A 115,343-nucleotide genomic window follows, 5' to 3' on the forward strand; every position below is an offset into this window, starting at 1 on the left:
TTGCTCCTCCATGACGGTGGCGTGTCATTGGCACGTGAGGAGCGTCCGGGGCGGCCTGGTGCGCGCTGCTGCGTACAGAGTCTGCAGAGCCGTTCGGTTGGCGTCAGCCGTCTCAACGGGGCCTTCCGGACGCTTCATTGCGCCGGATACCTCGTTGCGGGGGTTGAAGTCCCCGTGGTGTCAGGCGCTGGTCAGGCCCGACAACACATGACCGCGTGAGCACGCAGAATGTCAGCGGGATAAACACCGCTGAAAAGAGCTGCGTGAGAGAAGGTCATGGCCGAAACAATAGCGACGGGTTTATCTGACAGCAAGCAAGAACGATGTGTGCTTCCAGTCACGAGGTCGTTGCCAGGGGCGATCTTTTTTGCGTAAGCGAGCGAAAAAATGGCGGCCTTACGCGGGACATGTCCCGTCGGCGCGCGAAAATGGTTGGGAGCGGGGTGGGACCTGCCGGCTCGCGTTCGCGGCTACGCGCCCAGCTCGCGATCCCGTTCGACGATGGCCTCGAAGGCGCGTACGACGGCGTCGGAGAAACCGGCACGCTCCAGGGCCACCATGCCGGCCACCGAGGTGCCGCCGGGGGAGCAGACCGCGTCGATGAGGTCAGCCGGGGTGCGGCCGTGCCCGCCCTCGGTGGTGCGCTGGGCCTCGGTCTGTACGGTACGGGCAGTCCCCAGCACCGCCTGGGCCACGATCTGGACGGCCAGGGCCTTGGGGATGCCGCCCATGACGCCGGCGCGCGCCAAGGCATCGACGAAGGCGCACACCAGGGCGGGGGAGGAGCTCGCCAGACCGATGAAGGAGGAGAAGTCCTTCTCCTCCAGGATCACAGTGCGCCCGATGGACTCCATGAGGGTGCGCACCGTCTCCAGGTCGTGAGCACCCACGTTGCGCCCCGGGGCCAGCGCCGTCATCGACTCGCCCACGGCCGCCGCCATATTCGGCATGGTGCGCACCACCCGGGTGCCGTCGGGCAGCATCGACTCGAGACGCTCGAGCGTGAGACCGGCCGCGATGGAGACCACCAGGGGTTTGCTGCGGCCGATGGCTTCGGACAGGCGGGTCAGGACGGTGGGGATGACGTAGGGCTTGAGGCCCAGGATGAGGACGTCGCTACGCAAGACCAGATCGGCGGCGTCGGGCACGTGGACGGCCCCGACCTGGGCAGCCAGGCGCTCAGCGGAGCCGTGCTTGCTGGTGAGAAGCAGGTGCCCGGCCGGCGTTCCCGCGGCCACCGCCCCCCGCACGATCGCGCTGACCATGTTGCCGGCACCGATGAAACCGATCCGCATGAGGGCCTCCTGCTCGTCTGTGATGTGAGACCAACACGGTACCGCGCCGGTGCCCCGGACGGAGCGACTTCCGGGGAGTCGGGTGTCTGGTGCCGCAGGGACCTCGCCCCGTGCGGCACGCGCAGCATCCGGTTCGCCCTACAGGACCATGGCGGCGATCCAGCCGGCGATGAGCAGGGGGATGTTGAAGTGCAGGAAGGTCGGGATGACCGAGTCACGCATGTGGTCGTGCTGTCCGTCGGCGTTAAGACCTGCCGTGGGACCCAGCGTGGAGTCCGACGCCGGTGAGCCGGCGTCCCCCAGCGCTCCTGCGGTCCCGATGAGGGAGACTGTGGCAACCGGCGAGAAGCCCAGGGACAGGCACAGTGGCACGTAGATCGCCGAGATGATCGGCAGGGTGGAGAAGGACGAGCCGATTCCCATGGTCACGATGAGACCCACCAGCAGCATGACAAAGGCGGCCGCGGGCTTGGAACCGGCGAACAGGGAGGTCGCCGACTTCACCAGCGGCTCGATCTGCTTGGTCTCCTTCAGGACGGCGGCGAAGCCCTGGGCCGTGATCATGATGAGCCCGATGAGGGCCATCATTCGCATGCCGCCGGTGAAGACGTCGTCGGCCTCGGCGATGGTGACGACCCGCGTGGCCATGAACAGCAGCAGGCCCATGAGCGCCCCGACCAGCAGCGGGTCGGCCTCGGAACCCGTCCAGGTCAGTACGGTCTGGACCGCGAAGCAGGCCACGACGGCGACCAGCGCGATCGCCACCTTGCGGCGGTCGATCTCGACGGGACCGGAGATCTCCTCGCCCGAGTCGGAGTCGGTGCCGGTGTCGATCCGGTAGGTACGGGGTTTGCGGTAGGTGACGAACACGGCGATGAGCAGGCCCGTGATCATGCCCAGCGCCGGGATCCCCATGGCGTGGGTCGCCGAGATGCGGGAGACATCCAGGCCCGCGTCCTTGATATTGGCGTAGAGGATGTCATGGAGGAAAACCCGCCCGAAGCCCAACGGCAGGAACATGTAGGTGGTCACCAGGCCGAAGGTGATGGCGCAGGCCACCGCACGGCGGTCCAGCTGCAGTCGACTCATGACGATGAGCAGCGGCGGCACCACCAGCGGGATGAAGGCGATATGAACCGGGATGAGGTTCTGGCTCATGATCGCCATGGCCGTCAGTCCTCCCAGCACCATCATCGTGGTCACGCGCACGACTCGCTGGGAAGCGGAGCCGTCCTCGGTCTCGATCCTGGCGATGAGCCAGTTCGCCAGCAGCTGGGGCAGGCCCGAGTGCGCCACTGCCATGGCGAAGGCGCCCAGCAGGGCATAGGACAGGGCGATCTTGGCGCCGTCGGCCAGCCCGTTCTGGAAGGCCACCATCGTCTGACTGATCCCCAGGCCCGCGCTCAGCCCGCCCACGAGCGCGCCGACGAACAGTGAGAGCACCACATGGACGCGCAGCGTCGCCAAGATGAGCATGACCAGGACGGCGAGGATGACGGCGTTCATGGAGAGCCTTCCGATGGGGACGGGCTGTGCTGTGTTTCGCGAGCGGTCCTGGGCGGGGCCCCCTGCGAATCGGGGACGATTGTGCCAGGCGGGCGTGACGGGGACGTATCGTGGACCGATGAGCGAGAACCGCAACAATGTCACCAGCAGCATCCCATCGGCCCGCCGCGCCCTCGTCACCGGGGCCTCGACCGGTATCGGCGCCGCAACCGTCAGGCTTCTGCGCTCCCACGGCTGGGAGGTCGTCGCCACCGCGCGGCGGGTGGAGCGCCTCGAGGCCCTCGCCGCCGAGACCGGCTGCACCTGGGTGGCCGCCGACCTCCAGGAGCCAGACGACGTCGAGCGCCTAGCCCGCGAAGTGCTCGACGGTGGCCCGGTCGATGCGGTCGTCAACAACGCCGGTGGCGCGCTGGGGGTCGACCCGGTCGCTGAGGGCAGCGCCCAGGAGTGGGCCACTATGTATGAGCGCAACGCGCTCGCCGCCCTGCGTGTGAGCCAGGCCTTCCTTCCCGGTATGCGCCGGCGGGGCGGGGACCTGGTGTTCCTCACCTCGACGGCCGCACACGACACCTACCCCGGCGGGGGCGGCTACGTGGCCGCCAAGCACGCCGAGCGGATCATCGCGAACACGCTGCGCCTGGAGCTGGTGGGCGAGCCGGTGCGCGTCATCGAGATCGCGCCCGGCATGGTGGCCACCGAGGAGTTCTCCCTCAACCGTCTCCACGGTGACGCCGAGGCCGCCGCGAAGGTCTACGCCGGCGTCGCCGAGCCGCTGAGCGCCGACGACGTCGCCGCCTGCATCGTCTGGACGCTGGAGTTGCCCGCCCACGTCAACATCGACTCCATGGTGGTGCGGCCGCGGGCCCAGGCCTCCAACACGCTGGTGGCCCGCGAGCAGTAGGGGAGAGAGCTTGCCCCAAGACCGGTGAGCCGCCGGTGTGCTGCTGAGGGACTGCCGGACATAGGTGGCCCACAGGTCTGACCTGCCGCGGGCACAGTGCGGGGTCCTAACGTGCGTCCCAGTCCCGGCCGGGCCGGGAATCAGACTGAAAGGACACCCATGAGCAAGCACGTCTCCTCCGGTGACGACAACGCCGCGGCCTCCCAACGCGACGCGGTCACGGAGAGCCTCACCACTCGGGGAACCGCCGACGACGCCGAGAATCGCCTTCCGCAGGGCGCCCCCGGCGGTCGGAACGGCGACGGTACCAAGGACGCCGTGGGCACCGCCGCGAAAGACTCGGTGAAAGACTCTGTCAAGGACGTCACGAAGGACTCCGCCAAGGAACCCGGAGCGAAACGTACGCAGGCCGGTGATGCCGCCGGTGCCACCGCGCAGATCCCCGCTGATCGTTCCGATGGGGCGGCTGCGGATGCGTCGGCTGGCAAGACTCGGGCGGCTGGAGCCGGCAGTAGTACCGCCGACACGAGATTGGCAGGGACATGGGTGTCCCCGGATACTCAGAACGCCGCGACCATCGGCGTGGGCGGCCCCGTCGCCGACGCTGCTAAGAAGGCGCGCGCCAAGACTCGCAAGCCCTGGTACCGCCGTCGCGTCGTCGTCGGAGCTGCCGGGGTCGCATTGCTGGCGGGATCGTTCGCGGCCGGTTGGGGGACCAACGAGCTCCTCGGCAATGACAGCCGTGACGGCACCGCCGGCCGCGCTCAGCAGGACTCCGGCAACGGGCAGGGCATGCCCGGAGGGGGCCCGGGCGGTCCCGGCAGGCAAGGAGGCCCCGGGGGCCAGGGCGGTGCCGGTGGGCAGATGCCCGGTGGCGGCCCCGGAGGTCAGGGCGGCCCCGGCGGGCACAACGGCCAGGGCGGTCCAGCGGGAGGTTCCGGTGGAGCCGGCCGGACCACTCCCAACGGTGACGCGCCCGGCGGCTCCGGTTCGGGCGAGGCCGGTCAGCAGGGCGGCTCCGGTTCCTCGGGTGTCCTCCAGCAGCAGGACTCCACCGAGGGCACAGAGGGCTGATGGCGTCGCCATCGGGTTTCAACGTTTTCTGCAAGGACAATGCGCAGCTGTGTTTGTCCCCGATCGTTCCCGAAGTCTCGGTTGAGGTCGGCGGACTCGGCGACGGTCGCTGATACGTTATGCACCGTTCGCCGTGATGGAACACGAAGGGAGTACTTCGATGACTGATGCACACCCTCGCATGGCGCTCGGCACCATGCACTTCGGCACCCGCCTGCCCGCCGCTCAGTCCCGGGAAATCCTCGACGCTTACCTGGATCTCGGCGGCCTGTGGATCGACACCGCCAACTGCTACGCGTTCTGGGGCTCCGAGACCGGGTTCGGGGGTCAGAGCGAAACCGTGATCGGCCACTGGCTGTACGACCGCGGGGTGCGAGAACGGGTGAGGATCAGCACCAAGGTCGGCGCGGAGCCGACTCGCCCCCATGGCTTCCCGGGCGCAGTGGAAGGCCTCGGGAAGGACACCGTCAACCGGGCCATCCGGGACAGCCTGCAGCGCCTGCAGACGGAGCGCGTCGACATGTACTGGGCTCATATGGAGGATCGAGAACAGCCGGTCGCGGATATCGCCGAGACCTTTGGCGACCTGGTTGATCAAGGACTGACCGCACGGATCGGGCTGTCCAACCACCCGGCCTGGTACGCCGCCGCAGCCAACGTGTACGCCCAGCAGCGGGGCTTGGCCGGCTTCAATGCTCTGCAGCTGCGGGAGTCCTATCTTCACCCCAGGCCAGACGTGCCTGTTGAGGGCGAGGATCATCCACACGGGATGATGACGATCGAGAGCAGGGACCTCGCCGAGCGCTGCGGACTGGACCTGTGGGCCTACACGCCGCTGCTGACCGGCGCCTACGAGCACCCGGAGCGCCCGCTTCCCGAGGCCTACAGGCATCCGGGGACTGACAACCGGCTGATGGCGCTGCGCAAATGGTCGGACAGTCTGGCCATGAAGCCGAGCCAGGTCGTTCTGGCCCTCCTCAACGCCCAGCAGCCGGCCATCACCCCCATCGTGGGCGTCAGCAGCGTCACCCAGTTGACCGAGGCGGTCGAGGCGACCCGTTTCAGCCTTCCAGAGGAGGCCGTCGAGGAGCTCAACGCAGCCGGCTAGACCGAGCGGATCCGAGCCGGCGATCAGCAGCCCACAGATCAACATTTTCTTCAGGGACGACGCGTATCCGTGTTGTCCCTGAAGTTCTTGTTGGTGTCTGCAGAATCAGTTACGGTCGCTGGCTCCGGGACAGGTGGGCACCCAGCCGCTATTCCAACCGTGAGTGTGGGGAGGACGACGTTGTCGGGAGTGGCGATGAACTGGCCCCTACGGTGCGCCGCCCACTACACTCCCCGGAGCAAAGGCACAGACCCGGCCATCACCGGCGAGCCTCCGGAAGAACCGGGCCGCTGCGGCGCACCAGCACCGCCGGCCCTCAGTAGAACCGGACGGGACAGCCCGTCACAGCTGGAAACGAAGCGGTCGTGCAGGCCGTCCCAGTCGGGGCGCGCAGCACGGCAAGCGAGGTGGTACCGCGGTGCGGCACCAGCCGGACGCCAGTTCCGGCCGGGAGCCGTCGTCGTCCTCGTCAGGCCCAGGGCATCCGCCCGGGGCGGCAGGAACGAGTGAGACGAGAGCACACCGCGATGGTTGAGAAGATGGCCGACAGCACCGCCACCGCCGGCAGCAGCGAGCCGACCGGCGCCGCCTTCTACCCCTTGCACCGGCCGGGGGAGCAGATCGACCCCTCGCCCTCCTTCCCCGCCATCGAGGAGGAGGTTCTGGCCTACTGGAAGACCGACGGCACCTTCCAGGCTTCCATCGACAACCGCGGCGAGCCCTGCGACGAGTTCGTCTTCTACGACGGTCCGCCCTTCGCCAACGGCCTGCCCCACTACGGCCACCTGCTGACCGGATACGTCAAGGACGCAGTGGGGCGCTATCAGACCCAGCGCGGCAAGCGCGTCGAGCGCCGCTTCGGCTGGGACACCCACGGCCTGCCCGCCGAGCTCGAGGCCCAGCGCCTGCTCGGCATCGACGACGTCACCGAGATCACCCGCCCCGGCGGCATCGGCATCGAGAAGTTCAACGAGGAGTGCCGCACCTCCGTCCTGCGCTACACCAAGGAGTGGGAGGACTACGTCACCCGCCAGGCGCGCTGGGTCGACTTCGACAACGACTACAAGACCCTCGATCCCGACTACATGGAGTCGGTGCTCTGGGCCTTCAAGCAGCTGTGGGACAAGGGACTGGCCTACCAGGGCTACCGCGTCCTGCCCTACTGCTGGCACGACCGCACCCCCTTGAGCAACCACGAGCTCAAGATGGACGACGACGTCTACCAGGACCGCCAGGACAACACGGTCACCGTGGGACTGCGCCTGGAGGAGCCGCTGCGCCAGGGCGCCGAACGCCCCGAGTTGGTCCTCATCTGGACCACCACGCCCTGGACGCTGCCCTCCAACGTGGCCATCGCCGTGGGCCCTGACGTCGAGTACGCGACCGTCCACGTCGATGAGGACCTCGACTCGCCGGTCGCCGGCCAGGACGTCGTCATGGCGCGGGACTTGCTGGGCTCCTACGCCCGCGAGCTCGGTGAGGAACCGCAAGTGCTGGCCACCTGCACCGGGGCCGACCTGGTGGGGCGGCGCTACCACCCGATCTTCGACTACTTCGACGACGCCGCCCACCGGGCCGAGGGCGCCGCGCCCGGACCGAAGGCCTGGACGATCATCGCCGCCGACTTCGTCACCACCTCCGACGGAACCGGACTGGTCCACATGGCCTCGGCCTTCGGTGAGGACGACATGATCGCCTGCTCCGGGGCCGGCATCGAGACCGTCGTCCCCGTCGACGACGGCGGCTGCCTGACCGAGGAGATACGCGACTACGCCGGGCTGCAGGTCTTCGAGGCCAACAAGCCCATCGTCGCCGACCTGCGTGACGGCACCGGCCCGCTGGCCCGCCGCGACGAGAGCCAGCGCGCCGTCCTGGTGCGCCAGGCCTCCTACGTGCACTCCTACCCGCACTGCTGGCGCTGCCGCAAACCGCTCATCTACAAAGCGGTCTCCTCCTGGTTCGTACGCGTCTCGGCGATCCGCGACCGCATGGTCGAGCTCAACCAGGACATCGACTGGTACCCCGGTCACATCAAGGACGGCATCTTCGGCAAGTGGCTGGCGGGCGCCCGCGACTGGTCCATCTCCCGCAACCGGTTCTGGGGTGCCCCCATCCCGGTGTGGGTCAGTGACAACCCCGACTACCCGCGCACCGACGTCTACGGCTCCTACGCCGAGCTCGAGCGCGACTTCGGCGTGGAGGTCACCGACCTGCACCGGCCCTTCATCGACACCCTCGTGCGCCCCAACCCCGACGACCCCACGGGCAAGTCCATGATGCGCCGCATCCCCGACGTCCTGGACTGCTGGTTCGAGTCCGGTTCGATGCCCTTCGCCCAGGTGCACTACCCCTTCGAGAACGTCGAGTGGTTCGAGTCGCACTACCCGGGCGACTTCATCGTGGAGTACATCGGCCAGACCCGCGGCTGGTTCTACACTCTCCACGTCCTGGCCACGGCCCTGTTCGACCGGCCCGCCTTCACCTCCTGTGTCTCCCACGGCATCCTCCTGGGCAACGACGGGGCGAAGATGAGCAAGTCGCTGCGCAACTACCCGGACGTCTCCATGGTCTTCGACCGCGACGGGGCCGACGCCATGCGCTGGTTTCTGCTCTCGGCGCCGGTCATGCGCGGCGGCAACCTCGTGGTCACCGACAAGGCCATCCGCGACACGGTGCGCCAGGTGGTGCTGCCGCTGTGGAACACCTGGTACTTCTTCGCGCTCTACGCGGGCCAGGTGGGGGAGACCGGCTACGTCACCGACGGCGTCGACCTCGACGACGCGAGCCTGTTCGCCAAGCGGGGCGGCCTGCACGTCATGGACCGCTACGTCCTGGCCCGCACCAAGGACCTGGCCGATACGGTGGCCGCCCAGATGGACGGCTACGACATCACCGGTGCCTGCGCCACAATCCGCGACTTCCTCGACGTTCTCACCAACTGGTACCTGCGCACCTCGCGTCAGCGCTTCACCGACGGCGACAAGACCGCCTTCGACACCCTGGCCACAGTGCTGCGCGTACTCACCGAGGTCATGGCCCCGCTGGCGCCACTGGTGAGCGAGGAGATCTGGCGCGGCCTGACCGGCGGACGCTCCGTGCACCTGACCGACTGGCCGGTACTGCCGGTCCATGTCGCCGACGCCGAGCTCGTGACTGCCATGGATGAGGCCCGTGCTGCGGTCTCGGCGGCCCTGAGCCTGCGCAAGGCCGAGAAGCTGCGCGTGCGTCAGCCGCTGCGCAGTCTGACCATCGCCACGGCCGACCCGGCCGGACTGGCCCCCTTCCGGGAGCTCGTGGCCGAGGAGGTCAACGTCAAGGAGGTACGGGTCCTGGACGCCGAGTCCGCCGGCTACGAGGCCAGGGCGGACCTGACCCTCAACCCGCGCGCCTTCAGCCCCGAGGTCCGCAAGCTCACCTCCAAGCTCTTCGCCGCCGTCAAGGCGGGCCAGTGGGAGCTCACCGAGGACGGGGACGTCCGCTTCGACGACGTCCTGGCGGGCGGCGCCCCCGTGGTCCTAGAGGCGGAGGACGGCGCCTTCACTCTGAACACTCGCATCGAGGTCGACGACGACTCCCTGGCCGCCACCATGCTGCCCTCGGGAGCCTTCGTGGTCCTGGACACCGCCCTCGACGACGCCCTGGAGGCCGAGGGATGGGCCCGCGACCTGGTGCGCCTGGTCCAGGACGAGCGCAAGGCCGCCGGCCTGCACGTAGGCGACCGCATCCGCCTGGAGCTGACCGTCCCCGAGGACAAGGGCGCCTGGACCGGCGCCCACCTGGACCTCGTCAAGCGGGAGGTCGGCTGTGTGAAGGCCTCCGTCATCGCCGCCCCCGGCGTCAAGGAGCCCACCGCAACGGTCGAAAAGGTCATCGAGAAGTCCACGGAGGTGGACGGGGCCTGACCGAGACACGGGCCTGAGCACCTATGGGGCCGGCAGACCGCATGAAGTGGTCTGCCGGCCCCACAGGTATGTCCAGCCACCAGGATTCTCGGCTTGTATCGCGATGGAACACGTGAAAGGGTGCGGCACCGAATCATCATCTCCGGTTGAAGGAGCCTCAACAACTTTCTGCATAGGGACGGGCATCAGTATTCCCCCTGTGCTCCAGGTCTCATGATGAGCGATTCGAGTGCTATTATCAGCCGTGGAAACTCGGCCCCTGAGACCCATGTGATTGAAAAACTGAACTGTTTCTGGGACGGGCTGTTACTGCTGAGCGGCAGCACACAGTTTCCGCTGAAACACTCCAGATTTCCCCCGCGGACGGACCTCAGTGTCGAGGTCCATCCGGTATCCCATTCGGCTCCCCCCTCCAACGAAAGAGACCCTTGTGACGCTCTCGGAGCAAGCCCGATCCGCGTGGGCCAAATTCGGCTACAACCCCGAGAATCGCCACTGGCTCCCCCTCTGGCTGCATCTGCTCGACGCCGCTGCGGTGGCCGAGCACCTCGCCAGACGCTGGCTGGCGCCCACCGTCTGCGAACTCATTGAGCGCGAGTTCGAGGACTCCGACTCAGGACTGACCCCGGTGGAAGAGTTCTGTCTGCTCGCCTCCTGGATCGCCGGTGTGCACGACATCGGCAAGTGCACCCCGGCCTTCTCCGTCCAGGTCCCGGGACTGGACGACCGCATGAAGGAGGCAGGGCTGATCCACGAGCCGGTGGATCCTCTCGAACGGCGCAAGGTACCGCACGCCCTGGCTGGGCACTTGATCCTGGAGAACTGGCTTATGGACGGGCACGGTTGGGACCTTGAACCCGCCGAGGCCCTCGCCTCCGTCGTCGGCGCCCATCATGGCATCCCGCCCACGACGGCGGCTCTCACCACCGACTACTACGGGCATGAGCACCTCCTCGGCGAGGATGAGACGTGGAGCGCGACCCGCCGCGAGCTCCTCGAACTCGTCACACGACGCACCGGCGCCGCGGCTCTTCTTCCTCACTGGGCGCGCCACCGATGGTCCCAGCCCTTCCTTGTGGAGCTCTCGGGGCTGCTCATCGTCTCGGACTGGATCGCCTCGACCGAAGCCTATTTCCCGCTGCTGCCCCTCCAGGACGATGGTGCGCGCCTGCTCGCGCCCGACGCCCATACCCTTCGTGTGGCCACCGGCCTGTCGCGTCTGGAGATCCCCGCGCCATGGCGTCCCTGCGACGAGGGCACCGCTCCCGGCTGCCTGCTCACCAGCCGTTTCAACCTGCCCGACGATGCCCGCGCCACCGACGTCCAGGTGCGCACACTCCAGGCCGCCCGCTCCATGGGCCTGCCGGGCATGCTCATCGTCCAGGAGTCCGCGGGAGGAGGGAAGACCGAGGCGGCCCTTATGGCCGCCGAGGTGCTCGCCGCCCGCACTCGCCGCTCCGGAATCCTCTTCGCCCTACCCACCCAGGCGACGACAGACGCCATGTTCTCTCGCGAGCTCGACTGGCTGGAGAGTATTGAGCAGGCCTACGCCGACGAGGGAGCGCCGTCGGAGTTCGCCGCTCAGCTCCTGCACGGACGGTCTCGACTCAACAAGGAGGCCCAGCTTCTGCGACGCCGCGGTTACGAGATCCGCGACCGGCTCCTCGGATCGCTCGACGACTCGACCGGCGAGACCCCACGCCCTATCGGGATCGGATGGGATGAGGAGGAGGCTCGAACGGGCCGTGCCGCAGACTCCGAGGACGGCCGCAGAGCCGACCTGGCGATCCTGGCCTGGTTCAGTGGGCGCAAGAAGTCGATGCTGTCGGACTTCGTCGTCACCACCGTGGACCACCTGCTGTTCGGGGCAATGCGTTCCCCGCATCTGGCCATGCGACACCTGGGACTGTCCCGCAAGGTCGTCATCGTCGACGAGGTGCACTCCTACTCCACGTACATGAACGTCTACCTGGACCGGGTCCTGACCTGGCTCGCAGCCTACGGGGTTCCGGTGGTGCTCCTGTCGGCCACACTGTCCGAGGCCCGCTGCTCGGCCATGGTCGACGCCTACCGACGGGGCCTGCGCCTGGCAGTGGGGGAGCGTGTCCACCGTCGTCCCGCCCCCGAGAACGTGCACACTCCCTTCCCCTGCCTGGTCACTGCTGGTGAAGATCGCATCGAGGTCGTCCCGACCGCGTCGGGACGACGCAGCACAGTGCGGATCAGACGGCTTACGAAGGATGCTCTGATCCCGCTCTTGGAGGAGGGCCTCGTCGATGGCGGCTGCGCGTTGGTGGTCCGCAATACGGTGCGGCGCGCCCAGGAGACCTATGAGCGGCTGCGCGAGCACTTCGGCGAGGACGTCAGTCTCAACCACGCCCGGTTCACGATCGGCGACCGGCTCGCCAAGGACAAGGATCTTCTCAACCGCTTCGGCCCTCCGCGCAAGGCTGGAAAGCGCCCGAGCAGAGCCATCGTCGTCGCCACCCAGGTCGTCGAGCAGTCCCTCGACGTCGATTTCGACCTGCTCGTCACTGACCTCGCTCCCATCGACCTGGTTCTCCAGCGTATGGGACGCCTGCACCGTCACCAGCGGCGGCGGCCGCCCCGACTTGCCGAGCCCGCCTGCTACATCGACTGCCTGCCGTCGACGTCGTCCCCCGAGCCCTCGTTGGAACCGGGGGCCAAGGCGATCTACGGCGAGCAGGACATGCTCATGAGCGCGGCCGCACTGGACCGGGTGATCGACGGCTCCGGCATCGTCACGGTTCCCGACGATGTCCACGACCTCATCGAGGCCGTCTACGGTCCCGATGCCCCAGTGCCGCCGTCGTGGAAGGAAGCCGTCGACCGAGCTCGGGAGACATACGCGACGAGCAACCGTGCGAAGCATGAGGCCGCTCAGGGTTTTCTTCTGAATGAGCCCGAGCGGAGAGGGAAGAGTGCCTCCCTGATCGGCTGGCTGCACGTGACGGCCTCCGACAACGAGGAGAGGGGACGCGCCCAGGTCCGCGACGGCGAGGACTCCCTCGAGGTCATCCTCCTGGACCTGCGCCGGGTAGGCGGCCAGGAGGAGCTGCGCACCCTGCCATCCGCACCGGAGGCTCCAGGAGCCATGATCCCCACAGACCGCGCCCCGGACAAGAAGATCGCCCGCGCCATGGCCTTGTCCGCCGTGAGGCTGCCTCCGCGCCTGAGCAATCCGCACCGGATTGACCAGGTCATCGATGAGCTGGAGAAATGCGTCGTGCCCGCTTGGCAGGATGATCCGCAGCTCCGAGGACAGCTGTTCCTTCTCCTGGATGAGGGCCGGGCGCAACTGGCCGACACCGTACTCGAGTACTCCCCATCCACCGGACTCAAGGAGGTCCAATCAGAATGACGCAGCGTTTCAATCTTCTCGACGAGCCCTGGATCCGGGTGACCAGGCTCGACGGCGCTCCCGACGAGGTCTCCCTCCTCACCCTGTTCCGGGAGGCGACGGACATCGCCGGGATCCACGGCGAAATCGCCAGCCAGGACGTGGCCATCCTGCGCCTGCTGCTGGCCATCTGCCACCGCGCCATGGATGGGCCGGAGGACCTGGACACCTGGAGGGAGTACTGGGAGGAGCCCGAGCGCCTGGGGCGGGACGCCAGTGCCTACCTCGAGCGCTACCGGGAGCGCTTCGACCTGCGCGACCCGGACCGTCCCTTCTTCCAGGTTGCGGGTATCCACGCAGCATCGGGCAAGACCTCGGGGCTGGAGTCCCTCATCGTGGATGTCCCCAACGGAAATCCCTTCTTCACGACTCGTATTGCTCAAGGACTGGAATCCATCGGCTGGGCGGAGGCGGCCAGATGGCTGGTTCACGTTCACGCCTTCGACCCGTCCGGCATTCGCACCGGAGCCGTCGGCGACCCTTGGGTCAAAGGGGGAAAGGGGTATCCAATCGGCCCCGGGTGGACAGGGCAGATCGGCACCGTGACCGTGACGGGCGAAAGCCTGGAGCGGACGCTGCTCCTCAACACTGCCGTCTGCGAGGACCTCCCTGATCTGGTTGACGTCGATCCGGAACAGGATCTCGCTCCGTGGGAGCACGAGAATGACGGTCCGGCGGGTTCCCATGACCTGGAACCTACGGGACCTGTTTCCTGCTATACGTGGCAGACGCGCCGCGTGCTGCTGCACGGCGATGATGCGGGAGTCACCGGTCTTTTCCTCGGCAATGGAGACAAGGCAACACCTCAGAACCGGTATCTGGTGGAACCGATGACCGCATGGCGCTTCTCCGAACCCCAGACCAAGAAGTTCAAAACGCCCGTCTACATGCCGCGTAAGTTGCCGACGGACAGAGCATTCTGGCGGGGCCTGTCAACCGTCGTGGCTCAGCTGAGTCCGAAGGTTACGGTAAAAGGTGCAGGGGAAGTGACACGATACCGTTCTCCCGGTGTCGTCTCCTTCTATCAGGAGCTCATGCGCCGCAGAATCGTGCCTGCAGGCGGCCTCATTCCTTTACGTGCCGTCGGCATTGAGTACGGAGCCCAGGAGGCGGTCGTCACCGAGCTCGTTGACGACGTCCTCTCCCTGCCTGCTGGCCTACTCGACCCCGAGAACACGCGACTGCTCGCCGTTGTGCACGACGCTATGGAGGAGACGGAGCATGCCGCCTCCGCACTGCGGAACCTGGCCGGGAACCTGGATCGTGCTCGCGGTGGGAGCCCGGATACGGCGTCGGCTGCGCGCGAGCATGCCAGTGCCGCCTTCTACCAGGTCATTGATGAGCGTTTCCCCCGATGGCTCGCATCCCTCGACGCAGCGGACCCGGTCAGGGCACGCGAACAGTGGCGCAGGCTGCTGCGCTCCGAGGCATGGGAGCAGCAGGAGGCGCTGGCATCCGCCGCGCCTGATACCGCCTTCGCCGGGCGTGGAGAGGGAAAGGGACGGATGGACGTCGGCAAGGCGTTGTTCTTCTTCCGCCGTGCTCTGAACGTGGCCGTACCGGCACCTGCGCAGCAAGACAGCACCGCTGAGAACAATAAGAATGAAGAAAGGACACCGGCATGACTGTGTCGGATACCAGTACACACGCCAACCCCGCGGATGCACTACCGCCCGGAGTGAGCCAGCGGCCCTACCGTCCGCGGCTGGAGGAGAATGCCGGTCGCCTCGTCGACCAGCGCATTGGCGGAACGAAGAGGCAGGAGGGCCTGCAAGCCCGCTATCGGCGCAATGAGGCTCGAGCACGCGGCGAGCTGGCCGCTCTGCGCAAGGGCGCGAACAGACCTCCCGGAGAGCTCCCCGAGATCTGGGCGCTCACTAGCGTCCACGTTCCCGACTATGCGGGAGACTCCCCAACGTGGGAGGAGATTGCCGTCCATACCGCCATGACGCTCTATGCCGTGCACCAGCAGTCACGGACCGAACCTATGTTCGTGCCCGGAAGAGGGCTCGGCCATGCCGCCCGCAGCCTGATCGGTCCACCTGACGACGAGAACCCTTCGGCCCGAGCGCGCTTCAACGCCCTGGTCACCTCGACGACCGTCACCGAGCTACGCCACCACCTGCGGGGCTTCATCTCGCTACTCCGAGCCCGGAGCATCTCTTTGGATCACGCCATGCTCGCAGACGACATCCTCCACTTCCAACAACCGGGCGGAGCCAGAAAGGTTCGTCTGACCTGGTCACGGGAGTACCAGTTCCTATCTGCCGAATCCCTAGCCTCTTCCGACGATGCCACCCCGGCATCTGCGACCAACTCAACGACAACCGCGCCAACCCCGGAGAACTGACAATGAGCACCTACATCGATATTCACATCATCCAGAACCTTCCGCCCTCCTGCGTCAACCGGGACGACTCGGGCTCACCCAAATCTGCTGTTTACGGTGGTGTCCGGCGTCTGCGGGTCTCCAGCCAGTCCTGGAAACGAGCCGCGCGCCTGTACTTCAATGATCTGCTGGATGCCGATGACGTCGGCGTACGCACGAAGCGAGTCATCGAGGTGCTGGCCTCGACGATTGCGAAGGATGCGCCTGAACTTGCGGAGAACGCCGCCGCGCTCGCCGAGGGAGTGTTCAAGGCTGCCAAGATCAAGCTCTCACCTCCGCGCGGCAAGAAAGATGGGCCTCAGGAATCCGGATACCTCCTGTTCCTGTCCACCAGCCAGATCGCGCGCCTGGCCGATTTGGCCATCGCCTCGACCCGCAGCGGCGAGACACTCGACGCCAAGGCAGTCAAGAAGATCTTCAAGGAGGAGCACGCCGTCGACATCGCGCTCTTCGGACGCATGGTTGCTGACGACACCGATCTCAATGTCGACGCCGCCTGCCAGGTGGCCCACGCCATCTCCACGCACGCCGCCGAGAACGAGTACGACTTCTTCACCGCCGTCGACGATGAGAAGAACCGCTCCGAGGAGGAGGACGCCGGCGCCGGCATGATGGGCACGGTCGAGTTCTCCTCGGCCACCATGTACCGCTATGCCACCGTCAATCTTGACATGCTGGTCGAAAACCTCGGGGACGGCGGCGCTGCGCTGCGGGCGCTAGAGGTCTTCATCAAGGGCTTCTGCCTGTCCATGCCCACCGGCAAGCAGAACACGTTCGCCAACCGGACCCTGCCGGAGACCATCGTCATCTCCATACGCGACGACCAGCCCATCTCCCTCGTCGGTGCCTTCGAGAAACCGGTGCCGGAGGCCTCCGGCACCGGTTACGCCGACCGGTCGGTGGGCGAACTGGCCCGGTATGCCGAGACGATTGAGAAGAACTACGGGTTAAGGCCGCTGAGCAGCTTCGTCGTCGCCCTCAAGGACTCCGACGCCGTCTCCTCGCTCGGTGAGCGTGTGCCCTTCGCCGACCTGCCCGGACGGGTCCGTCAGGTCGTGGATCCCCGAGTGTGCCGTGAGGAGCGGGTCTGATGACCGTCCTCCTCCTGCGACTCGCAGGACCTTTGCAGGCCTGGGGGGTGAAATCTCGCTTCACCGTCCGCTCCACCGAGCTCGAGCCGACCAAGAGCGGCATCATCGGCATGCTGGCGGCCGCTGTCGGCCGTCGCCGGACGGACCCGATCGAGGATCTCCTGTCCCTGCGGTTCGGGGTGCGCAAGGACCAGCCCGGTCGGGTCATCAGGGACTTCCACACGGCGCGCACCCTTGACGGCAAGGACTCCATGCCCCTGTCGAACCGGTACTACCTCGCCGATGCCGTTTTCCTCGCAGGTATCGAAGGCAATCGCCCCCTCCTGGAGGGCATTGACGAGGCGCTTCACCATCCGGCCTTCCCTCTGTATCTCGGCAGGCGCTCATGCCCGCCGACGCCACCGGTGTCTTTGGGCCTTCGGGAGGCGGCGCTGCTCGATGCGCTTCGGGCAGAGCCCTGGCTCGCCTCACCATGGTTCCAGAAGCGGCATCGCAGCCATGTCTTCGACGCGGAGCTGCTTGTCGACCAGGAGGCCGTACCCGTAGGGGAGCGGGGCACGGCCTGTGGCAGTCGTGATGTACCGGCCTCCTTCGATCCTCGACGCCGCGACTACGACTTTCGCCAGGTTGAACGGCTCATGACACGGGTGAGCACTCGTAAAACAGACACTCACGATCCCATGCTTGTGCTGGAGGAGGCGAACCAGTGTTTCTGACGAAGATCGATCTGGCCCCGGAGCGCCGCCTCGCGCGCAAGTATCTGGGTTCGCCCCAGGTCATGCACGCCGTCGTCATGGGCGCCACCGGCGGTCATGAAGGGAACGGACCCGGACGCGTCCTGTGGCGGGTTGACCGGGGTGTGACGACGGCGCTGTACATACTCTCGCCGTTGGAGCCTGACTGCTCTCAGCTCGTCGCGGAGGCGGGGGCTGCCGGCACCCAGGCGCGGACCCTGGACTACTCGCCGTTCCTCGCCTCGTTGGATGCCGGGCAGCTGTGGGCCTTCCGCCTTGCGGCGAACCCGTCCTACTCGACCTCGAAGGGACCGGGAGTGCGCGGACAGCGGTACGGGCACGTCACCGTTGAACAGCAGCGGCAGTGGCTCATTGAACGCACCCCACGACTCGGCTTCGAACTCATGCCCGTGGACCATGCTGATGGTGAGGGAACTGACGAGGCTGTCTTGGTCGCGCACCGGGAGCGCCCCGTTTTCAGCCGGCGACGACCAGGGGGTGGGGGATACGACCGCGTGACTATCAACCGCACCGTCTACGAGGGGGTTATGCGTATCACTGATCCTGAGTCCCTGTGCCGTGCGCTCGTCACCGGGATCGGCAAATCCAAGGCCTACGGCTGTGGGCTCATGACGCTCGCCCGGGTGCAGCAGGTTTGATCATGGTCAGAATGCTGTCGGTTCCGGTAACGGCGCTGCCCCGTGTCCAGGACCGGATGTCCTTCCTCTACCTGGAGCACTGCGTGGTGCATCGAGAGGATGGTGCCCTGACCGCGCGCAACGACCAGGGCACCATCCGCGTCCCTGCTGCCTCGCTGGTCGCCGTCCTCCTTGGCCCGGGAACGTCGGTCAGTCACCAGGCGATGAGCCTGCTCGGTGAGTGCGGGACGACGGCGGTCTGGGTCGGTGAACGCGGTGTGCGCTACTACGCGCACGGCCGCTCCCTGGCTACCTCCACCCGACTGTTGGTGGAGCAAGCGGCAAGGGTCTCCTCTCCCCAGAAGCGGCTGCGGGTGGCCCGCGAGATGTACTGCATGCGCTTCAGCGGCGAGGATGTTGACGGGCTCACCATGCAGCAGCTCAGGGGGCGGGAGGGGGCCAGGGTTCGTGAGGTGTATCGAGACAACTCCAGACGTACCGGGGTCCCCTGGGCCCGACGCGACTACCGTCCCGATGACTTCGAGGCGTCGGATCCGATCAACCAGGCGCTTTCAGCTGCGCACGCGGCTCTGTACGGCGTCGTCCACGGGGTGATCGTCTCCCTGGGCTGTTCTCCGGGTCTTGGCTTCGTCCACACCGGGCACGACCGGTCCTTCGTGTACGACGTCGCGGACTTGTACAAGGCGGAGACGACAATACCTATCGCCTTCGACGTCGTCTCCGAGGGGATGGAGGACCTCACCGGGACCACGCGGCGGCGCGTTCGGGACAAGGTCTTCGAGCTCAAGGTCATAGAGCGGACGGTCAAGGACATCTACCGCCTGCTCGAGGTTGAGGATCTGGAGGATATGAGCATCAACGTAGTCTCCCTGTGGGACTACCAGCAGCGTGCTGTAGCCGGTGGAGCGAACTACGCCGGAGAGGATGCAGGTGGATGGTAGTTCTGATCCTGTCGGCAGCCCCCGCCTCGTTGCGGGGATCCATGACCCGCTGGCTGCTTGAGGTCTCTCCCGGGATCTTCGTCGGGCATCTCTCAGCTCGAGTGCGAGAGCAGCTGTGGGAACTGGTCCGCACATACATCGGGGAGGGGCGGGCGCTGTTGATCTGGTCGGTGCGATCTGAGCAGCGGTTCGCGGTCGCCTCCCTGGGGCATGAGCGTGAACCTGTCGACATCGAGGGGTGTCTTGTTATGCGCAGCCCGTACCGGCAGATCGGGGGAACGCAGGCGATTCCCGGTGCCGTTAAGCCTCCGAAGGAGTCATGGTCGATCGCCGCAAGACGACGGCGCTACCGGAACTCGGCGGAGCGGGCTCTAGGTTGGCACTGAAGGTAAACGCGGTCTGGTAGCATGGCTCATCGTTGGGATTCCAGGGATCCGCAAGTGTAAACCCCGCGCGAGCGGGGATGATCCGCCGCTCAGAGACGCTCACAGCGCCCCTGAGCGGCGTAAACCCCGCGCGAGCGGGGATGATCCCGTTCCGTACTCTCCGTACGAGAAATTTCTACAGTAAACCCCGCGCGAGCGGGGATGATCCCACCCCACCGGTCGACGATGACGTCGTCAATGCGTAAACCCCGCGCGAGCGGGGATGATCCCAGCCCAACATTACGCGCACCAGCAGGTATTGTGTAAACCCCGCGCGAGCGGGGATGATCCTGATCGCGCAGATGACCGCCGCCGGGCTGTCGGGTAAACCCCGCGCGAGCGGGGATGATCCCTCGAACGCCCCGGTGGGTAGTGCCCCGTAGTGTGGTGTAGCGCGGTGGCCGGGGCGATCTTGGTGCCGGAGTCGGACAGGACCCGGCAGATCGGCCAGGCCCCGAAGCGCTCCTTGTGCCGGTCGATGTACTGGCAGATCAACGCAACGGGCGCTCGCACTCCGCTGCCCCAGAGACGAGGCCGTTTCGTGGGGAGGTTGCTTGCACCTGACTAGGACACGCCAAGGCGGTTGCTTTACGAATATATCTGGGATAGGGCAAACTAATGCCGCTGTTCGACACCAGGGCAAGGTCGAGCAACGGCGCCTCCCGTCCCCGCGGGGCCGTCTTTCCAATATCCCTAGCCGTCACGCGCCGGACCCTCGACAAGGTGGTTCGAGTCGCTCTGCGCGCGGTCCCCTCCCTGGATGGGGCTTGTGTCGGCCGCCTGACTTGAGGAGTTAGGACGATGAGTGTCAGAAGGGCCGCAGAGGCCATCTTCTCCCCACCGGTTCAGAACTGGCTGAAGCGAACGATCTACCGGCACAACTGCCGGATGTCACCGCCCCGGTACCGTTCCGCGCTCAAACGCTGGTACTGGCTGTTCAAGTGCCGGCCCTGCCGTCTAGAGGATCCGCGCACCATGACAGAGAAGATCCACTGGCTCAAGCTCTACGACTCCACCCCGCTCAAGGGACGCCTGGCAGACAAGTACCTGGTTCGTCAGTGGGTCGCCGACACGGTGGGGGAGAAGTACCTTGTTCCGCTGCTGGGCGTGTGGGACTCTCCCGACGAGATCGACTTCGACTCCCTGCCGGACAGCTTCGTCCTCAAGGCCACACACGGCTCAGGATGGAACATCCTCGTACCCGACAAGAGCGCCCTCGATGAGGACTGGGCTCGTCGGCGGCTGCGGGAATGGCTTGGTCTGCGTCAGGCGATGAAGGGCGGCTTCGAGCTGCATTACGAGTACTGCGAACCGCGCATCGTGTGCGAGCCCTTCCTGCGCGACGATACGGGGAGGCTGCGGGACTACAAGTTCATGGTGTTCGACGGCGTCATCCAGTTCGTCTTCACCGTGGACAGGCTTCCGGGCCGTGCGCTGCGGGGCACCTATCTTCCAGACTGGACCCGAGCTCCCTTTGAGTACACGTGTGAAGCTGACCGCGCCCCGGATGTCCCGCCGCCGAACGGCCTGGAGACCATGCGCTCCCTGGCCTGCGAGCTCGGAAAGGGGTTCGCCTGTGCGCGCATCGACTTCTACGAGGTGGACGGAAACATCTACTTCGGTGAGATCACCTTCACGGACGCGGATGGACTGTCGGACTTTGCTCCTTCTTGTTATAACCGTGTTTTCGGGGATCGCATCATCCTTCCGGAGAAGAAGTCCTTCAAAGGGGTCATGCTGTGACGGTGTAAGAGAGGAGATGGATCATCTGTAGATTATCTACGAAAATCGATTGATCAGATGATGAGAATTCTTCAAGGTTCCGTCGATGCAATGAGCGTCTCCTCATTATACCGGCCGGACGCTTGCGTGTCTCAGCCTCTTGTGTGTTACTATCCATCACATTAATTCAGGTGCTTCTTCGTCGAGTTCCCATGTCGGCGATAGCCCTTTCCTGTCAGCTCTGATCATTACTGGTGATACCTAAATGACCCTCGAGGACCTTCTTCATCTGACCCGTCGACGCATCGGCTCTCTCGCTCTAGTGATTGTCGCGTGCGTGCTGGCCTCAATGGTGTTCGCTTTTGCCTCGCCGAGTTCGTATACAGCGACGGCCCAGGCCTACCTGCATGTCAAGGTGGCAGGAGATCCAGCAGAGAATGCGCTGTCTCATTACAGTGCGGAGCAGCTCGCCAGCATGAAGGCCGACGCCATGGTCCCCGTCTTCACCTCGGCAGCCGTCGCCCGGCGCGTCGTGGATTCCCTCAAGCTGGATGTCACGCCTGAGGAACTGGCCTCTTCGGTGTCTGCCGCCCGGACCCCCGAGACGGTGTCGGTGCAGGTCTCCGCTAGTGCCTCCTCGTCACACCAGGCCCAGGTCGTGGCTGATGAGGTGGTCCGGCAGGCCGGTGTTGAGGTCAAGGAGGTGGAGGGGGATGAGTCTCCCGTGGAGATCGTCCTTCTGTCCTCTGCCGAGCTGGTGAGTGCGACTCGCTCGCCCGCACTGGCGACCTGTGTAGCAGTGGGGCTGTTGGCTGGGCTCGTCCTGGGGTATGCGCGGATCCTTATACAGGAGCTGCTTGACAAGAGTCTCAAGGAGCCTGAAGAGGTTCGTGAGGCTCTGTCGGTGCCATTGCTCGGTGCGCTGCCGCGGGTTCCCTCACTACGGTGGTTGAGCCGAGGGGCGGAGATCAAGATGGAGGAGCAGCTGCGTGCCGCCCGCACCAACGTGCTCCACGCGTTGTCGCAGGGCGACAGGAGAGTCCTGGTCGTCACCTCGGCTGGCCCTCAGGAGCGAACCTCGGTGACGGCTGCCAGCCTGGCGCGAGTACTGGCCCTGTCCGGCCATCGGGTTGCCCTGGTTGAAGGCGATCTGCGCTCGCCGAGCGCGGTCGGACTCCAGGAGGGGCCGGGGCTCGCAGACGTTCTGTCGGGCTCGGCTCGCCTTGAGGACGCCCTGGTCAAAGGCCCCGTAGCGGGCCTGGAGCTCCTGCCGGCAGGCAATACGCCCGCGAATCCCTCTGAACTGTTGGGCGCTCCCATGATGCGCGATCTGCTGCGACGACTGGCATCGGATCACCTTGTGATCGTTGATGCCCCGCCCGTCCTGCGCTTCACCGATGGGGTGGTCCTGGCGACTTATGCCGGAGGAGTCATTCTCGTTGCGCGTGCCGGGCGCACGAGTGCGGAGGATTTGCGGGAGGCGGCTCTCGCTGTGGAGCAGGGAGGTGGCCGAACGCTTGGAGTGGTGCTCAACGATGTATCCGAGCCCGGGGGTAAGCACAAGGGCGTGCGGGGCAACGTCGTCCGCCCTGAGATTGCGGCTGTCTAGCCGCTTCGCTCGTGACGCGGACGACGTCTGGATGGAGGAAGTGAGTCCGCGATGGTCCTGCCGGCCAGCGGTACCTCCGGGAATTCTATCCCGGCTCCACCTCAGATGTCGTGACGTGAGAAGCTTTCGCAAATCCTGAGACATTGCATCGAAAGTAAGACGACGACATCATCGGAGAGCATTTATGAATATGTCTGGGGTTGAATGATTGCCCTAGTTATGTATGTTCTCGGGCTTGTCTGACGTCAAATCTTGTTGCTTCAAGCATTCACGCGAGTCCGATATGTGATTTCACCCCACAGTGTGGCCCTGAATGTGTCGATAAACGACGATTGCAGCAAAATCTCCTCCGAATCTTCCAATCGGTGGTTCTGGGTGTTAGATTAGGAATGAGCCGAATAGAAACGGTAAATGTTCATGGTGACTGAAGATGTGCTAGTCGCCATGTTCTCGAGTTGTTGTTGCCTGTGTCAGTAACAGCAGCGATATCCCCGAATCCGTCCAGCGAATCAGTTAGCACTGTTCGCTCGTCCGTAGATTGAAACCCTGATGACATCTGAAATCTGTCGCTCCCGCCAGTGCCGATCACTTGATCAGAGTTCTTTGCTCGTCGGCGGTGTGTCCCATGCCCGTCAGACGGTTCAAGGGAGCGAGAAAATCCATGGCTAAGACACGTGACGACTCGTATTCTGTCGAGAGCCGGTCGCCGAAGAGCGCTGAGAACCGGGAGCCCGGCTTTGGGCAGTTACTCGTAACGACTCCCGGGGGGCGAGGGGCGACAGATGTCATGAGCGCCTCGTCAGAGGTCGGCTCCTTGCCGCCTCCATCTCCCGCCCATGTTCCGGCGTGGGTGAGCCCACCCGTGTGCCGGGTCGAGCCCATCGTCCTCATGATCGTTGACGTCCTGGCCACCTACCTGGCCTTGTACTGCGCAGCGTGGGGGACCACGAAGTGGGCCACAGCCACCGGTGCGACCGGCGGTCTGCTGGCCGTGGGCGTACTGGCGGTGGTCAACGTGGGCGTCTTCGCCACCTTCAAGATGTACAACAGCCTCTGGCGCTACGCCTCGATGACGGAGGCTCTACGGATCCTCTACGCGACAGTCGTCGGCTCGGTCTGCGGAGACCTGCTCTTCTCTTCGGCCTTCGACGGCGGGCTGTCCGTGCGCTCCTACGTCATGGCCTGGGCGCTGCTCGCCATCATGACAGCGGGGACGCGCCTGGCAGCCCGAGCGCTGTGGAACAGCCAGGTGCAGCGCAGCGCTCGATCAGGCGCGCAAGACGCCCGCCCTCGCACACTCATCGTCGGGGCCGGGCAAACCGGGTCGTTGACCATCAATCGCATGCGCCTGGGAGATGAGGACATGTGCGGCGAGCCGGTGGCCCTGGTCGATGACGACGTGACCAAGCACGGTCGCCACGTCCACGGCGTCAAGGTATACGGGGCATGCGACGACCTGCCTCGAATTGCTGAGCAATGCAGGGCTGAGCAGATCGTGCTGGCCTGCCCCTCGGCACTGGCCTCCCAGCGCAAGCGCATCCTGGCCATCTGCCTGACGACGGGGCTGCGGATTCTCACCCTGCCGAACGTGCGGGACTTGGCCCAGCAGCACGATGGCAAGATCGCGCTGCGGGACGTGGAAATCTCCGAGCTACTCTCACGCGACGAGGTCGCCTTCGACACCACGAGCATGGGATATGTGCGCGGGCAGGTCGTCCTGGTCACCGGCGGCGGCGGCTCGATCGGCTCCGAACTGGTCCGCCAACTCATCGAGGCCCGACCCCGCCGGATCGTCATCTTCGACATTTACGAGAACACGGCTTACGAGCTGTTCCATGAGATGCAGCCCAGAGTCGCCGAGCTTGGAGTCACCCTCTCGGTCGTCATCGGCTCGGTGACGAATGAGCAAGTCGTCCGCGACTGCTTCGAACGGTATCGGCCGAAGGTCGTTTTCCACGCCGCGGCACACAAGCACGTCCCCCTCATGGAGGACAACGCCCGCGAGGCAGTGGAGAACAACGTACTGGGCACCTGGATGACGTGCCGTCTGGCGGAGGAGTTCGGATGCAGCCACTTCATCCTGGTCTCCACCGACAAGGCCGTGAATCCGACTAATGTGATGGGTGCCACCAAGCGGTTGTGCGAGCTGGAGGTCCAGGCTCTGGCCCGCACCAGTCGCACGACCATCTTCGCCGCCGTGCGGTTCGGCAACGTGCTCGGCAGTCACGGTTCCGTCATCCCGCTATTCAGGCGACAGCTGCGCTCGGGCGGACCGCTGACCGTCACCCATCCGGACATCACCCGCTACTTCATGACGATCCCCGAAGCGGCCCAGCTGGTCATTACCGCCGGCTCCATGGCCCATGCCGGAGAGATCTTCATCCTGGAGATGGGACAGCCCGTGCGGATCTACGACCTGGCCGTCAACCTCATCAAGCTCTCAGGCCTGCGGGTCGGACGAGATGTCGAGGTGGCGTTCACCGGGCTGCGACCGGGCGAGAAGCTCTACGAGGAACTGCAGATGCACAACGAGGACCTGCATCCCACCGCGAACAAGTCGATCCTCGTCTCCACGGCGCCGCCGCCGACGATCCAGGACGTGGAGGAGAAGATCGCCCGGCTGACGGCCTGCCTTCTTCAGGGTAACGACCAGATCAAGCAGGAGCTGGCCCACGCGGTTCCCACCTACCACCCGAATTTCGATCACGGCACGAGTGCGTCGTCAACAATGAGGAAGGCCGGCTGATGCGCGTCGAGTTCTCACCCCCGGACATTACCGATGCCGAGTGCCAAGAGGTGGAGGCCGCGCTGCGATCCGGCTGGATCACCACGGGGCCGCGGACCAAGAGCCTGGAGAAACAGGTTGCGGAGCGCTGCGGCACCACCCGAGCCGCCTGCCTCAACTCCGCGACCGCTTCACTGGAACTGACCCTGCGCGTGCTGGGCATTGGCCCTGGCGACGAGGTGATCATTCCCGCCTACACCTACACGGCCTCTGCCTCGCCCGTCGTGCACGTGGGAGCCACCCCGGTCCTGGTCGACGCCGGACAGGCTGACGGCGGCTACGGGCTGGACCCCGATGTCCTGGCGGAGGCGCTCACGCCACGGACCAAGGCCGTCATCCCGGTCGACATCGGCGGGCGCATGTGCGACTACACGGCGCTGCGCGAAGTCGTTGACAGCCAACGTCATCTCTTCGCACCCACCGGTCCGATCCAGGAGGCGCTGGGCCGTATCGCTCTGGTGGCCGACGGCGCCCACAGCTTCGGCGCCCGGCGCGACGGCACGTCGTCGGGCAGCGCCGCCGACTTCACAACGTTCAGCTTCCACGCCGTGAAGAACCTGACCACCGCGGAGGGGGGAGCCGTCACCTGGAGACCGGACCTGGGGCTGGACGAGGAGCTCTACCGCCAGTACATGCTGCTGTCCCTGCACGGGCAGAGCAAGGACGCCCTGGCCAAGACCCGCCTGGGGGCCTGGGAGTACGACGTGGTCAGCCCCGCCTACAAGTGCAACATGACGGATGTGTGCGCTGCCATCGGCATGGCCCAGATGTCCCGCTACGACTCCATGCTGGCGCGCAGGCGCCAGATCATCACCCGCTACGACCAGGCCCTGGCTCCGGCGGGTATGACATCGCTGCGGCACTACGAGAACGAGACCGTTTCCTCCGGGCATCTCTACCTGGCGAACCTGCCGGACCTTGGTGAGGACGGGCGCAACGAGTTCATCGAGCACATGGCGCGCGCGGATGTGGCCTGCAACGTCCACTACAAGCCTCTGCCCATGCTCACCGCCTACCGGGACCTCGGCTTCGCCATCGAGGACTTCCCGCGAGCCTTCGACCTGTACGCCAACGAGGTGAGTCTGCCTCTGCACACCTCCTTGAGCGACGAGCAGGTCGACTACGTCATCGACTGCACCCTCAATGCGCTCGCGGCGGTGGGCCGATGATGAGAATGCCGCCCTGGGAGGCCCTGCCTGCCTCTCTACAGACGGAGGAGGTGCGTCCCTACTACGAGGCTCTGTCTCGGCGCGGAGTGCAGCTTCGGCTCAAGCGCCTGCTCGACGTCGTCGGAGCGGTGGTCCTCATCATGCTGCTCGGTTGGCTATTCGTCATCCTGGCGGCCCTCATCAAGTTGGACTCGCCCGGTCCCGTGTTCTTCCGCCAGCTGCGAGTCACCCAGTTCGGGCGCGAGTTCCGGATCGTCAAGTTCCGCACCATGACGCACCGGCCGGCCGACCCGGGAGACCAGATCACCCGGGGGGACGATCCGCGGGTCACGCGGGTCGGTGCCGTCCTACGCCGGTACCGACTCGACGAGATCGGCCAGCTCATCGACATCCTGCGCGGAACCATGACCTTCGTGGGGACCAGGCCGGAGGTGCCCGAGTACGTCCGCCAGTACGCCCCGCGTATGCGGGCCACGCTGCTGCTGCCGGCAGGGGTCACCTCCACGGCCTCCATCGAGTTCAAGGACGAAGCCCAGATCCTGGCGGCCGCTCCGCCGGGTCAGGACGCGTATCTCACGCAGGTCCTGCCCGCCAAGATGCGTCTCAATCTGCGCGACGTCCAGGACTTCAGCATCGGACGCGATCTGCGGCTCGCCTGCCGGACGGTGCTGGCGGTTGCCAGGTGAGACGCAAAGCCACGACAAGAAGGAACAGCGATGACAAAGGAACAGCGATGACAACAGACCCTCAGCTGGTGTCCATCATCATGCCGACGTACAACTGCGGCGCCTTCATCGCCGAGACTATCGCCACGGTCCAGGAACAGACGCATCCCAACTGGGAGCTGCTCGTGGTCGACGACTGCTCGACCGACGATACCGCCGAGGTCGTGGGGGCCCTGGCCGAGGGCGACCCCCGAATCCGGTACGTGCGCCTGGAGACCAACAGCGGAGCCGCCATGGCTCGTAACCGGGCGATGGAACTGGCCCGGGGGCGGTACATGGCCTTCCTCGACTCCGACGACCTGTGGCACCCCGACAAGCTCAGGCGCCAGATCGACTTCATGACCTCGCGCGGCATCGCCATGTCTTGCACGGCTTACGCTCAGATCGACGAGCAGGGCACGCCCACCGGAAAGATCGTGCGCAGCCCGGCCAGGACCAGCTACAACCGTCTGCTCCTGGACTGCCCGGTGGGGAATTCGACGGTCATGTATGACGTGGCGCGCCTGGGGAAGTTCGAGGTGCCCAATATCAGGAAGCGCAATGACGACGCTCTGTGGCTGCGCATGCTCCGCACCGAGCGCTATATCTGGGGCATGCCGGTCGTCCTCATGAGGTACCGGCTTCGCTCGAGGTCGGTGTCAGCGAACAAACGAAGCCTGATCAAGTACCACTGGACGCTCTACCGCGATATTGAGCATCTCAGCGTCCCTCGTTCCGTCTTCCATATCGGCGTGTGGGTCCTCATCAAGACCCTCAAAGTGAAATGAGGAAAAGCGTTAGCAGAACAAACAGTGCCCCGGCCGCGCCGGGGTCAATGGAGGGAGACTGTCAGTGAGCCAGGAACAGTTATCAACCCCACAGAACTCCGGGGACGGGCCCCTGAGAATCCTGCAGATCAACTCATCTATTTCTCGACGCTCTGGAGTTATGAGCGTGCTCATGAATTACTTCAGGCACGTGGACCGCTCCCAGATCGTCTTCGACTTCTTCTGTTACGCAACACCTGATGAGACCCACCGTGCGGAGATCGAGTCACTGGGCGGACGCTGCTACGTTATGAACGGCCACGGCAGGATCGGGCGGATCCGCTCGGCACTGGGACAGCTGCTGGAGCAGCACGCGGGTCAGTACCCCGTTGCGCACCTGCACGACCCCGCCCTGACGCGCTTCCTCTATCCGGTAGCGCATCGCCACGGGGTTCGCTCCTTCGCTGTGCACTCCCATGCGACGGCCTACTCCGACTCCCGTCTGCGGAGCGCGCGCAACTGGCTGGTCTGCCGCAACATTGGTGCCTACTCCGACGTGCGCCTGGCCTGCTCTCGGGCGGCCGGCGATTTCCTCTTCGGTCGTCGCGGCTACGAGGAACTGCCCAACGCGATCGATGTCGAGACCTACCGGTTCAAGGAGCCGGTACGTACGGATGTGCGAGCCCAGCTGGGACTGGATGACGCACCGGTTGTCGGCCACGTTGGTCGCTTCAGTGAGCAGAAGAACCACCGCTTCCTCATTGACGTCTACACCGAACTGGCGCGTTTGAGACCCGAGGTCCGCCTCATGCTCGTCGGCGATGGGCCACTGCGACCGGGCGTCGAGGGGATTGTGGCCGAGCGCGGTCTGGCCGATCGCGTCCTGTTCTTGGGGGACAGGAAGGACGTTGCCGCCCTTTACCAGGCCATGGACATGTTCCTCCTGCCTTCCCTTTACGAAGGTCTGCCGATGGTAGGAGTCGAGGCCCAGTGCGCGGGACTCCCACTTGTGTGCTCTAAGGAGGTGACCGACGAGGTCTCGATCGGGGAGGCCACATTCCTCCCGCTCGAGACATCGGCGCGCCAGTGGGCTCACCAGGTCAGCCAGGCCCTCGAGCGGGGCAAAGACCTGAGCTTCAGGGCGCAGGGTGCGGCGATGACAAGCACCGCGGGCTTCGATATCACCCGCGAGGCCGACCAGCTCGCACACCGGTACCGGGCCCTGGCGGAACGGTGACGCGGGAGCATGTGGATCCACTTCGCGCTGTTCGCCGCGCTCCTTCTGCCCGCAGCCCTAATGGGACTACCGGGCAACGTCGGCCGGCGCGGCTCGCCCGCCCTCCTAGGGATGGCCTTCGTGGCCTTTGTGGCCTTCTCCTCGTTGCGAGCCGTCAGCGTCGGCAACGACACGATCGAGTACCACCGTGTCTTCGAGGAGATCAAGGCGAGTAATTCCCTCCAGGAGGCCTTCACCGTCAGCCGCTTCGAGTACGGCTACGTTCTGCTGAACTACCTGGTCAGTCACATCACGCAGAGCTTCAACGTCCTGCTGCTCATCATCTCAGTGTTTGTCTACGGTTCGGCGTTGCTCTTCGTCAAGCGGTATGCCGCCAACTACTCCCTGGCGGTGCTCTTCGCCTTCGGCATGTCCGTCTTCTACGACTTCATGCTCTTCGTCCGGCAGGGCGTCGCGGTGGCGATCTTCCTGCTGGCCGTCCCCGCGCTCATGGAGCGCAGGCTGCTGCGCTATGTCCTACTCATCGCGCTCGCAACCCAATTCCACACGAGCGCTGTGCTGCTGCTCATCGTCTACCTCGTACCAGTCATGAGACTGAGCACCTTCGGGGACTGGCTCAAGTGGGGAACGCTCATCGGTGCCAGCATGTTCTCACTCAGCTGGGTGATGAACTCCCTCGCGGCGTCCTCCGCCTACTACGGTCACTACCTCAACACCGACTACGCCGATGGCGGTGTGCGGTCGGCAACCGTTCTCCTTATCGCTGTGCGCATCCTCATCATGCTTCTGGCTGCGACCTGTGGCTGGAACGCTGCGGTGGATGCTGATCCTTCCGGACGCACCCGCAACCTTCTGGCGCTCGCCGTCGCAGACATCGCCATGGTGACGGTGTCACTTGGGTTCAACCTGGTCGACCGCCTGGAGATGTACCTGACCCTGCCCTTCGTCGTCGGCCTGGCGAATATCGCCGTGCGGGGCCGGAGACCTGAACGCTCCTACGTCAGCGCCCTGCTCGTCGTCATCGCCTTCGCGGCTACCACGATCTTCTTCCTGTACCGCCCCAACTGGTACCACCTGTTCCCCTACCGAACCGTCTTTGAGAAAGGGATCCCGTGATGGAATCTGTCCATTCTGCGCGTTCGTGTAGAACCGGTCCTAGTGATCTGAGCGGCGGCTGCCGGCAGGAGGAGCGCGACTCCACCAGACGTGGAAGGCGCAGCTCGGTGTTGGCAAACCATCAGAGCCGCATCACATTCTTGTTGGGTAACACCCTGGTCTTCGCCTTGGGGGGTCTGGCGGTCAAGGCGGTCTCCCTGGTGCTCATGCCCCTGTACACGACCGCTTTGAGGGCCGGCGAGTACGGGACGGCTGAGCTGCTCAACAGTGCCATCGAGATCGTGCTGCCGCTGCTCTCCCTGGGTGTGGTTGAGGCCCTCTATCGTTTCTCGATCGACGACGACGTTCCCAAGGACGAGCTGTTCGCCAACTCCCTCCTGGTCCTGGGCGGCGGCATCGTGGGCACCGGGGTGCTGTGCTCCCTGGCCAGCACTGTGTGGGGTATGGAGCATGCGGCGTCCTTCTTCGTCCTGTTCTGCTCGGTGTGCGTCTTCAAGGCCACGACCCAGCTCGCCCGCGGGCTGGGACACGTGCGCCGCTTCGTGGCCTACGGCCTGATGAACGCGCTGGCCATGGTTGTCTCCACCTACCTGCTCCTGTTTCGCGCGCATGCGGGCATTGAAGGCTATCTGTGGTCCTTCACCATCGGTTATCTCGTAGGTGGCCTCGCTGCGTTCCTGGGGTCGGCCGAGTACCGGCTGCTGGTTCCCTTCCGAGTCAATCGTGTGCTGCTGCGCCGGATGCTTGTCTACAGCCTGCCGCTCGTGCCCAATCTGCTGTCATGGTGGTTCGTCAGCGTCTCGGGACGTTACGTGGTCCTGTGGCACAGTGGAGTCGTGGCCGCTGGGCTCTTCACGGCGGCGAGCAAGATGCCCGCGCTGGTCAACATTGTCGCCTCCGTGTTCCAGCAGGCATGGCAGTACTCGACCGCCCGCGAGATCAACTCACCTGACCGAGGAGCCTTCTTCGGCGCCGTGCTGAGGGGCTATTCCCTGGCGACCCTGTCGACCGCAGGGCTGGTCATCGCCCTGAACCGCCCGATCTCCCAGCTGATGCTCCAGGCTGAGTTCTCGGAGGGCTGGCGCTATGTTCCCCTGCTCATGCTGGTCGCATCCTTCGGGGTCATCAGTATCTTCTTCGAGAGCTTCTATCAGGCCTTGAAGAACAGCGGTGTTCTCATGGTCTCCACCATGATGGGAGCGGTGGTCAACGTCGTGCTCGGCGTGATTCTCGTGCCATTCATGGGACCCTGGGGTGCCGGGCTGGCCGGGGCGGTGGCCTATGCCCTCGTTCTGGTGGTGCGGGCACGTGACCTCAGACGTCGCATTGCCCTGCCAATAGACCGCCTTCGCCTCACCTACCAGCTCGTGCTGCTCAGCAGCATAGCCGTGTTCATGTCCTTCGACGGCGGTGTGTGGCTGACCGTTGCGGTGTGGATCTGCATGGTGATGCTGGCGGCCAGCGATATGACGGTCCTGATCGGCGGCGCCCGGGCGGCCATGCAGTGCCTTGCTCACTGGGGCGGGCGGCATTGAGCCGGTTCGGCCCGGTCTGCACGTCCAGGGCCGTCGCGGGCCGTCCAGGCGCCGAAGAGCGCTGTCGGCCCGCTGAGGGCACCGGTGCTGTTGGCCCGCTTACCGCCGCCCGATACCGCGGTAGGTCCAGCCGGCCGCTTTCCACGCCTGCGCATCCAGGCAGTTGCGTCCGTCGATCACGTGGCGGGTGCGTGCCAGGTCCGCCGCCCGGACGGGGTCGAGATCCCGGTACTCGCGCCACTCCGTACCGATGATGACCAGGTCGGCGCCCTCCAGGGCCGACTGCGTGGAAGACGCGACCTCGTAGGGACGGTCCTTCCGCTCGGCGAGGATCGGACCCGCGGCAGGGTCGTGCACGACCACCCGCTCGGCCGTGCCCGCCAGCTCCACAGCTAGATCCAGGGCGGGGGAGTTGCGCATGTCGTCGCTGTCCGGTTTGAAAGCCGCCCCGAGCACCGTCACCGTGGCTGCGGACAGGCGGTCGCCAAGCAGGGCTCTCACCGTACGGATGACGCTGGCGCGCATGGTGTCGTTCACCCGATCGACCTCCGCGAGGAAAGCCAGGGCATCGCCGACGCCGAGCTCGTGCGCCCGGGCCTGGAAGGCTCGAATGTCCTTGGGCAGGCAGCCTCCGCCGAACCCGATGCCGGCGCGCAGGAAACGACGGCCGATACGATCGTCCATGCCGATCGCCTGGGCGAGAGCTGTCACATTGGCCCCCGCCGCGTCGCAGACCTGGGCCATGGCGTTGATGAAGGAGATCTTCGTGGCCAGGAACGCGTTCGCACTGATCTTGACCAGTTCGGCCGTCGCATAGTCCATGATGAGGCGCGGGGCGCCGGAGGCCAGGATCTGCTCATAGACCGCGTCCATCACCTCCTGTGCACCTGCCGCAGCGCCGGGATCGGCCGGCAGGCCGTAGACCATGCGGTCCGGCCGCAGGGTGTCCTGCACGGCGAAGCCTTCCCTCAGGAACTCTGGATTCCACACCAGCAGAGCCTCCGTTGGCTCGATCGCCTGGGCCAGGCGGGAAGCTGTGCCAACGGGCACCGTGGACTTGCCTGCGACAACCTCAGGACCATCGGTGCAGTGTCCCAGGTGCGGGAGCATGGAGGCGACCGCCGCATCGACATAGGTCATATCCGCGGCCCCCGACTCGGACTGCGGAGTACCCACTCCAATGAAATGGACCTGGGCGCCTTCAATGGCGGAGAAGTCCTGGGTGAAGGTTAGACGTCCGGCTTCCACGTTGCGAGCCAGCAGCCCTTCCAGGTCGGGTTCGAAAAATGGGGCACGACCGCGGCTTAGCAACTCCACCTTGTGGGTGTCGACGTCCACACCCACTACGTCGTGTCCGAGCTCCGCCATTGACGCAGCATGAACAGCACCGAGATATCCACAACCGATCACTGATAAACGCATGGCGAAAGCCTAGACAGGTATGTGGGGGGTATGTCTACCCCTATACCCATAAGGTTCCCTGGTGAATTCCTCAAACATTTCACCAAGTATTAGGATGTAATCATCGAATTTTGATTCAACAATCATGGAGCTCGTATAACTGGAGGTGATAGGATATGCTGGCACCTTGGAAAGAAGATTCAAAATGAAATTGTAGTTCGTATGTTCGAACCTCGCTGTGCGAGGTTGCACTCGAGCGACTTTCCTGTCAGTCCTCGTGATGGAGATGAGATTTTTCCTCAGTGGTTTCACGTGCTGCTAAAGTATGCGTTTCCGTGATCGCTCGGGGTGCCGGAGCCCGGGATGTGGAGCGTCTGCTGCTGGAGAGTGCGGTGGGGCATGAGTCCATCTGGTCGGGCTCGGGCCGGCAGATGCGGGGTTGGTGCGGGCGGCTCCACCGCCTCGGCTAGATTAGGGCGGGGCGGGAGTGCTTGAGAGAGCATCTGTCCAACCCGCCATGTCGAGTAAAGGAAGGCACAGTGCCCGCAGACGACGACTCCAAGCAGACCAGTCCCGGCGCCGCCTTCGGCATCCCCGAGGGCGCTACGGGGGAGGAGGTTGTCGACGCCGTCTTCGGCGAGACCGGCGTCGACCCCGAGCTCCTGCCCTATCTGGAGGCCGTGGGTGCTCCCGGTGGTGGCGAGGGCGAGAGTCTGACCGTCTCCGTCTCCGATCTCCAGGAGGTCGGTTCTCAGCAGGGTGCCGACGACGAGGCTCGGGACCGTGAGGACCTTGAGGCTCTGCGCGAGCTCGTTGCGGCCAACATGTTCCCTGGCGGCGATACCGACCGCCTCGAGGAGCTTCTCGCCGAGGCCGATGCCGATGACTCCGACGACTGGGACTCCTGGGAGCCCCAGCTCTCCAACAACCCCGAGGGTGACCACCTGCGCGACCTGGAGGCCGCCGCGCGCGCTGTCGAGGTCTCCGCCCGCATGCGCGAGGTCGAGGCCGAGATTCTCGCGCGCGCCCCCGAGCACCAGGTCCAGCCGTCCCTGGATCGCGTCGAGGCCGTCCTCGACATCCTGGGCAATCCCGAACGCACCTACCGCACCGTCCATATCACCGGCACCAACGGCAAGACCTCCACCGCCCGTATGACCGAGCGCCTTCTGGCCGCAGGCGGCATGCGCACCGGCCGCTTCACCTCCCCGCATCTGGCCACCATCCGCGAGCGCATCAGCCTCGATGGCGAGCCGATCAGTGAGGAGGGCTTCATCGCCGCCTGGGAGGACGTGGCCCCTTACATCGCCATGGTCGACGAGCGCTCCCAGGCCGCCGGCGGGCCGCGCCTGTCCTTCTTCGAGGTCCTGGCTGTCATGGCTCTGGCTGCCTTCGCTGACTATCCCGTCGATGTTGCCGTCATCGAGGTGGGCCTGGGCGGGCGCTGGGATGCCACGAACGTCATCGGCTCCGATGTCGCCGTCATCACCCCGATCGGGCGCGACCATGAGCGCTGGCTGGGCTCCTCGATCGCCGAGATCGCTCACGAGAAGGCGGGCGTCATCAAAGACGGCTCCACCGTCATCGTCGCCCATCAGGTCCCCGATGCTGCTGCCGAGATCGAGCAGGCAGTGGCCTCGCACCGGGCCATTGTGCGCCGGGAGCGGGACCCGGAGGAGGACCCCACCTCGCCGGAGGCCGGCGTCCTGCAGGTTCTCGACCGCCAGCTCGCCGTCGGCGGCCAGATGGTCACCTTTGCCACCGCAGCGGCTGTCTACGAGGACGCCTTCGTTCCGCTGCACGGGGAGTACCAGGCCCACAACGCCCTGCTGGCCCTGGCGGCCGCCGAGGCGATCCATGGGGGGCGCCGGCTGCCTGCGCGCATCGTCGAGGACGGCTTCGCCTCGGTCACCAGCCCCGGTCGCCTGGAGGTTCTGCGCTCCTCGCCCACGGTTCTGGTCGACGCCGCCCACAACCCCCACGGCGTCGAGGCTCTCACTGGCGCCATCGAGGAGGCCTTCGGCTTCCAGCACCTCGTGGCGGTCCTGGGCGTCATGGCGGACAAGGACGCCGAGGGGATTCTGGCGGCTCTGGAGCCGGTGACCGACGCCGTCGTGTGCGTCCCGGTCGACTCGCCCCGGGCGATGGACGTCGACGACCTGGGCGAGGTCGCCCGGGAGGTTTACGGCGCCGACCGCGTCGTGGTGAGCCGGCAGCTCGGCGAGGGTGTGGGGCAGGCCGTGGCCCTGTCCGAGGGTTACGACACTCCGCTGACCGCTTCGGGAATCCTCATCCTCGGCTCCGTGGTCCTGGCCGCTGAGGCCCGTGCCCTGTTCGGCAGGCCCTGAACCGCTTGGGGTTCTATCCAGTCACCTGGTTTCCCCAGGCGTCGTAGACCGTGACATTCGACTTGTCGAATGAGGCACCATTCCAGCTCAGGTCGGCGCTGCCCGTCCCTGAGCCGGTGTGCATCCCGCTGGTATCCGTGGGGAGCCTCTCGTTGCTCCACTCCACGTGAAGGGTGCTGCCTTGGGCCTCCAGCGAGGTGACAACCGGCTCGTAGGACTCTGCGTTGCTGATCTTGGACAGGTCGTAGGAGGCGACGAGATTCAGCTCGTCGTCGTAGAAGGCCAGAGAGGGGAAGGCGGCTGACCCGCCGCCGTTGCAGGTCACCGCCACCACAGTGGTGGCGGCGCTGTTGAGGATGTAGGTGGTCGAGGCATCCTCGATCCTGGCGAAGCCTCCGCGGCTCAAGGAGGCCTGCCCGCCGGAGAAGGACGCGGAGCCGCTGCCCGCACAGGTTGAGGGCAGGGGCAGTGAAGCGTTGAGGAGAGTGTCGCGGCCCGGGGCAGCGTCTGTCGGTGTCGGGGTGGGGCTTTCGGTACTTTGGGCTGACTGAGACGGTGACGACGAGGCGGTCTGCAGTGGTGTAGCTGACGACTTCTGCTGGCCCTCAGACGCAGAGGGGGCCGCCGAGTGCGCGGCGGCGGAGGTCTCCTGAATGGGTGGTGGCGTGGATGCGGCATCGGAGGATGCCGTCCCGCTCGTGCTGCAGGCGCTCAGTGCCAGAGTGCACAGAAGTGGAAGAATGCATAGAACCTCTCGAGGGCGGGATGGGGAGGAGGGGAGGTCGTTCGGGCGAACGGGCTTGCGGTTGCTCATGGGAGATCATCTTTCCTTCAGTGAGAACGGGGAGGAGGGGCACTATGTCGGGCGGTAGTCCGGCTGCCATCTGCACGATGGATGTCCAGCCGCTCGGGATATCGCTCCCAGAATTATTTATATAATACATAACATAAAAAAAATCATGAAAAATTTGTGTGCACAAGTGCATGCTTGTGCATATAAGTCGTTTGGAGGGTGATTCCTCTGGCTCCGACTCGCTTCCCTCAGGAGCCCCGCATGTCACTGGCGGACAGTGTCGTCTACCAGATCTGTCCCAAGTCCTTCCGCGGCTCCTCCGGCGATGGTGTGGGCGACCTGCGCGGCATCATCGAGAAGGTCGACTACATCGCATCCCTGGGAGTGGACCATGTCTGGTTCAACAACCACACCTCCACCGAGCACAAGTGGTTCCAGCGGGCCCTGGCCGGCGATCCCGTCTACCAGTACCTGTTGTCCCCAAAGGAGGACGGCTCGCTGCCCACCAACTGGGTCTCCAAGTTCGCCGGCCCCGCCTCAGCGCTCTGCCGGCAGCCAGTGGGCGGTGTCCTGGAAGGCGAAGTCAACCGGTGAATGGCGCGAGCACGTGTACTCGAAGAGCACACCCGTCGAGTCGAAGGTCGTCGAGGAGACCACGACGACGCAATCCATTCCCCCCAGGTGGATGAGCCGCTGGTCCTCCTCGGTGGCCCGCTCCACCGTGATCCGCCGGGTCGCGCTGGCCACCCGCACCCCCTGGACCTCCTCCAGATGGGCGTAGACCGAGGACTCGACGATCTTCCGGGTCAGGCGGGGAACCACCGAGGCCAGGAAATAGCTGGTGTCCACGATGAGCGGGACGTTATCCAGCACGCGCAGCCGCTTGACGCAGATGATCTCGGCGCCCCCGGCCCTGCATGGTCTGGACGTGCCCTTGAGTCACGAGCAGCGCCAGCGCCTTGCGCACCGTGTTACGGGTGCAGCCGAACTCCTCGGCCAGGGCGTTCTCCGAGGGGAGCAGTTCGAGGAAGCGGTAGGTGCCGGACTCGATGCGCTCGTGCAGGGTCTGGAAGATCTGGTCGTACTTGGCCTGCGCCACGGGAAGGCTCCTCTCTTCCTCCGGATCTCGAGCGGTGGGCGTCGGACGTTGCCCGGGGCTCGTGCATACAAGTATCACGCCGTCCGACGTCTCCCCGTCATCTGTGATGGTGCGTCCATTCGAACTGGTCGCAGGCCGTTCGGCCGTCTCAACGAGCGAGGCGGCCAGGTGCGTGAGAGGATGGAAATGCGAGTGGGCGGTGAGCACCTCGTCGGCCTGCTCCGGCGCGTCCCACGGACGTTCCCGGGATGCGCAGGGACCCATCGGGTCCACGCAGGGCCCGATCAAAGCCGCGTGGTCGTCCTTCACCCTCGGGTGCATGGCGGTCAGGCCTGGAACCAACACCTGCCAAGACCTGAGAAGGGAACTCCATGTCCTTGGATGCCGCCTGGGCCCTCGACTGGACCCATCGTGCCGCCGTCATGATCACCGAAAACCGCGCAGAGTTGACCGAACTGGACCGAGCCATCGGGGATGCCGACCACGGCGACAACCTGGACCGCGGCATGAGGGCCGTGGTCACCAAACTGGACGCCGCCCAGAAGGCCGGAAACCTCCCGGCCACCCCCGGAGGGGTCCTCAAGGTCGTCGCCACCACTCTCATGGCCACGGTCGGCGGCGCTGGAGGCCCGTTGCTGGGAACCGCCTTCCTCAGGGCCGCCCGCTCCTCCGACGCGTCCGCCTGGGGAACGGAGAACCTGGTCCGGGCGCTGGAGGAGGCCACCTCTGGCCTGGAGGCCAGAGGCCACGCCACCAGTGGGGACAAGACCATGGCCGATGCCTGGCGCCCCGCGACGGTGGCCGCCAGGGAGGCGGCGGAGATCGGAGAGGATGAGGTCGGCGTCCTCTCGGCCGCCGCCCGGGCCGCCGCCGATGGGGCTCGGGATACTGAACCGCTTCAAGCGCGCCGCGGGCGTGCCTCCTTCCTGGGGGAGCGCTCCTGCGGGCACCGCGACCCCGGCGCCCAGTCCTCCGCGCTCATCTTCCAAGCCGCCCTCGACGCCGCCCGCGCCCGCTCCTTGGAGCCGATCATGGTGGTCGAGCAGGCCTGAACCGGGCGCCGTCATGGCCTTAGGGGGTCCGGACCCGTTATGGTCCATCCGGTCCCTCACCCTCCGACCCAGCAAGGAGCCCCCATGGCCAGCACGTCCACCACGTCCCAGACCGACCGTATCCTCATCCTCATCAAGCCCGACGCCGTCGAGCGCCGCCTGACCGGCGAGATCCTGCGCCGCATCGAGGCCAAGGGGTACGCCCTGACCGCTTTGAAGATCCTGACCCCCACCGAGGAGATCCTCGCCGCGCACTACGCCGAGCACGTGGACAAGCCCTTCTACCCCGGCGTCGTGGACTACATGACCTCCGGCAACGTAGTGGCAGCGGTTGCCGAGGGCCGGCGCGTCGTCGAGGGTGTGCGCAGCCTCATGGGCCCCACCGACCCCACCACGGCCGCCCCCGGCACCATCCGCGGCGACCTGGGCCGCGACTGGGGGACCCCCGCCATCCTCAACCTCGTCCACGGCTCGGACAGTGATGAGTCCGCAGCTCGTGAGATCGCCATCTGGTTCCCCGAGCTGGCCGACTGACCTGGTCCGCCCGGCCTTGGGCCTCACAACGACGGTGCGCCTCCACCACGGGGAGGCGCACCGTCGTCGTAGGTGCGAAGGCTGTGATCAGGCCTGCTTGGCCCGGCCCAGAACCTCCTTGAGCGGCACCCGGGCGCCGGTGCGGGTGACGGCCCGGGTGTAGATCGCGGCCGCCGCGCGCACCAGCAATGGCAGGAAGACGAGCGCAATCGCCAAGGCGATGACCTGCTCGGTCCACGAGGAGACCCCGAGCACCAGGCGCGCGGGCATCATGAATGGCGCGAAGGGCGGCAGGAAAGCCAGGACCCGGAAGGTCATGCTGTTGGCGTCCCCGGTGGCCATCAAGAAGCTCAGAACATAGGGGACCATCGAGAGCATGACCAGGGGCATGCTCACCGAGCTGACGTCCTCCTGCCGGCTCACGAGTGAGGCGGCGGCCCCGAAGGCGACCGCGAAGATCGCATATCCCACGATCAGCCACACGAGCATCGCCACGAGCACGCCGTCCAGGTTGAGGTTGATATCCGGCATGACGCCGGTTGCCTTCGCGGTAACGACCCCGGCCACGGCGACGGCTCCGGTGGTGAGGAAGGATGCGATGCCGATCCCCAGGATCTTGCCGGCCAGCAGCGAGCTGGGCCGCACGCAGGCCAGGAGGATCTCCACGATCCGGCTGGACTTCTCCTCCACCACGCCCTGGGCGATGAACTGGCCCCCGCCCATGATGGCGAACAGCAGTAGGACGTCGATCGTCAGGAGGATCGTGTAACGCGGGCCGAAATCGGCGGCGTCGCGCTTGGGGGAGTCGAGGACCGTGACCTCCGGCTTGGCGGCGCTGAGCTGGGAGGCCACCTGAGCCGGGTCCCCGCCCAGCGTCGCGATCTGCTGGCCCAGGGCCGCCTGCTGGAGGAAGGCCGTGACTCCGGAGACGACCGCGTCATCGACCGACTTCTCCACGGTGACGGTGGGGGCGGAGCCGGAGACGTCGAGGACCATGTCCACGTGTGGCGTGCCCTCGGGGGCGTCGTCGGCCAGGACATCCTTCGTCTCCCGGCCGGAGACGTCAACGACCTCGATGGTCTCCCCGTTGGAGGCGACCACCTTGTCCAACCCGGTGGCCTGAGCGACCGGGACGCCCTTAAGGCCGAGCCTGTAGCCCTCGTTCTGGCTGGAGGTGTAGAGCTTGACGCCGATGATGCCGCCGACGGCGGCGATGAGCAGGACGAGGGTCAGGATAATGGTGGACTTCTTCATCAGGTGTGCGCGGAGCTCGCGGCCGGCGACCAGAGTGATCTCCTGACGGCGGGTGATGGGGCTGGTCCGGGCGCTCATCGGTGCGCCTCCTTCTTGTCCGTCTTCTTCTGCGTCGGGTCGTTGGTCTCGTCGGGAGTCGCGGGTGCCGTGAGGACCTCCCGGAAGATGTCGGTGAGCCGGTGGCGCACCGGGCCGAGCTCGCGCACCGTCCCCAGTCGCTGCGCGGTGCGCAGCAGCTCCTGCTCATCCCCACCCGCCGCGGTGATGACCAGGCGGCCCTGGCCATCGATCTGCGCGTCCGGATCGTCCAGTCCGTCCAGAGCGCCGGCCTCCGGTGGGGCAGCGCCCGGCGGCGGCTCGACGACCACTCGCCAGCGGGGTGTCTCGGTGGCCTGGAGCTCGGGGATCGTCCCGTCGGCCACGAGCCTGCCCGAGCGGATGATGACCACCCGGTCGCATAGGCGCTCGACGACGTCGAGCTGGTGGGAGGAGAACAGCGTGGGCACGCCCGCGGACGCCCGTTCCAGGAGGACCTGGCTCATGACGTCTACGGCAACCGGATCCAGGCCGGAGAAGGGTTCATCGAGGATGAGCAGCTCGGGGTCGCTCACGAGGGCTGCGGCCAGCTGGACGCGCTGCTGGTTGCCCAGCGACAGGCTCTGCACCTCGTCATTCCGGCGCTCCTCGAGTCCCAGGCGCTCGGTCCACTGGTCTGCCGCCGCCTTGGCTGCGGAGGCGGATAGCCCGTGCAGACGAGCCAGGTAGACGAGCTGCTCGGCCGCCTTCATCCGGGGGTAGAGACCCCGTTCCTCGGGCATGTATCCGATGGCGCGCCGTGTGGAGGCGTCCACGGGGGCGCCCTTCCAGGTCACGGCGCCCGAGTCGGCGGTGAGCGATCCCATGATGATGCGCATCGTGGTGGACTTGCCGGCTCCGTTGGCGCCGACGAAGCCGACGATCTCGCCGCCGGCCAGTGATAGGGAGAGGCAGTCGAGGGCTTGGAGGCTCCCGAAGCGTTTGGAGAGGTTGGACAGTGTGAGCATCGTGGCTCCTTGGGTCTCGAAGACGAGAGTCGGATGGGGGAGACGTGCGAACAGCATGTCTAGTTCCCTTGACATGGAAAGTCTGCTTGTCCTGACTCGGGATGTCAAGTCCCTTTGTCGTTTCTATCGTCGTCGCGGCCGTTCGCGCTGTTAGGGTGGCACCCGTGCACCTCAAGACGTTGACGATCAAGGGATTCAAATCCTTCGCCTCGTCAACCACCCTCCGCCTGGAGCCCGGCATCACCGCCGTGGTCGGCCCCAACGGCTCGGGCAAGTCTAACGTCGTCGACGCCCTGACCTGGGTGATGGGGGAGCAGGGCGCCAAGAACCTGCGCGGCGGCTCCATGGCCGACGTCATCTTCGCGGGCGCCGGCTCCCGTCCGGCCCTCGGGCGGGCCGAGGTCTCCCTGACCATCGACAACACCGACGGCGCCCTGCCGATCGACTACACCGAGGTCACCATCTCGCGCACGCTATTCCGCGGGGGCGGCTCGGAGTACCAGATCAACGGCACCCCCTGCCGCCTCCTCGATGTCCAGGAGCTCCTCAGCGACACTGGCCTGGGGCGCCAGATGCACGTCATCGTAGGGCAGGGACAGCTCGACGCCGTCTTGAGCGCCACCCCCGACGACCGCCGCGGTTTCATCGAGGAGGCCGCAGGCGTCCTCAAGCACCGCAAGCGCAAGGAACGCGCTCTGCGCAAGCTCGACTCCATGGCCGCCGACCTCGCCCGAGTCTCCGACCTCGCCCAGGAGCTGCGCCGCCAGCTCGGCCCCCTGGCCCGGCAGGCCGCCATCGCCCGGCGCGCCCGGACCATCCAGGTCGAGGTCCGTGACGCAACCGCCCGGCTGCTGGCCGACGACGTCGTCCAGGCCCAGTCCCTTCTGGAGGCCGGAGACGAGGACAAGGAGGCCCTGGCCAGGCGCCGCCGCCTGGTCGAGGAGGCCGAGCGAGCCGCCCGGGCCCGCCTGAGCGAGCTGGCCGCCATCGAGACCACCTCCGCCCAGCGCCTGACCCGAGCCGGCAGCATCTGGGAGGACCTCACCGAGGTCGCCCAGTCCCTGGGCGCGCTCGCGGACGTGGCCGGCGAACGAATCCGGCTTCTGGCCGCCGCCCCCTCCCCGAGTCACGGTACCGACCCCGAGGAGCTCGAACGGCGGGCCGAGGCCGCCGGCAGACAGGAGGCCGAGCTCGCCGACGCCGTCGAGACCGCCCGCACGGCCCTGAGCGACGCCTCCCTGGAACGCGCCGACGCCGAGACCGCCGAGAAGGCCGCGGACCAGGAACTCTCCGCTGCGCAGCGGAGGCTCTCGGAGAGGAGGGAGACCATCGCCCGAGCCGGTGGGCGCGTCGCCTCGGCCCGCAGTCGCCATGAGGCCAGCCTGGCCGCCCTCGAGCAGGCCCGCAGCGCCCTTGAGGCCGCCGAGGCCCGCGAGGGGCGGGCCCTGGCCGCCCTGGCCGAGGCCGGGGGAGGGGAGGAGCCCCGGGACAGCGGCAGAGCGGCCGCCGGGAGTGAGCCAGCTGCGGGGACGTCCACCGAGGCGGGCGCGGCGGCCGACGCAGCGGCCCGGGCCGCAGCCGCCCACGAGGAGGCGACTCGGCGCCTGGCCGAGGCCCGCGAAGCCGTCTCCGCCGCGACCGACGCTCGCCGGGAAGCGGCCTCCGATAGGGCCACCTGGACGGCCAGGCGTGACACCCTGGCCATGTCCCTGCGCAGCCAGGACGGTACGGCTGCGCTGCTCCAGACCGGTGTCGACGGCCTCCTGGGACCGGTGGCGGAGCACCTCAGCGTCGAGCGCGGCTGGGAGAACGCCGTCGCCGCCCTCCTGGGAGTGCTCGCCGAGGCCGGTCTCGTCGCCGACGGTGAGACCGCCATGAGCGCTTTGGAGCACGCCCGCAATCGGGACGTCGGCGCAGTCAGGCTGGTTCTGGCAGACGATCCTTCGATAAGCGGCCCGTCCGACGGCGCTGATGAGGCCGTTGCGCTCGCGGTCGACGGCGCGCTGGCGGCCCGCGGACTCGTGAGCCCCGTGCAGTCCGAAGCCGACGGGCTCGGGCGAGTCCTGGACGGACTGCTCAAGGCCTCCTGGGTGACGGAGGACATCGAGACCGCCCGCGCCCTGCGTGCGAGGCTCCCCGACGCCGTGGTGGCCACCCGCGGCGGTGATGTTCTGGCTCCCGGGTGGGTCGCCGGGGCGGGCCGTGGAGCCTCCTCAGTGCTGGAGCTGGCCGCCGCCCACGAGGAGGCCGACGCCGAGGCCGCCGCCGCGGCGCAGGCGGAGACCGCAGCCGATGCTGCTCTAGAGGAGGCCCGTCTTGGGGAGGATGCCGCGCGCCAGGCTCTGAGCGAGGCGCTGTCCGCCCTGCGCCGGGCCGACGCCGAGGTCGCCCGAGCCGCCGAGGCAATGGCCCGCCTGACCTCTGCGGCTCACGCTGCCGCGGAGGAGACGGGACGGGCCCGTCGGGTCCTGGAGCGGGCCGAGGCCGAGTCGGTCCAGCGCACCGCCGAGCTCGCGGCTGCCACAGCCGCACTGGCTGAGATCGAGGGAGAGCGGGATGGCGTCGACGACACGGACGCATCGGGTGAATCGGGCCCGCCAGGGGGTGCCGGCTCCGACCACCTTGAGCAGGCGCTGGACAGTGCCCGCCAGGAGCGGGAGACCGCTGCGGAAGCCGCGCGCCAGGCTCGCGCCGTTGAGACCGACGCCAGGCTCGCCCTGCGTACGGCCGAGGAGCGCGAGCGCTCCAGCCGCGGTCGCGCAGACTCGCTGCGGGCGGCCGCCCGCCGGGAGCGCGAGCAGCGCGCCGCCGCCGAGCGGGCCCAGCGGCGCCGCAGCGCCCAGCTCGCCGTTGCCACCCATGTGCGCGACCAAGCCCGCGCCGCCGCCGAGACGGCACGGGCATCCGTCCGCCGGGCCGCCGACGAGCGCGCCGCCATCGAGACCGAGCGCGCCCGGGCCCAGGCGGCCACCAACGAGGTCCGCGAGGAGAACGACCAGCTCACCAAGGAGCTCGGCAACCTCACCGACGCCGCCCACCGCGAGGAAGTCGCCCGGGCCGAGCAGCGCATGCGACTGGAGGCCCTGGCCGAGCGCGTCATGAGCGAGCTCGGCCTCGAGCTGGACCCGCTCGTCGAGGAGTACGGACCGCACATGCTGGTTCCCGACGTCGTCGATGAGTCCGGTGCCGTCCCCGGCTCCGGGGCAGAGCCTGCTGCCGAGCGGGCCGGCCCCCTCGCCTCCACCGGGTCCGGGTACCCGGGCCGTCCCTATGTGCGCTCCGAGCAGGAGAAGCGCCTGGCCAAGGCCTCGCGGGATCTCGCCCGGCTCGGCAAGGTCAACCCGCTCGCACTGGAGGAGCACGCCGCCCTGGAGCAGCGCCACCAGTTCCTGGCCGAGCAGCTGGCCGATCTCAAGCGTTCGCGCGACGACCTGCTCAGCATCGTCGAGGAGATCGACGCCCGAGTCCAGGAGGTCTTTGCCCAGGCCTACGAGGACACCGCACGGCAATTCGCCTCCGTCTTCGACCGACTCTTCCCCGGTGGGGAGGGGCGCCTGGTGCTCACCGATCCCGACGACATGCTCACCACGGGCATCGAGATCGAGGCCCGTCCTGCGGGCAAGAAGGTCAAACGGCTCTCGCTGCTCTCGGGCGGGGAGCGCTCACTGGCCGCTGTCGCACTGTTGGTGGCGATCTTCAAGGCGCGTCCCTCGCCCTTCTACGTCATGGATGAGGTGGAGGCGGCCCTGGATGACACCAATCTGGGCCGGCTGTTGGAGATTTTTACCGAGCTGCGGCGCTCCAGCCAGCTCATCATCATCACGCACCAGAAACGCACCATGGAGGTGGCCGACGCGCTCTACGGCATCACGATGCGCGATGGGATCACGAAGGCGGTCTCGCAGCGGCTGGCCCAGCCCGACCGTGATACGGCTGTGACTCCTGATATCTGAGTGAACCTTGAGGAGAATGTGATAGTGCTCTGACAATATGACGTTCGTTTTCAGATCCAAGCCATCATTGTGTCAGGAAGTTATCAGGTTTTGTTGTCGATTGGACGACAAACGCATGCAAAGTCTGGTCAGATCGCATTTCTCAGGGCAGAATCCTAGCCATGGGTGCCATGATTCTTCCCCTCGTTGTCGTGCTGGTTGCCGGCCTACTCGTGCTCGGCCTGGTCTGCGCAGAGCGCTTCCCGGTGCGCTCCTGGCCCTCCCGTATTCGCGGCCTGGTCCGTGACGCTCAGGAGGTGCGCCAGGAGGAGCAGGAGGTCGAGGTTGAGGTCGTGCCCCAGGAGGTTCATCTAGCGGACCTCATGACGCGCGAGGGGCCCGCGGCCTACGTGGGGCCGGACTCCTTCGGTGGTCTGGTGGGAGTTTTCGAGAAAGCGGTCGAGGGTGCGGAGAGGAGGGGAGCTGCGGCTTCCCGGCGCCGCGGCCAGATGCACGAGCCGGCTGCCAGCGGGGTCTCGCAAACCCAGGGATGATGTGCTGGTCCGTTTCGTGAAAACTATGTTCTCGATCATTTTCACGAACCGCTGGTCTTGAAGGGGCGATCTGCTGGATAAAATCCCGGTCCTGAGAGATCGTTTCTCGTCTGTGCCCTTATCAACTCCTGTTGCGTCTGATGCCAACAGGTCCGACTTTTCTCGCGCATCGACACCGAGGCCATTGGCCTTCCTCGTCCTGCGGCACGCCCACAGGGGTGCCGCAGGATTTTTTTGTCACGACTCATGAGTATGCCGGTGATTTCTGCGGCGCCCAACCGGCCCTAGGCGGTCGAAGGCGAACGGCCCTGCCGCAGCGGGGCGGCCATCGGGCATGATGGGCCCATGGAACCGATCCTCATCGTTCTCGGCATCATCCTGGTCATCGTCGTCGGTGGCGGTCTGTGGCTCTACGCGGGCAGGCGTCGGGGCCGAGTCCCTGACGAGGTCAGCGCCCATAAGCCGATGTCCGTTGAGGATCTCCTGCCGTCCGAGGAGGGGGAGGAGCCCTCGGATGAGACGGCCCCCGATGCGGAACCAGGCGCCGAGCCGGTTGCGACGCTGGAATCTCCGGAGTCCATCCCAGGCCGCATGCAGCGTCTGCGCGCCCGCCTGGCCGGTGCCGGCGGCTTCGGCAAGGCGGTTCTGTCCGTCTTGTCCCGCGGCGACCTGACCGAGGAGGACTGGGAGGAGATCGAGGACACCCTGCTCACCTCCGACCTCGGCATTGAGGTGACCACCTCCCTCATGGACGATCTGCGCACCCAGGCCAAGGTGCTGGGCACCTCCGACCCGGAGGCCGTGCGCACCGTCCTGCGCGCCGAGCTGCTCAAACTCGTCGACCCCACGCTTGACCGCTCCCTCAACCTGGATCGCCCCGCCCCCGCCGACGGCGCCCAGGCAACGCCCGCTGCCGCCATCCTCATGGTGGGCGTCAATGGCACCGGCAAGACCACCACCTGCGGCAAGCTCGCCCGCGTCCTGGTGGCCCAGGACAAGACCGTCGTCCTGGGTGCGGCCGATACCTTCCGGGCTGCGGCCGCCGAGCAGCTGACCACCTGGGGCGAGCGCGTCGGCGTCGAGGTCGTGCGCTCCGAGAAGGAGGGCGCTGACCCCGCCTCCGTCGCCTACGACGCCGCTCGCCAGGCGGCCGACCAGGGCACGGACGTCGTCGTCGTCGACACCGCCGGGCGCCTGCAGAACAAGGCTGGCCTCATGGACGAGCTGGGCAAGATCAAACGCGTCATGGAGAAGATCGCCCCCGTCGGCGAGATCCTCTTGGTCCTGGACGCCACCACCGGCCAGAACGGCATGCGCCAGGCCCAGGTCTTCTCCGAGGCCGTCGGCATCACCGGCATCGTGCTCACCAAACTCGACGGCACCGCCAAGGGCGGCATCGTCGTCACCGTCCAGAGAGAACTGGGAGTGCCCGTCAAGCTCGTGGGCCTGGGAGAGGGCGCCGATGACCTGGCCCCCTTCGACCCGGAGGGCTTCGTCGACGCACTGCTGGGCTGAGCGGCCGGGCGGGTGAGGGCTCTTACTGGATGATCCAACCCTTCTGGGCCGCGAAGTGCACCGCCGCGGCCCGAGTGGGCGCATCGGTCTTGGCCATGGCCTGGGACAGGTGATTGCGGGTGGTTCCCTCCGAGAGATGGACCCGGCGGGCGACCTCGGCGACGGTGGCGCCGTCGGCGGCGGCCTGAAGCACCTCGGTCTCCCGGGCGGTCAAAGGGGAATCCCCGAAGACGAGTGAGTCGGCAGCCAGCGCCGGGTCGACGACACGCATCCCCGCATGGACTCGGCGCACTGACTCGGCCAGCTCGGTGGCCGGAGCGTCCTTGACGACGAACCCATGGGCCCCGGACTGGATGGCGCGCCGCAGGAATCCGGGGCGCCCGAAAGTCGTGACGATGAGGACCCGCGTGGCTGGCAGCCGCTTTAGGAGCCTCGCGGTCGCGCTCAGCCCGTCGGCGCCGGGCATGTCGACATCCATGAGAACGACGTCGGGCCGGTGCTCGAGCGCGACGGGCAGGACATCGTCCCCGTTTCCGACCTGGGCGACGACCTCGATGTCGGCTTCCAAGGCGAGCAGGGCGGCCAGCGCTCCACGCACCATGGCCTGGTCGTCGGCCAGCATCACTCGGATCATCGCTCAGCTCCGTTACTCAAGGTTCCTCAGACCGACGACATTGGTGCTCGCCGGAGTTTGGGGTGCGCGCGACCGGGTCACTCGATCGCGTCGTGCGTCATACGGGAGGATAGACGGCGGGCGCTCACCCTCAGAATGGTGCCGCTGCCACTGGAGGGTGCCTCGATGGTGAGGTCGGCACCGTTGTCCTGGCAGCGTTGGCGCAGCCCCTCCAACCCGTGACCGTCGCTGGTGCCGGCCGAGTCGAGTCCGATACCGTCGTCGGCCACCTCAATGGAGTCGGTGGTCAGCTCCACCTTGCAGTGTGAGGCGTGGGCATGGCGCACGATGTTGGTGACGCCCTCGCGCACCACCCAGGCGAAGAGCTCGCGCAGCTCAGGGTCAACGGCCTCGACGGTCAGTGGCAGGTCGGCCCGGATACCGGCCGAGGTCAGGACGCTCGTTGCTCGGGCCAGCTCACCGGTCAGACTCAGCTCGCGGTAGCTGTTGACGGTGGCGCGCACGTCGGCCAGGGCGGAGCGCGCCAGGGACTGCACCTCGTCCAGCTCCACCCTGGTCTGATCGGGAGCGACGTCGACGAGCCGGGCGGCGAGCTCCGACTTCAGAGCGATGACCGTCAGCGAATGACCCAGAATATCGTGCATGTCCCGGGCCATGCGGTTGCGCTCCTCGTTGATCTCCAGCTCGTGAGTGCGCTGCTCCAGAATGCGGGCCACACGCCGCTGTTCCATGATGTAGCGCCCGAAGGTGCAAGCGCCGCCCGCGCCGAGCAGAGCGATCCACGCGTCTTCACTGGCGGACCAGGACGGAATCATCCTGGGAATGAGGAACAGAATGCCAGTCAGGATCGCGATAGGCCCGATGGCCGCCTGCCAAGGCAGGGAGAAGGCTAGGACGACGGCCAGGAAGACCACCAGCTGCAGGCCCGGCGATCCCACACCGAGGGCGGCCCCGCTCGCCGTGAGCGCGCCGATGATGATGAGCGACAGGCTCAGGCGGCCGGGCCAGCTCAGCCCTTGCCGGACCCGCCTCATGCTGAGCGAGCAGGCGGTATACAGGCATGCGCAGGAGACGATGGCACTGACTGCGCCCCAAACCCCGCCGTTGGACCCTCGTGCCATGCCCGTCCGGACGACCGGAACCATGGAGGCGGCCCACACGATCCCCCAGCCGACTGCCACGACACGGGTGCGGCGCGCCCGCGCCTCGGCCAGGGAGGAGGCGCGGGCTTTCATGACCCTGATGGTACTCACGAGCTCACACCCGGGCGGTGTCGCGGCCCATTCTCCAGGCGGCCCCGCCCAGGAAGACCGAGAGCCAGGTCAGGACGTTGACCACCCACCACCAGGAGAAGCTCTCTGCGCCCATGGGCCACAGCGCCAGGTTGTGCAGCCCGTACATAGGGGTGAGGCTGCCGATGCGATCCATAGTGGAGCCCGGCGTCAACGGGATGAACATGCCCCCGAGGAAGGCGAGCAGGGCCATGAGAGGGCCGACCACCTGCATGGCGTTATCCGAGGGAAGGAGATAGCCGACGAACAGTCCGAAGGCGACGAAGACCAGGGAACCGAACCAGATGATGAGTGCCGAGGAGATCCAGACGCTCGCCGGCATCTGCGCGTGACGCAAGGGGCCGCAGGCGTAGACGGCACCGATGGCCAGGGCGCTGATGAGTATCCCGACGATCGCCTTGGCGGTGATGTAGGCGATGGGCTTCAGCGGCGTCAGGCGCAGCTGACGGCTCCAGCCCGAGGCTCGCTCGTTGCTCACGGCCGCCCCTGCCCCGGTGGTGGTCATGAGCGCGCCGTACAGTGCCATGCCGACCATCATGTTCGCCACGACATTGCCGTTGCCGTAGGACATTGAGGAGTAGTCAGTGGTGGTGAACATCAAGAAGAAGGCCACTGGCAGCAGGACAGAGAAGATCATGGCCCGGCGGTTGCGCAGGCGCCGGCGTGCCTCGAGTGACAGCAGGGTCAGGCTCAATCCGCCCAGGGGCGGTGTGGGACGGGAGGAGAGATCGAGGCGGTCGACTGCTGACAAGGCGGAGGAGGACTCAGAGGGAGAAGACATTGCGGTTCCTTCCGGTAGAAAGCGTGGGAGAAAGGGCGTCGGTGCTGCTGGTGCGTTTCATGCTGACGCTCCCAGAGTGGGAGCTGCGGCGCCGTCGCTGGTCAGGGCCACGAAGGCGTCCTCCAGGCCACGGCTGGTGATCTCCAGGTCCTTGGCCAGGTGATCGCTGAGGAGGAGTGCGGCAACGGCGTCGGTATCGGTCGAGTTCAGGGTGAGTGCGCTGCCCAGGACCTCGATATCGTGGACCCGGTCACGGGCCTGCAGATCGGTCAGAGCGCTGCGTAGCTGCTCGGCTGTGCAGGTCAGGGTGGCTCGTAGGGTGCGCCCGCTCACAGAGGTGCGGATCTCGGCCGCGGTGCCGTCGGCGATGATGCGCCCATGACGCATCAGGATGATCCGATCGGCGAAGGCGTCGGCCTCCTCAAGGTAGTGCGTGGCGAAGATGATCGTGCGTCCGTGCGCGGCGTCAGCGTGGATGGCCTCCCAGAAGCTGCGGCGCCCCTCGACGTCCATGCCGGTGGTCGGCTCATCGAGGATGAGCAGAGCCGGGTCGCTCACCAATGCCATGGCGAAGCGCAAGCGCTGCTGCTGGCCTCCTGAGCACTTCTTGACGATGCGTGAGGCGAAGTCGGTGATGCCCGCGCGCCGCATGGCCTCCTCGGTATCGATCCGGTGGGAGAAGAGGCTTCCCGTCAGTTCCACCGTCTCACGCACGGTGATATCGGGCAGGAGCCCGCCGGTCTGCATGACGGCTGTGACCAGGCCCCGGTCGACCGCCTGGCGCGGGCTCATCCCGAAGGTGCTCACCTCTCCGCCGGTGGGGCGACCGAGTCCCAGGATCATGTCAATCGTCGTCGTCTTGCCGGCGCCGTTGGGCCCCAGGAGGGCGACGACCTCGCCTGGACGGATGGTCAGGTCGATTCCGTCGACGGCGGTGACGTCTCCGAAGGACTTGTGCAGGGCGGTCAGCCTGACGGCATCTGCGGGCTCCACCACGGGAGCCGCCATGGGAACCTCCCGGAGTGCGGGCTCCTGGACGGACCGGGTCGTTGTTGTGCTCATGGCTCAAGACTCGTCCCACGTTGGCTGCGATCCATGGCCCATCGGTCACTACTTGCTCATGACATATCTCAGGGATCGCCAGGTGGTGAAATACCGCAGGATAACGGGAGAAAACCCGCGTTCGGAGTGGGAGAGGGTGTCAGGGGGAGCCGGGACCCGGAGGCATGACGTGGCGGGGCCTGCGACCGTTGAGTGTGGGTTCAGTCCCGGTCCGGGCGCGGGAGAGGGGACGAGGCCCGCTTGCCGCTATCCTGGGTCGCAGTCGAGGTGATCGCCATAGCCCACGGCCATGGGCGTTCCGCCCTCATCCGCCCACAGTCTCCCGACCAACGCGCCCAACGGCGCCAGGAAGGACCATCGCGTGTTCGGCAACCTCTCCGATCGCATCACCGCCTCCTTCAACCAGCTGCGCGGCAAAGGTCGTCTCACCGAGGCCGACGTCAACGCCACGGTCACCGAAATCCGCCGCGCCCTTCTGGAGGCGGACGTCGCCCTGCCCGTGGTGCGCGCCTTCACCTCCGCGGTGCGTGAGAAGGCGGTCGATGCCGCCCGCTCCCAGGCCCTCAACCCGGGCCAGCAGGTCGTCAAGATCGTCAACGAGGAGCTCATCGAGGTCCTGGGCGGACAGACCCGGGAGATTCACTGGGCCGACCGCGGCCCCACGATCATCATGCTCGCAGGCCTCCAGGGCGCCGGTAAGACGACCCTGGCCGGAAAGCTCGGCCGCTGGCTGCGCGACCAGGGCAAGCGAGTCCTACTGGTGGCCTCCGATCTCCAGCGCCCCAATGCCGTCACCCAGCTGAGCGTCGTCGCCGAGCGCGCGGGGGTGCACGTGTGGGCGCCCGAGCCCGGCAACGGCGTGGGCGACCCGGTGGCCGTGGCCCGCTCCGGTGTCGAGCACGCGCGCGCCAGCGGCTACGACGTCGTCGTTGTGGACACCGCCGGCCGCCTGGGTGTGGACGCCGAGATGATGGACCAGGCGATCCGCATCCGCGATGCGGTCGCCCCTCACGAGATCCTCTTCGTCCTGGACGCCATGGTCGGTCAGGACGCCGTCAACACCTCGGTCGCTTTCCGCGACGGCGTCGGCTTCACCGGTGTGGTCCTCTCCAAGCTCGACGGCGATGCCCGCGGCGGCGCGGCCCTGTCCGTGCGCGGCGTCACCGGTGCTCCGGTCCTGTTCTCCTCCACCGGTGAGGGCCTGACCGACTTCGAGCGCTTCCACGCCGACCGCATGGCCTCGCGCATCCTGGACATGGGCGACCTGCTCACCCTCATCGAGCAGGCCGAGCGGACCCTGGATCGCCAGGAGGCCGAGGACGCCGCAGCCAAGCTCGCCAAGGGCACCTTCACCCTCGACGACTTCCTCAGCCAACTGCGCCAGATCCGCAGGATGGGCTCCATGAAGAAGCTCCTGGGCATGATGCCCGGCATGGGGCAGATGCGCGATGCCCTGGAGAACTTCGACGAGCGCGAGGTCGACCGCATCGAGGCGATCGTGTGCTCCATGACACCCGCCGAGCGCAAGGACCTGTCCATCCTCAACGGCTCGCGCCGCAGCCGCATCGCCAAGGGGTCGGGTACCACCGTCCAGGCCGTCAACGAGCTCGTGGATCGCTTCGAGCAGGCCAAGAAGATGATGGAGGCCATGGCCTCCGGCGGCGGCATGGGAGGACTCGGCGAGGGCGGCCCCATGCCCGGCATGGGGTCGCTGCCCGGCATGGGCAAGCACTCCAAGGCCCGTCAGGCCCCCAAGGCCAAGCGCGGCAAGGGCGGTAAGAAGGGCCGCAGCGGCAACCCTGCCAAGGCCGCCCGCCAGGCCAAGGAAGCCGCTGCAGCCAAGCAGGCCAAGATCGAAGCCGGGCAGAGCGCTGCGCCCGCAGCCGGGTCTTCCTTCGGACTCGGCGGCGGCCAGTCCGGAGCCTCCGGCTACGGGATCATGCCCCAGGCCCAGCAGCAGGCCCAGGCCGGCGCGCAGTCCTCGGGCGACGACGTCGCCGACGCCATGGGCGCCCTGCCCGAGGACCTGCGCCGCCACCTCGGGCTGTAGACACAACGGCCCGAGGCTCCCGGGAGTCGCTTGGCCCCCGCGTTCGTACGGCAGGCCTCGAGGCCTGATCCTCCGGAGCAGTCCGCGCACCGCAGCGTACGAGCTCGCGGCCAGCGCCTCATCGCCGGCCTGGGCGGCCGCGGTAGGGCTGTGGTGGGGCTCAGCCGGTAGCGCCTTCGACGACGGTGCCCTGGTGGAATACCGCCTGCCAGGTCGAGTCCCGGCAACGGTAGAGCGTGGATCTCCGGGTAACGCGACTCGGCGTGCATAGGGTATAGAGGACCTGGACGACGTCGTCGGCAAGGATGCGGGACTCAGCCCCCTCGATTCTGTATCCATCAGTGAGGGAGTCCGCATGAGTTCCCTTCAAGCGCCCCAGGACGATCTCCTTGACCTCGCTGCGGCTGTAACGTCTCCCCGAGGCGCCGACCTCGTTGAAGTCCTCCGCGATCTGCTCATCAAAGGAGCTGGCGTCCCAGATCAGCTCCGGGTGGTGGAAGATCGGTTCTCGTCGGATCAGTTCATGCCGCTGTGATGAGCTCTCCATCCCCTACCTCTCTGCGCAGTCGGCGGCTTGGAAGTAACTGTACTCACAGCCAGCCGTTGGTCTCGGCGGTGCGGGCCGCCTCGGTGCGATTGCGGGCGTGGGTTTTGGCGATCGCCGACGACAGGTAGTTGCGCACCGTCCCCTCACCCAGGCGCAGTCGCGCCGCGATCTCCCGGGCGTCCGCGCCCGTGGCCGCAGCCCGCAGGACCTCTTTCTCCCGCTCAGTGAGAGGGTTCGGCCCGAGCAGCACCGACTCCTGGGCGAGCTCGGGGTCGATGACCCGCAGGCCCGCGTGAACCTTGCGGATCGCCTCGGCCAGTGCTTCCGGCGGGGTGTCCTTGACGATGAAGCCAGCAGCCCCGGCCTCCATGCCTCGTGAGAGGTAGCCCGGGCGACCGAAGGTCGTCACGATGAGGCACCTGCACGGCGCCCCGGAGGCGACGACCTCGGCGGTGGCCGCCAGCCCATCGCGCCCGGGCATGTCAATATCCACCAGGGCCACATCCACGGCGTGCTCGCGCACCGCTTCCAGGACCTCGTCTCCCCGCCCCACCTGGGCCACCACCTCCAGATCGTTCTCCAGCCCCAGCAGCGTCGCCAGAGCGCCGCGCACCAGGGCCTGGTCATCGGCGATCAGGACACGGATCGGGTTCATGGCAGCCTCACCTCCAGACGGGTGCCGCCGGAAGGCGCGCCAGCACAGTGGTCCTCGACGGCGGTGGGCGGGGCGTCGGGACTGCTGAACGGGCTGGTCATGGCGAGGGACCCGCCCTCATGCTCGATGCGGGAGCGCAGGCCCTCCAGCCCGTTACCCGGTCTGGATCCGGCCAGGCCGACGCCGTCGTCGCTCACCCGCAGCAGCCCCGGCTCCAGGTGCACGGTGACGTTCGCGGCCTGGGCGTGCCGCACAATGTTCGTAGTGGCCTCGCGCAGGGCCCAGGCCAGTAGGGCCCGCTGATACTCAGGAACCTCCTGGGCGCTGCCGGTCAGCTCCACATCGATCTGGGCGGCGCTCAGGGCGGTGCGCGTGGCCTCCAGCTGGCTGGCCAGGTCCGGGGACCGCAGGCGCGTTACGGTGGAGCGCACGTCGGCGAGGGCCCCGCGGGCCAGGGCGATGACCTCGTCGAGCTCGCGGGAGGCGGCGATCGGATCCTGCTCGATGAGCCGGCGGGCGACTTCTGCCTTGAGGGTGAGGACCGTCAGGGAGTGTCCCAGGATGTCATGGACATCGCGCCCGACCGCCTCGCGCTGGGAGACGAGGGCGAGCTCGCGCTCGGTGGACGTTCTGCGCTCCTGGAGCTCCACCGCAATGCGGGCGATGATGATGGTCAGTCCCGATAACGTGGCGCCCAGCACCATCCAGCGCGACTCCGGATGCGTGTTCCATGCCAGAGAGGCGGCCGCCAAGAGGGCAACCGCGGTGATGACGGTCGGGATTCCCCGGCGCAGCTTTATGGAGAACAGGACCAACGAGCAGAAGAAGGGGAAGAAGTAGGCCGTCCACCAGCCCAGCGCCGGCAGTGCCAGTACGGTGAAGAGCGATGGGACCGCCAACTTGCCCAGAAGGACGCGAATCGGAAGATCAGGCAGAGGTACCCCCGCCTGCACCGCGCGGGTGTCCTGCGTGGAGAAGGCCCAGATGTAGGCGACAATGAACCCCATGATTCCGGCGATTCCCAGCAAGCGCTGCCACCGGGCGAAGGAGCCGAAGAGAAGCTGGATGAGGGGGATGACCAGGAAGAACACCCACACCGTGGCGTCCCAAACGATACGACGGCGATAGCGGCGCCAGAGGCGGGAACGGGTCCCTTCCTTCTGCGATACTGAGATCGCCATGGAGGGGGAGCCGTACGGAGGCGGGTACCTGATACTCACGGGGCTCACTGGCGCCTGGTCGCCCGGCGTCGGGCCCCGATCACCAGCAGCCCGAAGATGAGTGTCCACACCACCAGGTTAGCCAACGGCATCCACGGCGGGTCCTGAACACCCGCCGGTCGATCCGACACGTAGACCCACCCCTCGCCCAGTGGCCACCGGGCTAGCGCCGTCGACCCGTACATCGGGGTGAAGCGACTGATCGTCATCAGTGTGTGGTTCAGGGGCATGAAGGCGTTGCCGATGAAGGCGAACAAAGTGACCAGGGAAGTCGCGATACCGATCGACGCCGAGGACGGCAGCCACATTCCTGCGGCCAGACCCCACAAGACGAAGGGCAGGACCCCGAGCAGGCAGACGACGGGACTGGTGGCCCAGGCCCAGCCCTCCATCTGCGAGTCCGTGAAGGCCCCGGCGGTGAGGACCACGATAACCGGAAGAGCCGCCGTTCCCACCGCGGTTCCGGTCTTGACCACCAGGTACCCGCGCAGCCCCTGACCGGTGACGGCCATCTGCCTGCCCCAGCCCGCCGACTGCTCGACGGCGGCCGAGGCCGAGGCGCTCGTGGCCCCCAGACAGGCGCTGAAGGAGGCCATCGCGAGCATCACCGAGGCCGAGACATTGCCGTGAGCGTGCGGACCGTACTCTCCCGCAGACGCGTTCAACCGGCCGAAGACGAGGTACATCGCCAGGGGGAAGGCCACCACGAAGAAGAGGTTGGCGGGCTCGCGCAGGCTCCGATAGAGGTCCAGCCAGAGGTAGGTCAGGAGAGGGCGCGCGGGCCTGAGCCCTCCCGCACGAGGCGATCGGCCTGCGAGCCCGCCCGCGTCGGGATCGACAGGGGACCCGGATACTGGGGAATCAGAGGATGTTTGGGACGTCGCGGTCATGATGCGGCCTCATTGCATATGGTGGTGGTCAGGGTGATGGGTGTGGGCTAAGGCGTCGACGGGACTGTGCCGTCAGAGTCGTCGGAGGTCAGCGCGGTGAAGACCTCGTTGAGACTGGCCGCGCCGATGCCCAGGTGCTCGGCTGGGGTGGCGGTCAACAGCCAGCGGGCGACGGCGTCGGAGTCGGTGGTGCGCAGCTCCACGTGCTCGCCGCGGACGGCCGCGTGCCCAATGCTGCCGGCCGCGGGACAGACGGCCAGGTGCCGGCCCAACGACTCCTCGGAGATACCGGGCCATGTGGCGCTGACCAGGGCGCCGTCGCCCAGCGCCCGAATCTCATCGACGCTCCCGTCGGCCACCAGGCGTCCGTGGGCGATGATGACGATGCGGTCGGCGAAGGAGGCCGCCTCCTCCAGGTAGTGGGTGGCGAACAGGACGGTGCGGCCGCGGCGGGTCTGGGCGCGCATCGTCTCCCAGAAGGCGATCCGGGCGCTGACGTCCATGCCTGCGGTGGGCTCGTCCAGGACGAGGAGGTCGGGATCCGGTAGAAGGGCGAGGGCCAGACGCAAGCGCTGGCGCTCACCTCCCGAGCAGCGGCTCACCTTCCGGGTGAGGATCCGCCCGAGATCTGCCTCGTCGACGACGTCCTTGAGCCTGGAAGCGTTGCGAATGCGGGAATCTCGGCTGGAGCGCCGGGGCTGCATCGAGGCCACGACTCGCAGGGTCTCCCCAACGGTGAAGTCGTCCAGAAGGCCTCCGTCCTGGAAGATGACGCCCGCGCGACCCGCCCGCACCGCCTGGTCGGGGGAGGTTCCCAGAAGCAAGACCTGTCCGGCGTCGGGGCGAGTCAGCCCCAGGATCATGTCGAGGGTGGTGGACTTGCCCGCGCCGTTGGGACCGAGGAAGGCGATCACCTCGCCGGGCCGGACAGTGAGATCGAGTTCATCGACGGCGACGAGGCTGCCGAAGCTCTTGCACAGGCCACGGGCGCGAACCGCGGCGGGCCCTGCACTGCTCCCGGTAGAAGGATGAGTTGCGCGGCAGTGGACTGAGGGCTCGGCTGCATTGCGGGTCATGGACCCAGGCTCGCGCCGGCCCGTGGCTCCCGGTACTGAGCGCTGTCACCGCTGCTACATGACACCTGTCATGCAGCAGCTGGCTCTGTGGGAAGTCATCGTGTCATCAGGATTCCGGTGCGTAGCCAATCAACGTGGAGCCGCCGATCGCGACAATGAAGTCCTGGCGCCAGACGGGGATGAATGCGCTACGGGATGTGATGGGTAGGGGATCCATCGGCGTCTTTGAGGCCATGTCGATCATGAACACGGCACCGATCTCGCTACTGGCAGAGCTACCGCGTATGGTGAGTGTGCGCTTGTCGGAGCTCAGTTTCCAGGAATTCTGGAACTGCGCGCGAGCGGAGGCGCCTCATTCTTGGAGAAGGTGGATGCTGTGGAACTGTCTGGATCGATGATGACCCAACCATCGCTAGCGGAAAGCAGCTGCATGGAGCGCACTTGATCGTTCTTCTCCGGTGAGAAGGTCGGAAGACAGCGGTCCATCCGTGGAGGGGGTGCTGGGAGGCCGGATCGACGTCGGGGCGCCAGGAGGACGGATCCCCCAGGGGAATCTGCTCATGGGCGCTGTTTCCTTCAGCTTCGTCACTTATCGGATGGTCGGGTGCGTGGTGCGGTTATTCTCGCTGGGTGGGGGAATAACCCGCCAGGGTCGCGCCCTCGACGGCGATGATCAGGTCACCTCGCGGTACGATCGCATTCTGCCGTTCATAGGTCCTGTTCTTGGTGACGTCGATGATGCACGCCGTACTCTGGTCGTAGGCGGCCTGGCGCTTGACGATCACAAATCGGTTGTCGGGGCTCATCGCCCAGTTGTTTTGAATATCGCCGATATCCAGGCCGCTGGATGTGCAGTTCCCGTCGGTGGGGGCCGAGAGCGGTTCGCCGTTGAGTGTGCAAGGCTCCCCCGAGGCGCACGACACCGATGTTTGGGCCCAGGAGGTGTCCTGCGACTCGTAGGCCCGGCGGAGCTCCCCGACGGTCGGAGAGCCCGAACCGGTGATCAGTAGCGGTGAGTATCGGGAGGAGAATGGACTGGGCATGGAAAACGACCCGGTGCGGGCGCCGTCGGGGCTAAGAGTTGTGGCCTGCGTTATTCGATCTATTCGGATCCACCCGTCGGAGGCCGCGATGAATGTGGGTAGCTCCTTGGAGTCCTGTGGGTTGTGGGATGATCCGTCACTCAGGGATATGAAATGAATGGTGTTATCGATTTGCAGCTTGAGGTATCCGCTGTTCGTGTCTCCGACGCGCTGATTCTGCCATAGGCGTGCCTTACTCCCCGGATACTTCTGCGACCATCTCAGCGACAGTGCCCCGTTGCTCATATCCCATGCAGAACAGGTGATGCGACTATCCGAGCAGGTGATGATGAGATCATCGGAAATGAAGGTGGGAAACTCCTTCCCCCAGACATCCTCAGTTGTCTCACCGGTCTCCAGATCGATATAACCTCGTGAGTAGAAGAGCGACGTACTGTTGATTCCCCACGGGATGTATCCCGGTGATGGAAGATCCAAGGTCCTCGTCGGCCGACCGTCGACCATCCGGTAGATCTGGATGGGAGTAGGGCCCTTGAGATTCTTGTCGTACACGGCGATGTGATTGCCGTTCGAGAGGAAGCCCCAATCCCCGCCCGGTTTCCATGCCGTCGCCATGCCCGTCTCGAGGCGCCACTGCTCCACCCAGGGATCGTCCGTCACCGGCGACGCGGCTGTGCTCGATGTTGTGCTCGACGTGGGCGTGCCGGTTGCCGGGATCGATGACGAGGCCGAGTCTGAAGGTGATGGCCGGGCCGCATCGTCTTCGGCCGATCGGCGATCTGAGGCCGCATGCGATCCTGCGGAGCCCCGGAGGTGAACGATGGCTCCCGCAACGACGACGAGTGCGATGACCAGGAGGCAGACCCAGGTGGCCGAAGGCCGTCGCGACGGCCGGAGAGACTGATTCGTCGGAGCGCTCTGTCCGGAACGGGGAGGTCGGATCGACGAGCTCTTGCCGGGAGGCTGGATGCCGCGATTGCCGAAGGAGGGAGGCCTCATGAACGAAGCATGCCCCGATTCTGCATGCAGTGCCGGGTTTTGAATAGTGCAGCCCGGGTGGGTTTGAGCGTGTTGGCGTCGTTGCTCGGCGGAACCGTGAATTCCGGTCGGTTCTGTTGTCGGCGTCGGCTGTGGGCGATCTCGCACCGGGCGGTGGGACGGCGCCCCGGCCCGGGCTGGCGACGTTGTCGGAGGCTCTGGCAGAATGTCCGGCTGTACTCGATCGGACGTCGGTCCCTCTCCCGGCCCCGGTTGCGTCTCGGCTCACGCCGGAAACCGTTGCTTGACCCCACCGGGGACCAGCGCGCGCCAAACCATCCAGAACCAGGAGTTCAACCAAGTGGCAGTCAAGATTCGCCTCAAGCGCATGGGCAAGAAGTTCGCCCCCTTCTACCGGGTCGTCGTCCTCGACTCCCGCAAGAAGCGCGACGGTCGCGTCATCGAGGAGATCGGTGTCTACGACCCGATGCAGGAGCCCTCGCTCATCCGCATCGACTCCGAGCGCGTCCAGTACTGGCTCGGTGTGGGCGCCCAGCCCTCCGACGCCGTCTACAAGCTGATCAAGATCACCGGCGACTATCACCAGTTCAAGGGCCTCAAGGGTGTGGAGAGCACCCTCAAGGTCAAGGACGCCGACGCCGCCACGGTCGCCAAGGAGGCGGCGGTCAAGGCCGCTGCCGACGACGCCGAGAAGCGCAAGGCGGCCGCCGCCAAGGCCAAGGCGGACCAGGAGGCTTCCCAGGCCGCTGAGGCCGCGGCGGAGGAGAACGTCGAGGCTGATGCCTCCGACGAGGCCGCCGCCGAGGAGGCCTGAGATGCTGGCCGACGCCCTCGAGCACCTCGTACGGGGCATCGTCGACAACCCCGACGACGTCACCGTTACCTCCCGGTCGCTGCGCCGCGGCGACCTGCTGGAGGTACGGGTCAACCCCGAGGACCTCGGCCGGGTCATCGGCCGCTCGGGCCGTACCGCTCGAGCGCTGCGCACAGTGGTGGGAGCACTGGCAGACTCGTCAGTGCGCGTCGACGTCGTCGACACCGACCGCCGCTGAACGCAGGGTCTTCAGGTCGGCATAGCCGACCGTGTCGGTCTCGGCAGGTCTGACATCGGCACGAGTGCCCGGTTCCCATAAGGGAGCCGGGCGCCGTCGTCTTCCAGCGGTTGTTCTGCGCCCTCATGCCCCAGGTGATCGGCGGCCGGTCGGCGGAGCAGATGGAAGACGGACCTGGGCGAGGGCGTTCAACCTCACGTCATCGGTGCTCCACCTCATCCCTGTGGCCGATGGGAACGCCAGCCGGCGCGCGGTAGGTTGGCGTCAGACAACCAGATCCCTTGCCAACCATTCCACGTCCCGATCCCAGGAGAACAGGTGCTGCTCACCCTCGCCGTCATCGGTCCCGCCCATGCCCTCAAGGGCGAGGTGCGCCTCGAGATCCGTACCGATGACCCCGAGGGGCGCCTCGCGCCCGGAACCACTGTCCCCACCGAGCCCGCCCAGGCCGGTCCTCTGACGGTCAGCCGCCTGCGCTTCGACGGCTCACGCTGGTTCGCCGCCTTCGAACAGGCGCGCGACCGTACGGCCGCCGAGGCCCTACGGGGAGTCAGACTCCTGGTCGAGACCGACGACGTCTCCGACGACGCCACGAGCCCCACGGAGGGTGACGAGTCCTGGTACCGCCACGAGCTGGTCGGACTGCACGCGCTCAACGTCACCGGCGAGGCGCTGGGAGAGGTCACGGATCTGGAGCCGGGCGTCGCCCAGGATCGACTCGTGGTCACCACCCCCGAGGGTGATGACGTGGCCGTCCCCTTCGTCGCTGCGCTCGTGCCGGCCATCGACCTGGAGGCCGGCACCGTGACCCTGGACCCGCCCGGTGGGCTGTTCCCCGGACGCGGAGAGGCTGAGGAGGCCCGGTGAGGATCGACGTCGTCACCATCTTCCCCGACTACTTTAAGGTTCTGGACCTCTCTCTCATTGGGCGGGCTGCCGACCGGGGCGACCTCGACTTGCGCGTCCACGACCTGCGCGACCACGCCCACGACCGGCACCGCACCGTCGACGACACACCCCTGGGCGGCGGTGCCGGCATGGTGATGAAGCCCGACGTGTGGGGCGAGGCCCTCGACGACGTGCTCGCCGTGGACGTTCCCACCGCCGGTCGTCAGGTCCTCGTCATCCCCACACCCTCGGGCGAGGTCTTCACCCAGCGCACCGCCGAGGACCTGGCCAGCGCCGACTCCCTGGTCTTCGCCTGCGGCCGCTACGAGGGCATCGACGCGCGCGTGCCCAAGCACTACGCCTCCCGCGGCGTGGAGGTGCGTGAGCTGAGCATCGGCGACTACGTCCTCAACGGGGGAGAGGCCGCCGCCATCGTCATGATCGAGGCAATCGCCCGCCTCCTGCCCGGTGTCCTGGGCAACCCCGAGTCACTGATCGAGGAGTCCCACGGAGCCGCGGGTCTGCTGGAGTACCCCGTCCATACCCGCCCCACCCAGTGGCGCGACCTGGAGGTCGACCCCGTCCTGCTGTCCGGTGACCACGCCCGCATCGCCCGCATCCGGCGGGACCAGGCCATTGCCCGCACTGTCAGCCGCCGCCCCGACATGATCGAGCACCTGGACGCCGCGCTCCTGGACCGCGATGACCGCGCTACGCTGGCGACCCTAGGATGGGCGGTTCCGGTTGGGGCGGCCCATCCGGTGCCGGTGCGCATCCGCCCCGCCACCGCGTGCGACGCCCAGGCGCTGGCGGACCTGGCGGCCCGCACCTTCCCTGATGCCTGCGAGCAGGTCATCGCCCCCGAGTCCATCACCCGGCACATCGCCACCAGCCTCGTGCCCGAGCTGTTCTCCACCTGGGCCGACGACGAGCGCGTCGACCTCGTCGTCGCCGAGCTTCTTGCCCCGTTGCCCGCCATGCGGACATCCGGTGGGACGGAGCCTACCGAGACGTCAGATGGTTTCAACCTGGTGGGTTACGCGGCTGTGCTGTGGGAGGAGCACGACGCCGCAGGTGATCCTCCCCCCGGGATCGATCCCCGTCCTGCCTGCGTCCGGGCTCGCCCGGGGCAGGCCGTCGGCGAGCTGTCCAAGGTCTACATCGACTCCGTCATGCGAGGCTCGGGACTCACCCCTGCGCTCATGAGCGCCGTGACACAGCAGGCCGCCGCCCACGGGACGAGCCTGCTTTGGCTCGGCACCCACATCACCAACAAGCGCGCCCAGAAGGCCTACAAGCGGGCCGGCTTTCGCCAGGTCGGGACTCGCACCTACAACGTCGGGGGCCAGGACGCCCACGACGTCGTCATGACCCGGCAGACAGGAGAAGGCCTATGAGTAGCGGACCCGACCAGAACCTCAAGGACATGACTGACGACACGGCTGACGGCACGGGCGACACCCGCAGCGATGACGGCGGCACGGCTACGAAGAGCACCGGGGCGTCCGAGCCGTCCTCGACGGCGGCACGGATCGGCTCCCGTCTCAAGCAGTGGGGCATCACCCTGTCCTACTTGGTTGTCGCTGTGGCGATCATCGCCCTCATCCGCACCTTCGTCATACAGAGTTTCACCATTCCCTCCGGGTCGATGGAGGACACCCTCAACGAGGGCGACCGCGTCACGGTGACGATGTTCGACTCCGACGACATCCACCGTGGCGACGTCGTCGTCTTCACCGATCCCGACCACTGGCTGATGACCGAGGAGCCCACGGGCCTGCAGGGCGCCCTTCAGGACTTCCTGGTCACCATCCGCATCTTCCCCCAGAACGCGGGACACCACCTCATCAAACGCGTCATCGGTATGCCCGGCGACCACGTCGTCGCCGATGGGAACGGCTCCCTGAGCGTCAACGGCGTCGAACTCCATGAGGACTACCTCAAACCCGGCCGGTCGGCGTCCGACCTCGCCTTCGACATCACCGTGCCCGAGGGCTACGTATGGGTCATGGGGGACAACCGCGCCAACTCCTCTGACTCCCGCTACCACCAGAACGATGCGCACCACGGCTTCGTCCCCATGGGCAACGTCGTCGGCGTTGCCAAGAACGTCGTGTGGCCCTACTCCCACTGGTCCAGCCTGGGGTCCGGCCACAAGGTCTTCTCCCAGGTGCCCGAACCGACGTCGACTCCGACGGCGATCTCGGAGGCCCCCACCGAGCCCACGCCGGCGCGCACCCTGGCTGGCTCCGACAACTGACCACTCGGCCCCGCCGTAAATCGGTATCGCCCTCTCCGGCCCATCGCGCCGGTGAGCTCCTGCAGCGCGACGCGTCCCGGGGCTCGCGCCGAGACGGGGACAAGGCGTGAACTCAGGCACGTCGATGCCGGCGCGCTCGTCCCTGGGTGCGAGCCTATGGCAAACTGAGCGAGCACTTGGGTCCTGCGGCTCCTCTGCCACTGGGGAGGATGCCGCCTCGAGGGAGCCCAAGGGCGTCCACCTCCGGCGCTGCCCCTGACGGCGCGGCGCCGCCGAACCAGCACTCCTGACCAGTGGCACGGGTGTGGAGAGAAACATGAACCTGATCGACGAGATCAACGCCGCATCACTGCGCGACGACATCCCCTCCTTCCGTCCCGGGGACACCCTCAAGGTCCACGTCAAGGTCGTCGAGGGAACCCGCTCCCGCGTCCAGGTCTTCCAGGGCGTGGTCATCGCCCGCCAGGGCGGCGGCGTCTCGGAGACCTTCACCATCCGCAAGGTCTCCTTCGGCGTCGGCGTCGAGCGCACCTTCCCCGTCCACACGCCCTCCATCGAGAAGATCGAGGTCGTCACCCGGGGCCAGGTGCGCCGCGCCAAGCTCTACTACCTGCGCAACCTGCGCGGTAAGGCCGCCAAGATCAAGGAGCGTCGTGAGGACTGAGCGCCCGCGCTCTTAAGACGGCGCCCGGAGCCCTCGGGCTCCGGGCGCTCGTCATCTCTCATCGCCGTGTAGCGGCGGACCCACGTACATCGATTTAAGGGGGAAGGGGCACGGTGAGACCGCCGCAGGACGAGGCCGACGACGTCGGACTGGACCTGAAGCAGGCCGCTCCTTCGCAGATCGGCCGTGCCTCCAGATCCGCCGCCACCCCTTCCTGCAGCGCTCCCTCCGCAAGCTCTCCCCAGGACAACGACGAATCTCTTGATCCGTCGGGAGAGCCTCCGAACACGGCCCCGGTCGATGACAGCGAGGAATGGGACTATGACCCGTTCATCGACCCCGACGCAGATCCCGAACCCGACGACGGGCCCGTGGACCTGCCCCCCTCCATCCAGCCACGTCGGAACGTCGCTCCCGCCATTCCTCCGCCGCAGACCAGTTCCCCGGTACAGCGACTGACGAGGGTGCTGCTGGTCCTGACGGTCATCATCCTGGTCCCGGCTCTCCTGCGGACTTTCGTCGTCCAGACCTATGAGATCCCCTCGGGCTCCATGGAGAACACGCTGCGTAACGGAGACCAGGTCGTGGTCACGATGTTCGACTCCGACCGCATCGACCGTGGCGACGTCGTCGTCTTCTCCGACCCCGACGACTGGCTCCACGTCAAGGAGCCGACGGGACTGCGCGGGGCCGTCCAGAAGACTTTCGTCGTCCTGCACCTCCTGCCCGAGCGCACCGGCCACCACCTCATCAAGCGGGTCATCGGGGTTGGAGGCGACCACGTCGTCGCCGACGGGAAGGGAACACTGAGCGTCAACGGCGTCGTCGTCACGGAGAACTATGTCAAGGACGGCCAGTCCGCGTCCCTGACGTCCTTCGACGTCACCGTCCCCCGGGGGTATGTGTGGGTTATGGGGGACAACCGCAGCAACTCGGCGGACTCGCGCTATCACCGCGACGACGCGCACGGAGGATTCGTGCCCTTGACGAATGTCGTCGGAGTGGCCAAGGCGGTCTTCTCCTGGACGAGCCTGAGCCGATGGGGGAGCCTAGGGGGAGGAGACCGAGTCTTCTCCCAGGTGCCCGATCACGACACCACCGCGGTCTCGCCGACCCCCTCGCCATCCAGTCCTGCCCCGAGCAGGCCAACCGCACCAACGCGGCGGTCCACCGACGCCGACGACCCCGACGACGAGGACAATACGGTCCCGGACGGCTCGCAGAGCGACACCGGTGAGGCGACCGACGGCTCCGAGCGCAACGGGCCCGGCCGGATCGGCTCGGATTCGGGGATCGGGGGAGATGACACGGAGCCCGGGACATCTGGCGGCGAACGATCCGACACGGGCCCGGAAGGAGGCGACTCGCCGAACTCCTCGGGCGGATCCGGCGGCTCGGGAACGGGCATGAGGATAACGCGGTGAGCCGTCGAGTACGGCCCCGACCCGACCGGACGCTTGAGAACGAGCTGCTTGAGACCCACGACTACGTCGGCGGCCTGGATGAGGTCGGGCGCGGTGCGCTCGCCGGACCGGTCAGCGTAGGGCTGGCAGTCGTGGGACGCGACACCCTCGATGCCTTCCCCGAAGGCCTGGCCGACTCCAAACAGCTGACGGCCCGTGCGCGCACCGACCTGGTCGAGCCCGTGCGCAACTGGCTGGTGGACTGCGCCGTCGCCCATGCCTCGCCCGCCGAGATCGACGAGCGCGGCATCGTCGGCGCCCTGCGACTGGCGGGGCTGCGAGCCCTGCAACGTGTCGCTGAGCGCGGATACGCCCCCGACATCGTTATTCTCGACGGCGTGGCCGACTGGCTCACTGCCCCGCAGCCCGACCTGCTCACCGTTCTGGGCGACGGGCGGCCTTCGCGGGCGGCGCCCGAGCCCGCCGTGGATGCCCCCATCCCGCCGGTGCGCATGGAGGTCAAGGCCGATGCCCGCTGCGCCGTCGTCGCCGCAGCCAGTGTCCTGGCCAAGGTGGAACGGGACTCCCTCATGATCGGTCTGGACGATCCCGGTTACGGGTGGGCCTCGAACAAGGGGTACGCCTCGCCGACCCATATCGAGGCCCTGGCCGCCCTGGGCGCCGGGAACCAGCACCGGCGCAGCTGGCGTCTGCCCGGGGTGGAGCAGTACCGGAGCTGACGCGCCGGGTACCCGGCGCCACCGGCCGGACAACGACCGGCCGGAGGACCGACTCGCCCTGGCAGCCTGCTGGGCCCGGGCGCCGCCGACAGGCATGATGGCCCGGTGAGTGCAGAAGACCTCGAGTCCTATGAGAACGAGCTGGAGCTCTCGCTGTACCGGGAGTACCGCGACGTCGCCTCCCTGTTCTCCTACGTGGTGGAGACCGAACGACGGTTCTACCTGGCCAACGCCGTCGACGTCCAGGTACGCACCAACGGTGGGGAGGTCTTCTTCGAGCTCACCCTCGAGGACGCCTGGGTGTGGGACATCTACCGCGCCTCCCGGTTCGTGAAGTCCGTCCACGTCGTCACCTTCAAGGACGTCAATGTCGAGGAGCTCACCAAGCTCGAGATGGACATTCCCTCCTCCTAGCGCTCTGCTGCCCCTGTTCTGGCCATCCACCGCGCACCGTCCGCTGAGCACCGCGGTTGCCCGGTGGCCACAGGACGGCTTTCGCCAGTGCCCTCCACAGAGCCGATCGGGTCGTGACGCGAATCGGTCGATCCGGCTTCAGGCTAGTGGCGGAGGTGATCGGCATGGCCGAACAGGTCACAGCAGTCGCAACGGGGAGAACGGCGATCACAGCGCGCTCCGGCGATGGGGTCCCCACCGACCCCGCCGAGAGCCCGGATGATGCGGGAGCCGCCTCGACTCGCCCATCCCACCTGCGCACCGGGCGCCGCGGGGAGGATCTGGCGGCCGTCTATCTGAAGGACATCGGTTGGCAGATCCTCGAGCGCAACTGGCGGCCGAACAGCGGGCTGCGCGGGGAGCTCGACATCATCGCCCTCGACCCCGCCCCCGGCGGCCGGGATCCGGAACCCGGCGGCGACATCGACCGCCTCAGCGAGGTGCGAGAAGGACCCGCCCTGGTTGTTGTCGAGGTCAAGACCCGCAGCTCCCTGCGCCAGGGCCCACCGGCCGCCGCTGTCGACGCACGCAAGCTCGCCCGGCTACGCGCCCTGGCAGCCGCATGGGCATCCGCCCACGAGGTCCCGCACGCCGGCCTGCGCCTCGACGTCGTCTCCATCCTGCTTCGCGAGGCGCAGCCCGCTCTGCTGCGACACCACCGGGCGGTGGGTGCGTCATGGGGCTAGCACACACACTCGCGGTCACCCTGACCGGGCTGGCCGGACACATCGTCGACGTCGAGGCCCACGCCGTCCAGGGCCTGCCCGGCTTCACCCTCGTCGGCCTGCCCGACGCCGCCGTACGAGAATCGCGCGAGCGCGTCCGTGCGGCCTTGAGCACCTGCGGCGTCACCTGGGGAGAGCAGCGCCTGACCGTCAACCTCTCCCCGGCGGATCTGCGCAAGACCGGCACCGGACTGGACCTGGCGCTCGCGCTGGCCGTCCTGGGCGCCCGCGGGCGGCTCGGGCGCTCCGCGGCCGGTCTCCTGAGGCGCACCGTGTACATCGGCGAGCTCGGGCTGGACGGCTCGGTGCACTCGGTGCGCGGTGTCCTGCCCAGCGTCCAGGCCGCGGTCGCCGCCGGAGTGGAGGAGATCGTCGTCGCCCGGGAGGCGGCCGCCGAGGCCGAACTGGTCCCCGGCGCCCGGGTCACCGCCATCAGCCATATCGGTCAGCTCGTGGACCGCTACGGCGGGCGTTTGAGTGCGGCCGTGGCCGCCGCGGTGGAGCAGATCGCCGAGCTGCGCGACGACGCAGATCCAGCCGCCGCCCAGGATCGCGAGCCGCCGGATCTGGCCGATGTCGTCGGGCAGGCCGAGGCCAGGCGGGCCCTCGAGGTCGCCGCGGCCGGGGGCCACCACCTCATCATGGTGGGGCCGCCGGGCACGGGGAAGACCATGCTCGCCGAGCGTCTGCCCTCGATCCTGCCGCCCCTGGAGCGCTCCGACGCCGTCACCGTCACCTCCATCCACTCCGTGGCCGGCACCTTCAACCCCGCCCATGGACTCATCACCCGGCCACCGCTGCGCGCGCCGCACCACACCGCCACCCGGGCAGCCGTCGTCGGAGGCGGATCCGGTCTGCCCCGTCCCGGAGACGTCTCGCTGGCCCATCGCGGCGTGCTGTTCCTCGACGAGGCCCCCGAGTTCAGCGCCGGTGTCCTGGACTGCCTGCGCCAGCCCCTGGAGTCCGGAACGGTCACCATCGACCGCGTGGGCGGCCGCGCCAGCTACCCGGCCGCCTTCCAGCTCGTCCTGGCCGCTAACCCCTGCCCGTGCGGCAAGGCCGGTGGCCGCGGCCTGGAGTGCACCTGCACCTCCTTGCAGCGACGACGCTACTTCTCGCGCCTGTCAGGGCCCCTGCTGGACCGGGTGGATATTCAGGTCGAGGTCGCCGCCGTCAGCGCCGCCGATCTCGCCGACCCGGCGGGCAACGAGTCCAGCGCCGTGGTGGCGCAGCGGGTCCTGCGGGCCCGGCGCGCCGCGGCGCGCCGCCTGGCCGGCACGCCATGGCGCCTCAACGCCGAGGTTCCCGGTTCCTACCTCAGGGGTCCCAACGGCGGACTGAGCGCTCCGCTCAGCCGCCGGCTCATGAGCGCCCTGGAACGTGGGGACCTGTCTCTGCGCGGGGTGGACCGGGTCCTCAGACTGGCCTGGACCCTGGCCGATCTCGAGGGCGCCGACGCGCTCACCCTCACCCATATCGGGACCGCACTGGCCCTGAGAACCTCTGGAGTACGACCATGACTCCTGAACAGACTCCCGAATTGACTCCCGGCCTGCCCTACGACATCGACGACCCGGCGCTGGCTCGAGCCACGTGGTCGCGCCTGGCGGAGCCCGACAGCGCCGCTGCCGCGATACTGGTGGGCCGACTCGGACCGAGCGCCGCCCTGAGATGGCTCCTGGAGGAGGCCATCGACTCCTCGGGACACATGCGCAGCGCCCCGCGCCCACCCGTTCCGGAACCACCCCCGGGCACCTCCAGCGCGGGTGTGGTCAGCACTCACTGGGCGCAGGTCGCCGCCAGATGGGCGCCGCGTCTGGAGGGACTGGACATCCGCCGCGAGCTGGACGTGCTCGATCGCCTCGGCGGCAGCCTCATCCTCCCCGGAGACGCCTGGTGGCCGCCGGGGCTCGATGAGTTGGACCACCCGCCCTTCTGCCTGTGGGTGCGCGGCGATCCGTCGCTGCTGGTCAGCGCCGGGGACCTGAAGGATGCCGACGTGAGCGGTGACGGGGCCGGCTCAGGGCCCAGGAACCGGAACGACGGTGCGCAGGCAGACCGGAGCAGTGCGGACACCGGTGGGCGGGCCGGAGCACTCGTCCGCGAGGCGATCGTCGACACCCGGAGCTTGCCCGTTCGCGAGCAACGGATGCCGGCGGGCCCGGCCAACGGACTGAGCCTGGCGCTGGTGGGGGCCCGGGCCTGCACCCGGTACGGCGAGGGTGTGGCCACGTCCCTGGCCTCGGGGGTCACAGCGAGGGGCGGCCTCATCGTTTCCGGCGGCGCCTTCGGCATTGACGCATGCGCGCACCGCGGGGCCCTGTGCGAAGGGCCAACCGTGTCCGTGTCCGCCGGGGGAGTGGATCGTCTCTACCCAGTCGGCAACGCCGGTGTGCTGGAGGCGGTCATCGCCAACGGGGCGCTGGTGGCGGAGGTGCCGCCGGGATGCCAGCCCGGCCGCCACCGGTTCGTCTCACGCAACCGCGTCATAGCGGCCATCTCTGGGGCGACGATCGTGGTCGAGGCGGCCTGGCGCTCCGGAGCCCTGTCCACCGCCCACAGGGCCCTCGACATGGGCAGACCGGTGGGCGCCATCCCCGGACCGGTGACCTCCATGTCCTCGGTCGGCTGCCACCGCCTCCTGCGCAAAGGAGCGGTTTGCATCACCGATGCCGACGACGCCCTCGAGCTCTTGACTCCGCTGGGCACTGTAGATGCCGACGCCGTCAAGGAGCAGGACCCCGGGCTGGTGGGAGACGGCCTCCTGGACGGACTGGAACCGGACAGTGCCGTCGTCCTGGATGCCATGCCGGCCCGAGCATCCGCTACCACCGAGGCCATCGTCCGCTCCGGGGGCCTGTCCCTAAAGGAGACCACAACGGCCTTGGGGGTACTGGAGCTCATGGGGAGAGTGGAGCGCACCGCCACGGGCTGGCGAAGGCGTCGTTAGCATCCGGGGACAAGCCCTCCTACCGCCGGCGGATCGGCGCAACCGCGCGCCCACCGGGGCGGTGCCCCGCAGGAGTCAGATGACGGTGGCGGAGGACAGCGCGAGCTCCTGCCTGGTATGGCGGGCCTCCTCGTCCAGCAGCGGCAGATCCTCGATGGTGACCAATCGGGCCGTCAGCGCGTAGTCGACCAGCGCGGTGCGCCTGTAGGAGGCGTGCATGCGCGGGCCGCCCCGCATACCCCTGACCCCGACGCGGTCGAGCTTGTCGCAGACGTTGTCCAGTGCTCGGTTGAAACGAGTGATCTTCCATCCCAGGCGGGCGGCGGCGTCGGTGTTGCGAGGCAGGTCGACCGGGCCGGTGCCGGTACGACGCAGCCAGGGCTCCGCCAGGGCCAGTGTCACCAGGTGCTGATTGCGGGTCAGGTTCACCATGCCCACGGTGGTCTGGCCCGAGGCCGGTGGCACGTTTCTGTTCTGAGAGATCTCGTACCCGGGGAAGGGGACCCGCAGAAGGATCTCGTAGGTGGTGGAGCCCGCGGTGAAGACGATCGCCATGTCCGGGAAGACCAGTGGTACCCGGGAGCCGGGGGCCACCCACGAGCGAGAGGTGCCGGAGCGCTCGGTGATCGTGGCGCCGATGCGGGAGCCGATATTGGCCACCCACCACAGGTCGGCATCGTGCTCGATGATGAGAAAGCGCCGATGGAGGAAGAGATTGTCCTCATCGAGCACGAGATCGCCTTCTCGGCCGATCTGGAAGGACGTTCCGGGCTGGATCCGAAACAGCTCGCCAACGAAGTCGAGGAGCAGGGGCTCTTCAGTCATCGTCGTCACTCCTTGAGGTTCTGCTGTCATGCGGGTCGGGATGCCTGGGAACGGTCGCCCGAGAAGCGAGGCCATCCTTCCTCCAAGGATGCCATGACCGTCCAAATGGTAGAAAGGCTGTGGTGCCTATTGACAGACATCGTGAGATCTGTTGCTGTGTCGATGTCCGGCGCATCGCCGACACCCGCGTACAGTTCTCCGAGCCCACCTGTCTTTCACCCGCGAATGCCGCTGCCAAGGGGGCCGCCATGCCAGGGACGCGCGCCAACCTCCTCGCCGCCTACCGTAGGCACCTGTCCCTGCAACGGGATCTGTCCCCGCACACCGTGCGCGCCTATCTCGTCGACGTGGGCGACCTCTTGAGCTTCCTCGGCGTCGGTCAGGACGATGCCGAGCCCGTCGGCCCGGCCCTGGCCACCCTCGATCTGGCCGATCTGCGGGATTGGCTCGCCGCACTGGCCGCGAGCGGGCATTCGCGCGCCACCCTGGCCCGCCGCTCCGCCTCCATAAGAACCTTCTCCATCTGGGCCTTCGAGGAGGGGCTGCTCGCCTCCGACATCGCCGCGCGCCTGCGCTCCCCTCGTGTCGACAACCGCCTGCCCGGGGTGTTGACGACTAAGCAGGCCTCGCACCTGCTCAAGATCGCCGCCGACCTCGCCTCGGACCGGGACGCCCTGGCCGTGCGGGACCTGGCCATCATCGAGACGCTCTATGCGACCGGCGTGCGGGTCAGCGAGCTCGTCGGCCTCGATGTCACCGACCTCGACCACTCCCAGCGCACCCTGAGGGTCCTGGGCAAGGGCCGTAAGGAGCGCACCGTACCGTACGGGCTGCCCGCCGCCAGGGCTTTGGAGGATTGGCTGGGCCTGCGCGCCGAGATCTGTGCTCCCGACGCCGGAGCCGCGCTCTTCCTGGGGGCGCGAGGACGCCGCATCGACCCCCGAGCGGTGCGGGAAATCGTCCACCGGCTGTGCGCAGCCGCCCGGGTCCCCGACCTGGGGCCGCACGGGCTGCGCCACAGCGCAGCCACCCACGTCCTGAGCGGGGGAGCGGACCTGCGCAGCGTTCAGGAGCTGCTCGGACACTCATCACTGGCCACCACCCAGCGCTACACCCATGTCTCGGCCGAGCGACTTCGCAGCGTCTACGAGCAGGCCTTCCCCCGCGCCTGAGGCGCTGATAGCCGGCCCTACTGGATCGGCTTGAGGCGGATGACAGCTGGCTCGAGCAGGCGCAGCGGGTCGATATAGGTCTTGGGGCCGGTGCGCGCCCCCCAGTGCAGGGCGCAGACCCCGTCCGAACGGTGCCCCGGCAGCAAGGTGCCGATGACCTGTCCCGCATCCACCGTCTCACCCGCACTGACACTCGGTTCCACCGGCTCATAGGTGGTGCGGATCCCGTCTCCGTGGTCGACTGAGACCACCGGGCGCCCGGCAACCGTGCCGGCGAAGACGACCGTTCCCGCAGCAGCGCTGCGGATCTGCGTGCCTTCCGCGGCCGCAAGATCGACTCCCCGGTGCCCGCGTCCCCACACCACGGCAGGCGGATCGAAGCCCTCCACGACGGCGGCCGGTGCGCCGGTGGGCCACTGGTAGCGTCCGCGTGGACGCCGGGGCTCCAGGGGCTGTTCCACACCTTGCTGCGCGCCCGCACCCGTCTCCTCGACGAACCGGGTGATGAGGCTGGCGTCCGTGAAGAGGGAGGACAGTGAGGTCGCTGAAGTCGCTGAACCGGTCGGCCCGGTAGAGGCGCTCGTAACCTCGGGGAACGCAGGATCCCCGATCTCCGGTGGTGAGCCGGAATCCTCGTGCAGAGCCGAGCCCGGACCCGGGGTCGTGCTCGCCTCCCAAGCCGGAGCAGTCGGCGATCCGTCAGAAGATACTGTGGTCGGCGGTAGTGCGGTGAGCGCTCCGGTCACGAGCAGGGCCGTGGTCGCAGCCGTCAGGCGCCGGGTTCTGCCGGCACCTGGCGTGTGAGGAGCATCAGGCGGTACGCGAGGGGGCCGACGGCGCCCCGGCAACCCGGTGCCGCGTTCCCGGCGTTCCCCGCATGCCCCGTGTGCTCGCTGCACTCGTTGTGCTGTCTGTAGTTTCTGTCCTGGGTGCATGCCATCAGGGTGCGCGCCATCGGACCCCGCTTGCCGGGGACGTCGTCGGCCCTGTGGAAAACGCTCTCGGGAAGTGGCCTGTGGTGACCGGAATGACTCTGAATGCCGCCGAATCCGCCTCGGCAGCGGGGATGGCCCTGTGGTAGCCTCGCCCCGCAGCATTCTGCGGATCGCTCCGGCATCGGTGGGAGACGAGCCAGGAATGCTGACTTCGCGCGCCTGCACCCGAGCATCTCGGGACGTCCCTCCGGGCGACACGGTCGCGGTCCCGGTCATTATGGCTCGCCACGGTGAACGGGTGGCCGTGCGTCGCAGGCGCCAGGCCCCATCCGCATCGGCATCCTGGCCGGTCGCCGTCTCGGCGTGCGCCCTCGAGCGCACGGAGCCAAGGGGAACAACCCAGAGAGAAGAACACCGGGACGCGTCCGAGCGCACTGCTTGGCCGTCCCCCGAATGATCGTGCGTCGAGCAACCTCTCGGCACACACGGAAGGACCGTCATGGCCGTCGTTACCATGCGCCAGCTCCTTGATAGCGGTGTCCACTTCGGGCACCAGACCCGTCGCTGGAACCCCAAGATGAAGCGCTTCATCCTCACCGAGCGCAACGGCATCTACATCATCGACCTCCAGCAGTCCATCGAGGGCATCAACACCGCCTACGACTTCGTCAAGGAGATCGTCGCTCGCGGCGGCAACATCCTGTTCGTCGGGACCAAGAAGCAGGCCCAGGCCGCCGTGGCCGAGCAGGCCCAGCGCGTCGGCATGCCCTACGTCAACCAGCGCTGGCTGGGCGGCATGCTCACCAACTTCTCCACCGTGCGCGCCCGCCTGGACCGCATGAAGGAGCTCGAGCAGGTCGACTTCGATGACGTGGCCGGCTCTGGCCGCACCAAGAAGGAGCTGCTCATGATGCGCCGCGAGAAGGACAAGCTCCAGCGCACCCTGGGCGGCATCCGCGACATGAGCAAGCTCCCCGCGGCAGTGTGGGTCGTGGACACCAAGAAGGAGCACCTGGCCATCTCCGAGGCCCAGAAGCTCGGGATCCCGGTCATCGCCATCCTGGACACCAACTGCGACCCGGACGAGGCCACCTACGGCATTCCCGGCAACGACGACGCCATCCGCGCCGTCACCCTGCTCACCCGCGTCGTCGCCGACGCCACCGCCGAGGGCCTGCTGGCCCGCTCCGGCGGCCGCGCCCGCACCGGCGAGGAGGCCGAGGTCGCCGCCGCCGACGCCGAGCCGCTGCCCGAGTGGGAGGCTCAGCTCCTCGCCGGAGCCGAGGACGCCGAGGCCGCCTCGCAGACTGCCGAGGCCCCTGCCGCCGAGCAGGCCTGAGCCCGGGCGCATCGCCCTCGCTTCTTGTTCACAGCGCGGCGCCTGCGCGCTGTGAACACCTTTCACACGTTCTTTTTCACACGTCTATTAGTCACTGACTGACCAGGAGACATTCATGGCGAACTACACCACTGCCGACATCAAGGCGCTGCGCGAGAAGACCGGCGCCGGCATGCTCGACGTCAAGAAGGCCCTCGACGAGGCTAACGGCGATGCCGAGAAGGCCATTGAGATCATTCGCGTCAAGGGCCTCAAGGGCATCGCCAAGCGCGAGGGCCGCGCCGCCTCCGCCGGCCTCATCGCCGCCAAGGTCGTCGACTCCGGCAACGGCCAGGTCGGCATCCTCGTCGAGATCAACGCCGAGACCGACTTCGTGGCCAAGAACCAGAAGTTCCTCGACTACGCCGAGCAGGTCCTCACCGCCGCCCTCGACTCCGGCGCCACCGACGCCGACGCCCTGGCCAAGGTCGAGGTCGACGGCTCCACCGTCAAGGAGCTCACCGACGGCATGCAGGCCGTCATCGGCGAGAAGATCGTCGTGCGTCGCGTCGGCCGCCTCGAGGCCGACAAGATCGAGCTCTACCTGCACCGCACCAACCCCGACCTGCCCGCCCAGGTCGGCGTCCTGGTGGGCACCGACGCCAAGGCCGCCGAGGTGGCCCACGACGTCGCCATGCACATCGCCGCCTACTCCCCGGCCTACACCACCCGCGACGACGTGCCGGCTGAGGTCGTGGACAAGGAGCGCGCCATCGCCGAGGAGACCACCCGCGCCGAGGGCAAGCCTGAGAAGGCCATCCCCAAGATCGTCGAGGGTCGCCTCAGCGGCTTCTTCAAGGAGAACGTCCTGATCGACCAGGCCTTCGCCAAGGACCCCAAGACCACGGTCGGCAAGGTCATCGAGGCCACCGGCGGCGAGCTGACCGGCTTCGTGCGCTTCCGCGTCGGCGCCTGAGCCGTCCGCCGCACGTCCGGCCTGCCAGGAACCGGCGCCGTCGGACCGGCCGAGGACTGACGGGGCGGGGCCACGAGCACCATGCTCGTGGCCCCGCCCCGTTTCGTCGCCCGATTCGTCGACGGCCGGTCCGGCATGTTGCATCGCATAGTCCCATGGCGTGTCTGACCCCTCCGGGTGATCACCATCGTGGCCCGGTGCCGTCGCGGACGGGGTAGGCTGTGCGCAGTCTGCCCACCGAACCCAGGAGACATAGCGCAATGAGTCAGGAACCGGCTCGTGATGACCGCGTCGCCCACGGCACGCACCCCAGACGCGTCCTGCTCAAGCTCTCCGGGGAGGTCTTCGGGGGTGGGTCGATAGGGCTGGATCCCGACGTCGTCTCCGACGCCGCCCGCCAGATCGCCGACGCCGTCCGTGCCGGCATCCAGGTCTCCGTCGTCGTCGGAGGCGGGAACTTCTTCCGCGGCGCGGAGCTCTCCTCTCGGGGCATGGACCGCGCCCGCGCCGACTACATGGGCATGCTGGGAACCGTCATGAACGCCCTGGCCCTCCAGGACTTCATCGAGAAGGCGGGCGTGCCGGCCCGCGTCCAGACAGCCATCGCCATGGGACAGGTCGCCGAGTCCTACATCCCTCTGCGCGCCATCCGCCACATGGAGAAGAACCGAGTCGTCGTCTTCGGCGCTGGCGCTGGTCTTCCCTATTTCTCCACCGACACGGTCTCGGCCCAGCGGGCCCTGGAGACCCACTGCGACGAGCTGCTCGTGGGCAAGAACGGCGTTGACGGCGTCTACACCGCCGATCCCCGTAGAAATCCCGATGCCAGGCGCCTCGACCACCTCACCTACGAGCGAGCACTGGCCGACGGCCTCCAGGTGGTCGACGCCTCCGCCTTCGCTCTGTGCCGCGACAACGGCCTAGCCATGCGCGTCTTCGGCATGGGGGAGCCCGGTAATATCACCCGCGCCCTCCTGGGTGAGAGAATCGGAACACTCGTCAGCTGCAACTAACCCGGTGGCCGCCTCCGCGGGACCGACGGCGAACCCGCCCAGGGCCCCGGACCCGTCCGCCGCATACCCACCGCCTGCACCGCCGTCCCCGCGATGGCCGACACCGATACACGAACCCACGACCGCCCAGCAAAGGAAGCACCATGATCGACGACGTCATGCTCGAGGCCGAGGACAAGATGGACAAGGCCCTCCAGGCCGCCAAGAGCGAGCTCGCCTCCATCCGCACCGGCCGCGCCAACCCCTCGATGTTCAACGGGATCGTGGTGGACTACTACGGCGCCCCCACCCCGCTCCAGCAGCTCGCCTCCCTGACGATCCCCGAGGCCCGCACCGTCCTGGTCAGCCCCTTCGACCGCTCCGCCATGAAGGACATCGTCACCGCCATCCGCGAGTCCGACCTCGGTGTCAACCCCACCGACGACGGCACCGTCATCCGCGTCACCCTGCCGGCGTTGACCGAGGAGCGCCGCAAGGACTACGTCAAACTCGCCCGTTCCCGCGCCGAGGACTCTCGTGTCCAGGTGCGCGGCATCCGCGGCAAGGCCAAGAAGGAGCTCGAGGCCATCAAGAAGGACGGCGAAGCCGGTGAGGACGACGTCAAGCGCGCCGAGCACGAGCTCGACGGACTCACCAAGCGCTTCGTCGAGCAGATCGACGCCGCTCTGAGCGCCAAAGAGGGCGAGCTTCTGGAGGTCTGACCCCTCCGATCCCTGGTGCCGCCGCGTCTGTGTGCGCCGGTTCCTCCCCCGTCCCGCCGACCCCTGTGAGCCCTGTGACGACTCTGCTGAACCCACGCCCTACGCGCAACCACGACCCCCTGCCGGCCACCGGGCGGGCGGGCCGCAACCTGCCCGCCGCCATCGGGGTGGCGATCCTCCTGGTCGCCGTGGTCCTGGGATCCCTGGTCTTCTACAAGGTCATCTTCGTGGGCGTCGCTGTGCTGGCCGTGTGCGGGGCCCTGTGGGAGCTGGCGGCGGCCTTCGCCCGCAAGGGCATCCGCCTGCCGCTGGCGCCGCTGTGGCTGGGGACCCTGGGCATCTCCGTGTGCGCCTGGGAACTCGGGGCGGAGGCGGCCTTCGGGGCTTACGTGGCCACCGCAGGCGCCTGCGTCCTGTGGAGCTTCATGGACCAGGCCGAGGCCGAGACCGGTACCGTCCTGGAGCAGGCCGGCCATGACATCCCGCGCACCGAGGCCCATGACGAGGTCCGTCGTTCGCGCTCCAGCGCCGCGGCCGCCTCGGTCTTCGCCGCCACCTACCTGCCCTTCCTGGCCGGCTTCGCCATCCTGCTCCTGGTCCAGGATCACGGAGTGGGAAAAGTCATGATGCTCATCGCGCTGCCCGCCGCCAACGACACCGGCGGGTGGTTGGCGGGCATCACCTTCGGCCGCCACCCCTTGGCCCCCTCGGTCTCGCCCAAGAAGTCCTGGGAGGGGCTCATGGGCTCCCTGATCGCGGCCGTGGCCACCGGAGCCGGGTGCGTCTGGGCCATCGGCGGACCCTGGTGGGCCGGGGCCGCGCTGGGCGCCTGCACCGTGGTCGTCTCCACCTTGGGCGATCTGGGGGAGTCCCTGCTCAAGCGCGACCTGGGACTCAAGGACATGGGAACGCTTCTGCCCGGCCACGGAGGAATCATGGACCGGCTCGACTCCATCCTCGTGGCGGCCCCACTTGTCTACGCCTTCACCCTCCTGGTGAAATAGGGCTGCATGCCCAATCCACCCCTGTCGATCAGCCCGGCCCTCCCCAGCCCCGGGACATGAGGAGCACGAGCGTGAGTCCTTCACGAGTACAGCAGCACCCCCGGCGCCCGCAGCCGGTCGCAGTCAGCGGGCGCCCGCGTGACGGCCGGGTCCAGGTGATGCCCACCGACCAGCCGCCCGAGGGTGCCACCAGTCCCGACGCCAAGCCGCGTCTGTCCTTCGCCGTGCCGGTGGCGCGCGGCAAGGCCCCCCGACACCTGGCCGATCTCGACCTGGCGGGGCGTAAGGCCGCCTGCAAGGACTCGGGCCTGCCCTCCTTCCGAGCGGACCAGCTCTCACGGCACTACTTCACGCACTTCACCCGCGACAGCGCGGACATGACCGACCTGCCCGTCTCCCAGCGTGAGCAGCTGTGCGCCGAGCTGCTGCCCGAGCTCATCACCCCGATACGCACCATGCGCGCCGACGGCGGACGCACCGTCAAGCAGCTGTGGGAGCTGCATGACGGCGTCCGAGTCGAGAGCGTCCTCATGCGCTACAAGGACCGCACCACCCTGTGCGTCTCCTCCCAGGCCGGCTGCGGCATGGCCTGCCCCTTCTGCGCCACCGGCCAGATGGGCCTGACCCGGAACCTGTCGACCGCGGAGATCGTCGAGCAGGTGCGCCGCGCCGCCCAGGCCTCGGCGGCCGGGGAGCTGACCGGGGGACCAGCGCGCCTGTCCAACGTGGTCTTCATGGGCATGGGCGAGCCGATGGTCAACTACAAGAACGTCGTCGGCTCCCTCCACCGGCTCATCGACCCGGCCCCCGAGGGGTTCGGCCTGTCGGCCCGCGGCATCACCGTCTCCACGGTGGGGCTGGTCCCCCTCATCCGCAGGCTCGCAGGCGAAGGCCTGCCGGTCACCCTGGCCGTCTCCCTGCACGCCCCCGACGACGAGCTGCGCGACGAGCTCATCCCAGTCAACTCCAAGTGGAAGGTCGGCGAGCTGCTCGACGCCGCCCACGACTACTTCCTGGCCACCGGCCGGCGCGTGTCCATCGAGTACGCGCTCATCAAGGACATGAACGACCACGCCTGGCGCGCCCAGCTGCTCGCCGACGAGCTCAACCGCAGGGACACCGGTTGGGCCCATGTCAACCCCATCCCGCTCAACCCGACCCCGGGCTCCATCTGGACCTGTTCGGAGGTTGCGGTTCAAGATATGTTCGTCGACACGCTTCGGCGTGCCGGAATTACCACGACGGTGCGAGACACTCGGGGCAGCGACATCGACGGTGCCTGTGGTCAGCTCGCGACCGAGGTACTCAACCAGGAGAGGGCTAAGACGACATGAGCGACATGTTTCCCAAGTCAGCGCTCCTGCGACCGGGCTACCGCCCCGAGCAGGTCGACCGCTACTTCGAGACGGCTCACGAGATCTACGACGCCGGTGAGCTCGACGAGATGGACTCCGAGGGTGTGCGCACCGTCGCCTTCGATGTGGTTCTGCGCGGTTACCAGCCCCAGGCCGTGGACGCGGCCCTCGACCGTCTCGAGGCCGCCTTCCTCCAGCGCCGGCGCGCCGCCTTCGTGGCCAAGAATGGGAGGCAGGCCTGGATGGACCAGGTCACCCAGCTCGCCACCACCCTCTACCCCCGACTCCTGCGCCCGGCCGGTGAGCGCTTCGCCCCGGCCTCCGGACAGGGGTATGACAAGACCGACGTCGACGCCCTCATGGACCGCATCGCCGGCTACTTCGACTCCGACACCACCCTGACCTCCAGCGAGGTGCGCGGAGCGGTCTTCCGCCGTGCCCGGGGCAACAAGGCCTACGGGGAGCCCAGCGTCGACCGCTACCTGGCGCGTGTCGTCGAGGTCCTCCTGTCCGTTGAGTAGACCGAGCAGACCGAGCCACATCGAGTAAATCCCGAGGAAACCCGCCGCCCCATGACCGGCCACGCACCGTCACGTTCCTGTTCCCCTCAGTCCCCCCAGCGACTGGTCCTGCTCGGATCCACCGGTTCGATCGGCACCCAGACCCTTGAGGTCCTCGCCCGCTTAGGTCAGGCTGCCCCTCGGGTGGCCGCCCTCGCCGCCAGCGGGTCCCGCCTGGAACTGCTTGCCCGGCAGGCTGTCGCCTGGGACGTCCCCGTCCTGGCCGTCACCGGCGGGGGAGAGGACCTCGCCGGCCGGCTGCGCGATGCCCTGGTGGCCGCGGCCACGGCGGCCGGCCGTCCCGACCCTGTCACCACGATTCTCTTCGGTCCCGATGCCGCAACCACGGCAGTCGAGGCCGCAGGGCTCGGGCCCGATGACACGGTGGTCAACGGCATCACGGGCTCCGTGGGACTGCTGCCTACACTGGCTGCCCTGCGCAGCGGCGCCCGCCTGGCCCTGGCCAACAAGGAGTCCCTCGTCGTCGGGGGCGCTCTGGTCCGCCAGTCGCTGACCCGGCCAGGCCAGGTCGTCCCCGTGGACTCCGAGCACTCCGCCATCGCCCAGGCCCTCGCCAGTGGCCGCCACGAGAAGGGTCTGACCAGTGCGGTCATCAGCGGACGCAGCGAGGTGAGACGGCTAGTCCTGACCGCCTCAGGCGGCCCCTTCCGCGGCAGGAGTCGCGCGGAGCTCACCGGGATCAGCGCTGCCGCCGCCCTCAACCACCCCACCTGGGACATGGGTCCGGTGGTGACCATCAACTCCTCGACCCTCATTAACAAGGGACTCGAGCTCATCGAGGCCCACCTCCTGTTCGACGTGCCGCCCGAGCAGATCGACGTCGTCGTCCACCCCCAGTCCGTCATCCACTCCATGGTGGAGTTCACCGACGGCGCCACCATCGCCCAGGCCTCCCCGCCCGACATGCGCCTGCCCATCGCCCTGGGACTGACCTGGCCCCGTCGCCCCGACCTGTCCGGCCTAGTGGCGCCCAACGACTGGCGCGAGCCGATCAGCTGGACCTTCGAGCCGCTGGACTCCGAGGCTTTCCCCGCCGTCGACCTGGCCCGCGCCGCCGTGGCGGCCTCACCCACCCACCCGGCTGTCCTCAATGCCGCCAACGAGCAGGCCGTCGCCGCCTTCCTGGGCGGCGGGATCGAGTGGCTCGACATCGTCGAGATCGACGCCACCGTCCTGAGTGAGCACGAGGGCCTCGCCTCCCCGAGCCTGGACGACGTCCTGGCGGTGGAGACCTGGGCGCGCACCCGCGCCGACGAGCTCATCGCGGCACGAAACGGAGGAATTCATTCGTGAGCACCACCCTGGCCTACATCCTGGGCATCGTTATCCTCATCATCGGGATCGGTATCTCGGTGGCCCTCCACGAGCTCGGGCACATGATCCCGGCCAAGAAGTTCGGTGTGAAGGTCCCGGAGTACTTCATCGGCTTCGGACCGAGGATCTGGTCGGTCAAGCGTGGTGAGACCGAGTACGGAGTCAAGGCCGTCTGGCTGGGCGGCTACGTCAAGCTCGTTGGCATGCTGCCGCCGGCCAAACCCGGAAAGCCGGACCGGCGCCGCAAGGACGGCAGCCTGGGCATGGTGGGTGAGGCGCGTGCCGAGGCCCTCGAGGAGATCCGGCCCGGCGAGGAGCACCGCGCCTTCTACACCCTGAGCGTCCCCAAGAAGCTCATCGTCATGGCCGGGGGGATCCTCACCAACCTGGTCCTGGGAATCCTACTTCTGGCGATCGCCATCGGCGCGGTCGGTGTCCCCGGGCGCACGACCACGCTGTCGAAGGTGGAGCCCTGCGTCTCATCCAACGTTGATGCGAATGCTCCCTGCCAGGACTCCGACCCGGCTGGTCCCGCCGCCGCCGCCGGAATCAAGGTAGGCGACCGGGTCGTCTCCTGGGGCGGGGTGGAGGTCTCCACTTGGGGAGAACTTCAGGCCCGGATCGCTGCCGGAGGAACCAACCCCACCCAGGTCGTCATCGAGCGCGATGGCGCCAGGCGCACTGTGAGCGTCACCCCGGTCGAGGCTCAGCGTGTCGTCCTCGACTCGCAGGGTGCCCCGGTCAAGGACGCCTCCGGCGCTTTGCGCACCCGGGCACGCCCCTATGTCGGCGTCTCTCCTGCCCTGGGAACCATTCCGCAGAGCCCGGCTAAGATACCAGGCTTCATCGGACAGGCCATCGGCGGCACGGTCAAGGCCATCGCCACCCTCCCGGTGGGGCTCTACCACGCCGTCCAGGCCGGACTGGGCATGGAGCAGCGCAGCGCCGACAGCGGCGTCGTCGGCCTGGTGGGCATGGGGCGCATGGCCGGGCAAGCCACCAGTGGCGGTGCGACCGGAGGCGGGGAGGTTCCGCTGTCCATGAGGTTCAGCACGATGCTCATGCTGCTGGGCAGCCTCAACCTGGCACTGTTCGCCTTCAACCTGGTACCCCTACTGCCCCTCGACGGCGGTCACGTGGCCGGAGCCTGTTGGGAGGGCATCCGGCGCATGATCGCCAAGGCGCAGGGGAAGCCCGATCCGGGACCGGTGGACACGGCCAAGATGATCCCGGCGGGCCAGGTCGTCTTCGGCCTGCTCATCGTCATGGCCCTGGTCCTGGTATGGGTGGATATCGCCGCCCCGCTGTGAGCCCCATGATGACAGGGTGCTCCCACATCGGCGGGAGCGATGCCACACGCCTGCGGTACAGGGCCGGGCTGGGCGGGTGACATACTGGTCGGGTGACTGAAGCGATCGCTCTTGGCATCCCCACGATGCGTGCCCAGGCCCCGGTTCTGGCGCAGCGCCGACCAACCCGCAAGATCAGGGTCGGCAGCCTCAACGTCGGTGGAGACGCCCCCATCACGGTGCAGTCGATGACCACCACCAAGACCCACGACATCGGCGCCACACTCCAACAGATCGCCGAGCTGACGGCCGCGGGCTGCGACATCGTCCGCGTGGCCTGCCCTACTGACAAAGACGCCGAGGCGCTGCCGATCATCGCCAAGCAGTCACGCATTCCCGTCATTGCGGACATCCACTTCAACCCCAAGTACGTCTTCGCCGCCATTGAAGCAGGCTGCGGCGCCGTGCGCGTCAATCCCGGCAACATCCGCAAGTTCGACGACCAGGTCGCCGACATCTGCAAGGCCGCCTCCGACGCCGGCGTCTCCCTGCGCATCGGCGTCAACGCCGGAAGCCTCGACAAGCGCCTGCTCAAGAAATATGGCAAGGCAACCCCCGAGGCCCTCGTGGAGTCCGCCACCTGGGAGGCCGGTCTGTTCGAGGAGAACGACTTCCACGACTTCAAGATATCCGTCAAGCACCACGACGTCGTCACCATGGTGCAGGCCTACCGGCTCCTGTCCGAAGCCGGCCGCTGGCCCCTCCACCTGGGCGTGACCGAGGCGGGCCCCGCATTCCAGGGCACTATCAAGTCCTGCGCCGCCTTCGGCACCCTGCTCGCCGAGGGGATCGGCGACACCATCCGCGTCTCCCTGTCCGCGCCGCCGGTCGAGGAGGTCAAGGTAGGGACCAAGCTCTTGGAGTTCATGGGCCTGCGAGAGCGCCAGCTCGAGATCGTCTCCTGCCCCTCCTGCGGCCGTGCGCAGGTGGACGTGTGGACCTTGGCCGAGGAGGTCGAGGCCGGGCTCAAGAAGGTCACCGCGCCGCTGCGCGTGGCCGTCATGGGATGCGTCGTCAACGGTCCCGGTGAGGCCCGCGAGGCGGACCTGGGCTGCGCCTCGGGCAACGGCAAGGGGCAGATCTTCGTGCGCGGTCAGGTCGTCGAGACCGTCCCCGAGGACCAGGTCGTCGAAACCCTTCTCAAGCACGCAGAGGCCCTAGCAGCCGGGATGGCCGAGGAACTCGGGGAGGAGGCCCTGGCCGGAACCACCCCCATGGTCTCCGCCGTCGGCTGAGGGCCGGCGGGGGCGGGGCCGTCGGGTGCCCGCCTGGGCCTTAAGGGTATGAGCTTCCTGCGACACCGCGATCACGGGCGCGCCCAGCACGGCGCCGACGGTCTGACACCGGTTCCCTCCGACCAGGTGGCAGGCGTCATGTCGCTGTGCTCTCTCGACCCGGTCGGCGCCGTGAGCCTGGTCCAGCAGATGCAGCGATGGCCCAGATGGGGGCGCGGTGATGTCGTCGCCGTGGGGGGCCTGGCTCGTCCCGTCGCGGCCGCCTGGTCAGTTGGCTCCCTCATGCTCTTCGGTCTGGCCGGTCGCCCCGAGCACGGCCTGCGAGCAGCGGACGTCGGCGAGATCCGGGCGCTCGCCGAGCACGCCGGGCCCCGCCTATCGAGGCGCGGGTCCGTTTCGGGACCGGCCCGGGACGTCGCCGCCGTATGGGGCGGACTCAGCGAGCAGGGAACGCGCGCCCGCCATGAGCGCTGGCGACAGCCGGTCCTCGCCGCCCCGCGTGCGGGCGGAGGCGTGACGAGTACGCACGTGCGCCGTCGCCCCTCACTGACCTGGGTGAGCCGGTCGGTCCGCCCCGCCCGACCGGACGAGGCGGGGCTGGTGCTGCCGGCCTCGGTGGACATGTTCAGCGGTGAGCTCGGCTACGACCCCACTGCTGACGGGCCCGGATACGGTCGCCACGTCAACTGGCTTATCGAGCAGGGGCGCAGCTACATCGTTCTCGACGACGGCGCGGGTCGGCCGGTCCGGCCCGGCTCACCCCGGGCAGTGGCCTTCAAGGCCGACGTCGGAGCCCTGTGGCGCTCCCCGGCCGGCGGCGTCGCCCAGTTGACCGGCGTGTGGACGCGCCCCGACCTGCGTGGACAAGGTGTGGGGGCGATCGCCCTGGCCGGTGTGGTGGACGCCGTACGCCGTGACCATGTCGGGGCCGACGGCGTCGTGAGCCTCTACGTCAATGACTACAACACCCCAGCCCTGGCGCTCTACCGCTCCTTGGGGTTCGAACAGGTGGGCCTGTTCGCCACCGTGCTGCTGTAAGACGGAAAGTCGAGACGATGCCGTTTCGTTACAGAGTGCCTGCAAAGTCATGGTGAACAACATATGGAGCGCCTCAGTCGACTCGTCTACGATCACCGACCGTGCGCAATACGGTCGAAGCCGACTCCGGGAGCACGGAGCGTCAGAATAATATCGAGGTCTGGAATGACCTCGTTTCACCTGCAGACCTGCTCATCTGTCTCCTGATATCGGTGATATGCATCGTCGCAGCGGTACTTTTCTCCTCCTTTTTCGGAGGGAAGCCGCTGTTCTGGGGACTGGGAGCATCCACTGCAGGTTTTATCGCCTGCTGCTTCCTCGTGAGCCCCAAGCGAGAGGTCGTCATTGTCGATGAGCCGAGCGCCGGCGCGAGTGAAGGCGGAGATCAGTGACTGTGAGCCTTCTTCTCATGATGGTGGCCGCCATTCTGGCGGCCGTGGTCCTCTATACCTTCATCGGTTTCATCCCTGGTACCGACGAGACGGGGGTGCTCGCACCCGTCACCCTTGCGATCATCCTCGCGGGAGCGCCGCCGCACGTGGTACTCGCTTTCTTTGTCTCCGCTGTTGTCACGCTCAATCTCATGAATGGAATCCCGACGGCGCTGGTCGGTCTTCCTGGCGGAGTGATGTCCGCTCCGCTCATGGATCATGCCATGGTGCTGCGCGACAAGGGTCTGGCTTCGGACACGATCCGGAAGATGGCCGTGGGCTCGGCCATCGGAACCCTCATTTCCATTCCCCTGAGCTTCCTCCTTGCTAGTCTGCTGCTGCCCATGGCCGACTGGATCAAGTCCAACTCCGATATCGTTCTGGCTGCCGGTGCCGTGGTTCTGGCCCTGCTCGGGAAGAACCGTATTCTCTCCCTGGTGGCGATTCTTCCTATGGCGCTGCTGTTCCAGGCGCTTCCGGCGCTTTATCGGGGCGCGGGTATTATCCCGGAGAAGGCCAGTGTCAACACCTCCTTCTTCCTCGGGATCACCGTGGGTCCCATGCTCCTGACCCTCCTTGAGCTCCTCAACGCTAAGCGCCGGGAGGCGCTGCCGCACGGCAGCCGCACCAAGGCGGAGCTGCTGCGCTCCGGATTCGGCCGGCAGGCGCTGTGGCCGGGCCGCCTCATCACGAGGTCCGAGGGCTGGTGGAGCGCCGCAATGGCCGCCGCGTCCACCCCGCTGTTCATCCTCAGCCCGGTGGGCCTGACTTTCCTGTTGGGGGAGGCCTCCGTGGCCCGTCAGAACGAGGACCGAGTACCTCGCGCACAGCGTGCGGTGACGGTCATGAGCGCCCTGACTCACTCGACCTACCTGGCCGGTGTCATCATCCCGCTGGTAGCGCTCGGGGTCCCGATCTCCGGGGTCTCCGCCGGCCCCGCCGGGCCACTTTTCAATGCCGGGTCGGTCTACACCAAGCAGCACAATCTGCATCACCTACTGGATCTGCCCTGGTTCATCATTACCGTGTCCCTCGGCGCCCTCGTCGCGGTCGCGATCACGTACATCATCGCCGTGCGCTGGTCCTCGCAGATCACCTACTTCGTCATGCGTCGCATCCCCCACGAGGCGGTGCTGGCGCTGTTCGTCGCCTTCGTCGTCCTGCTGGCCTACATCGACGCCGACCAGAAGGCGGGCCTGGCTAACGTCTTCGGGGTCCTGCTCGTCGGGATCGCATGCGGGTCGTTCAACCGCCTGGGCGTCTCCTACGGAGTGCAGTTCATGTCCCTCTATGCCGCCCCCGGCATCGTCAAGGCGCTGGCCGCTCTGGCCTGAGGACTTCTAACGGGAGGCGGCGGAGGCCGGGGACGAGCCTCCGCCGCACGTCTGTTGTGGTGTATCGCGTAAGGCTCGGCTGCCGAGCCCTGGCCGGCGGCGCCGGCCTCGAGAGTGCTCGAGACATCGGTGGTGGGGAGATCATCGGGTCCCGATATCTGCACCATATCAATCGATCGAAACATTATGAGGAGGGGTCGATCCCCCTTGACGAGTCCGCCCGTGGGCGGTTAATGCTCGCGGCGGTGCGCGAGCCCGCCCAGGTCGACGCCGAGCGCACGCGCCTGCTCGGCGGTGCGCCCAGTGACCAGCACGTCGGTACGGCGCAGCTGCGACACATCGGGAGCCCCCAGCAGGGTCATCAGCGTGCGCACGTGCTCACTCCAGGTATGCAGCTCTTGCCGCAGCGCCTCGGGGCCCTCTTTGACCAGGGTTCGCAGGAAGTGCCCGGAGGCCCCGACGGCGCACGCCCCCAGGGCCAGCGACCGCACGACGTCGAGCGGGTTGCGCACACCCCCCGAGGCCAGTACCGGCAGGTCGACCGGGTCGTCGACCGCCAGCGACTCCAACAGGCACAGCGCCGTCGGCTGCCCCCAGCCAACCAGGTAGGACAGGTCGCGCCGCGGGCGGCGCTCGTTCTCGATGGCGATGAAGTCCGTGCCGCCCGACCCGGCCACGTCGACGGCCGCGACGCCAGTGTGAGCCAGTGCCTCGATGGTCCGGCGCGAGAGCCCGAAGCCCACCTCCTTGACAACTACCGGGACGGTCATGGCCGCGGCAATGGCGGAGATCGCCTCGCTCCAACCGGTGAAGTCGCGGTCGCCCTCGGGCATGACCATCTCCTGGGCCGCATTGAGGTGGATCTGCAGGGCGTCGGCCTGAAGCATCTCCACGGCCCGCATCGCCTCCTCGGGGCCGACCGTCGGACCGACGTTGGCCAGAACGAAGGCACCCGGAGCCCGACGACGGATGACACTGAAGCCGTCGACCCGCTCGGGATCGTGCAGGGCGACGTGCTGGGAGCCGCAGGCGATCGCAACACCGGCATCGGCAGCCGCCTCGGCCAGGTCGGAGTTGATCGCCGCCGTCGCCCGCGTACCACCGGTCATGGCGTTGATGTAGAAAGGGACTTCCCAGCGGGAGCCCAGGACGGTGGTGCCGATGTCGACCTGCTCGGCGCTGATGCCCGGCAGGCCGTGGTGGATGAAGGAGACGTCGTCGAAGGCACCCGTACGATCCTGACCGTGCAGGCGAATCGCCAAGTCCAAATGCTCGTCCTTGCGGGAGGCCCGTTGCGAGGCGGTGGGCTCATGACTCATGAGGCGACCTTAACGGGGGAGTCAGTGGGAGAATCGGCGGGGGAGTCGGCGGACGGGCCCCGGCTGTGGACCGATAGTTCCAGTGGTCGGACACCGGCCGCCTCCCAGGCGGTGCGCATGGCGGCAATATTCGTGGCCGGTGGGCACAGGGCGATCCCGCAGTCCCCGCCGCCGGCCCCCGAGCTCTTGGCGGCGGCCCCGTGCCCGCGAGCGATCTCGACCAGGCGCGTCAGCTCGGCAGTCTCAATGACCCGGCCGCTAATTCGGCTGAGCCCGGCCAGAAGAATCCGATTCTGCTCGATGCCGGCCATGACCTGGCGAGCGTCGTCGTCCTCGATGGCGGCGATTAAGGAAGCCAGGCAGTCCTGACTGTCTTGCAAGAAGGCGGCGTAGGAGCCGCCGGAGTCCTGGGAGCCCGTCTGGACGCCGGCGACCAGGGCGGGCGTGGAGGCCGGAGCCCCGGTCCACCCCACCTGAAGCCGTAAGGAGGGAGGCGTCAAGCGGCGGATGCTCAGGCCGGGCCAGTCGGCTTTCACCAGGCCGCTCACGCAGCCGCCGGCCCCCGCCCGCTGCCGGGCCTGGCGCAGCCACGAGCGGTCGGGTGAGGTGTAGGCCACCCAGCCGGTCACGGCGCTGGCAGCGATGTCGCCCCCCGAGCCGATCGGCTCGATCGCATCACTGGCCAGCATCGCCAGCTTGTACACGCTCAGGTCGTCGAGGCCCAGCCCGTAGAGTCCCGCAACGGCTCGCACCGTCGCCACGGTCACCGCCGAGGACGAGCCCAGGCCCAGCTTGCGCCCGCTGGCGTCGTCCAGCTCGCTGGAGATGTCCAGGTCGAAGGCCCGCAGCCGGTTGCCGCCCTGGGCCACCAGCGCCTCGACGACGCGGATCGCCGAGATCACGTAGTCGTCATCCTCTCCGACCGCCTCGGCTAGGCCGTCCTGCGGGCGACGGCGCCAGGGTCGGGAGCCGGTGGCGTACAGCACCGAGCGGATCGTTCCCGCACGCTCGTCGGCGGGGGAGCAGGTCGAGGCGCGAGGCGTGAGACGGATCGTGATGAATCGGTCGACGGCGACCAGGACCGCTCGGTGACCGGGTTCGACGACGGCGTACTCACCGGCGATGTAGAGCTTGCCCGGCGCCCTGCACACCACGCCGTCGGCGTCCGGGGTCATGGGCCGTCCTCGATGCGCGCCCCACCGCCGGGGCGCCTCACCGAGACGGCGGCTGCGGGAAGCCGGTCCCGCAGCGCGGCGGCGACCTCCTCGGCGCGGGCGCCCTCGGTGAGGACCTTGACGTTGGGGCCGGCGTCGATCGTCGCCCAGGCGGGCAGGCCCTCCTGGCGCATGGCGCGGATCCCGTGCAGCGCCGCAACGGTCTGCGGCAGCCAGTAGATGATGCCCGGGCGGGCCGCCATCATCGTGGCGTGCATGCCCAGGGCGTTGCCCTCGACAACCTCCCCGAGCCGCTCCAGGTCGCCCGCCCGGACCGCCTCCAGAGCCACCTGAAGGTCCTTCCCACTGGCCTCGACCCAGGCGGGGAAAAGGGGGGAGGTACTCATCGTGGCCCGCATGCCCCGGGTCGAGCTGATGGACTTGTCACTCTTCGAGAGCACGACGACGACCATCGCCAGGTCCATCTCGCAGGCGACCGGCTCGGCGTAGGAGGAGGCGTCGTCGTGGCCCGCGTTCCACCGGACCAGCCCGCCGAAGATGGAGCGGGTCGCCGAGCCCGACCCGCGTCTGGCCAGCCGGGAAAGCTCCCGGTCGTCGAGGTCCATGCCCGCTGCGCGTGAGGCGGCCGCCGCAAGCGCCGCGAAACCCGCGGCCGAGCTCGCCAGTCCGGCCGCCAGGGGCACCGAGGCCCGGGAGGTGACGGTCGCCGCTGCCGTGATCCCCGAACGGGAACGCACCAGGTCGAGGAAACGGCTCACCCGCGCCAGCTCCGCGCCGCTGGAGGAGGAGCCGTTGATCGTCACCGAATCCGCGGCGCCGTCCCCACCGTCGAAGGAGACCGTTGTCGTCGTCCGGGTGCCTCCGAGGGTAAGGGACAGGCTCGAGGTGGCCGGAATGGCCTGCACCTCGTCGACTTTTCCCCAGTACTTGATGAGTGCGATGTTGGTGTTCGCGCTGGCCGTCGCAGTCGGGATTGCGGCAGGGGAGGATCCGGCGGCGGCTTCAGGGGGTACGGCGCTCACTCGTTCACCTCGCTGATACGCATCCGGTAGTTCCAAGTTGCCGGCGCCCCCGCCCGTTCCAGAGCGGCGCGCACCCGGCGCGCGGCCGGCTCGCCGGTCACCAGGGCGATGACGCAGCCGCCGAGCCCCCCGCCGGTGAGCTTGGCGCCCAGTGCCCCGGCGGCGCGGGCGGCCTCGGCGAGATCATCGAGGACCGGCAGGCTCAGGCTGAGCTCGGCCAGGACCGTGTGCGCCTCATCCATGGCGGCTCCGAGGGCGGGGGCGTCGGCCTGGTCCAGCGCCGTGATCGCGTTCTGGGTGAGTGCCCCCAGGCGGTTGATGCGCGGACCGATGTTGTCCGGATCGTTCTCGTAGCGCTGGCGCAGCCCGCCGACGGCCTCCCGGGTGGAGCCGTGGACGCCGGAGTCGGCGATGATCAGGGAGGCGTTGCCCATGCGCTGGCTCAGGGGGCGCATCTGCCCGCCCTGGAACCGGATGGGGCACGGGGAGCAGGTGGCGGCGGCGTCGAGCCCGGAGGGCTTGCCGTGCGCGATCTGCTCGGCCATCTGCGTCAGTGCGAACAGCTCATCGGCGTCGGCCCGGCGTCCGCAGGAGTCCAGGACAGCGCGAATGATCGCCCCGGCCGCTGCAGCCGATGAGCCGAGCCCGCGCTCGTGGGGGAAGTCGCTCACGGTGGTGATCTCGAAGGCCTGGTCCAGGCACCCGGAGAACTCACGGGCCACCTCGAAGGCCCGGGCCACACTGGCGAACCGGGCCCCGGACCGTTCCAGGGCTCCCGAGTAGTCCAGGCTGCGCAACATGGAGGGGCCCGGAACCGGGCTCGCCGTGGCTCGCATCCGCAGGTCCTGCAACGGTACGGCGACGGCGGGGTGCCCGTAGACCACCGAGTGCTCGCCCAGGAGAATGGCCTTAGCCCACGTCTGGCCGTGTCCCTCACGGATGGAGGAGTGCCTGTCCATATGCTTCCTTGCCTGTGGCCCGCACACGGGGGAGCGCGTGGAGCGGGTCGAGTTCAGGGATGAGAGGGCCGATGAACCCTCGATGGGATCGAGCGTATCGGGCGCTTCTCCGGGGTCGCAAGTCCCACCTGACCAGCCAGGGGAAGGTTCTGGAGCCCCGTGGGCGCCAGCGGGGGGTGCCGCCCCGTTTCCGTGATTTCGCGCAGCCCGGCGGGCTCCATTGGGGCGGCGGCGCCGGAGCCCGTAGGATCGCCCCGTGCTGCACAGACTCTCCACCTCCTTCATCCGAACCCTGCGCGAGGACCCGGCCGACGCCGAGGTCGCCAGCCACCGGCTGCTCGTGCGCGCCTGCTACATCCGCCGGGCCGCCCCCGGCGTGTACACCTGGTTGCCGCTGGGCCTGAGGACGCTGCGCAAGATCGAGGACATCGTGCGCCAGGGGATGGACGCCATGGGCGGCCAGGAGGTCCACTTCCCGGCCCTTCTGCCCGCTGAGCCCTACCAGGCCACCGGGCGCTGGGACGACTACGGTCCCACCCTGTTCAAGCTCCACGACCGCAAGGACGGGGACTACCTGCTGGCCCCTACCCACGAGGAGATGTTCACCCTCGCGGTCAAGGACCTCTACTCCTCCTACAAGGATCTGCCGGCCATCGTCTACCAGATCCAGACCAAGTACCGCGACGAGGCCCGCCCCCGCGCCGGCATCATCCGCGGCCGCGAGTTCGTCATGAAGGACTCCTACTCCTTCGATATCGACGACGCCGGCCTGGCTGCCGCCTACCAGGCCCACCGCGACGCCTACGAGCGGATCTTCGCCCGCCTGGGTCTGGACTACGTCATCGTCAACGCCATGGCCGGCGCCATGGGCGGCTCGCACTCCGAGGAGTTCCTCTACCCCTGTGAGATCGGCGAGGACACCTTCGTGCGCTCCTCAGGCGGCTACGCGGCCAACGCCGAGGCCGTCACCACCGTGGTCCCCGATGCGGTGGACGCCTCCGGCATCGGCCCGGCCCGCGTCGTCGACACCCCCGACACGCCCACCATCGACTCGCTGGTGGACCTGTGCAACAAGGCCTACCCGCGTTCAGACGGACGGGCCTGGACGGCCGCCGACACGCTCAAGAACGTCGTCGTCACGCTCATCCACCCCGGGGGGGATCGCGAGCTGCTGGTCGTCGGTGTGCCCGGGGACCGCGACGTCGACATGAAGCGTCTGGAGGCCGCCGTCGCCCCTGCCGAGGTCGAGATGGCCGGCGACACCGACTTCGAGACCCACCCCGAGCTCGTGCGCGGCTACATCGGCCCCACCGCCATCGGCCCCAACTCGCCGCTGCGCCGCGTCGAGAGGCTCGACGACGGAACCGAGGTCCTCACCGGCTCTGTGCGCTACCTGGTCGACCCCAGGATCGTGGAGGGGACCAGCTGGGTCACCGGCGCCAACACCGACAAGAAGCACGTCCTCGACCTGGTCATGGGGCGCGACTTCACCGCCGACGGCACCATCGAGGCTGCCGAGGTCCGCGAGGGCGACCCTGCCCCCGATGGCTCCGGCCCCCTCCACCTGGCCCGCGGCATCGAGATCGGACACATCTTCGAGCTGGGACGCAAGTACTCCCAGGCCCTGGGGCTGACCGTCCTGGATGAGAACGGCAAGGCCCGCGTGGTCACCATGGGCTCCTACGGCATCGGCGTCAGCCGCGTCATGGCGGCTCTGGCCGAGGCCAACCACGATGAGAAGGGTCTGACCTGGCCCGTCCAGATCGCCCCCTACCACGTGCAGGTCTTGGCCACCGGCAAGGACCAGGCCGTCTTCGACGTCGCCGAGCGGATCGCCTCGGCCCTGGACTCCGACGGCGTCGAGGTCCTCTACGACGACCGCCGCAAGGTCTCCGCCGGGGTGAAATTCGCCGACGCCGAGCTCCTCGGCCTGCCCTACACGGTCGTCGTCGGTCGGGACCTGTCCAGGGAGGGGACCGTGGAAATCCGCGACCGCCGCACCGGTGAGCGACGCTCCGTGCCCGCCGATGCCGCCGCGACCGAGCTCAGCGCCACGGTCCGCACCGCCCTGGAGGCCGCCCGACACTGAACGGCACGGGGACGCTCAGTCCTCCAGCCAGCGTTTGGTGCGGCGCAGACCGACTCGTCCAGCGGGGCCGCCGAGGCCGCGGCAGGACATGAGTGCTGCTGTGTCATCAGCGTCGGCAACCAGGTGAAGCCGGCACGGACCCACTCGTCTGGACCAGGAGTGAACGAAGGCCTCCATATCGGCTCGCGAACGGGCCAGGGCCGTTGGAACCGCAAGGTGAACACTGTCATCGTGGTTCCATGCCCCCAGCGTCAGCAGCTCTCCCAGGAGACGCCGCAGCCTGTTCAGAGGCCGTTCGGCCGTGCCCTGCGCCAGGGTTGCGGTAGCGACCTCGAGGATGAAACGAGGACGGCGCACCGGGGAGCTCAGGAGCTCCTTGAGGATATCGGCGAACTGAGCGCTCTGATGAGTCTCCACCCCGTCCAGGCCGATAAGCACGCTCGGACGCGATCCGCCGGGCGAATCGGTGGGACTCTCGCGAACCACGAGGTTGGGGCGGGGCCCGTCAGCGGGATCTCCACCTGCGGCAAGGTCGTATCGCGAGAGGACAACATCGAGAACGGCGCGAGCAGCAGCGCTCCAGAAGGCCGCGGGCGATCCCCGGCTCAGCAGGGCCGGTGCACTTGTGATCTCGACCGCCTCTAGTGCGCGGCCACGGCCGCGTCGCGACACCCGGTGTGCTGTGGGTGCTTGAGCGAGCCATCGCCGCGACTCGACCTGGCGGTCGAGGCTGGCCAGGGTGGCGGAGTTGAGGGCGTCGATATCCTCTGGGGCGGCGCCGTCATCCAGTTCCTCGAGAAGGCGGCGCTGGACCGGTGACAGCATGGCATCGAGCCCCGTCTCGACGACAGGCGCGCCAATAGGTCCGTTGGAGACCGCGGCCGGGTCGCTCGTCGGGTCATCGATCTGCACCAGTGACCATAGGTGCTCGGCCTTGCGACGCAGTCGGTTCAGGTCCGGGTCAGAGCGCAGGCGGGGATGACCTGGCAGGAGGCAGGTAACGGACCAGTTGTGAGCGACCTTGTCGACCCAGTCAGGGTCCAAACGCATTGTGGACCGCGTAGCTGCTGCGTTGAGGCCGAGGTCGTCGCCGCCGTGAGATCGATGAGTGTATTGACTGCCGGGCAGTCCCAGCCTTCGCCGAGCAGGCCACGAGTGCCCACCACGAGCCGTATCCGTCCGGTCGCGACCAGCTTACTGACGGCCAGGACGAGTCCGGCGCTGCCAACCCCCTGCCCGGTGACCGAAAGCATCCAGCCGTCATCGGTGGCTGGGAGCGCGAGACCGGTGCTCCGACGTAGTTGATCCAGCAGCGAGGTCTCCCCGCTGGCAAGGCTCAGGCGGGAGCTGGTCAGTAGCACCGGGTGCAATGAGCGCAGGCGCGCATCACTGAGCAGCATGCTCATACACCGTACTGCGCCTCCCGCAGAATTGGGGCGCGAGGAGGCGACCGGGAGGTCGAGCGCCCGATGGGGAGCGGATCGCTCGGCCGCATCCGTGACGACGACGGCCCGCAAGCGCTCACCGATGGAGTCGAGTTCGTGGCGCAGAATGTCGATAACCGCCGTGTCCTTGGCTCTCGAGGCGGCCGTGATGACGTCTACCGGGGAGCGTCCCATTCGGATCCCGGAGTCGGTCAGGTGCAGGCCGAAGCCTTTCAGCAGCTCCCGGGCGGACTCCCAGTCCCGTCGACGCTCCGGCGTCGTCAAGAGCCGGTCGAGAGCGTATTGGCTCAGGAGCCTGAGTTCATCGTCAAGGTCGAGCGGCTCGAGCTCGGGCAGGAAGGGGACGACCCGGACGCTCAAAGACGTGGCCCGGTAACTGCCTGTCCTGCGCAGCAGTGCACTTGCGGAGGCGGCCAGCACAGGGTCGGCGTCGAAACCCGCCACGATCCGATGTATCAGTTTGGTCTCATCAGGTGGTTCTCGTGGTCCTACCGGTGCCGAGTCCGGGCCGTCACTCTCTCCCCCGAGGCTAACGGGGAGCTCCGACTCTCTCAGGGCATCAGATGCAGCGGCCTGAGAAGGAGGGGCGACGACATGGAGCAGGTAGTCGATGCCATCGGAGCTCAGCAGCAGTTCAGCAACACGGTGACGGAGCTCCCGACCGGCGGTGACCAGGAACTGCGTCTCCTCCGGGGAGGGCAGCGTGAACCAGGCCAGTTGACGACAAGGGGCAAGGTGACCGGCGCGGATGACGGCCGGAACTGGAACCTCGGCGTCGACGTCGCCCAGGAGCGCACGGTATCGGCGGGTGGATCGGTCCTCGCCCGAAGGCTCGGTAGCGGTGAGGCCAATGAGCGTGGGCGCCAGTCCCGCCTTCCTCAGACGCCGCGTGAGGAAGTGGACGACGACAGCCCAGTGCGCCCGCAGATGGTGGCACTCGTCGAGGATCACGGTAGCGATACCGGCCTCTACCAGTGCATCTATGCGCGCCCGAGCGTTAAGTGACAGAAGCGAGGCAATGGCTGCGTCGTCTAGCTGGTCGATCCGGCGTCGGATGGCGGCAGCGCGCGAACGGATGCCGCGTGCGTAGGTCGTGGGGTTCTGGGCTTCGAGGCGCGTCAGCCAGGTTCGCGCGCTCGCGGGGCTCTTGCCGTCGGCGGTGAGCTCGCTCACCCACCGGGAGCGGGCGGCTTCGTTCCATGGGGTCGCGTCGTCGACGACGGACAGGGACTGATAGGTCAGGACCGTGAGGTCAAGAAGTTCGCGATCCTGGTTCTCAGGAGCGTTGGGCGTTTGATGGCCGCCGGTCAAGGACTCGTCCTCGTTCCGTGCGAAGAACTCACTCGCCTGCTGACTCCACTGTGCCCGGATCACGGTTGTGGGCGTCAGGACGAGCGCTCTGCGACCGTTGCGTACGGCCAGTTCCAATCCCATGAGGGTCTTACCTGCTCCCGGCGGTGCAAGCAGGTGAAGCGTGGAGCCGTCGTCAGGGTGAAGCCGGTCAAGGAGGTTCTGCTGGTAGTCGCGTAACGGCACTCGACGTGTCCACCGTCGCAGCGGGCGCTGCGCGTTGACGGGATCAGGAGTGCGCATCGCCACTCACCTCGGGGCCGCGTCGCTCTGGATATCGGTCAGAAGCTTCTCGGTCTCCTGCTGCTCGACGACGTGCTCGTGGGCCGGGTTGAAGACGTTGTCGATGGGACCCAGGACGGCGCCACGCGGGTCGGGCTTGCGATGTCGCCAGTAGATCCAGCCGCGGCGCTCCATCCACAAGAAGAGCTGGTCCACGGCCACCAGGACGGTCATGAGAACCAGACCCGCTACGAGGAGACGCATGTCAAGCGGCGTATCCGGGCAGGGAGGAGAAGTCCGCGCCCCAGGCGGTGGCGCGGCGGGCGGCGTCGACCGCACCGGTGACGGCCGCCTCGCGGGCCGGCGTGGATGCCTTGGCCGAACCTGCCTCCTGTACCTCCGCCGATACGACGGCGGACCACACCTGTCGGGCCCAGGAGACCTCCGCGCTCACGCTGGGATCAGAGGACTCGCTCGGGGCGGCGTAGGCGCCCAGCCGGGTATCCTCGCTGCCTGCGGCTACGGCGGCATTGACGACGGAGGTCGCCGCTTTGGCGTCGTTGACCGCCTGGGTGTGCTGAGGATCGTTACTGCGCGCCGCGATCTCCTCCATGGCGTAGCGCGCCGCGTCATAGGAGGTCAGCAGACCGGCGCTGATCTTGCTGCCCTGAGCCACGTCCACGCGCGGTGAGTCCGCCGAACCCACTGGGACGATGAGATCGTGCTGAAGGGTCCAGGCCACCGTCAGCGCGGTGAAGAGTCGGGCGTCCTGCTCCGAGGCCGCGCCGATCGCCGCTCTGCGCGCCATCGTCGAGCCGTCGCCCAGGGCGGTGGCCAGGTCCTCGGCGGTGGCGTCGGCCGGGGCTGAGGGTACCGGGGCCACAGTGGGGTAGGAGGACGGCACCTGCGAGGCCCACGGCTCCCACACCCCACCCAGGGTCTCGAGCTGGGCGTCAGCGGTCTGCTTGACACCCTCGGCCAGGGCCGCCGTGGTGGCATCCGCGCCGCCGGCCGCGACCGCCCCGGCGGTGGAGGAGATGAGCGCCGCCTGCCTGGCCAGGCCATCACGAGCGGCCTCCGCCGGAGAGGCGGTCGGCAGAGACGCCGGTGAGCCCTTGCCCAGGCGGAGCCCGCAGCCGCCCAGTGCGGCCGTGGCGGTTCCTAGAGCGAGGATCGCGGTGCGGCGCGTCATGCGACGGCCCGCGGCGCCGATGCCGGAGCCGGGAAGGGGCCTGTCATCGATCGACGCCCGGGGGTCGTTCGTCTGGGCGGGGCGGGGAGCGCGACGAGTGTTCACTCGGGAATCCTCCCACAGCCGGCGGGTAGCATGATCCCGACCCTCGACCACGTCGACCATGTTCGCCTGAGCTGTCCGCCCGGGCCTACAGGGGAGGAAGAACGACTATGGCAGCCCACGACCCGCTCAAGGGGGCTAATGCATTGGCCCGTAGCCTGACCGGACTGCTCGCTCCCGTCGTCGCCGACGCCGGGCTCTACCTCGAGGGCGTGGAGACCACCCGGGCGGGCAAGTACTCGGTCGTGCGCGTCTTCGTGGACCTGGCCGATGGCCCGGGCGACCTCGACCTCGACGCCCTGGGGCCGGTGACCGCGGCCGTCTCACAGGCCTTGGACGAGGCCGACCCCGTCAAGGGTCAGTACACCCTCGAGGTCTCCACGCCCGGAGCCGAACGTGAGCTGACCACCTTGCGCCACTTCAGACGTGCCGTTGGTCATAGCGCCAGGGTGCGCACGGCCGACGAGGAGCTCACCGGCGTCATCACTGCGGCTGATGCCGAAGGCGACGTCAACGGGGGAGACGGAGGCGACCTGGTTGGCATTGAGATCGACGGCGTCGAGCGGCGCATCGCCCTGGGGGACATCACCGAGGCGCAGATGGTGGTTGCCGGGCTTGACAACCGGGCAACAGGCCGAGGCTTATAAGATACCTTCGGCGGATAGCGTCCAGGAATAATGTATGACTGGATAACTGATAGGTTGACGGACCGGTCCGAAAAGATGTGATGGACCGTACGGCCCGTCACGGGCTACCGTCGACGGGGAGCCCAGCGCACACCCGCCCAGCGGACCAGAGAGGACCCAAGCACCCATGGACATCAATATGCCGGAGCTGCGAGGCGCTGCCGACGAGCTGGGCATTGACCTGGACAACCTGCTGCCCGCTATTGAGGACGCCATCCTGGGCGCCTACTCCAAGGTCCCTGGCGCCATCCGGGGTGCCCACGTCGAGATCGATCGCCGCACCGGGCACATGAGTGTGCTGGCTCCGGAGGTCGACGAGGACGACCAGCCCACGGGGGAGTACTTCGACGACACCCCCGACGACTTCGGCCGCATCGCCCAGGCGACCGCCCGCAGCGTCATCGTCCAGCGCATCCAGGACCGCCGCGACTTCGAGGTCCTGGGCGCCTTCAAGGACAAGACCGGCGAACTGATCTCCGGCACCGTGGAACAGGGGCGTGACCCCCGCATCGTCTATGTGCGCCTGGACGAGGAGCACGAGGGCATCATGCCGCCCCACGAGCAGGTCCCCGGTGAGCGCTATCGACACGGCGACCGCGTGCGCGCCTATGTCACCGACGTCTCCCGCGGCACCCGCGGTGCCCAGATTATCCTCTCGCGAACCCACCCCGGCCTGGTGCGCAAGCTCTTCGAGCGCGAGGTCCCCGAGATCTCCTCCGGCGACGTCGAGATCGTCTCCGTCGCCCGCGAGGCCGGGCACCGTACCAAGATGGCTGTGCGCTCCAAGGTCCGCGGCGTCAACGCCAAGGGCGCCTGCATCGGCCCTATGGGCCAGCGGGTGCGCGCGGTCATGACCGAGCTCGGTGGTGAGAAGATCGACATCGTGGACTACTCCGAGGACCCGGCGCGGTTCATCGCCAACGCCCTGTCACCGGCCCGCGTGGCCGCGGTGGGCGTCATCGACGCCGAGGAGCGCACCGCTCGCGCCATCGTCCCCGACTTCCAGCTCTCCTTGGCCATCGGCAAGGAGGGGCAGAACGCCCGCCTGGCCGCCCGCCTGACCGGTTGGAAGATCGACATCCACGCCGATGCGGAGTCTGGCGAGGTTACTCCGGGGCAGGGCTCGCAGTCCGACGACGTGACAGGTGCCTCAGGGCTGGACGACTGAACCGCCCTGCGCGGGGATGTAGACTTTCCGGCGGACCTTTGCGGGTCCCGCCCTGGGATTTCCCGGCGGCGGTGCCCGCGTTAGCGGATGCAACGCAGCGGAAGGACACCGACGGACGGTGGCGACCACCTCTCATGTGCCCGAGCGCACCTGCATCGGCTGCCGGCAAAGGGCCCCGCGGGCGCAGCTGCTGCGCCTCGTACTGACATCGGGCGGTGAGCTCGACGTCGATGCCCGTGCCGTCAGACCCGGGCGCGGCGCCTGGATCCACCCGGATCCGGAGTGCCTCACCCTCGCTGAGCGACGACGCGCCGCTCCACGCGCCCTGCGCACCTGCGGACCACTGGACGTGGCCCAGGTCCGCGGGTTCCTGGAACGGGGTCTGGTCAACGACGGCGAGGTCCCCGCTGCCCGACCGGGTGAGCGGACCACCGATAGCGAAGGCGGGTAGGAAGCCGATGGGCACCCGATGAGTACCCAGCGATGAGCTGCCTCTAGAAGCACCCACCCCTGTCCGGGGTGGGAAACCGGACAGGAGAAAAGTGGCTAAACCACGCGTTCATGAGCTCGCCAAGGAGCTCGACCCTACTGGCAAGAAGGTCACCTCGAAGGTGATCCTGGCCTGGCTCAAGGACCAGGGAGAGTTCGTCAAGGCGGCCTCCTCCGCGGTCGAGCCCCCCGTCGCTCGCCGGGTTCGCGAGCACTTTGCCGCCCAGGTGCAGGAGGCGCCGGCGGACACTCGGACCGACAAGCCGACCAAGACCGCCTCCGAGGCTCCCAAGCCCTCCAAAGGCGCCCCCAAGCCCGGAGCGGCTCAGGCCGGCAAGCCGGGGCCCGCCATCCCCAAGCCGGGTGCCGGCGCTCCCAAGCCCGGAGCGACCGCCCCCAAGTCCACAGCCTCGGCTCCCAAGCCCGGCAGCGGCGGCAAGCCCGCACCCGGGGCCGCCAGGCCGGCGCCTCAGGAGAGTGTCCCAACCTCGAGAGACGTCCCCCAAGCCCCCAAGCCCAGTGGTACGCCCGGGCCGGCAGCAGCCTCTTCCGGCGCCCCGACGCCCGGGCCTCGCCGCAACGCCCCGACGCCGGGACCGCGCCCCGGTGCACCGCGCCCGGGGAACAACCCCTTCGCCACCTCCCAGGGCATGCCCCGTCAGGGAGGCCGCGGTGGTCAGCGCTCGGGTCAGCCGCGTTCGGGCGCGCCGCGCCCGGGGAACAACCCCTTCGCCACCTCCCAGGGCATGCCCCGCCCCGGCGGCTCCGGTGGCCCTCGCCCCCAGGGCGGGCCACGTCCCGGTGGTCCCCGTCCCCAGGGCGGTGCCCGGCCTCAGACGGCAGGACGCTCCGGTGCCCCGCGTCCGGGCGCTCCCCGTCCCAACCCGGGTATGATGCCCGGTCAGTCCTCCATCGGCCGTCCCGGCGCTCCGGCGCGCGGAGGCGCAGGCGGCGGGGGACGCGGCTCGCGCTCCGGCGGTAGCGGCAGGCCCGGTGGTGGCGGCGGTGGCCGTCCCGGCGGCTTCGGCGGGCCTCGCGGTGGCCGCGGTGGCCGCGGTTCCACCCAGGGGGCCTTCGGACGCGGCGGCGGTGCTCCGCGGGGACGCAAGTCCAAGCGGGCAAAGCGCCAGGAATTCGAGCAACAGAGCGCGCCGTCGATCGGCGGCGTCGTCGTTCCCCGTGGTGACGGCTCCACTCCGGTGCGTGTGCGCCAGGGGGCGACGCTGACGGACCTGGCCGAGAAGATCAACGCCAACCCCGCAGCCCTAGTGACCGTCCTGTTCCACCTCGGTGAAATGGCCACGGCCACCCAGTCCCTCGACGAGGACACCTTCGCCCTCCTGGGCGCCGAGCTGGGCTACAACGTCCAGATCGTCTCTCCCGAGGACGAGGACCGCGAGCTGCTGGAGTCCTTCGATATCGACCTCGAGCCCGACGAGGACGACGCCAACCTCGTCCCACGGCCCCCGGTGGTGACGGTCATGGGTCACGTCGACCACGGTAAAACCAAGCTGCTGGACGCGATCCGCTCCACCGACGTCGTCGCCGGCGAGGCCGGGGGCATCACCCAGTCCATCGGCGCCTATCAGGTGCGCGTCAACCTGAACGACGAGAAGCGTCCGATCACCTTCATCGACACCCCCGGTCACGAGGCCTTCACGGCCATGCGCGCCCGCGGTGCCGAGGTGACCGACATCGCCATCCTCGTCGTGGCCGCCGACGACGGCGTCATGCCCCAGACCGTCGAGGCCCTCAACCACGCCCAGGCGGCCAACGTGCCGATCGTCGTGGCGGTCAACAAGATCGACAAGGAGGGCGCCAACCCGGACAAAATCCGCGGACAGCTCACCGAGTACGGCCTGGTTCCCGAAGAGTATGGCGGCGACACCATGTTTGTGGACATCTCCGCCAAGCAGCGACTCCACATCGACGAGCTCCTCGAGGCGGTCCTGCTCACCGCGGACGCCGCCCTGGATCTGCGGGCCAACCCGGACATCGATGCCCGCGGCGTCACTATCGAGGCCAAGCTCGACAAGGGCCGCGGTGCCGTGAGCACCATCCTGGTCGAGCGCGGCACGCTGCGGGTCGGGGACCCGATCGTGGCCGGAAGCGCTTATGGGCGCGTGCGCGCCATGTTCAACGAGCACGGGGAGAACCTCACCGAGGCCGGACCCGCCCGTCCGGCCCTGGTCCTGGGGCTCACGAACGTGCCCAGCGCCGGCGACTCCTTCATCGTCGCCCCCGACGACCGCACGGCCCGACAGATCGCCGACAAGCGTGAGGCAGCCGAGCGCGCCGCTCTGTTGGCCAAGCGTCGCAAGCGCGTGTCCCTGGAGAACCTCACCGACGTTCTCAAGGAGGGCAAGGTCGACACCCTCAACCTCATCCTCAAGGGCGACAGCTCGGGTGCGGTCGAGGCCCTGGAGGACTCCCTGCTCAAGATCGACGTCGGCGATGAGGTCGCCCTGCGCGTCATCCACCGCGGTGTCGGGGCCATCACGCAGAACGACGTCAACCTGGCCACCGTGGACTCCGCCGTCATCATCGGCTTCAACGTCCGGCCCGCCGAGCGCGTCTCGGAGATCGCCGACCGCGAGGGCGTCGATATGAAGTTCTACTCGGTCATCTACAACGCGATCGAGGACGTCGAGGCGGCCATGAAGGGCATGCTCAAGCCCATCTACGAGGAAGTCGACCTCGGCGCCGCCGAGATCAGGCAGATCTTCCGCTCCTCGAAGTTCGGCTCCATCGCCGGCTCTATCGTCCGATCGGGCATCATCAAGCGCGGCGCCAAGGCCCGTCTGGTGCGCGACGGCGTCGTCATTAACGGCGATCTGTCCATCGAGACGCTGCGCCGCGAGAAGGACGACGTCACCGAGGTCCGCGAGGGCTACGAGTGCGGTATCAACCTGGGCTTCAAGGACATCACCGAGGGCGATGTCATCGAGACCTGGGAGACGCGCGAGAAGCCGCGCGACTGAGTACTGCCGCGTCAAGCAACGTGCGGACGGCCACCCGCCTCGGGGTGGCCGTCCGCCGTCATGTGGGGCCCCTGAATCGATCAGGTGTTGTGAGATCGTCAGATGCGCGCGTTGACGTCCTGGTAGCCGGAGTCCTCGCGGGTCCCGCCCATGCCGTCACCGACCTCGCTGTAGTGACGGATCAACGTCACTGACCGGACCCACTTGATCATCTTGTATCCGTGGCTCGTTTCGCAGCGCAGGCGCAGCGGGGCGCCGAACATACCTGAGAGCGGCTCGTCATTGCGGGCCCAGGCCAGGATCGTGTCATCCTCAAGGGCCATGTCCAGAGAGAGGCACGTGTAGTACGGCTCGACCGGGCGCCCGTCGTGCATGTGCTGGGCCATGCCGAAGGACTCGAACATCACCCATCCGGCCTCGGGGTCGACCTGGCCGACCTGCTCGAGCAGATCCCGTACCCGGATCCCCGTCCACTTGGCGATACCCGTCCAGCCCTGCATGCAGGTGTGCATGGTGATTTGGGACTGGCTGGCGATCGCCTTGAGCTCATCGAGGGAGAAGGACGCCGGCGCCGAGACCATGCCCCCCACCTCGAGTCGGAAGTCCGCGAAGTTGTTCGCAGCCAGCTCCTGGTACTCCGGGGACTCCTCCCGTGAAGGGGTGCGGGTGTTGACCCAGTGGAACTTGGAGATGTCCTTCTCCGTCCACGGCCTCTTGGCCGCCTGCTGCGAGTTGAAGCGATCCACCGTGATGCGGCGGATCCCCCGCGTGGCGTCCCACAGGATCCGCTGGCTGCGGCGCGTGTCCGTCAACGTCCAGTAGGACATGACGATCCACAGTGCCACAACGACGATGATCGTCGCGATCACGGTGACGTAGGCCTGACCCACACGGCTGGGGTCGTAGTAGCCGAAGACGATGTGGGTGAGGTTGTGGGGAGCATGCACGATGAACACCAGGCCCACATGGACAATGGCGAAGCCCAGGTAGGTGAACATGCCGATCAGGTGCAAGGAACGGGCGGCCTGGCGGCCACCGAACATCTTGGCGTACCAGGGGAAGCGCCCGACGACGGCCGGAGACATGACCGGTCCCGTCACGATCATCAGTGGGGCGGCGATGAAGACGATGAAGAAGTACCCCAGCTGCTGAAGGCTATCGTAGGGGGTGAAGTCGCACAGGGACGGGGTGCGCAGGTGCGCGTAGGTCAGTAATGAGTTCCAGGCGTCAGGCAGGATCCGCCAGGTGGTCGGAACTAGACGCTGCCACGCCCCGGTGCCCACGAGGAAGGCGACATACACGATGCCGTTGAGCAGCCAGAAGCTCGTGGCTACTCCGTGCCAGGCACGTCCTAACCCGATCTTGGCTCGGCCGGGCAGGGAGATGAGTGGGGAGAGGTCGCGCTGATCGTCCCGAGCGGTGAAGGCGCCCTCCTCGAGGGGCACCTTGTCCTTGGTGAACCGGATCCACTCGGATCCGGGCTCGCACTGGTCCTTGAAGTAGAAGCGCGGATGTGAGGCGATGATCTCGATACCGGAGCGGATGAGGACGCCCATGAGGAGAAAGTTGATGAAGTGGGTGACGCGCAGCCACAGCGGAAAGGTCTCAGTGTCGACGCACTGCTGGGCGACATCGTTGGCGGTCTGTACGGCTAGGGGCAAAAAGGACATCATCGTGCCTTACGAACGGGATGGAACACTTGCCGTGTGAATAATTGTACTGTCGATCCTCGGTTCTATACAGGACTTTGCGACAGTAGATCGGGATTAACTCTTCGGCGTGAGAGTTTGTATTAAGGGTGCCTTACCTAAATAGCGAAGTGAATTGTTGTTAAAATAGCCAACGACCCGCTTGTTGACCGATTCTACGTGTTGAATATATATGGTGTAGATCTGATGAAATGGGGCCGATCGGTCGGTGGGTGGATGGAGTAGTCCCGGATTGCTCCGTAAGTGGACGGTGTGGTGCTTGTACGGTGGCTGCCAGACGCGGAAGACGTCCGCCGTCTCCTGAGATACACGGAGGTACTCTCATGTCATCCGCTGCCACGGTTGAGGGGGCGACTTCCCGACGCGCTCGCCTCATTGGCAAGGGGTGGATCCAGGGCGTCGCCCTGGTCATGCTCTTCGGATTCACCGTCATGGGCCTGCTGGCCTATCGCACCTACACCAACTCCATGCCTCAGCCGGAGAGGGTTGTCACCGAGAGCGGCGAGACCCTCTTCACGACGCAGGACATCACCGAGGGGCAGAAGCTCTTCCAGGCCAGAGGCCTCATGGAGTACGGCTCCATCCTGGGGCACGGCGGCTACCTTGGCCCCGACTTCACTGCCGAGTACCTCCGCATGGAGGCCACGAGCGTTAAGGAACAGCTCGCCTCCCAGGGAGTCGACGACCCGGCCGCCGCCACCAAGGAGATGCTGCGGACCAACCGCTACGATCCCTCCACGGGAACCCTCGTGTGGACCGATGAGCAAGTCAAGGCCTACAACGACGCCGTCGGCCACTACACCAAGATGTTCGGGCCCGACGCCCACAGCCATGGTCTCAAGCCGGATCTCATCACCGATCCCGCTCAGGTCAAGCAGGTGACGGCCTTCTTCGGTTGGACCGCCTGGGGCTCGTCTGCGCAGCGCCCGGGTCACGACTACTCATACACGAACAACTGGCCCCCGGAGTCCCTGGTCGGTAACGCGCCCACCGGAGACCTCATGATCTGGTCGGTCCTGTCGCTGATCGTCCTCATCGGCGGAACCGGGGTCATGTTCGCCATCTACGGCCGCTGGAGCCAGAAGATCGGCTGGCACTCGGAGGAGGCCCCGGCCCTGTCCTTCCGGCAGCCCGAGGAGATCGGGTTGACCAAGTCGCAGAGGGTGGTGGCCTGGTACGTGTTCACCATCGCCGCTCTGTTCCTCGTCCAGACGCTCCTGGGCGCCCTGGCCGAGCACTACCGGGCCGACGTGCTGTCCTTCTTCGGCTTCGACCTGGGCCGACTCCTGCCCTTCTCTCTGGCCCGCACCTGGCACGTCCAGCTCTCATTGTTCTGGACCGCCATCGGGCTGCTCGCGGCCGGCCTGTTCCTGACGCCGTTCATCGCCAGGCGCGAGCCGAGGAAGCAGCACGTCCTGGTGTGGGCCCTGTTCATCGCGGCCACGGTCGTCGTCGTGCTCTCCTGCCTGGCCGAGGGGGCCAGCCAGCACGGTCTGAGCTGGGCCAAGGGGCCGCTGTTCTCCCAGCAGTGGGAGTACCTCGACCTGCCCTTCGTCTTCCAGGTCCTGCTCACCCTGGCCCTGTTCGTCTGGGTGTTCATCATCTGGCGCGCCATGCGCCAGCGCCTGAGCAACGAGCACGTGGCCAACATGCCCTGGCTGTTCATGTTCGCCGCCTTGGCGATCCCGGCCTTCTACGCAGTGGGAATGATGGCCCGCACCGGAACCCATGTCACCGTCGCCGAGTTCTGGCGCTTCTGGGTCGTGCACCTGTGGGTAGAGGACTTCCTCGAGCTGTTCACCACCGTCATGGTCGCCTACGTGTTCGTCCTCCTGGGCGTCGTCCGGGAGAGGATCGCACTGGGCATCATCTTCATGGACATCATCCTGTACTCCGCCGGAGGCGTCATCGGCACCATGCACCATCTCTACTTCTCCGGGACACCGGTAGAGCATATGGCTCTGGGGGCCTTCTTCTCGGCCGCCGAAGTGATCCCCCTGACCTTCCTGACGGTGGAGGCCTGGGCCTTCATGCAGCTCGGTGCCAACCGCCACGGCAAGGAGGCGGGGCCCTTCCCGCACCGCTGGGCCGTCATGTTCCTCATGGCCGTCGGCTTCTGGAACTTCCTGGGCGCCGGCGTCTTCGGTTTCCTGGTCAATCTGCCCATCGTGTCCTACTACGAGATTGGGACTGCACTGACGGCCAACCACGCCCACGCCTCCATGATGGGGGTCTACGGCTTCATGGCGCTGGCACTAGGAATGTTCGCCCTGCGTTACCTGGTGCCGGCGGACAAGTGGCCCGAGAAGCTCGCAAAAACCTCCTTCTGGAGCCTCAACATCGGCCTGGCCTGGATGTGCTTCGCCACCCTGCTACCGCTGGGCATCCTCCAGCTGCGCTACTCGGTGGGCACGGGCTACTTCGAGGCCCGCCAGCTCACCTACGTCACCAACTCGGTCAACACGATCATCGAGTGGGGACGAATGCCCGGAGATCTCATCTTCATCATCGGCGGAGTCCTGCCCTACCTCTACATCGCCTTCCTGGGACTGAGGAACTGGCGTCGTGGACGGACGGTGGACGCCTTCACTGAGAACGCCCTCTACGAGGAGATCAAGGGCGGGCGCAAGGCCTGGCGCGGTGAGCGCGCGGAGCTGAACGACTGATGGGCTCACCCGATCTGAGCGTATGGCTCATCTCCGCCTACGCGCTCATCATGCTGGCCGCTGCGTGGGTCGTGGACATCCTCGGCTCACGCAGTGCCCGGCACTCGATGTCCTGGTGCCACTCGGACTTCGTCTACCATGACGACGTCGACGGCTGGAGATGCCACGAGGACCAGTGGCTGTGGCCCACCGCCTTCGACCCAGACAAGCGCGTCATCCGCTACGAGGGCGCCCACGCGATCTGCGGGCGCTGCCCGTCCAAGGACACCTGCTCACCCACTCCCGGCCCGCGGGAGATCACCCGGCCCGTCGACCCCTGGCCCTATTCCGACGCCGGACGCTTCCATCGCGGTGTGGGCCTGGTCATCGCCTGCGTCGGCGTCTTCGTCCCGCTGCTGCTCATGGCGGCCTTTCACGCCATCGGCGACCTCATCGTCCTGGGCACAACGGCCGTTGTCATCATCGTCACCGGAGTCCTGCCGCTGGCCCGCCACCTGTGGAACACTCCTGACAACGCACCGGCACACCTGCCCCACGTCGGTTCCCAGGAGTACCGCGAGGACGAGGAGGCCCGTCGTTCGGCGAGCATCGCCTCAACCAGGCCGGTACCGGTGACGATCGGTTCGCGCCCCTCGGGCTACCGTTCGGTGCGCGAGGCAGCCGAGGCGATCGCCGCAGCTCAGGCGCGTGCAGCGGCATCGGGGCGGACCGTGCGTGTCTCCTTCGTCGCCGAGTCCGACGGTGCCGGGAAGGCGGACGGCGGGACTGCCGCCTCCGCAGAGCCCGAGCTGCGCCGTGTCGCCGCTCTGCGCACACGCAGGCGAGTCCCGATCTCCGGTGCCGAACTCGGCTCGGACAGTGTCCGTGGCGGGGCTCGGCGCTCGTGGTCCTCGGTGTGGAACGAGGCCACCGACTCCAGGGCCAGATGATCCGGACCCAGCCCTGCCCCGTTTCGACCCACCTTCCTGAAGGACCCTCCATGACTACTCCCGCCGCCGCCATCGTGGCGCTCACCGTCCTCGTGCTGCTCGCCCTGGCGCTCTCGCTCAAGATCATCACCCAGTACGAGCGGGGCATCGTCTTCAGACTGGGGTGCCTGCGGCCCGTCTACGAGCCCGGCCTACACCTGGTCGTCCCCTTCCTCGAGCGCCTGGTAAGGGTTGACACCCGAGTGGTCACCCTGACCATCCCTCCCCAGGAGGTCATCACGGAGGACAACGTGCCGGCGCGTGTCAACGCCGTTGTCCTGTTCAATGTCACCGACCCGGTCAAAGCCGTCATGGCGGTGGAGAACTACGCGATCGCCACCTCCCAGATCGCCCAGACCACACTGAGATCCGTCCTCGGGCGGGTCGACCTGGACACCGTGCTCGCCCACCGCAGCGCCCTGAACGCCGACCTGCGCGACATCATCGAGAAGCTCACCGAGCCCTGGGGCGTGGAGGTCAGCGTCGTCGAGATCAAGGACGTCGAGATCCCCGAGCAGATGCAGCGGGCCATGGCCCGTGGGGCCGAGGCCGAGCGCGAGCGCCGCGCCAAGATCATCAATGCCCGCGGTGAGCTCCAGGCTTCCGAGGAGCTGCGCCAGGCGGCGGACACGCTCTCGAAGTCACCGGCTTCCCTCCAGTTGCGCTACCTGCAGACCCTCTTGGAGCTCGGCGCCGACCAGAACTCCACGGTCGTCTTCCCCCTCCCGATGGACATCATCGGTCCGCTTCTGGAGCGTTTCAGGGCCGAGGCCGGTCTGCCGGGCGCAGACGAGGACGGCGAATGAGCTGGTGCACGGCGTCGCCGATGAAGACCGCGACCGCCGTCCACACCAGCACCATGGCCGCCCAGCGGGCTGGCGGGATCTGCTCGTGGAAGACAGCCCAGGCCAGGAGGAACTGGATGGTCGGGGCGATGTACTGCCCCATCCCCACAACCGACAACGGCACGCGCCGTGTTCCGGCGGCGAAGAGCAGCAGGGGTACGGCCGTCACGGGCCCTGCCACGCAGAGCAGCGCCATGATCTGCCAGCCCTGGCCGGGGGCCTGCCAGGCCGACTGCCCCTGCCAGGCCAGGTGGCTCAGGTAGAACAGGGCGATAGGCGTCACGACGGCGCTCTCCACCGTCAGCCCGGTTAGGGCGTCCACCTCGGGCCCGATCCGTTTCTTGACCAGCCCGTACAGGGCGAAGGAGAAAGCCAGGGCCAGGGAGATCCACGGCAGCGAGCCCTGGAGCACCACCAGAAGCGCCACGGCGGTACTCGCCAGCGCGATTGAGACCCGGTGGACGGGGCGCAGCCGCTCGCGCAGGACCAGCGAAGCCAGGGCGACCGTCACCAGCGGGTTGATGAAGTAACCCAGGGCGGCGTCTGCCGTGCGCGCGGTGTTGACGCCGTAGACGTAGACGAGCCAGTTGACCGAGACCAGCAGGCCCGAGACGACCAGCGCTCCGAGCAGTCGGGGCGTGCGGCAGACGCGGGCCAGACTCGCCCAACGGCGGCGCGCGGCGATGAGCGCCAGACAAGTTCCCAGGGTCCACACGATCCGGTGACCGATGATCTCCACACTGCCGGCCGCGGACAACAGGTGGAAGTAGAGGGGGAAGACGCCCCACAGGGTGTAGCAGCCGATGACCAGGGCCATCCCGGCCCCGTCGAGCCCCGCCGATGCCGGCTCCCGGACTGCTGCGGGAGTACCTGGAGCGCTGGTGGGTTCGGGATCCGAGGATGGTGCGGTGGGGGAGGAGCTCATTGTGATCTGTTCCTGATCCGTTCGCGCTCGGGGGATGGCGACGATGTCTGCGCCATCGCTCCGCGTAGCATAGTGAAGTGCACTGGACAGCCTCGGAAGGGCTCGCTCTTCTGCGGGCGAGGACGGTGCGCCGATCGGTCACGATCGCTCAGTCCGGGACCTCGCAGACCCGGCGCCCCCGCACGTGAAGGAGCCCCGCCATGGCCGACGCCGCCCGCGCCCGCAAGGTCGCCGACCGCATTCATGAGACCGTCGCCCGCCTCCTGCAGGGGCGCATCAAGGACCCGCGCCTGGGCTTCGTCACCATCACCGATGTCCGCGTCACCGGTGACCTGCAGCAGGCCACCATCTTCTACACCGTCTACGGCAGCGACGAGGAGCGCGAGGAGACGGCCAGGGCACTGCGCTCGGCCAAGGGCCTCATCCGCTCCGAGGTGGGCAAGGCACTGGGAATCCGCCTCACCCCATCCCTGACCTTCCAGCTCGACGCCCTGCCCACGACCGCCAAGACCCTCGAAGACGCCCTGGCCCAGGCCCGCGTGCGCGACGCCCAGATCGCCAAGGCCGCCGAGGGCGCCACCTATGCGGGCGAGGCCGACCCCTACCGCCACGACGACGAAGATACGACCGAGGCCGACGAGGATGACGAGCAAACGACCGTTCAGGAGCCCGCCCTGGGCGCCGAGGGCCTGTGAGCGTGCCCGAACGCTCTGAGCCGGCAGGGGATGGCAACCGGGACATGCGCCGGCGCCGCCCCGATGTCGCCCGCGGCGCTGCCACGGCTGCCGACGGAGTCCTCCTGGTGGACAAGCCCCGGGGACTGACCAGCCACGACGTCGTCGGCGTGACTCGGCGCCTGGCCGCCACTCGCAAGGTGGGCCACGCCGGCACCCTCGACCCCATGGCCACCGGTCTGCTGGTCCTGGGCATCGGGCGCGCCACCCGCTTCCTCACCTACCTGGTGGGAGCGGACAAGACCTACGAGTCCACCATCCGCCTCGGGATGGAGACCACCACCGAGGATGCCGAGGGCCAGGTCATCGTCGCTCGCGGTTGCCGGATCGACGACCTGATCGAAGGCCGCCTGCAGGAGGCGCTGGCGAGTCTAACCGGGCGGATCCAACAGGTGCCCAGTGCCATCTCGGCCATCAAGGTCAACGGTGTGCGCGCCTACAAGCGGGTCCGCGACGGCCAGGACGTCGAGCTGGAGGCCAGGCCCGTCACCATCCATGAGCTGCGGCTGACCGGAGAGCCCCGCCAGGCTGGTGTCGACCTCCCCGGCGCCGCGGCAGGAGACGCCTCAGCGGACGCCGAGGACGGAGTCGGGGGCGAGGTCCAGGTCGTGGATCTCGATGTCGTGGTCTCTTGCTCGTCGGGCACCTACGTGCGCGCCCTGGCCCGGGACCTGGGCCGGACCCTGGGGTGCGGCGCGCACCTGATCGCGCTGCGGCGCACCGGCGTCGGCCCCTTCGACGTCGGTCAGGCCCACACCCTGACGGCGCTGTCCGAGCAGGTCGAGACCGACGCCGCTACTCCTGATCCGCGCGGAGTCACCACAGTCCCCTTGGAGGAGGTGGCCCGGCGCTGCTTCGAGCGGCTGGACCTCACCGAGGCCGAGGCCCGTGGACTGCGGTTCGGCCAGCCCCTCGACGTCGCGGCTTTGGAGCGGGCCCAGTCGCCTGTGGGCAATACGGTTCCGGTTGCCTCCAAGGAGGCTCCGGGGCAGCGGGTCGTCGCCGGATTCGCCCCCGATGGGCGACTCGTGGCACTGTTGACGCCTCGAGGCTCGCGCGCCCGCCCGGTCCTGGTCCTCGACCCGGCCTGAGACGCGACGGATGGAGACCACCAGGTCCTCCGGCGCGAGCGGATACCCAATATGAGCGTTCCTTCCAAGGAGGCATGATGAGCCAGACCGGTGGATGCGGCTGCGGATGTGGCGGTCACGGCAAGCAGAGCGAGCAGGACGAGCGGGCGGCCGCTCCCGCGGTTGCCCAGCCCCTGGGCGAGGGCTATCGGCCGGAGCCCGTGCAGGCCTCCCCAGAGGCCGTGGACGCCGTCGCCATTGCCGCCGCGGTGACGACCGCGCTGGGTGGGGCCGCTCCGCAGGGCGTCACCCCCGGGCACAGGGCCGGTAACCTATTGGGCCTGCGCGACATCTCCGCCCCGGCCTCAACCGGTGGCGGCTGCGGCTGCGGCGGCCACTGAACCCGGCGCGTCACACACTGCGACGCTGGAGGGCCTCGGTGACGGTGACCAGGCGCGCGGGAGCCTCCGTTTCCCGGTAACGTCCCAGGCGGAGATCTTCCTCGATCCGGCCGTCCACGAGCACCAGGACTCGGTCCGCCCTGGCCGCCACCTGGGCGTCATGGGTGACCATGACGAGGGTCGTCCCCGAGGCATGCACCTCGCCGAGCAGGTCGAGTATCTGCAGCGCGGTGGCTGAGTTGAGCGCGCCGGTGGGCTCGTCGGCGAAGACGATCCCGGGGTCGTTGATCAGCGCCCTGCAGATGCCTGCCCGCTGGAGCTGGCCGCCGGAGACCTCGGTGACGCCGCTGGCGGCTAGCTCGGCGATCCCCATGCGCTCCATGAGCTCCTTTCCGCGCGCCGTGATCTCGGGGCGCGGATGCAGACCCGCCAGGAACCCGGGCAGGACGATGTTGTCTAGCAGGCACAGAGTGGCCATGAGGTGGGCCTGCTGGAAGACGAAGCCGAAATGCGTCAGCCGCAGTGCCGCCAGCTCCTTCTCGCTCAAGGTGGTCATTTCGGTGTCTCCCAGGAGCACCGAGCCGTCTGTGGGACGATCCATTCCACTCAGACAGTGCAGGAGCGTTGACTTCCCGGAGCCGGAGGGCCCCATGATGGCGACGAACTGCCCTTGCTCGATGTCTAGATCAAGGTCCGTCAGGACCGGGGAGTCGTAGCTCTTGGACAGGCCACGGGCGCGAAGGGCAGGGCCCGCGGTCTCGGCCGGTTTCGCGCTCGCAGCGTTCGAGCGAGTGCTGGTCGGGTTCGAGGTGCTCATCGGTTCTCTCTCATTCGCCGGTGGTCAAGGTCGTGGACGGGGACATGGTGCGCAGGCGCCTGAGGGCCAGGGCGACTGCGCCGATGACGGTGGCCAGTAGTGCGCCCGGCAGGACTAGTCCCACTAGCCACGGGTTGGGGAGAAGCTGAAGATCGGGTGCTCCGCGAGAGGACATGGCCGCTCCGATCGCGGAGCCTCCCAATGTGAAGGTGCCCAGGAGTCCCAGAGCGATACCGGTCAGGGCCAGGACGCCGAAACGAATGAGGTACTGACCCGCGATGGCGCCCCTGGTGCAGCCCAGTGCGAGGAGGACGCCCAGCTGAGGCCTTTCCCTCGACACGATCAGGACCGTGAACAGGACGGTGATGAGGAAGGACAGTCCCAGTGCGATGGCGCAGGCCATCATGGTGATGCGGTGAACCTGGGAGCCGGTGGCCCCGAAGAACTGGGAGGCGTACTGGTTCATGCCGATCGCCTGGACGCCCGGGTACTTCTCGTTCAGGTCACGGGCGAAGGCGCTGGCCTGGTCCGTGGAGTGGGCATCGGCGTAGATGATCTGCCACAGCGCGGGGGCGCCGTCGTCGAAGGTGGCCTTGGTGGTCTTTCCGTTGTTGGTGATGTCCTGGTAGACGCCCGTGACCGTGAGTTCCTTGTTCCCGCCGGCGGTCTGCACGGTGACCGTGGATCCCTCCTTGGCTCCCGTGGCCTCGGCCTGGCTGTAGGACAGGGAGACCTCCTCGTCCGTGGTGGGACCGCGCCCGGAGATGTACTTCATGGGGAAGGCCTCATGGTTCCCGATATCGATGATCACTGGCTCCCAGCCGCCACTGCTCGTAGACATCTTGTAGCTGCGGCGCAGCACTGTGGCATGCCGGGTGATACGGGGGTCGGAGTCGATCTCCTTCTCCACAGTGGTCAGATCCTGGACCCCGGTGCGCACGTCGATGCGCAGATCCGCCTGGCCGACTCCCAGGTAGGTGGCGACCTGCGGATTACTCAGGGTGGTGGAGACGTTGGTCGGCAGCACCATGGTGAAGGTGCACAGCGCCAGGACGCCGAGCAGCAGCGCGTTGGAGGGGCGCAGCGCCTCACGCGCGCCGAGCCACACCTGGACCGGAAGACGGCGCACGCCATTGAGCCTCCACCGCTGGCGACGCGGGCGTAGAGAGGCGCTGGTGCCGCTGCGCAGGGCCTCGATCGCCGAGATGCGCCCGATGCGTCGCAGGGACAGCCACGTGAAGCCGACGATGACCGCGGCCAGAACCAGCACCGCGAGAATGGGGATCCCCACGCTCCAGATGGTCCTGGGCGGTGTGCCCAGGTAGAGAGTCGTGGGGGCCTCCAGCTGTGCCGCCAGGGGCTGGCCCGCCGCGTAGCCAACGATCGCTCCCACCGCTGACAGGGCCAGGTACTTGAGCACGTAGAGGCG

At 67.7% G+C, this 115,343-nt stretch carries 96 protein-coding genes, 2 pseudogenes and 1 CRISPR repeat array (2 of these 99 running past the window's edge); of the genes and pseudogenes, 66 read left to right on the forward strand and 32 right to left on the reverse strand.

Features of this window, described 5'->3' with window-relative positions; all coding sequences use genetic code 11:
- The 3 genes from FK256_RS03755 to FK256_RS03765 form a co-directional block, all read right to left on the reverse strand.
- Position 1 carries a 1-nt sliver of a nitrite/sulfite reductase gene (locus tag FK256_RS03755; RefSeq protein ID WP_141423764.1) on the reverse strand. The gene continues 1,703 nt to the left of window position 1, outside the view, so only 1 of the gene's 1,704 nt is visible here; its start codon straddles the left edge of the window (only 1 of its three bases is visible, at position 1); its stop codon lies off the left edge, out of view.
- Between the two features lie 469 nt (positions 2-470).
- Positions 471-1,295 carry a pyrroline-5-carboxylate reductase gene (gene proC / locus FK256_RS03760; RefSeq protein WP_141423765.1) on the reverse strand — a complete coding sequence of 275 codons (825 nt, stop codon included), beginning with the start codon at positions 1,293-1,295 and terminating at the stop codon, positions 471-473.
- 138 nt (positions 1,296-1,433) lie between these two features.
- Positions 1,434-2,801 (reverse strand): Na+/H+ antiporter family protein, encoded by a 1,368-nt coding sequence (locus FK256_RS03765; RefSeq protein ID WP_021605579.1) that lies wholly within the window; start codon positions 2,799-2,801, stop codon positions 1,434-1,436.
- Between the two features lie 118 nt (positions 2,802-2,919).
- On the opposite strand from FK256_RS03765, the gene FK256_RS03770 reads away from it, so the two are divergent.
- The 21 genes from FK256_RS03770 (at position 2,920) to FK256_RS03875 (ending at position 32,090) form a co-directional block, all read left to right on the forward strand.
- Positions 2,920-3,702: an SDR family oxidoreductase gene (locus FK256_RS03770; protein ID WP_021610210.1), complete on the forward strand. Its 783-nt coding sequence runs from the start codon at positions 2,920-2,922 to the stop codon at positions 3,700-3,702.
- A 159-nt stretch (positions 3,703-3,861) separates the two neighbouring features.
- A complete protein-coding gene (locus FK256_RS03775; protein ID WP_141423766.1) occupies positions 3,862-4,776 on the forward strand; it encodes a hypothetical protein in 915 nt (304 codons plus the stop codon).
- Positions 4,777-4,936: 160 nt separating this feature from the next.
- Positions 4,937-5,884: an aldo/keto reductase gene (locus FK256_RS03780; RefSeq protein WP_141423767.1), complete on the forward strand. Its 948-nt coding sequence runs from the start codon at positions 4,937-4,939 to the stop codon at positions 5,882-5,884.
- 527 nt (positions 5,885-6,411) lie between these two features.
- Positions 6,412-9,786, forward strand: coding sequence for an isoleucine--tRNA ligase (ileS, locus tag FK256_RS03790; RefSeq protein WP_141423769.1), 3,375 nt, complete (start codon positions 6,412-6,414; stop codon positions 9,784-9,786).
- 430 nt (positions 9,787-10,216) lie between these two features.
- Positions 10,217-13,168, forward strand: a complete 2,952-nt coding sequence (cas3, locus tag FK256_RS03795) for a CRISPR-associated helicase Cas3' (RefSeq protein WP_141423770.1) — start codon at positions 10,217-10,219, stop codon at positions 13,166-13,168.
- Positions 13,165-14,832, forward strand: a complete 1,668-nt coding sequence (gene casA / locus FK256_RS03800) for a type I-E CRISPR-associated protein Cse1/CasA (protein WP_021604906.1) — start codon at positions 13,165-13,167, stop codon at positions 14,830-14,832. The genes cas3 and casA overlap by 4 nt, the downstream gene beginning before the upstream one ends.
- A complete protein-coding gene (gene casB / locus FK256_RS03805; RefSeq protein ID WP_141423771.1) occupies positions 14,829-15,557 on the forward strand; it encodes a type I-E CRISPR-associated protein Cse2/CasB in 729 nt (242 codons plus the stop codon). The genes casA and casB overlap by 4 nt, the downstream gene beginning before the upstream one ends.
- Before the next feature lie 2 nt (positions 15,558-15,559).
- On the forward strand, positions 15,560-16,687 hold the full coding sequence (gene cas7e, locus FK256_RS03810) for a type I-E CRISPR-associated protein Cas7/Cse4/CasC (RefSeq protein WP_141423772.1): 1,128 nt from the start codon (positions 15,560-15,562) through the stop codon (positions 16,685-16,687).
- A complete protein-coding gene (gene cas5e, locus FK256_RS03815) occupies positions 16,687-17,403 on the forward strand; it encodes a type I-E CRISPR-associated protein Cas5/CasD (RefSeq protein WP_141423773.1) in 717 nt (238 codons plus the stop codon). Before cas7e ends, cas5e begins: the two co-directional genes overlap by 1 nt.
- Positions 17,394-18,080: a type I-E CRISPR-associated protein Cas6/Cse3/CasE gene (cas6e, locus tag FK256_RS03820; protein WP_021604910.1), complete on the forward strand. Its 687-nt coding sequence runs from the start codon at positions 17,394-17,396 to the stop codon at positions 18,078-18,080. Before cas5e ends, cas6e begins: the two co-directional genes overlap by 10 nt.
- Positions 18,081-18,082: 2 nt before the next feature.
- The gene (cas1e, locus tag FK256_RS03825; protein ID WP_141423774.1) at positions 18,083-19,021 is read left to right on the forward strand and encodes a type I-E CRISPR-associated endonuclease Cas1e; all 939 of its coding nucleotides are present in this window, start codon (positions 18,083-18,085) and stop codon (positions 19,019-19,021) included.
- A 41-nt stretch (positions 19,022-19,062) separates the two neighbouring features.
- Positions 19,063-19,407 carry a type I-E CRISPR-associated endoribonuclease Cas2e gene (gene cas2e, locus FK256_RS03830; RefSeq protein ID WP_244936141.1) on the forward strand — a complete coding sequence of 115 codons (345 nt, stop codon included), beginning with the start codon at positions 19,063-19,065 and terminating at the stop codon, positions 19,405-19,407.
- A 56-nt stretch (positions 19,408-19,463) separates the two neighbouring features.
- Positions 19,464-19,798: direct repeats of the CRISPR family, unit length 28 nt; unit sequence GTAAACCCCGCGCGAGCGGGGATGATCC.
- Positions 19,799-20,421: 623 nt separating this feature from the next.
- Entirely contained in the window at positions 20,422-21,189 is a 768-nt protein-coding gene (locus FK256_RS03835; protein ID WP_244936119.1) for an ATP-grasp fold amidoligase family protein, read from the forward strand.
- A 454-nt stretch (positions 21,190-21,643) separates the two neighbouring features.
- Positions 21,644-22,777 (forward strand): tyrosine-protein kinase domain-containing protein, encoded by a 1,134-nt coding sequence (locus tag FK256_RS03840; RefSeq protein WP_244936120.1) that lies wholly within the window; start codon positions 21,644-21,646, stop codon positions 22,775-22,777.
- A gap of 787 nt (positions 22,778-23,564) precedes the next feature.
- Positions 23,565-25,523: a polysaccharide biosynthesis protein gene (locus FK256_RS03845; protein WP_244936121.1), complete on the forward strand. Its 1,959-nt coding sequence runs from the start codon at positions 23,565-23,567 to the stop codon at positions 25,521-25,523.
- Complete coding sequence (locus FK256_RS03850; protein WP_141423778.1) at positions 25,523-26,731, forward strand: DegT/DnrJ/EryC1/StrS family aminotransferase; 1,209 nt, start codon at positions 25,523-25,525, stop codon at positions 26,729-26,731. Before FK256_RS03845 ends, FK256_RS03850 begins: the two co-directional genes overlap by 1 nt.
- A 50-nt stretch (positions 26,732-26,781) precedes the next feature.
- Positions 26,782-27,417: a sugar transferase gene (locus FK256_RS03855; RefSeq protein WP_244936122.1), complete on the forward strand. Its 636-nt coding sequence runs from the start codon at positions 26,782-26,784 to the stop codon at positions 27,415-27,417.
- Between the two features lie 47 nt (positions 27,418-27,464).
- Positions 27,465-28,223: a glycosyltransferase family 2 protein gene (locus FK256_RS03860; protein ID WP_141423779.1), complete on the forward strand. Its 759-nt coding sequence runs from the start codon at positions 27,465-27,467 to the stop codon at positions 28,221-28,223.
- A gap of 172 nt (positions 28,224-28,395) precedes the next feature.
- Positions 28,396-29,439 carry a glycosyltransferase gene (locus tag FK256_RS03865; protein WP_244936123.1) on the forward strand — a complete coding sequence of 348 codons (1,044 nt, stop codon included), beginning with the start codon at positions 28,396-28,398 and terminating at the stop codon, positions 29,437-29,439.
- Positions 29,440-29,448: 9 nt separating this feature from the next.
- Complete coding sequence (locus tag FK256_RS03870) at positions 29,449-30,555, forward strand: EpsG family protein (RefSeq protein WP_141423781.1); 1,107 nt, start codon at positions 29,449-29,451, stop codon at positions 30,553-30,555.
- A 131-nt stretch (positions 30,556-30,686) separates the two neighbouring features.
- A complete protein-coding gene (locus tag FK256_RS03875; protein ID WP_141423898.1) occupies positions 30,687-32,090 on the forward strand; it encodes a lipopolysaccharide biosynthesis protein in 1,404 nt (467 codons plus the stop codon).
- Between the two features lie 99 nt (positions 32,091-32,189).
- On the opposite strand, the gene FK256_RS03880 is transcribed toward FK256_RS03875, so the two are convergent.
- Entirely contained in the window at positions 32,190-33,512 is a 1,323-nt protein-coding gene (locus FK256_RS03880) for a UDP-glucose dehydrogenase family protein (protein ID WP_141423782.1), read from the reverse strand.
- Positions 33,513-34,030: 518 nt separating this feature from the next.
- Between FK256_RS03880 and FK256_RS03885 the strand changes: the two genes are divergently transcribed.
- Positions 34,031-35,839: a bifunctional folylpolyglutamate synthase/dihydrofolate synthase gene (locus FK256_RS03885; RefSeq protein ID WP_141423783.1), complete on the forward strand. Its 1,809-nt coding sequence runs from the start codon at positions 34,031-34,033 to the stop codon at positions 35,837-35,839.
- Positions 35,840-35,852: 13 nt separating this feature from the next.
- On the opposite strand, the gene FK256_RS03890 is transcribed toward FK256_RS03885, so the two are convergent.
- Positions 35,853-36,653 (reverse strand): hypothetical protein, encoded by an 801-nt coding sequence (locus FK256_RS03890; protein ID WP_141423784.1) that lies wholly within the window; start codon positions 36,651-36,653, stop codon positions 35,853-35,855.
- A gap of 240 nt (positions 36,654-36,893) precedes the next feature.
- Between FK256_RS03890 and FK256_RS03895 the strand changes: the two are divergent.
- A pseudogene (locus FK256_RS03895) lies at positions 36,894-37,175 on the forward strand (alpha-amylase family glycosyl hydrolase); the annotation flags it as partial.
- Here the strand turns inward: FK256_RS03895 and FK256_RS14550 are convergent.
- Both FK256_RS14550 and FK256_RS14555 read right to left on the reverse strand, forming a co-directional pair.
- Positions 37,170-37,505, reverse strand: coding sequence for a UTRA domain-containing protein (locus tag FK256_RS14550; RefSeq protein ID WP_244936124.1), 336 nt, complete (start codon positions 37,503-37,505; stop codon positions 37,170-37,172). The pseudogene FK256_RS03895 and the gene FK256_RS14550 overlap by 6 nt on opposite strands.
- On the reverse strand, positions 37,495-37,731 hold the full coding sequence (locus FK256_RS14555) for a GntR family transcriptional regulator (protein WP_231681079.1): 237 nt from the start codon (positions 37,729-37,731) through the stop codon (positions 37,495-37,497). The genes FK256_RS14550 and FK256_RS14555 overlap by 11 nt, the downstream gene beginning before the upstream one ends.
- A gap of 371 nt (positions 37,732-38,102) precedes the next feature.
- Between FK256_RS14555 and dhaL the strand changes: the two genes are divergently transcribed.
- Together dhaL and ndk are read left to right on the forward strand one after the other, a co-directional pair.
- Positions 38,103-38,783, forward strand: a complete 681-nt coding sequence (gene dhaL / locus FK256_RS03905) for a dihydroxyacetone kinase subunit DhaL (protein ID WP_021604884.1) — start codon at positions 38,103-38,105, stop codon at positions 38,781-38,783.
- Positions 38,784-38,867: 84 nt separating this feature from the next.
- On the forward strand, positions 38,868-39,317 hold the full coding sequence (gene ndk, locus FK256_RS03910; protein WP_141423785.1) for a nucleoside-diphosphate kinase: 450 nt from the start codon (positions 38,868-38,870) through the stop codon (positions 39,315-39,317).
- Positions 39,318-39,404: 87 nt separating this feature from the next.
- On the opposite strand, the gene FK256_RS03915 is transcribed toward ndk, so the two are convergent.
- Entirely contained in the window at positions 39,405-40,649 is a 1,245-nt protein-coding gene (locus tag FK256_RS03915) for an ABC transporter permease (protein ID WP_141423786.1), read from the reverse strand.
- A complete protein-coding gene (locus tag FK256_RS03920; protein ID WP_141423899.1) occupies positions 40,646-41,614 on the reverse strand; it encodes an ABC transporter ATP-binding protein in 969 nt (322 codons plus the stop codon). The genes FK256_RS03915 and FK256_RS03920 overlap by 4 nt, the downstream gene beginning before the upstream one ends.
- A gap of 164 nt (positions 41,615-41,778) precedes the next feature.
- On the opposite strand from FK256_RS03920, the gene smc reads away from it, so the two are divergent.
- The 3 genes from smc (at position 41,779) to ftsY (ending at position 47,615) form a co-directional block, all read left to right on the forward strand.
- Positions 41,779-45,567, forward strand: a complete 3,789-nt coding sequence (smc, locus tag FK256_RS03925; RefSeq protein WP_141423787.1) for a chromosome segregation protein SMC — start codon at positions 41,779-41,781, stop codon at positions 45,565-45,567.
- A gap of 161 nt (positions 45,568-45,728) precedes the next feature.
- Positions 45,729-46,100: a hypothetical protein gene (locus FK256_RS03930; RefSeq protein WP_141423788.1), complete on the forward strand. Its 372-nt coding sequence runs from the start codon at positions 45,729-45,731 to the stop codon at positions 46,098-46,100.
- Between the two features lie 345 nt (positions 46,101-46,445).
- Positions 46,446-47,615 (forward strand): signal recognition particle-docking protein FtsY, encoded by a 1,170-nt coding sequence (gene ftsY, locus FK256_RS03935; protein ID WP_141423789.1) that lies wholly within the window; start codon positions 46,446-46,448, stop codon positions 47,613-47,615.
- A 22-nt stretch (positions 47,616-47,637) separates the two neighbouring features.
- On the opposite strand, the gene FK256_RS03940 is transcribed toward ftsY, so the two are convergent.
- From FK256_RS03940 to FK256_RS03955, 4 genes are all read right to left on the reverse strand, one after another.
- A complete protein-coding gene (locus FK256_RS03940; RefSeq protein WP_141423790.1) occupies positions 47,638-48,249 on the reverse strand; it encodes a response regulator transcription factor in 612 nt (203 codons plus the stop codon).
- 77 nt (positions 48,250-48,326) lie between these two features.
- On the reverse strand, positions 48,327-49,484 hold the full coding sequence (locus tag FK256_RS03945; RefSeq protein ID WP_141423791.1) for a sensor histidine kinase: 1,158 nt from the start codon (positions 49,482-49,484) through the stop codon (positions 48,327-48,329).
- Between the two features lie 22 nt (positions 49,485-49,506).
- Positions 49,507-50,235: an ABC transporter permease gene (locus FK256_RS03950; RefSeq protein WP_141423900.1), complete on the reverse strand. Its 729-nt coding sequence runs from the start codon at positions 50,233-50,235 to the stop codon at positions 49,507-49,509.
- A 144-nt stretch (positions 50,236-50,379) separates the two neighbouring features.
- A complete protein-coding gene (locus tag FK256_RS03955; protein WP_425321574.1) occupies positions 50,380-51,384 on the reverse strand; it encodes an ABC transporter ATP-binding protein in 1,005 nt (334 codons plus the stop codon).
- Between the two features lie 361 nt (positions 51,385-51,745).
- Between FK256_RS03955 and ffh the strand changes: the two genes are divergently transcribed.
- Positions 51,746-53,434 (forward strand): signal recognition particle protein, encoded by a 1,689-nt coding sequence (gene ffh, locus FK256_RS03960; RefSeq protein ID WP_141423792.1) that lies wholly within the window; start codon positions 51,746-51,748, stop codon positions 53,432-53,434.
- Between the two features lie 160 nt (positions 53,435-53,594).
- Here the strand turns inward: ffh and FK256_RS03965 are convergent, their stop codons facing one another.
- From FK256_RS03965 to FK256_RS03995, 6 genes are all read right to left on the reverse strand, one after another.
- Positions 53,595-53,981, reverse strand: coding sequence for a nuclear transport factor 2 family protein (locus tag FK256_RS03965; RefSeq protein ID WP_021605752.1), 387 nt, complete (start codon positions 53,979-53,981; stop codon positions 53,595-53,597).
- 43 nt (positions 53,982-54,024) lie between these two features.
- Positions 54,025-54,636: a response regulator transcription factor gene (locus FK256_RS03970; RefSeq protein WP_009232191.1), complete on the reverse strand. Its 612-nt coding sequence runs from the start codon at positions 54,634-54,636 to the stop codon at positions 54,025-54,027.
- Complete coding sequence (locus FK256_RS03975) at positions 54,633-55,817, reverse strand: sensor histidine kinase (RefSeq protein ID WP_244936126.1); 1,185 nt, start codon at positions 55,815-55,817, stop codon at positions 54,633-54,635. Before FK256_RS03975 ends, FK256_RS03970 begins: the two co-directional genes overlap by 4 nt.
- A gap of 44 nt (positions 55,818-55,861) precedes the next feature.
- Positions 55,862-56,746: a hypothetical protein gene (locus FK256_RS03980; RefSeq protein WP_141423793.1), complete on the reverse strand. Its 885-nt coding sequence runs from the start codon at positions 56,744-56,746 to the stop codon at positions 55,862-55,864.
- Between the two features lie 47 nt (positions 56,747-56,793).
- Complete coding sequence (locus FK256_RS03985; protein WP_141423794.1) at positions 56,794-57,822, reverse strand: ABC transporter ATP-binding protein; 1,029 nt, start codon at positions 57,820-57,822, stop codon at positions 56,794-56,796.
- 617 nt (positions 57,823-58,439) lie between these two features.
- On the reverse strand, positions 58,440-59,507 hold the full coding sequence (locus tag FK256_RS03995; protein ID WP_141423795.1) for a hypothetical protein: 1,068 nt from the start codon (positions 59,505-59,507) through the stop codon (positions 58,440-58,442).
- 697 nt (positions 59,508-60,204) lie between these two features.
- On the opposite strand from FK256_RS03995, the gene rpsP reads away from it, so the two are divergent.
- The 12 genes from rpsP (at position 60,205) to FK256_RS04055 (ending at position 70,999) form a co-directional block, all read left to right on the forward strand.
- Positions 60,205-60,678, forward strand: a complete 474-nt coding sequence (gene rpsP, locus FK256_RS04000; protein ID WP_039893317.1) for a 30S ribosomal protein S16 — start codon at positions 60,205-60,207, stop codon at positions 60,676-60,678.
- Between the two features lies 1 nt (position 60,679).
- Positions 60,680-60,916 (forward strand): RNA-binding protein, encoded by a 237-nt coding sequence (locus tag FK256_RS04005; RefSeq protein ID WP_003781480.1) that lies wholly within the window; start codon positions 60,680-60,682, stop codon positions 60,914-60,916.
- Between the two features lie 318 nt (positions 60,917-61,234).
- On the forward strand, positions 61,235-61,783 hold the full coding sequence (gene rimM, locus FK256_RS04010) for a ribosome maturation factor RimM (RefSeq protein WP_141423796.1): 549 nt from the start codon (positions 61,235-61,237) through the stop codon (positions 61,781-61,783).
- The gene (gene trmD / locus FK256_RS04015; protein ID WP_141423797.1) at positions 61,780-63,201 is read left to right on the forward strand and encodes a tRNA (guanosine(37)-N1)-methyltransferase TrmD; all 1,422 of its coding nucleotides are present in this window, start codon (positions 61,780-61,782) and stop codon (positions 63,199-63,201) included. The genes rimM and trmD overlap by 4 nt, the downstream gene beginning before the upstream one ends.
- Positions 63,198-64,064, forward strand: a complete 867-nt coding sequence (gene lepB, locus FK256_RS04020; protein ID WP_141423798.1) for a signal peptidase I — start codon at positions 63,198-63,200, stop codon at positions 64,062-64,064. The genes trmD and lepB (FK256_RS04020) overlap by 4 nt, the downstream gene beginning before the upstream one ends.
- A gap of 316 nt (positions 64,065-64,380) precedes the next feature.
- Positions 64,381-64,728: a 50S ribosomal protein L19 gene (rplS, locus tag FK256_RS04025; RefSeq protein WP_009232180.1), complete on the forward strand. Its 348-nt coding sequence runs from the start codon at positions 64,381-64,383 to the stop codon at positions 64,726-64,728.
- 113 nt (positions 64,729-64,841) lie between these two features.
- Positions 64,842-66,152, forward strand: coding sequence for a signal peptidase I (gene lepB / locus FK256_RS04030; protein WP_141423799.1), 1,311 nt, complete (start codon positions 64,842-64,844; stop codon positions 66,150-66,152).
- The gene (locus FK256_RS04035; RefSeq protein WP_141423800.1) at positions 66,149-66,871 is read left to right on the forward strand and encodes a ribonuclease HII; all 723 of its coding nucleotides are present in this window, start codon (positions 66,149-66,151) and stop codon (positions 66,869-66,871) included. Before lepB (FK256_RS04030) ends, FK256_RS04035 begins: the two co-directional genes overlap by 4 nt.
- 105 nt (positions 66,872-66,976) lie before the next feature.
- Positions 66,977-67,285: a DUF2469 domain-containing protein gene (locus FK256_RS04040; RefSeq protein WP_009232177.1), complete on the forward strand. Its 309-nt coding sequence runs from the start codon at positions 66,977-66,979 to the stop codon at positions 67,283-67,285.
- A 164-nt stretch (positions 67,286-67,449) separates the two neighbouring features.
- On the forward strand, positions 67,450-68,010 hold the full coding sequence (locus FK256_RS04045) for a YraN family protein (RefSeq protein ID WP_141423801.1): 561 nt from the start codon (positions 67,450-67,452) through the stop codon (positions 68,008-68,010).
- Positions 68,001-69,569 (forward strand): YifB family Mg chelatase-like AAA ATPase, encoded by a 1,569-nt coding sequence (locus FK256_RS04050; RefSeq protein WP_141423802.1) that lies wholly within the window; start codon positions 68,001-68,003, stop codon positions 69,567-69,569. The genes FK256_RS04045 and FK256_RS04050 overlap by 10 nt, the downstream gene beginning before the upstream one ends.
- Entirely contained in the window at positions 69,566-70,999 is a 1,434-nt protein-coding gene (locus FK256_RS04055; RefSeq protein ID WP_141423803.1) for a DNA-processing protein DprA, read from the forward strand. Before FK256_RS04050 ends, FK256_RS04055 begins: the two co-directional genes overlap by 4 nt.
- Before the next feature lie 75 nt (positions 71,000-71,074).
- Here the strand turns inward: FK256_RS04055 and FK256_RS04060 are convergent, their stop codons facing one another.
- Positions 71,075-71,824, reverse strand: coding sequence for an FHA domain-containing protein (locus tag FK256_RS04060; RefSeq protein ID WP_021605735.1), 750 nt, complete (start codon positions 71,822-71,824; stop codon positions 71,075-71,077).
- A gap of 248 nt (positions 71,825-72,072) precedes the next feature.
- Here FK256_RS04060 and FK256_RS04065 point away from each other — a divergent pair, with 248 nt between their 5' ends.
- On the forward strand, positions 72,073-72,996 hold the full coding sequence (locus FK256_RS04065) for a tyrosine recombinase XerC (protein WP_141423804.1): 924 nt from the start codon (positions 72,073-72,075) through the stop codon (positions 72,994-72,996).
- 17 nt (positions 72,997-73,013) lie between these two features.
- Here the strand turns inward: FK256_RS04065 and FK256_RS04070 are convergent, their stop codons facing one another.
- Positions 73,014-73,742 carry a M23 family metallopeptidase gene (locus tag FK256_RS04070; protein WP_141423805.1) on the reverse strand — a complete coding sequence of 243 codons (729 nt, stop codon included), beginning with the start codon at positions 73,740-73,742 and terminating at the stop codon, positions 73,014-73,016.
- A 688-nt stretch (positions 73,743-74,430) separates the two neighbouring features.
- On the opposite strand from FK256_RS04070, the gene rpsB reads away from it, so the two are divergent.
- The 13 genes from rpsB to FK256_RS04135 all read left to right on the forward strand — a co-directional run bounded on the left by rpsB (position 74,431) and on the right by FK256_RS04135 (position 87,580).
- Complete coding sequence (gene rpsB / locus FK256_RS04075) at positions 74,431-75,270, forward strand: 30S ribosomal protein S2 (protein WP_141423806.1); 840 nt, start codon at positions 74,431-74,433, stop codon at positions 75,268-75,270.
- Positions 75,271-75,385: 115 nt separating this feature from the next.
- Complete coding sequence (gene tsf, locus FK256_RS04080) at positions 75,386-76,225, forward strand: translation elongation factor Ts (protein ID WP_141423807.1); 840 nt, start codon at positions 75,386-75,388, stop codon at positions 76,223-76,225.
- 260 nt (positions 76,226-76,485) lie between these two features.
- Positions 76,486-77,238 (forward strand): UMP kinase, encoded by a 753-nt coding sequence (gene pyrH, locus FK256_RS04085; RefSeq protein ID WP_009232168.1) that lies wholly within the window; start codon positions 76,486-76,488, stop codon positions 77,236-77,238.
- A gap of 143 nt (positions 77,239-77,381) precedes the next feature.
- The gene (frr, locus tag FK256_RS04090; protein ID WP_009232167.1) at positions 77,382-77,939 is read left to right on the forward strand and encodes a ribosome recycling factor; all 558 of its coding nucleotides are present in this window, start codon (positions 77,382-77,384) and stop codon (positions 77,937-77,939) included.
- Between the two features lie 74 nt (positions 77,940-78,013).
- Positions 78,014-78,943 (forward strand): phosphatidate cytidylyltransferase, encoded by a 930-nt coding sequence (locus tag FK256_RS04095; RefSeq protein WP_021609395.1) that lies wholly within the window; start codon positions 78,014-78,016, stop codon positions 78,941-78,943.
- Positions 78,944-79,014: 71 nt separating this feature from the next.
- On the forward strand, positions 79,015-80,277 hold the full coding sequence (rlmN, locus tag FK256_RS04100) for a dual-specificity RNA methyltransferase RlmN (protein ID WP_141423808.1): 1,263 nt from the start codon (positions 79,015-79,017) through the stop codon (positions 80,275-80,277).
- Positions 80,274-80,819, forward strand: coding sequence for a DivIVA domain-containing protein (locus tag FK256_RS04105; RefSeq protein ID WP_003786395.1), 546 nt, complete (start codon positions 80,274-80,276; stop codon positions 80,817-80,819). The genes rlmN and FK256_RS04105 overlap by 4 nt, the downstream gene beginning before the upstream one ends.
- 51 nt (positions 80,820-80,870) lie before the next feature.
- The gene (dxr, locus tag FK256_RS04110; protein ID WP_141423809.1) at positions 80,871-82,172 is read left to right on the forward strand and encodes a 1-deoxy-D-xylulose-5-phosphate reductoisomerase; all 1,302 of its coding nucleotides are present in this window, start codon (positions 80,871-80,873) and stop codon (positions 82,170-82,172) included.
- Positions 82,169-83,503 carry a M50 family metallopeptidase gene (locus FK256_RS04115; RefSeq protein WP_141423810.1) on the forward strand — a complete coding sequence of 445 codons (1,335 nt, stop codon included), beginning with the start codon at positions 82,169-82,171 and terminating at the stop codon, positions 83,501-83,503. The genes dxr and FK256_RS04115 overlap by 4 nt, the downstream gene beginning before the upstream one ends.
- 92 nt (positions 83,504-83,595) lie before the next feature.
- A complete protein-coding gene (gene ispG / locus FK256_RS04120; protein WP_021606238.1) occupies positions 83,596-84,777 on the forward strand; it encodes a flavodoxin-dependent (E)-4-hydroxy-3-methylbut-2-enyl-diphosphate synthase in 1,182 nt (393 codons plus the stop codon).
- 48 nt (positions 84,778-84,825) lie between these two features.
- On the forward strand, positions 84,826-85,815 hold the full coding sequence (locus FK256_RS04125) for a GNAT family N-acetyltransferase (protein WP_141423811.1): 990 nt from the start codon (positions 84,826-84,828) through the stop codon (positions 85,813-85,815).
- Between the two features lie 101 nt (positions 85,816-85,916).
- Positions 85,917-86,207: a hypothetical protein gene (locus tag FK256_RS04130; RefSeq protein ID WP_021606240.1), complete on the forward strand. Its 291-nt coding sequence runs from the start codon at positions 85,917-85,919 to the stop codon at positions 86,205-86,207.
- Positions 86,204-87,580 carry a tripartite tricarboxylate transporter permease gene (locus tag FK256_RS04135; protein ID WP_141423812.1) on the forward strand — a complete coding sequence of 459 codons (1,377 nt, stop codon included), beginning with the start codon at positions 86,204-86,206 and terminating at the stop codon, positions 87,578-87,580. Before FK256_RS04130 ends, FK256_RS04135 begins: the two co-directional genes overlap by 4 nt.
- Before the next feature lie 230 nt (positions 87,581-87,810).
- On the opposite strand, the gene fni is transcribed toward FK256_RS04135, so the two are convergent.
- The 4 genes from fni to mvk are packed head-to-tail and all read right to left on the reverse strand — an operon-like array spanning position 87,811 to position 92,055.
- Positions 87,811-88,899 (reverse strand): type 2 isopentenyl-diphosphate Delta-isomerase, encoded by a 1,089-nt coding sequence (gene fni, locus FK256_RS04140; RefSeq protein ID WP_021606242.1) that lies wholly within the window; start codon positions 88,897-88,899, stop codon positions 87,811-87,813.
- Complete coding sequence (locus FK256_RS04145) at positions 88,896-90,074, reverse strand: phosphomevalonate kinase (RefSeq protein ID WP_141423813.1); 1,179 nt, start codon at positions 90,072-90,074, stop codon at positions 88,896-88,898. Before FK256_RS04145 ends, fni begins: the two co-directional genes overlap by 4 nt.
- Positions 90,071-91,096, reverse strand: a complete 1,026-nt coding sequence (mvaD, locus tag FK256_RS04150) for a diphosphomevalonate decarboxylase (RefSeq protein ID WP_141423814.1) — start codon at positions 91,094-91,096, stop codon at positions 90,071-90,073. Before mvaD ends, FK256_RS04145 begins: the two co-directional genes overlap by 4 nt.
- A complete protein-coding gene (gene mvk, locus FK256_RS04155; RefSeq protein ID WP_141423815.1) occupies positions 91,093-92,055 on the reverse strand; it encodes a mevalonate kinase in 963 nt (320 codons plus the stop codon). Before mvk ends, mvaD begins: the two co-directional genes overlap by 4 nt.
- 256 nt (positions 92,056-92,311) lie before the next feature.
- Between mvk and FK256_RS04160 the strand changes: the two genes are divergently transcribed.
- Positions 92,312-94,144, forward strand: a complete 1,833-nt coding sequence (locus tag FK256_RS04160; RefSeq protein WP_141423816.1) for a proline--tRNA ligase — start codon at positions 92,312-92,314, stop codon at positions 94,142-94,144.
- A gap of 15 nt (positions 94,145-94,159) precedes the next feature.
- On the opposite strand, the pseudogene FK256_RS04165 reads toward FK256_RS04160, so the two are convergent.
- From FK256_RS04165 to FK256_RS04175, 3 genes and pseudogenes are all read right to left on the reverse strand, one after another.
- A pseudogene (locus FK256_RS04165) lies at positions 94,160-97,182 on the reverse strand (DEAD/DEAH box helicase family protein).
- A 6-nt stretch (positions 97,183-97,188) separates the two neighbouring features.
- Positions 97,189-97,425, reverse strand: a complete 237-nt coding sequence (locus FK256_RS04170; RefSeq protein WP_141423817.1) for a hypothetical protein — start codon at positions 97,423-97,425, stop codon at positions 97,189-97,191.
- A gap of 1 nt (position 97,426) precedes the next feature.
- Positions 97,427-98,353 carry a Tat pathway signal protein gene (locus FK256_RS04175; protein WP_141423903.1) on the reverse strand — a complete coding sequence of 309 codons (927 nt, stop codon included), beginning with the start codon at positions 98,351-98,353 and terminating at the stop codon, positions 97,427-97,429.
- A 212-nt stretch (positions 98,354-98,565) separates the two neighbouring features.
- Between FK256_RS04175 and FK256_RS04180 the strand changes: the two genes are divergently transcribed.
- The 4 genes from FK256_RS04180 to infB all read left to right on the forward strand — a co-directional run bounded on the left by FK256_RS04180 (position 98,566) and on the right by infB (position 103,779).
- Complete coding sequence (locus FK256_RS04180) at positions 98,566-99,102, forward strand: ribosome maturation factor RimP (protein ID WP_141423818.1); 537 nt, start codon at positions 98,566-98,568, stop codon at positions 99,100-99,102.
- 166 nt (positions 99,103-99,268) lie between these two features.
- On the forward strand, positions 99,269-100,309 hold the full coding sequence (nusA, locus tag FK256_RS04185; protein ID WP_021607354.1) for a transcription termination factor NusA: 1,041 nt from the start codon (positions 99,269-99,271) through the stop codon (positions 100,307-100,309).
- A gap of 118 nt (positions 100,310-100,427) precedes the next feature.
- Positions 100,428-100,760: a YlxR family protein gene (locus FK256_RS04190; protein ID WP_141423819.1), complete on the forward strand. Its 333-nt coding sequence runs from the start codon at positions 100,428-100,430 to the stop codon at positions 100,758-100,760.
- Between the two features lie 91 nt (positions 100,761-100,851).
- The gene (infB, locus tag FK256_RS04195; RefSeq protein ID WP_141423820.1) at positions 100,852-103,779 is read left to right on the forward strand and encodes a translation initiation factor IF-2; all 2,928 of its coding nucleotides are present in this window, start codon (positions 100,852-100,854) and stop codon (positions 103,777-103,779) included.
- A 98-nt stretch (positions 103,780-103,877) separates the two neighbouring features.
- On the opposite strand, the gene FK256_RS04200 is transcribed toward infB, so the two are convergent.
- A complete protein-coding gene (locus FK256_RS04200; protein ID WP_141423904.1) occupies positions 103,878-105,449 on the reverse strand; it encodes a molybdopterin-dependent oxidoreductase in 1,572 nt (523 codons plus the stop codon).
- Positions 105,450-105,811: 362 nt separating this feature from the next.
- On the opposite strand from FK256_RS04200, the gene FK256_RS04205 reads away from it, so the two are divergent.
- The 3 genes from FK256_RS04205 to FK256_RS04215 are packed head-to-tail and all read left to right on the forward strand — an operon-like array spanning position 105,812 to position 109,928.
- The gene (locus FK256_RS04205) at positions 105,812-108,154 is read left to right on the forward strand and encodes a nitric-oxide reductase large subunit (protein WP_021609098.1); all 2,343 of its coding nucleotides are present in this window, start codon (positions 105,812-105,814) and stop codon (positions 108,152-108,154) included.
- The gene (locus FK256_RS04210; RefSeq protein ID WP_141423821.1) at positions 108,154-109,083 is read left to right on the forward strand and encodes a hypothetical protein; all 930 of its coding nucleotides are present in this window, start codon (positions 108,154-108,156) and stop codon (positions 109,081-109,083) included. Before FK256_RS04205 ends, FK256_RS04210 begins: the two co-directional genes overlap by 1 nt.
- 50 nt (positions 109,084-109,133) lie before the next feature.
- Positions 109,134-109,928 (forward strand): slipin family protein, encoded by a 795-nt coding sequence (locus FK256_RS04215; RefSeq protein WP_141423822.1) that lies wholly within the window; start codon positions 109,134-109,136, stop codon positions 109,926-109,928.
- Here FK256_RS04215 and rarD read toward each other — a convergent pair.
- A complete protein-coding gene (rarD, locus tag FK256_RS04220; RefSeq protein ID WP_141423823.1) occupies positions 109,882-110,892 on the reverse strand; it encodes an EamA family transporter RarD in 1,011 nt (336 codons plus the stop codon). The genes FK256_RS04215 and rarD overlap by 47 nt on opposite strands.
- 200 nt (positions 110,893-111,092) lie before the next feature.
- Here rarD and rbfA point away from each other — a divergent pair, with 200 nt between their 5' ends.
- From rbfA to FK256_RS04235, 3 genes are all read left to right on the forward strand, one after another.
- Positions 111,093-111,587 carry a 30S ribosome-binding factor RbfA gene (rbfA, locus tag FK256_RS04225; protein WP_009232140.1) on the forward strand — a complete coding sequence of 165 codons (495 nt, stop codon included), beginning with the start codon at positions 111,093-111,095 and terminating at the stop codon, positions 111,585-111,587.
- A gap of 44 nt (positions 111,588-111,631) precedes the next feature.
- A complete protein-coding gene (truB, locus tag FK256_RS04230; RefSeq protein ID WP_141423905.1) occupies positions 111,632-112,717 on the forward strand; it encodes a tRNA pseudouridine(55) synthase TruB in 1,086 nt (361 codons plus the stop codon).
- Positions 112,718-112,794: 77 nt separating this feature from the next.
- Positions 112,795-113,097, forward strand: coding sequence for a hypothetical protein (locus FK256_RS04235; protein WP_141423906.1), 303 nt, complete (start codon positions 112,795-112,797; stop codon positions 113,095-113,097).
- A 10-nt stretch (positions 113,098-113,107) separates the two neighbouring features.
- Here the strand turns inward: FK256_RS04235 and FK256_RS04240 are convergent, their stop codons facing one another.
- Together FK256_RS04240 and FK256_RS04245 are read right to left on the reverse strand one after the other, a co-directional pair.
- Complete coding sequence (locus FK256_RS04240; RefSeq protein WP_141423824.1) at positions 113,108-113,914, reverse strand: ABC transporter ATP-binding protein; 807 nt, start codon at positions 113,912-113,914, stop codon at positions 113,108-113,110.
- 10 nt (positions 113,915-113,924) lie between these two features.
- Positions 113,925-115,343, reverse strand: the 3' portion of a protein-coding gene (locus tag FK256_RS04245; protein ID WP_141423825.1) for an ABC transporter permease. 918 nt of this gene lie beyond the right edge of the window; 1,419 of the gene's 2,337 nt are visible here — the last part of the coding sequence; the start codon falls outside the window, past its right edge — the gene reads right to left on this strand; it ends in the stop codon at positions 113,925-113,927.

This window comes from Actinomyces johnsonii, assembly GCF_006546835.1.
GTDB classification, from domain to species: Bacteria; Actinomycetota; Actinomycetes; order Actinomycetales; family Actinomycetaceae; genus Actinomyces; species Actinomyces johnsonii.

Bases quoted from the DNA above. Each gene is read 5' to 3' on its own strand.
- proC (WP_141423765.1), bottom strand. From the start codon at position 1,295: ATGCGGATCGGTTTCATCGGTGCCGGCAACATGGTCAGCGCGATCGTG.
- FK256_RS03765 (WP_021605579.1), bottom strand. From the start codon at position 2,801: ATGAACGCCGTCATCCTCGCCGTCCTGGTCATGCTCATCTTGGCGACG.
- FK256_RS03770 (WP_021610210.1), top strand. From the start codon at position 2,920: ATGAGCGAGAACCGCAACAATGTCACCAGCAGCATCCCATCGGCCCGC.
- FK256_RS03775 (WP_141423766.1), top strand. From the start codon at position 3,862: ATGAGCAAGCACGTCTCCTCCGGTGACGACAACGCCGCGGCCTCCCAA.
- FK256_RS03780 (WP_141423767.1), top strand. From the start codon at position 4,937: ATGACTGATGCACACCCTCGCATGGCGCTCGGCACCATGCACTTCGGC.
- ileS (WP_141423769.1), top strand. From the start codon at position 6,412: ATGGTTGAGAAGATGGCCGACAGCACCGCCACCGCCGGCAGCAGCGAG.
- casA (WP_021604906.1), top strand. From the start codon at position 13,165: ATGACGCAGCGTTTCAATCTTCTCGACGAGCCCTGGATCCGGGTGACC.
- casB (WP_141423771.1), top strand. From the start codon at position 14,829: ATGACTGTGTCGGATACCAGTACACACGCCAACCCCGCGGATGCACTA.
- cas7e (WP_141423772.1), top strand. From the start codon at position 15,560: ATGAGCACCTACATCGATATTCACATCATCCAGAACCTTCCGCCCTCC.
- cas5e (WP_141423773.1), top strand. From the start codon at position 16,687: ATGACCGTCCTCCTCCTGCGACTCGCAGGACCTTTGCAGGCCTGGGGG.
- cas1e (WP_141423774.1), top strand. From the start codon at position 18,083: ATGGTCAGAATGCTGTCGGTTCCGGTAACGGCGCTGCCCCGTGTCCAG.
- cas2e (WP_244936141.1), top strand. From the start codon at position 19,063: ATGACCCGCTGGCTGCTTGAGGTCTCTCCCGGGATCTTCGTCGGGCAT.
- FK256_RS03835 (WP_244936119.1), top strand. From the start codon at position 20,422: ATGACAGAGAAGATCCACTGGCTCAAGCTCTACGACTCCACCCCGCTC.
- FK256_RS03840 (WP_244936120.1), top strand. From the start codon at position 21,644: ATGAAGGCCGACGCCATGGTCCCCGTCTTCACCTCGGCAGCCGTCGCC.
- FK256_RS03845 (WP_244936121.1), top strand. From the start codon at position 23,565: ATGAGCGCCTCGTCAGAGGTCGGCTCCTTGCCGCCTCCATCTCCCGCC.
- FK256_RS03850 (WP_141423778.1), top strand. From the start codon at position 25,523: ATGCGCGTCGAGTTCTCACCCCCGGACATTACCGATGCCGAGTGCCAA.
- FK256_RS03860 (WP_141423779.1), top strand. From the start codon at position 27,465: ATGACAACAGACCCTCAGCTGGTGTCCATCATCATGCCGACGTACAAC.
- FK256_RS03865 (WP_244936123.1), top strand. From the start codon at position 28,396: ATGAATTACTTCAGGCACGTGGACCGCTCCCAGATCGTCTTCGACTTC.
- FK256_RS03870 (WP_141423781.1), top strand. From the start codon at position 29,449: ATGTGGATCCACTTCGCGCTGTTCGCCGCGCTCCTTCTGCCCGCAGCC.
- FK256_RS03880 (WP_141423782.1), bottom strand. From the start codon at position 33,512: ATGCGTTTATCAGTGATCGGTTGTGGATATCTCGGTGCTGTTCATGCT.
- FK256_RS03890 (WP_141423784.1), bottom strand. From the start codon at position 36,653: ATGAGCAACCGCAAGCCCGTTCGCCCGAACGACCTCCCCTCCTCCCCA.
- dhaL (WP_021604884.1), top strand. From the start codon at position 38,103: ATGTCCTTGGATGCCGCCTGGGCCCTCGACTGGACCCATCGTGCCGCC.
- ndk (WP_141423785.1), top strand. From the start codon at position 38,868: ATGGCCAGCACGTCCACCACGTCCCAGACCGACCGTATCCTCATCCTC.
- FK256_RS03915 (WP_141423786.1), bottom strand. From the start codon at position 40,649: ATGAGCGCCCGGACCAGCCCCATCACCCGCCGTCAGGAGATCACTCTG.
- FK256_RS03920 (WP_141423899.1), bottom strand. From the start codon at position 41,614: ATGCTCACACTGTCCAACCTCTCCAAACGCTTCGGGAGCCTCCAAGCC.
- FK256_RS03930 (WP_141423788.1), top strand. From the start codon at position 45,729: ATGGGTGCCATGATTCTTCCCCTCGTTGTCGTGCTGGTTGCCGGCCTA.
- ftsY (WP_141423789.1), top strand. From the start codon at position 46,446: ATGGAACCGATCCTCATCGTTCTCGGCATCATCCTGGTCATCGTCGTC.
- FK256_RS03940 (WP_141423790.1), bottom strand. From the start codon at position 48,249: ATGATCCGAGTGATGCTGGCCGACGACCAGGCCATGGTGCGTGGAGCG.
- FK256_RS03945 (WP_141423791.1), bottom strand. From the start codon at position 49,484: ATGAAAGCCCGCGCCTCCTCCCTGGCCGAGGCGCGGGCGCGCCGCACC.
- FK256_RS03955 (WP_425321574.1), bottom strand. From the start codon at position 51,384: ATGAGCACAACAACGACCCGGTCCGTCCAGGAGCCCGCACTCCGGGAG.
- FK256_RS03965 (WP_021605752.1), bottom strand. From the start codon at position 53,981: ATGGAGAGCTCATCACAGCGGCATGAACTGATCCGACGAGAACCGATC.
- FK256_RS03970 (WP_009232191.1), bottom strand. From the start codon at position 54,636: ATGAACCCGATCCGTGTCCTGATCGCCGATGACCAGGCCCTGGTGCGC.
- FK256_RS03975 (WP_244936126.1), bottom strand. From the start codon at position 55,817: ATGGCGATCTCAGTATCGCAGAAGGAAGGGACCCGTTCCCGCCTCTGG.
- FK256_RS03980 (WP_141423793.1), bottom strand. From the start codon at position 56,746: ATGACCGCGACGTCCCAAACATCCTCTGATTCCCCAGTATCCGGGTCC.
- FK256_RS03985 (WP_141423794.1), bottom strand. From the start codon at position 57,822: ATGACCCGCAATGCAGCCGAGCCCTCAGTCCACTGCCGCGCAACTCAT.
- FK256_RS04005 (WP_003781480.1), top strand. From the start codon at position 60,680: ATGCTGGCCGACGCCCTCGAGCACCTCGTACGGGGCATCGTCGACAAC.
- lepB (WP_141423798.1), top strand. From the start codon at position 63,198: ATGAGTAGCGGACCCGACCAGAACCTCAAGGACATGACTGACGACACG.
- rplS (WP_009232180.1), top strand. From the start codon at position 64,381: ATGAACCTGATCGACGAGATCAACGCCGCATCACTGCGCGACGACATC.
- FK256_RS04045 (WP_141423801.1), top strand. From the start codon at position 67,450: ATGGCCGAACAGGTCACAGCAGTCGCAACGGGGAGAACGGCGATCACA.
- FK256_RS04050 (WP_141423802.1), top strand. From the start codon at position 68,001: ATGGGGCTAGCACACACACTCGCGGTCACCCTGACCGGGCTGGCCGGA.
- FK256_RS04055 (WP_141423803.1), top strand. From the start codon at position 69,566: ATGACTCCTGAACAGACTCCCGAATTGACTCCCGGCCTGCCCTACGAC.
- FK256_RS04060 (WP_021605735.1), bottom strand. From the start codon at position 71,824: ATGACTGAAGAGCCCCTGCTCCTCGACTTCGTTGGCGAGCTGTTTCGG.
- FK256_RS04065 (WP_141423804.1), top strand. From the start codon at position 72,073: ATGCCAGGGACGCGCGCCAACCTCCTCGCCGCCTACCGTAGGCACCTG.
- rpsB (WP_141423806.1), top strand. From the start codon at position 74,431: ATGGCCGTCGTTACCATGCGCCAGCTCCTTGATAGCGGTGTCCACTTC.
- tsf (WP_141423807.1), top strand. From the start codon at position 75,386: ATGGCGAACTACACCACTGCCGACATCAAGGCGCTGCGCGAGAAGACC.
- pyrH (WP_009232168.1), top strand. From the start codon at position 76,486: ATGAGTCAGGAACCGGCTCGTGATGACCGCGTCGCCCACGGCACGCAC.
- frr (WP_009232167.1), top strand. From the start codon at position 77,382: ATGATCGACGACGTCATGCTCGAGGCCGAGGACAAGATGGACAAGGCC.
- FK256_RS04105 (WP_003786395.1), top strand. From the start codon at position 80,274: ATGAGCGACATGTTTCCCAAGTCAGCGCTCCTGCGACCGGGCTACCGC.
- dxr (WP_141423809.1), top strand. From the start codon at position 80,871: ATGACCGGCCACGCACCGTCACGTTCCTGTTCCCCTCAGTCCCCCCAG.
- FK256_RS04125 (WP_141423811.1), top strand. From the start codon at position 84,826: ATGAGCTTCCTGCGACACCGCGATCACGGGCGCGCCCAGCACGGCGCC.
- fni (WP_021606242.1), bottom strand. From the start codon at position 88,899: ATGAGTCATGAGCCCACCGCCTCGCAACGGGCCTCCCGCAAGGACGAG.
- FK256_RS04145 (WP_141423813.1), bottom strand. From the start codon at position 90,074: ATGACCCCGGACGCCGACGGCGTGGTGTGCAGGGCGCCGGGCAAGCTC.
- mvk (WP_141423815.1), bottom strand. From the start codon at position 92,055: ATGGACAGGCACTCCTCCATCCGTGAGGGACACGGCCAGACGTGGGCT.
- FK256_RS04170 (WP_141423817.1), bottom strand. From the start codon at position 97,425: ATGCGTCTCCTCGTAGCGGGTCTGGTTCTCATGACCGTCCTGGTGGCC.
- FK256_RS04175 (WP_141423903.1), bottom strand. From the start codon at position 98,353: ATGACGCGCCGCACCGCGATCCTCGCTCTAGGAACCGCCACGGCCGCA.
- FK256_RS04180 (WP_141423818.1), top strand. From the start codon at position 98,566: ATGGCAGCCCACGACCCGCTCAAGGGGGCTAATGCATTGGCCCGTAGC.
- nusA (WP_021607354.1), top strand. From the start codon at position 99,269: ATGGACATCAATATGCCGGAGCTGCGAGGCGCTGCCGACGAGCTGGGC.
- FK256_RS04200 (WP_141423904.1), bottom strand. From the start codon at position 105,449: ATGTCCTTTTTGCCCCTAGCCGTACAGACCGCCAACGATGTCGCCCAG.
- FK256_RS04205 (WP_021609098.1), top strand. From the start codon at position 105,812: ATGTCATCCGCTGCCACGGTTGAGGGGGCGACTTCCCGACGCGCTCGC.
- FK256_RS04210 (WP_141423821.1), top strand. From the start codon at position 108,154: ATGGGCTCACCCGATCTGAGCGTATGGCTCATCTCCGCCTACGCGCTC.
- FK256_RS04215 (WP_141423822.1), top strand. From the start codon at position 109,134: ATGACTACTCCCGCCGCCGCCATCGTGGCGCTCACCGTCCTCGTGCTG.
- rarD (WP_141423823.1), bottom strand. From the start codon at position 110,892: ATGAGCTCCTCCCCCACCGCACCATCCTCGGATCCCGAACCCACCAGC.
- rbfA (WP_009232140.1), top strand. From the start codon at position 111,093: ATGGCCGACGCCGCCCGCGCCCGCAAGGTCGCCGACCGCATTCATGAG.
- truB (WP_141423905.1), top strand. From the start codon at position 111,632: ATGCGCCGGCGCCGCCCCGATGTCGCCCGCGGCGCTGCCACGGCTGCC.
- FK256_RS04235 (WP_141423906.1), top strand. From the start codon at position 112,795: ATGAGCCAGACCGGTGGATGCGGCTGCGGATGTGGCGGTCACGGCAAG.
- FK256_RS04240 (WP_141423824.1), bottom strand. From the start codon at position 113,914: ATGAGCACCTCGAACCCGACCAGCACTCGCTCGAACGCTGCGAGCGCG.